Origin of the sequence: Bacillus sp. FSL E2-8900, assembly GCF_037966225.1 — a bacterium.
Classification (GTDB): Bacteria; Bacillota; Bacilli; order Bacillales; family Bacillaceae_G; genus Bacillus_A; species Bacillus_A cereus.
The window spans coordinates 4,124,005-4,239,347 of sequence record NZ_CP150193.1 but is presented as its reverse complement, the minus strand read 5'-3'; the positions used below and the strand labels follow the sequence as shown (position 1 = coordinate 4,239,347).

Below are 115,343 nucleotides of genomic sequence, written 5' to 3'. Positions count from 1 at the left end.
AACTCATATGTTAGTGGCGTTTGATGCAGGCAAAACAACGTTCCGTCATAAAACGTATAGTGAGTATAAAGGAGGACGTCAAAAGACTCCACCTGAATTATCAGAGCAGTTCCCGTTTATTCGTGAGATGCTGGATGCGTTCAATGTACCGCGTTATGAATTAGAAAATTATGAAGCGGATGACATCATGGGAACGTTAGCGAAAGAAGCGAGTGAGCAAGGGGCAAGTGTAAAAGTTATTTCAGGAGATAAAGATTTACTTCAACTTGTTTCTGATAACACGCTTGTATGTATTCCGCGAAAAGGGATTACAGAAGTGGATGAATATACGAAAGAAGCTTTATTTGAAAAATACAGCTTATCACCAAAGCAAATTATCGATATGAAAGGTTTAATGGGAGACCAGTCAGATAATATACCGGGTGTACCAGGAGTTGGTGAAAAAACGGCAATTAAATTGTTAACACAGTTTGGAACGGTTGAAGCGGTGTATGAAAATATAGATCAAGTAAGTGGGAAGAAATTAAAAGAAAAACTGGAAGAAAATAAAGAACAAGCTCTTATGAGTAAGGATCTTGCAACTATTATTACAGATGCGCCGATTACAGTTCATGTGGATGATATGGTGTATAAAGGATATGAAGCAAGTGATGTCATTCCAATGTTCGAGAGTTTAGGATTTACATCTCTTTTAAATAAATTAGGCGTTACGCCAGAAGAAACAGCTCCAGCTGAATTAGATGATATTACATTTGATATTGTGGAAGAAGTTACAGAAGAAATGCTTCAGCAAGATAGTGCGCTTATCGTTGAAGTACAAGAAGATAACTATCATAAAGCAGACATTCAAGGTTTCGGTATTCAAAATGAAAATGGATGTTACTTTATTCAGACAGACATTGCTCTTAAGTCAGATGCTTTTAAAGAGTGGCTTGCAGATGGAGAAATGAGAAAGCATACATTTGATGCGAAGCGTGCAATCGTTGCACTGAAATGGAATGGGATAGATATGCAAGGGATTGACTTTGATCTATTAATCGCTGCTTATTTACTTGACCCGGCTGATACAGATAAAGATTTCCGTACTGTAGCGAAAATGAAAGAAACGCATGCTGTGAAATCAGATGAAGAAGTTTACGGAAAAGGTGCGAAGCGTGCGGTTCCAGAGTTAGAGGTAGTCGCGGAGCATGTGGCTCGTAAAGTGCATGTATTATATGATGTAAAGCAAACATTCGTTGAAGAGTTAAAGAAGAATGAGCAATATGAACTGTTTACAGAATTAGAATTGCCGCTTGCACGTGTATTAGCTGATATGGAAGTAAAGGGTGTAAAAGTTGATACAGAGCGTCTTCGTAATATGGGAGAAGAACTTGCGGGTAGATTAAAGGAAATGGAACAGGAAATTTATAAGCTTGCGGGAACAGAATTTAATATTAATTCACCGAAGCAGCTTGGTGTTATTCTGTTTGAGAACTTAAACTTACCGGTTATTAAAAAGACGAAAACAGGTTATTCTACGTCAGCTGATGTACTAGATAAGCTTATGAATCACCATGAAATCATTCCAAATATTTTACATTATCGTCAATTAGGGAAGCTAAATTCAACTTACATTGAAGGTTTACTGAAAGTTGTACATGAAGATTCATCTAAAATTCATACTCGCTTTAATCAAGTGTTAACGCAAACAGGTCGATTAAGTTCAACGGATCCGAACTTGCAAAATATCCCGATTCGATTAGAAGAAGGAAGAAAGATTCGTCAGGCATTTGTTCCATCAGAAGAAGGATGGATTATGTATGCGGCTGATTATTCACAAATCGAACTGCGTGTATTAGCTCATATTGCAAATGATAAAGGGCTAGTTGAAGCGTTCCAACATGACATGGATATTCATACGAAAACAGCTATGGATGTATTTGGCGTTGAAAAAGATGAAGTAACTTCAAATATGAGACGACAAGCGAAAGCTGTTAACTTCGGAATTGTGTATGGTATTAGTGATTATGGTCTTTCACAAAACTTAGGAATTACAAGAAAAGCAGCAGCGGAATTTATTGAAAAGTATTTAGAAAGTTTCCCTGGTGTACAAGAATACATGGAGGACATCGTAAAAGATGCGAAACAAAAAGGATATGTAGCTACATTATTAAATCGTCGCCGTTATATTCCAGAAATTACGAGTCGTAATTTTAACTTGCGTAGCTTCGCTGAGCGTACAGCGATGAATACACCAATTCAAGGTACTGCAGCAGATATTATTAAAAAAGCGATGATTATTATGGCAGATCGTTTAGAAGAAGAAGGATTACAAGCGCGTCTTCTTCTGCAAGTACACGATGAATTAATATTTGAAGCACCAAAAGAAGAAATCGAAAAATTAGAGCAGCTTGTACCTGAAGTAATGGAACATGCGATTGAACTTGCAGTTCCGCTGAAAGTTGATTATTCTTACGGTCCAACTTGGTACGACGCAAAATAAGGAAGTGATGAAATGCCTGAATTACCAGAGGTTGAAAACGTCAGACGGACACTTGAAAATCTTGTAACAGGAAAAACGATTGAAGATGTTATTGTTACTTATCCAAAAATAGTGAAACGACCGGATGATGCAGAAATCTTTAAAGAAATGCTAAAAGGCGAGAAGATTGAAAATATAAAGCGAAGAGGAAAGTTTTTGCTTTTATATGTAACGAATTATGTCATTGTTTCACATTTGCGTATGGAAGGTAAGTTTTTACTGCATCAAGAGGATGAGCCGATTGATAAACATACGCACGTCCGTTTCTTATTTACAGATGGAACGGAATTACATTATAAAGATGTGAGAAAGTTTGGTACGATGCATCTCTTTAAGAAAGGTGAAGAAATGAACCAAATGCCTCTTGCTGACTTAGGTCCGGAGCCATTTGATGCTGAAATGACACCGCAGTATTTACAAGAAAGATTACAAAAGACAAATCGTAAAATAAAAGTTGTGCTACTGGACCAGCGTCTTTTAGTAGGGCTTGGAAATATATATGTAGATGAAGTTTTATTCCGTTCTCAAATTCATCCAGAACGAGAAGCTTCGTCTTTAACAGTAGAAGAAATTGAGCGAATTTATGAGGCTACCGTTACAACGCTAGGCGAAGCAGTAAAGCGTGGCGGAAGTACAATTCGGACGTATATCAACTCACAAGGGCAAATTGGTTCGTTCCAAGAACTCCTAAATGTATATGGGAAAAAGGGAGAGCCGTGCGTAACTTGTGGCACGATATTAGAAAAAACAGTTGTTGGCGGGCGAGGAACGCATTACTGCCCAATTTGTCAGCCTAGAATATAGAAAAGAGATAACATCGGATAGGCATTTGTCATATACATACAGCAGAGCTATGTATAAGGGAGGAGCTTACCGATGTACCTTTATTTATCTCTTATTTTATTAGCTTTTACATTAAGCTTAGATAGCTGTAGTGTAGGGCTAACATATGGTTTAAGAAGCGTAAGAATTCCACTAAGATCAATTATAATTATCGGAATGTGTTCAGCGGCTGTTATGCTTGTTTCAATGGGAATTGGACATATGATCGCGAAAGTATTTTCACCTGTTATCGCAACGCGTATCGGTGGGCTTGTTCTTATTGGAATAGGGATTTGGGTATTATATCAATTTTTTCGAAGTGAGAAAAAAGAAGAACCGAAGCAAGAGGAGAAGGTCTGGAAATTAGAGATTGCCTCGCTAGGCCTAGTGATTCAAATTTTACGGAAACCGACTGTTGCAGATTTTGATAAATCAGGCACCATTTCTGCAGGAGAAGCATTACTTCTTGGTATAGCTCTTTCTGTAGATTCATTTGGTGCCGGAATTGGTGCATCTTTATTAGGGTATGCACCCGCTATGATGGCGATATTAGTTGCAGTTATGAGTTCTTTGTTTTTATTTATTGGAATGAAACTTGGAACGGTTTTATCAAATATGAAGTGGTTACAAAAATTTACATTCCTGCCTGGAGTATTACTCATCATTATTGGAATTTGGAAAATGTAAGTATGGGCGTGGAACGTTAGTTTCGCGCCTTTTATTATGAGGAGGATTATTATGACAGTAGTAATTGGATTAACGGGAGGCATTGCAAGCGGAAAAAGTACGGTATCAGAAATGTTTCGTGAACTGAGCATACCAGTTATTGATGCAGATATTATCGCAAGAGAAGTTGTAGAGCGAGGAAAACCAGCATATAACAAAATAGTAGAAGTATTTGGAACGGAAGTGTTACAAGAAGATGGAGAATTAGATCGTCCAAAACTAGGAAGTGTCGTTTTCTATAATGAAGAAAAACGATTGCAGTTAAATAAAATTGTTCATCCTGCAGTGCGTGAGGAAATGAATAGGCAAAAGGAAATGTACATAAAAGAAGGTATGCAAGCGGTTGTGTTAGATATTCCTCTCTTATTTGAAAGCAAATTAACAAGTCTCGTTGACCGCATTTTAGTTGTAGCGGTTAAGCCGCATACGCAATTAGAACGTTTAATGAAACGAAATAACTTTTCAGAAGAAGAAGCAACAGCTCGTATTCAATCTCAAATGCCGTTAGAAGAAAAAGTGGAAAATGCAGATGAAGTGATAAATAATGATGGCACAATTATGGGAACGAAAACACAATTGCAGGTAATTTTAAAGAAGTGGAACATTATTGACTAAAAAATTGTGAAATTAATGAAAATGCTTAGTGACATATCCCCTTTTTGTGTTATACTATTATTGGGATTGGAGATAAATAGTATAACGCATTCAAGGGGGATAACATATTATGACTCGTGTGGCAATTAATGGATTTGGACGTATTGGGAGAATGGTATTTCGTCAAGCAATAAAAGAAAGCGCATTCGAAATTGTAGCAATCAATGCAAGCTATCCATCTGAAACGTTAGCACACTTAATTAAATATGATACAGTTCATGGCAAGTTTGACGGAACAGTAGAAGCATTTGAAGATCACTTATTAGTTGATGGAAAAATGATTCGCCTTTTAAACAACCGCGATCCAAAGGAATTGCCTTGGACAGATTTAGGTGTTGAAGTTGTAATTGAAGCAACTGGTAAATTTAATTCAAAAGAAAAAGCAATTCTTCACGTTGAAGCTGGAGCGAAAAAAGTTATTTTAACAGCGCCTGGTAAAAATGAAGATGTAACAATTGTAGTTGGTGTGAACGAAGACCAATTAGATATTACAAAACATACTGTTATTTCAAATGCATCTTGTACAACAAATTGTTTAGCGCCTGTTGTGAAGGTGTTAGATGAGCAGTTTGGAATTGAAAACGGTTTAATGACGACAGTTCACGCTTATACAAATGACCAAAAAAATATTGATAACCCACATAAAGATTTAAGAAGAGCACGTGCTTGCGGACAATCAATCATTCCGACAACGACAGGTGCTGCGAAAGCGCTAGCAAAAGTTCTTCCACATTTAAACGGAAAACTTCATGGTATGGCACTTCGTGTACCAACACCAAACGTGTCTCTTGTTGATTTAGTAGTAGATGTAAAACGCGATGTGACAGTTGAAGCTATTAACGATGCATTCAAAACTGTTGCAAACGGTGCGTTAAAAGGTATTGTAGAATTCAGCGAAGAGCCTTTAGTATCTATCGACTTTAATACAAATACACACTCAGCTATTATCGATGGTTTATCTACAATGGTAATGGGTGATCGTAAAGTGAAAGTACTTGCTTGGTATGATAACGAGTGGGGCTACTCTCGTCGTGTTGTAGATCTTGTAACGTTAGTTGTTCAAGAGTTAGCGAAACAAGAAAATGTGCAACACATTTAAGTGAATAAGGGAGGAGAGGGCAAGGCAATATTTGCCCTCTTTTTTTAATTTTTTCTGAAAAGGAAAAAAATTATATAAGTATATTTTAAAAAGTGGACATACCACGAAACGTTGTGATTACTGCATTTGTGAATCGTTTATTTTTTTTAGGGAAAAGTAAAGAGGAAAATATGACAGAAAATCGAAAAAACTGTTGTTGCAAAATGAAAATAAACAAAGTATACTAACACTCGTAAACTTAAGAGCTGAGGTACGTAGTCACTACTTAAAGGGTTAGGACCTCTCTGGACTAACTTTCCCCCGTGGTAGTGGAGCAAGCCAAATTGCAAATTAGTTTTCAATTCGAACAGTTAGAATAAATTTACAAGGGGGAACTGTAGAATGGATACTATGGATACGATGGGTCGTCACGTGATCGCTGAACTTTGGGATTGCGATTTCGACAAGCTTAATGACATGCCGTATATTGAACAATTATTTGTGGATGCAGCACTAAGAGCTGGTGCTGAAGTGCGTGAGGTTGCTTTCCATAAATTTGCACCACAAGGTGTAAGTGGAGTAGTAATTATCTCAGAATCACATTTAACAATTCATAGCTTTCCGGAGCACGGTTACGCAAGTATTGATGTTTATACTTGTGGGGATCGTATTGATCCAAATGTTGCTGCAGAATATATTGCAGAGGGTTTAAACGCGAAAACGCGTGAGAGCATCGAGCTTCCTCGAGGCACTGGTAGCTTCGAAATTAAGCAGAGAGAAACAAAAGCTCTTTAAAAAAGAACATAATTGATTTAAAATGTAAAGAGGTGTATAATGCACCTCTTTTTTAGTTTATAAAAAAGGGAAAATATAACGTACTCGTTAGTTGAATAAATTGGACTCTTGCAAATGAGGTAGTGCCCTATATACCATCTTATTTTTAAGGATGAGATGATAAAGTGATGCGCTGGAACTTAAAGTGGTAAGAGAGTTAGAATGAGTTATATAATATTGTATATATATTTTAGGTGAAGTGAGTAGAGAAAAATAAAGAGTATAGTGTAAAGGAGTGAATGAATTGCGTTGTCCATCCTGTTCTCATAATGGTACAAGAGTGTTAGATTCGCGTCCGGTAGACGAGGGGCGCTCTATTCGAAGAAGGAGAGAGTGTGAAAGCTGCTTAAGTCGCTTTACGACCTTTGAAAGGGTAGAAGAGTCACCTCTTATCGTTGTAAAAAAAGAAGGCACACGAGAAGAGTTTAATAAAGAAAAGATTTTACGCGGTTTAATTAAAGCGTGTGAAAAAAGACCAGTATCTTTAAGACAATTAGAAGAAGTAACACAAAGCGTGGAACGTGAACTGCGTAATTTAGGTATATCAGAAGTGAAAAGTGATATGATTGGTGAAATTGTTATGGAAGAACTTCGCGATATTGATGATGTTGCTTACGTACGTTTTGCTTCTGTATATCGTCAATTTAAAGATTTAAATGTATTTATTGAAGAATTAAAAGATATACTGCAAAAAGAAAGAGAGTAGATTATTCTCTTTACATACCGTAAGTAATAGGATAAGAGAGCTAGAAGCGCAAGCTAATAGCTCTTTTTCACTAAGAATTTATATAATGAAGATAGAACGAATGAAGTAGAGGATAGATTGGATGAGAGAAAGGAAAAGCAAGAATGGAAAAACAGTCATGGATGGAGCTATTGCCGATTGATCGTTATAAAGTAAGTGCAAAAGGACTACTGCACAATTACGACCGAAAAGTGTTAACGATGTTGTATCAGCCGTTAATAGGTAGTAGAGCTTTTAGCTTATACATGACACTATGGGGAGAGCTTGAGCAAGATCGTGTATTTGGAAAAGAGAATACGCATCATTCCCTTATGGTGACTATGCAAATGCAACTTCCTGAAGTATATGAGGAACGAGTAAAGTTAGAGGCAATTGGGCTTTTGAAGGTATATATTAAGAAAGAAAAAGATATTCGAATGTTCATATATGAGTTGCAACCACCTTTATCTCCGAAGCAGTTTTTTGATGATATTGTTTTAAGTATCTTTTTATACAATCGATTGAGCAGGACAAAATATAATCAAGTAAAGCAATATTTCTTAGAAGAAGAATTTGATTTTGCTTCTTATGAAAATGTTACGCGTTCTTTCAATGATGTGTTTGGTTCGTTTAATCCAGGACAGCTTGAGCATGCGCAAGAAGACCTTCGTATTCCAAAAACGACAACTATGCCAAGTAACGAGAAGGGAGACGCTCCGAAAGTTTGGAATGATTTCTTTGATTTCTCTTTATTTATAGATGGATTGTCCGCTCTTGTTCCTAAAAAGGCGATTACAGATCAAGTGAGAGACTGCGTTATAACACTTGCTTACGTGTATGGTGTAGATGTGTTATCGATGCAAAATATCGTTCTTGGTGCAGTGACAGAGATGCAAACAATTGATATGGAGAGGCTTAGAAAAGGAGCGCGCGATTGGTATCAATTTGAAAATGGTCAAGCATTACCGGTATTAAGTGAAAGAGTACAGCCTCATGCTGCACGTACGATGAAAGAGAAAGAGCCTTCATCGCAAGAGGAGATGCTAATAAAGCAACTAGAGGAAATCTCACCAAAACAACTATTGAAAGAGATTTCTGGTGGTGCAGAGGCAACGAAAGCGGACTTGCAGATCGTTGAAGATGTCATGATTAATCAAAAATTGACACCAGGAGTTGTGAATGTACTTATTTATTACGTTATGCTACGCTCAGATATGAAACTTGCGAAAACGTATGTCGAGAAGATTGCTGGGCATTGGGCACGTAAAAAGGTCGGTACAGTAGCGGACGCGATGGCGTTAGCGAAAGAAGAGAACCGTCAGTATCAAGAGTGGGCTGAGACGAAGAAAAAAGGCCGTACGGCGAAGAAAACGGTGCGGAAAGAAATGGTGCCAGATTGGCTTAAGGAAGAAGAGCCGAAAGAACAAGAGAAAGAAACAGAGAAGAAAGATGTAAGTGTAGAAAAAGATGCAAGTACGCTAGAAGATGAAAGAAAACGACTAGAAGAAGTGTTAAAAAAATATAAGCGTGATTAATAGAAGAGAATGAACGCTCTTTGAGGTGAGAAAATGGAGCATATTCAAAATTCATTTGCAAAATTAATGGAAAATGAAAACTTTAAAAATAGATATGAAGTATTAAAGGCAGAAGTAATGGCGCATCCGCGTGTGAAAGAATTTATAGACGAACATAAGGGTGAAGTAACGACTTCTATGATTGAGCGCAGTCTTGTTAAGTTATATGAATATATTGGACAAAGTGTAGGTTGCGTGGATTGTCCGGATTTAGGCTCATGTAAAAATATGCTACAAGGGTACGAGCCAAAGCTTGTTATTCAAGGGAAGATGATTGATATTCAATACGATCGCTGCGTTAGAAAAGTAGCGTATGACGAGAGAAAGAAATATGAAAAACTTGTTCAAAGTGTATATATGCCAACGGATATTTTACAGGCAACTATGGAAAACTTAGATCCTTCTGATTTAAATGCACGTATCGATGCGATTGGTGCAGCGAATGAATTTTTAAGTACATATGAACCAGGTAAAAAAGCACAAGGTTTATATTTGTACGGTAAATTTGGTGTAGGAAAAACGTATTTGTTAGGAGCAATAGCGAACGAGCTTGCTCGAAAGAAAATAAGTTCGATGCTCGTATACTTCCCGGAATTTTTACGTGAAATTAAAAGTTCAATTCAAGATAATTCGATTGGTGAGAAGATTGATGCGGTTAAACGCGTACAAGTTTTAATGTTAGATGATATTGGGGCAGAAGCGATGTCAAGCTTTGTCCGTGACGATGTACTCGGTGCAATCTTACAATTCCGTATGTTAGAAAACTTACCGACGTTCTTTACGTCTAATTTTGATTTTAAACAACTGGAACACCATTTAACGTATACGCAGCGTGGCGAGGCTGAAGAAATGAAGGCAGCACGTATTATGGAACGAATTAAATATTTAGCGAAACCAATTCCGATTGGTGGGAAAAACCGTCGTCATAAGTAAAAGAGCAAGCTGAGAAGCTTGCTCTTTTGTATTATAGTGATATTTTCTTTTCAAATATGAGGTCGAAATATTCAGGTTGTCCAGAACTGCCAATCGTAGGGGCAACAATCTGTACGAACCTCCAGCCATTTCTAGCATGTTCTTGAATAATTTCTTGGTAGTCTTCAGCTGGTTTTGAGCGAGTGAACCCCCAATGTGGTTCGACTTTTACGAATTTATATTCAAACATTCGGATAACCCCTGTTATTGATAAGTAAAGTATACAATAAAAATTCATAGTAGCTTGTATCATTTTTTTCTCCCTCCCTTAATATATATAAAATTAGCAAGCCATATTGAGTGGATTTTCTAACGATAGGAAATGTAATTCTACTAAGAGTGAACTTCACGTGGAACGGACTCTTATAGGATTTGTAACGTATAGATACAGTCCTTTAGAGCGGGGATAAAAGGGGGGACAAAAGTGATTGAAATTTGCTTCGAAGAAAAAAATGATGCTATGCACGTATATAGACAATTGCTGAAAAGAGCGGAAGTGTTATATAAGGAAACGAGTGTGTATTTACAGGAACAAAAAGTGGTGATTCACATACCAGTACGTGAATCGAATTATATTGAAAAGATCTTATTGCCAGTAATGGTGTATTTCATTGTGAATGTGAAACAAAATGAGTGGATTTATACGATTTTAAAAGAAAAGTTTTTTTATGAAGAACAAGAAGAGTGTCATCAAATATTGCACATGGCACATGAGATTTTAAAGGGAAAAAGAAAAGGTGTAGCTCAGGATTTAACGCGTAACGCATTTGAGTCATATATTAAGTCTTCTTTAAATAATTGGCTTTGTGATCCGCTCTCATTCTCGTTTTCATCATATATCCGTTTTCGTCTTCGTACATATAGGGAAATGGTGGCTAAACTTGCGGAAGTGGCAATTGATGAATATAAGATGGAGCAAGAATACCAAATGTTCATTGAGACGCTTCGGCAACAAGTAAGTAGCCGTAAATCACGTTTGTCTTGCGTGCATCTTATTTTTGATGAAAGCTTTATCTTTTATGATGATAAAGGTAGACGTTTAAAACAGGAGAAGTTGGTCCAATATATAGATGAGGAATTATTAAAGCAAAATGATGTATATATTGATACGAAAGTAATTGCGCCGCTTCTTTCTATTTCGCCCAAAAAGATTTATTTATATACGAAAGAACAAGACCATAATATGATAATTACTTTGCGAAATGTGTTCCAAGAACGGGTCCAATTACATGGATTACATGATTTTGAGCGCAATGTGAAAAATTTAAAAAATAAAGGTAACGCCCTTGATTTTCTAAGTTTTTGAGCATATAATTACCTACATAAATGAAATATATTGAAATGTCATGATGAGGACATGAGTAGTTTTCTACGATTTTCAGAGAGGGAAGCCTTAGGGTGTGAGCTTCCTAGTACGGGATTATTACTTACCACCTCTAAACTTTAGCAGTGAACGGTTTTCTAGTAATTGCTAACGGACAACACCGTTATGTTGAACTTGAGCAATTAACAATTATGTTAATTGGAACAAGGGTGGAACCACGAATTCAACACTCGTCCCTTTTTACGGGATGAGTGTTTTTTATTTTGAGAAAAAGAGGAGTGACCAGTGATGGCAGATGTAGTTAAAATTACTTTCCCTGATGGAGCTGTGAAGGAGTTTCCAAAAGGCGTAACAACTGAAGAAATCGCAGCTTCTATTAGCCCAGGCTTAAAGAAAAAAGCTGTAGCTGGAAAATTAAACGATGAGATGATCGATCTTGTTACACCAATCGAAGAAGATGGTGCAGTTTCTATCATTACATTAGATTCTGAAGATGGCCTATATATTTTACGCCATTCAACAGCCCACCTTTTAGCACAAGCGTTAAAACGTTTATATAAAGATGTTAAGGTTGAGCTCGGCATTGGTCCAGTAATTGAAAATGGCTTCTACTACGATATTGATATGGAAGAAGCAATTACAGTTGAAGACTTCAAGAAAATCGAAAAAGAAATGCAAAAAATTGTGAACGAGAACTTAGAAATCGTTCGTCATGAAGTACCACGTGCAGAAGCAATTCGTCGCTTTGAAGAAATCGGCGATGAGTTAAAATTAGATTTAATTAACGATCTTCCAGAAGATGCAGTTATTTCAATCTATGAGCAAGGCGAATTCTTCGACCTTTGCCGTGGTGTTCACCTTCCATCTACAGGGAAAATTAAAGTATTTAAATTATTAAGCGTTGCGGGTGCTTACTGGCGCGGCGATAGCAATAATAAAATGCTACAACGTATTTACGGTACTGCATTTGTTAAGAAAGCGGAATTAGATGAGCACTTACGTATGCTTGAAGAAGCGAAAGAGCGCGATCACCGTAAATTAGGTAAAGAATTAAAACTATTTACTAATAGCCAAAAAGTAGGACAAGGTTTACCACTTTGGTTACCAAAGGGTGCAACAATTCGTCGTATTATCGAGCGTTATATCGTTGATAAAGAAGCAAGCTTAGGCTATGATCACGTATATACTCCAGTACTAGGAAGCAGAGAGCTTTATGAAACTTCTGGTCACTGGAACCACTACCGTGATGGCATGTTCCCATCAATGGAAATGGATAACGAAGAATTAGTTCTTCGTCCAATGAACTGTCCTCATCATATGATGGTTTATAAAAATGATATTCACAGCTACCGTGAATTACCAATCCGTATTGCGGAACTTGGAACAATGCACCGTTATGAAATGTCAGGTGCGTTATCTGGATTACAACGTGTACGCGGAATGACTTTAAACGATGCGCATATTTTCGTTCGTCCAGATCAAATTAAAGAAGAGTTAAAACGTGTTGTAAACTTAACTCTAGAAGTGTACAAAGATTTCGGTTTAGAGAACTACTCATTCCGTCTATCTTACCGCGACCCAGCAGATACTAAAAAGTATTATGCGGATGATGAGATGTGGGAAAAAGCACAAGGTATGTTAAAAGAAGCTATGGATGAAATGGGTCTTGATTACTATGAAGCTGAAGGTGAAGCGGCATTCTACGGTCCAAAACTTGACGTTCAAGTTCGTACTGCTCTTGGAAAAGACGAAACACTTTCAACTGTACAATTAGACTTCTTGCTTCCAGAACGCTTTGAATTATCATACGTTGGTGAAGACGGTAAACAACATCGTCCAGTTGTAATTCACCGTGGTGTTGTATCAACTATGGAACGTTTTGTAGCCTTCTTAATTGAAGAATACAAAGGTGCATTCCCAACATGGTTAGCTCCAGTTCAAGTACAAGTAATTCCAGTTTCTCCGCAAGTACATTTAGACTATGCGAAGAAAGTACAAGACGAATTGCGTCGTGCTGGTATCCGTGTTGAATTAGACACTCGTGAAGAGAAAATCGGTTACAAAATCCGTGAAGCACAAATGCAAAAAATTCCGTACATGCTTGTAGTAGGTGACAATGAAGTAACTGAAAACGGCGTAAACGTACGTAAATATGGTGAACAAAAATCAGAAACAATCGCATTAGATGCTTTTGTTGACATGATTAAAGTAGAAGGAAAACGATAAGAAAAAGCCGCGGTATACCGCGGCTTTTTTATGTAATATACTTGAGAAAAATTAGAAAAAATAACCATGTAACACTTATCATAAAAAAGTATTGCAAGTATGTTAGTTGTTTGTTACAATATTTCTTGTTGTTAGTAAAACACATCGCGTCTTCTTGACAGACGTCATGTCCTATGATAAACTCATCAAGGATAATAGAATATTGTTTTGTGGAACAAGTAGAAGCACCCGCTTCTCACCTGATGGACGCATTCGCAGTTAACAGGTAAATGTATTTCTTACTTAAGATTTTACAAGTGTGGGTGTCGTATGCCCGCACTTTTTTTGTTCGGGTTCTATGACTACAAAATATGTTCTGAGAAAACCTTGGAGGTGGCTTACTATTAGCAAGGATATGATGATTAACGAGCAAATTCGTGCACGTGAAGTACGTTTAGTTGGCGCAAATGGCGATCAACTTGGAATCAAGTCTCGTAATGACGCTTTAGACTTAGCTGCAAATCTTAATCTTGATTTAGTATTAGTTGCTCCAAATGCGAAACCGCCAGTATGCCGCATTATGGACTACGGTAAATTCCGCTTTGAGCAACAGAAGAAAGAAAAAGAGCAGCGCAAAAATCAAAAAGTAATTAGCATGAAAGAAGTTCGTTTAAGTCCAACAATTGATGAACACGACTTTAACACAAAACTTCGTAATGCTATCAAGTTTTTAGAGAAAGGCGACAAGGTTAAAGCGTCAATTCGCTTTAAAGGACGTGCCATTACTCATAAAGAAATCGGTCAACGTGTTTTAGATCGCTTCTCAGAAGCTTGTGCTGAAGTTAGTACAGTTGAATCTAAGCCTAAAATGGAAGGACGCAGTATGTTCTTAGTTTTAGCACCGAAAAACGATAAGTAATAGATAGAGGAGGAAATACCTATGCCTAAACAAAAAACTCATCGCGGCGCTGCAAAGCGTTTCAAAAAGACTGGATCAGGTAAACTGAAACGTTCTCACGCTTACACAAGCCATTTATTCGCTAACAAATCTACAAAAGCTAAACGTAAACTACGTAAAGCTGGTGTAGTAAGCGCTGGTGACTTCAAACGCATTCGTCAAATGCTTGACAACTTAAAATAAGTTCGGCTGATATATAGAACAATTAGGAGGTAATATTATGCCAAGAGTAAAAGGTGGTACAGTTACTCGTCAACGTCGTAAAAAAGTAATTAAATTAGCAAAAGGTTACTACGGTTCAAAAAATACATTATTCAAGGTTGCTAACCAACAGGTTATGAAATCTCTAATGTATGCATTCCGTGACCGCCGTCAAAAGAAACGTGACTTCCGTAAATTATGGATTACACGTATCAACGCAGCAGCTCGTATGAATGGTCTTTCTTACAGCCGCTTAATGCACGGTCTTAAAAATGCTGGCATCGAAGTTAACCGCAAGATGCTTGCTGACTTAGCTGTTCATGACGAAAAAGCTTTCGCTGAATTAGCAACAGTTGCAAAAAACAACATTAACTAATTAATTAGTTGAAACCTTAGAAGAATTTTCTTCTAAGGTTTTTTTATTTGTATTCAAATAGAAGTTAGAAGTGAAAGAAATTATAAAGATTAACGGCTATGTTGTTATCAATATGACAAAATCAATATAAAAGTTATAGCAGTATAGAAGAATATACATATGAAGTCAGGAGAATACTCCTGGCTTTTTTCAATTCTGCCCGTTTGGAAAGAAGAGTATCTTTCCTAGGTGAAACGACACTGCTATAATGGAAAGATGATATGGAACTTTCATCAGATGAACAATTTAAGAGCGATGACTGAAACGTATTTGTAAATTAAGGACAAGCTATTTTATAAAGAGTTAGATAGCTGACTTATTCATAAGAACTGAAACATAATAATGAACTTTGAGATGAAACAACATTGTTGCGTAAAATGCGATGTTGGAGGAGGACAATAGAATGGACTTACTACAACTATTTAAATTACAAAAAGAATTAGATGACCGTATTGCAAAAGAACATGACTTACAACCGAAAAAATTATTAAAAGAAAAAATGTTAGCTCTTCTTGTAGAAATTGGAGAACTTGCAAATGAAACACGTTGTTTTAAATATTGGAGCAACAAACCAGCATCAGAACGTGAAGTAATATTAGAAGAATACGTAGATGGTTTGCATTTTATTTTATCAATCGGAATTGATTTAGGTATTGATAAAAACTTCCTATTCTATAAATGTGCACAGACGAATAAAACACAAGTGGAAATTTTCTTAGACACATATGCGAAAGTAATTCGTTTTACAGATCAACCATCTATTACAAATTATATTGAATTATTTACGAGCTATCTTCGACTTGGACAAGCACTTGAATTTGAACAAGAAGAGATTGAAAAAGCATATTTAGATAAAAATGAAGTAAATCATCAGCGTCAAACACAAGGATACTAATTTAATTTTTGAATATTTCAATTTAATTATTGTATAATGAATTGACTGAAGAAAAAGGAGGGTGTTGGCAATGACAAAATTAGACGCGACATTGACAATGCTAAAAGAATTAACAGATGCACGTGGTATTGCTGGTAACGAGCGTGAACCACGTGAAGTAATGAAGAAATATATCGAGCCGTTTGCGGACGAACTTTCTACTGATAATTTAGGGAGTTTAGTTGCGAAAAAAGTAGGGGAAGAAAACGGCCCGAAAATTATGGTTGCAGGTCATTTAGATGAAGTTGGATTTATGATTACACAAATCGATGACAAAGGTTTCCTTCGCTTCCAAACGGTTGGTGGCTGGTGGTCACAAGTTATGCTTGCGCAACGCGTGACGATTGTAACGCGTAAAGGAGATGTAACAGGTGTAATTGGTTCAAAACCACCGCACATTTTACCTCCAGAAGCTCGTAAAAAGCCAGTTGAAATTAAAGACATGTTCATCGATATCGGTGCTTCTAGCCAAGAAGAAGCGATGGAGTGGGGCGTACGACCAGGAGATCAAGTTGTACCTTACTTTGAATTCCAAGTGATGAAGAATGAAAAAATGTTACTTGCAAAAGCATGGGATAACCGAATCGGTTGTGCAATTGCAATTGACGTATTAAAACAATTAAAAGATGAAAAGCATCCAAACGTTGTATATGGCGTTGGAACTGTACAAGAAGAAGTTGGTCTTCGTGGCGCAAAAACATCTGCGAATTATATTAAACCAGATATCGCGTTCGCAGTAGATGTTGGTATCGCTGGAGATACACCGGGTGTAACGTCAAAAGAAGCACAAAGTAAAATGGGCGATGGACCACAAATCATTTTATATGATGCTTCTGTTATTGGACATACAGGTTTACGTGATTTCGTAGTTGATGTTGCTGATGAATTACAAATCCCGTATCAATATGATTCAGTAGCAGGCGGAGGAACGGATGCGGGTGCGATTCACATTGCTGTAAATGGTATTCCTTCTATGGCAATTACAATTGCAACGCGCTATATCCATTCTCATGCGGCAATGTTACATCGTGATGATTATGAAAATGCAGTGAAGTTAATTGTAGAAGTTATTAAACGTCTTGATAAAGAGGCTGTACATAACATTACATTTAATTAATAGAAAAAGCGAAGGAGCTTCTCCTTCGCTTTTTTATGTTTTAAAAAGGCCGTTCTAATCCCGCTGCAGTATGAGCACCTAAAATAATTAAACGAGTTAATTGCATCGCCATAAAATGTGGGGTATATATCATTCCTTTTTTTAACCATGACATAATCATTCCGATGTGAGCCCCTGTCACATAACTAATCAAAATATCACGAGGAACCATAAGATCTTCATCATCTGGTTGTGAAATAGACAAGCTTAATGTTAAATGCACTTGTATTGTTTTCATCATTTTATAAGAGTAGTTTCCGGCAGCTTTATCCCCAAGCATAACGTTATAAAAGTTTACATTTTCTGCGATATGTTCGAATAAAGCCAAAAATGTAGGATGAGGTGAATCAAATGTAAGTTGAAAATCTTCTTTATTTCTATTTTTCGGTTTAATTACTTCTGCTAGCTTCTCTAACATTTCTTCAATGCTTTTGTCTAATAGGTCATATTTATCATGGTAATGGCTATAAAATGTAGCGCGATTTACAGGAGCGCGTTCTGCGATATGTTGAACAGTTACATTTTCAAAGCCTTTTTCGCCTACTAAAGCGACAAAAGCATCCTGAATGAGTTGTCTCGTTCGCTTTACACGTGGATCATTTGTATTTTTAATAGACATTTTCCTTCTCCTCGTTTAATTTTCTATACTTAAACAACATATTGGTATTATATTGTTGTTTAAGCAACATTTCATACGTAAATTGTCGGTTGTAGATTCAAAATAATTATTTATAATTATAAACGATAGTCCTTCAGAAATCAGCACCGCTCGCAGGTAGATAAGTTTCGATTTACGCTGCAGATGGTGTGATTTTTTTGTTAAAAGGTTAATATAATTAACAATTAAACAATCTAAACAATAAGGACATAAATAGTTTAGAAAAAAATTATATGCGATATAAGGAGAGGAATGCAATGAATCAGTTTCGAAGAATGGTAATTATCAACATTATCACATTAATTGTACTAGTTGGCGGCGGTATTGGCGGTTATTACTATTACAATCAAACGGAAAATTACTTAAAAACAGATAATGCAAAGATTGATGGAAAGGTAATTCCGGTTGCTTCACCAGTAGCAGGTAAACTAACTGACTGGAAAGCTGAAGTAGGAAAAAATTATAATGAGAACGATAAATTAGGTACTGTTACTGTAGCGGCAGCTAATGGAGAACAAACAGTAGATGTAACAATTCCACAAAATGCAACAGTTGTACAATCAAACGCGACAACAAATGCTTTCGTTGGAGCAGGTAGCCCGATTGCTTATGCATTTGATATGAACAATTTATGGGTAACAGCAAACATTGAAGAAACAGATGTTGATGATGTTCAAAAAGGTCAAGATGTAGATGTGTATGTAGATGCATACCCAGATACAACGTTAACAGGAAAAGTAGAACAAGTTGGCTTAACAACAGCGAATACATTCTCTATGTTGCCATCAAGCAACGCAACAGCGAACTATACGAAAGTAACACAAGTAGTACCAGTTAAAATTTCTTTAGATCATAGCAAATCAGTAAATATTGTTCCTGGCATGAATGTGACAGTTCGTATTCATAAGTAAGGGGGAGATGAGATGTCCTCAATTGTAATTGCAGGATATGCACTATTTTGTATAATCGTCTTCTTCCTTGTAAATCGTCTTTTACGAAAGAAAAAAACGAAAATGGGAGAAGAACAAGTCCCAGCCGTAAGTAAAATAGAAGTAAGTAAAGTTGAAACAGAAGAGAAAGAAATTGAACGAAAGCAAGAATCGGAAATTTCTAATGTAGTTGAGTTAGAAACAGGAAAGCAAGAAGAAGTAAAACAAGAAAAAGAAGTGCCGAAAAAACAAATGTCTATGCCTGTAGAGAATGTGAACGTAAAAGCAGTTGTAGCTGTATTAATTCTAGGCATGTTCGTTTCTATTTTAAACCAAACAATCATTAATGTTGCATTACCTCCGTTAATGAATGAATTTAATGTATCAACTTCAACAGCACAATGGTTAATTACAGGCTTCATGCTTGTAAATGGTATTTTAGTACCGATTAGTGCCTTTTTAGTTTCACGATTTACGTATCGTAAATTATTCGTAGCAGCAATGTTATTCTTCACGGTAGGATCTATCATTTGTGCTACTTCAGGAAACTTTACAATGATGATGACAGGTCGCGTAATTCAAGCTGTTGGTGCGGGTATTTTAATGCCGGTTGGTATGAATATCTTCATGACGTTATTCCCGCCTCATAAACGCGGAGCGGCGATGGGATTACTAGGTGTAGCAATGATTTTAGCACCAGCTATCGGACCAACTGTAACAGGTTGGGTGATTGAAAACTATAGCTGGAACTTAATGTTCTATGCGATGTTTATTATCGGTTTAATTATTACGTTCCTATCTTTAAAATTCTTTACACTAGCTCAGCCAGTGTCTAAAACGAAATTAGATATATTCGGTGTGGTTAGTTCAAGTATTGGACTAGGAAGCTTATTGTACGGATTTAGTGAAGCTGGAAATAATAGTTGGACTAGTGCAGAAGTTGTTATTTCACTTATTATCGGTGTAATTGGTTTAGCGTTATTTATTTGGAGAGAGTTAACAACGGACAATAAAATGCTTGATTTACAAGTATTTAAATATCCAGTATTTACTTTTACTTTAGTAATTAACGCAATCGTTACGATGGCATTATTCGGAGGTATGTTATTGCTTCCAGTATATCTGCAAAACATTCGTGGCTTTACGCCAATTGAATCTGGTTTACTACTTCTTCCAGGATCATTAATTATGGGGATCATGGGACCAGTAGCGGGTAAATTGTTCGATAAATATGGTATTCGTCCATTAGCGATAATTGGATTGGCAATTACGACGTATGCGACATATGAATTTACAAAATTATCGATGGATACACCGTATAGCGTTATTATGACGGATTATATTATACGTTCAATTGGTATGTCATTCATTATGATGCCAATTATGACAGCTGGTATGAACGCGCTGCCGATGAAATTAATTTCTCACGGTACAGCAACGCAAAATACGTCAAGACAAGTAGCGGGTTCAATCGGAACAGCGATTTTAATTACACTTATGACGCAACAAACGACTGCTCACGTAGCAGATTACGGCAACATGTTAACAACATCAAACCCAATTTTAGTTGATAAAGTACACGGTATGGGGCAAAGCTTAGCGGCCTTAGCTGGATCAGCTCAAGCAGGAGACGGGATGAGCACACAACTATTATATGGACAAATTTCAAAGCTATCTGCAATTAACGGTATTAACGATGCCTTCTTAATCGCAACGATACTAGCAGGTATCGCTTGGGTGTTATCGTTCTTCTTACAATCAGGCAATAAACCAAATAGAAAAGCAGGGAATTAATTTCCCTGCTTTTTTGTTTTCTTATACAAGGATTCAATTAGATATAGAATGAATCACCTGCAGACATGAGAACCCAGAAAATACCTCCCAGTAGTCCCCTATGTTGTGTATACTTTTACATTGTGCTTGTAATCCACTTATCCTCGCTAATAAGACAATTAAAGAAATTAAAATTAGTATAAAGAAGTTGTTATAAAAAGAGTAAAGAGAGGTATCATCATGATACCTCTCTTTATCCTAAGAATGCTAACATATTATTCATAATATGAAATAACATAGCTGGAATAATGGATTTTGTTTTCAGGCGTAATATTTAAATATTACATATAAAGGTGTATTTTCCATAAAATAATAAAAGAGGTATCACCCTGTAGTGATGCCTCTTTCTCATTGATAACTATGTTCTGTCTTGTTATTCAATTTTGCTTGCTCTATTTGCAATTCACGCTCTACCAATCGATCTAATTGCTGAATTGCTTTAAGTGCTTTTTCATAAGAAATTGTTCGATAATGATGCGCTCCGCCCGGTTCTTCATCTGCTTCGTCTGCCCATTTAATAATATTTTGAAGAGATGTTCTTTCAATTTCTTGTTCCACTAAGAAAGAATCTGTATGAAGAAGAATTGCAATAGAAATTTCTTTTGCTAGTTTTGGATGTTCTCCCAATCTAATAAGTAATTTATGTGCTCTTTCAGCGCCTTTAATTGCATGGATATCATTCTTTTTATATAAGTCATAATCCCATTCGCCGCCTGTGTACCACGTATGATGTCCGATATCATGAAGGAAGCCAGCTTTTGTGGCAGCATCGACTGAGGCGTGATGCTTTTTGGCTAGGTGAAACGCATGGTAAGCGACAGCGATCGCGTGGACCATTCCAGAACGGTTTACGTATTTTTGTGTAATGTGGTGTTTAAAAATTTGTTCAAGCGTAATACGGTGCATAAAACATTCACTCCTTTTATCTTATGGTGTATATGAAGAAAAATCGATCGGTTTAAATGTATTTTGAACATTGTACTCCATCATAGTTCGTTAGTAAAGTAGAAATGTTTAGGAGAAGAAAAAAATTTCTGCAAAAAAATCACCTTAGCTTATGCAAAGGTGATTTTCAAATTGCTTATTTTTTTAATCCTTGCTCTAGTGTTTCTAACATTTCGTGCTTTTCATTTTCATCAGCGTTTTTCCAAATGACTTCAAATAAAACGCCAAGACCTGGAAGCATTTTTTCTTCACCGCTTTGAATTGCATCGACGATTGTTTCTTGTAATTGATCTTGTGAATTTCCAGATACATTCGCTAATACGGCACCGCGTAAATTAAAACTCATTGCTTTCACCTCTTCTTCAGAATTGAAACTGACGTTAGTTTTTGTTCTTTTTTATGTAAATATGTATGAAAAATAGGCTATAATGATAAGACAAGAAGAGAGGGAAATACATATTATGAAAAACATTGATTCAGTACAAAATCCGCGTGTAAAGCAGTGGAAAAAGCTGCAAACGAAAAAAGAACGCGATAAAAAAGGTTTATTTTTTGTAGAAGGATTCCACTTAGTCGAGGAAGCTTTGAAGACAGGGATTGTAACAGAACTTATCGTTTCAGATCAGACAGACCTTCCGAAAGATTGGACAGTTAATGATGTGGAAATGTATATCGTACCTGAGGCGATTGTAAAAATACTTCGTGAAACAGAAACGACGCAAGGTGTATTTGCTGTTTGTGAGAAGCGTGAGAAAGAAGTAGCTCTTACTGATGGGAAATTCCTTTTATTAGATGGCCTGCAAGACCCAGGTAATTTAGGAACAATTATTCGTACAGCTGATGCAGCTGGTATTCACGCCGTTGTGCTTGGAGAAGGTTGTGTTGATGTTTACAATAGTAAAGTACTCCGCTCTACACAAGGCTCTATTTTCCACTTACCAATTGTAAAAGGGAACTTAGAAGAATGGGTAGACAAGTTAAAAGAAAATGACGTTCCTGTATATGGAACAGCTCTTGAAAATGGAGTTCCGTATGGTGAAGTAACGCCGGCTGGCAGTTTTGCATTAATTGTAGGAAATGAAGGAAATGGCGTACGCCAAGAAATTCTTGCAAAAACGGATCAAAACTTGTATATTCCGATTTACGGCGGGGCAGAATCATTAAATGTTGCGGTTGCAGCAGGGATTTTAACGTATTATTTGCAAAGCCCGGTTGCGAACAAATAAAAAACTTCTTATAATAAGTTGAAGTACATTATATTAAAAGTTAAATAACGAAAAACGTTGATAGAGAAGAGTAACTTACAAAATCGCCATATAGGGAGAGAGTGCCGTAGACTGAAAGCATTCTTATGGTAGACGGAAGTGAATTCACCTCTGGAGTTGACGCCAGGACCATGTATATGTAAAGGCGTTCCGGTCAGAATTGATCGTTATAACTAATGAGTGGGCAGACTTGTTCTGTCAATTTAGGGTGGTACCGCGAATTTACCTCGTCCCTTTTTGGGAGCGAGGTTTTTTTATTTTTAAAATTAGGAGGGTTCCAAAATGGAAGCACGTTTAAAAGAGCTAAAGCAAAAAGCGTTAGAGCTTATTGAAGAAGCGAAAGAGCTAAAGGGCTTAAACGACGTACGCGTAGCGTATTTAGGAAAAAAAGGCCCAATTACAGAAGTATTACGCGGCATGGGAAAATTATCAGCAGAAGAGCGTCCACGTATGGGAGCATTAGTAAATGAAGTACGTGAAGCGATTCAAACGCGTCTAGAAGACAAAATTAGTAACTTAGAAAAAGCAGTAATCGAAGCGAAACTAGCTACTGAAACAATTGATGTTACATTGCCAGGTCGTCCTGTTGAAACAGGTTGCCACCATCCATTAACAGCTGTTGTTGAACAAATTGAAGATGTATTCATCGGTATGGGTTATGAAGTAGCTGAAGGAACAGAAGTAGAAAAAGACTACTACAACTTCGAAGCACTAAACTTACCGAAAGATCACCCAGCGCGTGATATGCAAGATACATTCTACATTACAGAAGAAACGTTACTACGTACACATACATCTTCTGTGCAAGCACGTACGATGGAAAATAATAAAGAAAAAGGCCCAATCAAAATTATTTGTCCTGGTAAAGTGTATCGCCGTGATGACGACGATGCGACGCATTCACATCAGTTCATGCAAATTGAAGGTCTTGTAATTGATAAAAACATTCGTATGAGTGACTTAAAAGGTACACTGCAAGTATTCGTGAAAAAGATGTTCGGTGAAGATCGTGAAATCCGTCTTCGTCCAAGTTTCTTCCCATTCACAGAGCCATCTGTAGAGATGGATATTTCTTGTATGATGTGTCATGGCAAAGGTTGCGGCACTTGTAAAGGAACTGGCTGGATTGAAATTCTAGGCGCAGGTATGGTTCACCCGAACGTACTTGAAATGGCTGGTTATGATTCAAAAGAATATCAAGGTTTCGCATTCGGTATGGGCGCAGAGCGTATCGCAATGTTGAAATACGGAGTAGATGACATTCGTCATTTCTATACAAATGATGTACGTTTCTTACAACAATTCAAACGAGCGTAAGGGAAGGAGAGGATAAGTATGTTCGTATCATATCGTTGGTTACAAGAGTATGTAGATATTAAAGATGTAACAGCACAAGAACTAGCAGACAAAATCACGAAAAGTGGTATTGAAGTAGAAGGCGTTGAAGTATTAAATAAAGGTGTAAAAGGTGTTGTAGTTGGTCACGTATTAGAATGTGAAAAACACCCAGAAGCTGATAAATTAAGCAAATGCTTAATCGATATCGGTGAAGAAGAGCCAGTTCAAATTATTTGTGGAGCTGCTAACATTGCAAAAGGTTTAAAAGTACCAGTTGCAAAAGTTGGAGCTGTACTTCCTGGTAACTTCAAAATCAAAAAAGCAAAACTACGCGGTGAAGCTTCTCACGGTATGGTTTGTGCTCTTCAAGAGCTTGGTATTGATGGAAAGTTAGTTTCAAAAGAATACGCAGATGGTATCTTTATCTTCCCAAGTGACGCTGAAGTTGGTGCAGATGCACTTGAAATTTTAAACTTACACGATGAAGTACTTGAGCTTGGCTTAACACCAAACCGTGCAGATTGCTTAAACATGTTAGGTGTTGCATATGAAGTAGCTGCTATTTATGGCCGCGAAGTAAAACTTCCAGCTATCGACTTACAAGAAACAACAGAAAAAACTTCTGATTATATTTCTGTAAGTGTAGAAGCGAAAGAAGAAAACCCATTATACATTGCAAAAATGGTTAAAAACGTAAAGATTGGTCCATCACCAATGTGGATGCAAACTCGTCTTATGGCAGCTGGCATTCGTCCAATTAGCAACGTAGTTGATATTACAAACTACATTTTAATGGAATACGGTCAACCGTTACATGCATTCGATTACGATAAATTAGGTTCAAAAGAAATCGTTGTTCGTCTTGCAAAAGAAGGCGAAAAAATTGAAACGTTAGATGATCAAGAGCGTACATTACAAAGCCACCACCTTGTAATTACAAACGGCACGAAAGCTTTAGCTGTTGCTGGTGTAATGGGCGGGGCGGATTCTGAAGTTACAAATGAGACAGTAAACGTTCTAATTGAGTCTGCATACTTTGCAGGTCAAACAGTACGTCGTACATCAAAAGAATTAGGTCTTCGTAGTGAATCAAGTGCACGTTTTGAAAAAGGAATCGACCCAACACGTACATTTGAAGCAATTCAACACGCAGCTGCTTTAATGGCGAAATATGCTGGCGGTGAAGCACTTGAAGGTGTAGTAGAAGCTGACAACTTACAAGTACAAGAGCGTACAGTATCTGTTACTGCTGAAAAAGTAAACCGTGTATTAGGTACAAATATTTCTGCGAGTGAAATGGGTACAATGTTCACAAACTTGAAATTCCCATTCACAGAAGTAGAAGGAACATTCCATGTAAATGTACCAGCACGTCGTCCTGATATTACAATTTCAGAAGACTTAGTAGAAGAAGTGGGCCGTCTATACGGTTATGACCACATTCCAGTTACATTACCTTCTGGAACGATGACTCGTGGTAAATTAACATCAGCACAAACGAAACGTCGTAAAGTACGCCGCTTCTTAGAGGGTGCTGGTTTATATGAAGCAATCACGTATTCATTAACAAGCGCTGACAAAGCGAAACAATATATGGTTGAGCCAAACGAAAAGGCGCCTGTAGGTCTTGCACTTCCAATGAGTGAAGAACGTAGCCAACTTCGTTTAAGCTTAGTACCGCAATTACTAGAAGCAGTTTCATACAATGTCGCTCGTAAAAACGACAGCGTTGCTTTATACGAAGTAGGTTCTATCTTCTTACCGACAGAAGAAGGAGAACTTCCGAAAGAAGAACAACATCTTGCAGGTGTTATGACAGGTCTTGCTCTTCACCATGCATGGCAAGGTGAGAAAAAAGTAGTAGACTTCTTCGTTATGAAAGGTGTACTAGAAGGACTATTCGACGTACTTGGTGTTTCAAACCAAATCACATATGCACCAGCAAAACGTGAAGGTATGCACCCAGGTCGTACGGCTGACATCGTATTAGATGGCGAAGTAATTGGTTTCATCGGTCAATTGCACCCAGAAGCAGAAAAACAATTAGATGTGAAAAATACATTCGTATTTGAACTATCTCTTGTAAAAGTATTCGGTGCAGACGCAGAAGAAACTTACTACTCAGCAATTCCACGTTTCCCATCTATGACACGTGATATGGCTGTTGTCGTAACGAAAGAAACAAAAGCTGGCGAAATGAAGCAAGTCATTGCTGAAGCTGGCGGAGAACTTCTGAAAGACGTAACACTATTCGACTTATACGAAGGTGAAAAAATGGAAGAAGGCAAGAAATCACTTGCATTCTCTATGACTTACTTCGATGCAGAACGTACATTAACAGACGAAGAAGTAACAGAAGCACATAACCGTGTACTAACAACGGTAGAAGAGAAATTCGGTGCGGAGTTACGTAAGTAATTAGAAAATTGCCGGATATATTCCGGCAATTTTTTTATTGGGTTAGTTGTCGGACACTGTCGGTAAGTCGATATATTACAAAAATCGCTCATATATTTTCCGACACCTTGCATCTTTCTCTCGAATGTAGTACATTAATTTTAGTTTAACAAAATGAAAGACGATGATAAGGAAAAGTAGTATATACTATAATCCAAAGCGAGTCAGGGACGGTGAGAGCCTGATGAGGCGGTATATGTGAAGAACACCTTGGAGTTGCTAACCGAAATTGAATCTTGTATTCAAGAGTAGACTTAGACGGGAATCCGGCCTGTTACAAACCGGGAAGTATGTATTACATACGAGTTAAAGTTGGTCTTTATGACAAATTGGGTGGTACCGCGAAGTTTAACCTTTCGTCCCTTTATGGATGAAAGGTTTTTTTGTATTTAAATATATGAGCAAAGGAGAATTTCACTATGGAAAACACATTAGTAAAAAGTCTGTATAGAGATACAGAAAAGTATGCAGATCAAACAGTACAAGTATCAGGGTGGATTCGTAACTTACGTGATTCAAAAGCATTTGGTTTCATCGAATTAAACGACGGTAGCTTCTTCAAAAGCGTTCAAATCGTTTTCGATACAGAATTAGAGAACTTCAAAGAAATTGCAAAACTTCCACTTAGCTCTTCAGTTAAAGTAGAAGGTAAAGTAATTGCAACGCCTGGAGCGAAGCAACCATTTGAAATTAAAGCAGAAAAAATTGATATCGAGGGCTTATCAGATTCTGATTACCCACTTCAAAAGAAGCGTCATACGTTTGAATACTTACGTACAATCGCTCACTTACGTCCAAGAACAAATGCATTCTCTGCAACGTTCCGCGTACGTTCTATCGCAGCATTTGCGATTCACCAATTCTTCCAAGAGCGTGGATTCGTACATGTTCATACACCTATCATCACTGGTAGTGATACAGAAGGTGCTGGCGAAATGTTCCGCGTAACAACGCAAGATTTAAATAACCTACCAAAAGGTGAAGACGGAAAAGTTGATGAGTCAAAAGACTTCTTCGGTAAAGAAACAAACTTAACAGTAAGTGGACAGCTGAACGCTGAAGCTTATGCATTAGCATTCCGTGATGTATACACATTCGGACCTACATTCCGTGCAGAAAACTCAAACACAACTCGCCACGCTGCTGAGTTCTGGATGGTTGAGCCTGAGATTGCATTCGCGGAACTAGGGGATGTAATGAACCTTACAGAAGATATGCTGAAATATGCAATGAAATACGTATTAGAGCATGCACCAGAAGAAATGGAATTCTTCAACAGCTTCGTTGATAAAACAGTTCTTGAGCGCATGAACAACGTAATTAACTCAGACTTCGGTCGCATCACTTATACAGAAGCAATTAAAGTACTTCAAGAATCAGGTGCTGACTTCAAATACCCAGTAGAATGGGGAATTGACTTACAAACAGAGCACGAAAGATACTTATCAGAAGAAATCTTCAAACGCCCTGTATTCGTAACTGACTATCCGAAAGACATTAAAGCATTCTATATGCGTTTGAATGAAGACGGTAAAACAGTAGCTGCTACTGACCTTCTAGTTCCTGGCATCGGCGAATTAATCGGCGGAAGTCAACGTGAAGAAAGAATGGACGTTTTAGTAGACAGAATTAAAGAATTAGGTATGAACGAAGAGGACTACTGGTGGTACTTAGAACTTAGAAAATACGGCGGTACAAAACACGCTGGATTCGGTCTAGGTTTCGAGCGCTTCCTAATGTACATCACTGGCATGGCTAACATCCGTGACGTAATTCCATTCCCAAGAACTCCAGGTTCTTCTGAGTTCTAAAATATGAAAAAAGCGAGAGGATTTCCTCTCGCTTTTTATTTTGTATAGTTTATTCTCCTGTAGCAAAAAGTAACGCGAAGGGGTGAATATAAATGAGTAAAAAAGTGAAAAAAGATCATTCGAGATCGGGCCTAGGTTCTCCAGAAGTAGAAGGACAAGGAACGACAACACATGAAACAGGTTCTCATAAAGTATCTTCATCTAATAAGAAGCAGAAACAAAGCTAACATAAAAAGGAGAGTCTTGGCGACTCTCCTTTTTATGTGTTACATCTTTTTATCATGAATCTCTTTTGTAATGTTATCTACATCCTTGTCTAATCGATCGAAATAGAAAAACCACATTGAGACTCCCACGACTAAAGTCGCAAGCCCTAATCCTTACGGATTGACGGGTGGGATTCTTGAATGACTAAACGTTCGCAGTCCATTTCTGTTTTGAACAGACTTCAAGATGAGGGCATCTCATTGCCCCTCCTAAGACAGTGCGTATAGCATCTTAGGCTGATTGACTGTTACCATCAATCACAGTTGCGTAGCGAATATTCATCGCCCCAACAATATCACGATGTTTCTCAAATCCACATCGGCACTTGTATTTTCTGTCTGGTGCTTTGTTCTTTTCAGAACATTTCGGACATGTTTGACTTGTATAAGCAGGGTTCACATATTCTACCTTAATACCAACTAAATTCGCTTTGTATTCAATGAATTGTGCTAAACGATAGAATGACCAAGTGTGTAGATTTTTCTCGTTTTTACGGCTTGTTCTTGCCGTCTGTCTAATATTCGTTAGTTGTTCTAAACGAATAACAGAAATGTTATTATCGGTTGCAAAGTCAATGATTTCACGACTTACTTTGTGGTCTTGGTCTTGCATCCATCTTTGTTCTTTATCATCAAGTTGTCGAATGGCATTTAATTTCTTATTTTCACCTAACTTCTTACGAACACTACGAAACTTACGTTTCATATATTTGTTTTGTCTACCATTGCCGAAGAAACGAACTTTCTCATCGTCTGTGATGGCTACCGCAGGGACTTTAAGACCTAAATCTACCCCTAAAATCTTCGTTCCTGTTTTTTCATTTGTAGGAATTGTGACAGATATTTGAGCAATCCACTTATTAGATTTCTTCGTGATACGAAGTGTACCTAACTTGTGTGTTAACAAATTAAAATTGCGATTATATTTATCAGTTAATAAAGCACGAACCTTTAAGCGAGTTGATTTTCCATTTACCATGAGTGGAACTGAAATGTGCGTGAAGTCAAACGAATAGTTTTGATTGTTCCATACACAAACAGGTCTCTTTAGAATCGGAATAACTTTGTATTTACTTTTTTTCACCTTTGTAGAAAACACACTTTTAGCGTCTTTAATTGCTTGGTTCTTCACTGCGCTTGGAAGATTCGCTTCAACATCTTTTGTACTTTTCTTAGTGCCCTTCTTCGCTTCAGCCATTTCAGATACAAGTGTATTAATGACTTTAATATACTCATAGCTACTTTGTTCCAATAACTGAATTTGTTCTTTTGTTGGAAGCAATTTAACTTTGACTGTGATTGTTTGTGACACAATTTTCACCCCCTCGTCTTTTGATTTTCAACATACTGTTTAATTGTCTCAGTCGATACATTTCCAGCAGTAGAAACAAAATAGGAACGTGTCCATAGACTTGGCAAGTGTTGAAGATGAGGAAACTCTCCTCTCAAACGCTTCGATGTCACTCCTTTAATTTTCGCCATTGTGTCAGCAGGACTAAGTGTTGGTAGTGTATTTAAGAACAAGTGAACGTGGTCTTTGTCGCATTCCATTGCGACAATAGCAACATCCATTTCTCCGCATATTTCTTGAACCAACTCTTTGAAACGTTCTTCTACTTTTGTGTTAAGAAAAATCTTTCTTCTGTATCGCGGGCAAAACACAAAATGGTAGTTAATTAATGACACAGTTGTTTTGGTTCTTCTATAATCATTTATCATATTCACATTGTATCAGTTTTACTTTTAAACTACACCACAAAAGATACCAATATTTTGAATACTTAAAATACCACAAACTTAGCGATTTTTAGTGGTACTCCGTATCCAACCTCACTTTCATCCCATGCCTAAAGGCGATGGACTTTCCCGTTCGGAAAGGGCTGTAATAGATGGCCATCACGCCAAGATTATCAGATATATTTTCAAATGTAGATTTAGTAGTGAAAAAAGCTCCCCAAATGGTAGAAATAGTGAGGTAAGATAGAGGACCTACGATGTGTACGAATGCATAAAGTACCTTTTTAACTTTTACAGCGTTCATATGAAAGACCGCCTTTTTCTAATCATACATTCAAGTTCCTCACAGAAGTGTTGTAGTTTTGCTGGATTATGTATTAACGAGCGAGCATCGTGTTTCCCGATAAACCTGCGGATCCGAAAGTTTAATAAGAAAGATCGGCCATAGCGCTCTATTAAATCGTTGAACGCTCGTTGTTCACTTAGCAGCTGAATGTTTTCTCTAATTTCAAACTGCCTTTCGTGTGGATTACCTAGTAAAATATTTAGAATCATTTGTAGAAGTAGCAATGTAGATCTCCTCCTATGTTAGAATAATCTGTATATTATAATTATAACAAAACTATAAGGACAATAGTAGGATGAAACAAAAACAGGAGTTTGTAGGCTCCTGTTTTTGTCGATACTATTTTAATAAGCGAAATGCCTTCTCTGTATTAGCAAAATGCAGTTTTACAAACTCAGGTAATCTTTCTTTACCTACTTTTTGAATTAATTTAGCAGCGGCGATATCAACTTGTTTACCAGCACCTTTTGGAAGTGGCATACCAGCTTTTTTACTTAGTTCATCAAATTGTTTTACGAATGAGTAACGAGCTAAAATAGAAGCAGCGGCTACTGCTAAATGGACGCTTTCACCTTTCGTAGCGAAATAAACATTTTCACGCTGTACCTGTTTTTGTTTTGCTAAATATTTATAGTATGTATCAGGTTGTGTGAATTGATCGATTAAGACGCCTTCAGGTTTTGTAGGTGCCATTTTAGCTAATAAGTTTGTAATAGCTTTATTGTGTAGTAAAGCTTTTAACTTACCTTGGTTGTTTCCTTTATCAAATAGCTCGTTATACTTTTCATTATGAAGGACAAGGGAGCTGTAAGGAACAACGTGTAGAAGTTGTTTCGCAATGGCAGTAATTTGATCGTCATTTAAGTTTTTAGAGTCTTTTACACCAAGTTCTTTTAGTAGTGGAATTTGCTTTGCATCCACATATACAGCAACGACTGTCATCGGTCCAAAGAAATCTCCCGTACCAACTTCATCAGACCCTACAATAGACATTGTACCGATGGAAGCAGGAGGCGCATAACGATGGGAATCGACAGATTTTTTTACAGCTGTTTTCGGTGTTTGAGAGACAGTTTGCCAACGAGAAGCTTCTGCTTCAGCGCGGCCTCCTTGGAACATTACTTTTCCAGATTTATACGCTGTAATCGTGCAAGATGGTACCTTTGCCATGAAGATCCCGCCTTGCGGAGTTTTTGGGCTAAGCGAATGTTTATATTGTTGTTTCATGTCTTCAATTACTGTAGAATTTGTTTGAATTACGATAGAATTTGACATAATGGTCGCCCCTTTTTTTATATTGTTATTTTTATCATATCGGATTGTTCTTTCTGTTTCCATATTATGAAGGTTCATGGTATGATAAACTTTAGGATTCTGTACGTGATTGGAGGCCGGTGAGTTGTCACAACAAAAGGGAAAGAAAAGTCGAATTAATGTAGAAATCTATGGTCAGCAATATTCAGTTGTTGGCGATGAAAGTACAAGTCATATCCGCATGGTAGCAGCGATTGTGGATGATAAAATGCGCGAACTCAATGCCAAGAATCCTTCGCTTGACACGAGTAGACTAGCGGTATTGACGGCGGTAAACGTCATACACGATTACATAAAATTAAAAGAAGAACATGAGAAATTGAAAGAAAGTATGACAAAAAAAGGAATGGAATAACATGATTGATATTATTATCATTTTACTGCTTGTTATGGGATTTTTCCTCGGCTTACGCAGAGGGTTTATTCTGCAACTTGTAAAGTTAACAAGCTTTATTATCGCATACCTTGTTGCATACTGGTACTGTAAAGATTTAGCGCCAGCACTTGCGAAATTTATTCCGTATCCATTTGATAAAAACGTATCTGTTCCAGAATGGATTGATGCAAATAATATTGAGACAGTATTTTATCAAGCGCTTGCGTTTATCATATTGTTTATTATCACTAAAATTGCACTTTCATTACTTGGTAATTTGTTAAATATGTTTGCAGAAATACCGGTTTTAAAGCAAGTAAATGCGTTTGCGGGGGCAATCCTCGGATTTTTAGAAGTATATATTATTTTGTTTGTCTTAATTATCATTGGGAACATTCTTCCGATTGAACAATTACAAACACCATTACAACAATCATCAATTAGCAAAATAATTGTAGACGATACACCGATTCTCTCTGAAAAGGTGAAGGAACTATGGCAGACAGGTAGCAGAGTATAACTTCTCTTTTTTCGGAAAGAGAAGTTTTTTTCTATGAAAGAAAGGCGGGACAATGATGAAAGTAAATAAAAAACAAGTGATCAAATTATTAGAGACAATCGGGCTTTTTATGGAATTAAAGGGCGCGAATCCATTTAAAATATCTGCATTTCGTAAAGCGGCAGCAGCGTTAGAAAGTGATGATCGTAGTCTTTCTGAAATTGAAGATTTCACAAAGATTCCAGGCATCGGAAAAGGAACAGCAGCCGTTATTCAAGAATATATAGAATCGGGAACATCTGAAGTATTACAAGAACTTGAAAAAGAAGTACCAAGTAGCTTATTGCCGTTATTAAAACTACCAGGACTTGGTGGTAAGAAGGTAGCTAAGTTATATAAAGAACTTGGTGTTGTTGATATGGAATCGCTAAAAGCTGTTTGTGAGGAAAATAAAGTACAAGCTTTAGCAGGTTTCGGTAAGAAGACAGAAGAGAAAATATTAGAAGCAATCGATCAAGTAGGCTCTCGTCCAGAGCGTTTACCAATTGCGATGGTATTGCCTATTGCCGGGGAAATAGAGGAGAAATTGTCGAATATTGCTGAAGTAATTCGTTTCTCTCGCGCTGGTAGTTTGCGCCGTGTTCGTGAAACAGTGAAAGATTTAGATTTTATCATTGCAACGACAGAACCAGCAGCGGTACGTGAGCATTTACTACAATTTGATAATATGATTGAAGTAATAGCAAGTGGAGATACGAAAGTTTCTGTCCGTCTTCAATATGAATATGATATTTCAATTGATTTCCGTTTAGTAAAACCAGAAGAGTTTATTACAACTCTTCACCATTTCACAGGATCAAAAGACCATAATGTAAAAATGCGTCAAATCGCAAAAGATAAAGGCGAGAAAATTAGTGAGTACGGTGTAGAGAACTTGGAAACAGGTGAAGTGAAAACATTTGAGACTGAAGAAGACTTCTTTGCTCATTTCGGTTTGCCATTTATTCCGCCAGAAGTGCGTGAAGATGGAAAAGAAATTGAATTAATTAAAGAGTATCCGAACTTAATTCAGTTTTCCGATATACAAGGTGATTTACATATGCATACAACTTGGAGTGACGGTGCTTTTTCTATTGAAGAAATGGTACAAGCGTGCCGTGCTCGTGGATATAAGTTTATGGCGATTACTGATCACTCGCAATATTTGAAAGTGGCGAACGGTTTAACGAAAGAGCGTCTTCGTGAGCAAGCGAAAGAAATTGAACGTATGAATGAAAAGTATCCAGACATTACAATTTTACGCGGAATTGAAATGGACATTTTACCAGATGCCTCGCTTGATTTTGATGATGAAGTATTAGCAGAATTAGATTATGTCATTGGAGCGATTCACTCTAGCTTCTCACAAGACCGTGAAACGATTATGAAGCGTCTACGTACTGCACTTGAGAATAAACATGTCACAATGATTGCCCATCCTACAGGACGTCTTCTCGGGCGTCGTGAGGGTTATGATGTAGATACAGATTTATTAATTGAACTAGCAAAAGAGACAAATACAGTTTTAGAATTAAATGCGAATCCGAACCGTCTAGATTTAAGCGCGAAATTATTAAAACAAGCACAAGATGCTGGTGTGAAAGTAGCGATTAATACGGATGCTCATACGCTTGAAATGTTAGAAGATATGGAAACAGGTGTAGCAGCAGCACGTAAAGGTTGGATTCAAAAAGATAACGTGATTAACACGTGGGATATTGAACGTTTATTAGACTATATTAAACGTAATAAGTAATACAAGGGGGACCTGCAACATGTTAGAAAGAACGTTGCGTGTATTAGAATACAATAAAGTAAAAGAACAATTACTTGAACATACAGCATCTTCACTTGGTCGTGACAAAGTGAAGCATTTAGTGCCGAGCACTGATTTTGAAGAAATTGTAGAAATGCAAGATACAACGGATGAAGCAGCGAAAGTTATTCGTTTAAAAGGTAGTGCACCATTAGGTGGTATTACGGATATTCGCTCAAATGTGAAGCGTGCAAAAATTGGGAGTATGTTAAGTCCAAATGAATTACTTGATATTGCGAATACGATGTATGGTAGTCGTAATATGAAACGTTTCATTGAAGATATGGCTGATAACGGTGTCGAGCTTCCGATTTTAGAAACTCACGTCGCTCAAATTGTATCTTTATATGATTTAGAAAAGAAAATTACAAATTGCATCGGTGACGGCGGTGAAGTAGTCGATAGCGCAAGTGATAAACTGCGTGGTATTCGTACTCAAATTCGTACTGCGGAAAGCCGTATTCGTGAAAAGCTAGAAAATATGACGCGTTCTTCAAACGCGCAAAAGATGCTGTCTGACTCGATTGTAACGATTCGTAACGAACGTTACGTAATCCCAGTAAAACAAGAATACCGCGGCGTATATGGTGGTATTGTTCACGATCAATCGGCTTCTGGACAAACGTTATTTATTGAGCCACAAGTCATTGTAGAATTAAATAATGCACTGCAAGAAGCACGTGTGAAAGAAAAACAAGAAATCGAACGCATCTTATTAATGTTAACAGAAGAAGTGGCAGTAGAAGCGGATATCGTTTTATCAAACGTAGAAGTAGTTGCAAATCTTGATTTTATCTTTGCGAAAGCTTTTTATGCGAAGCGAATTAAAGCAACGAAACCAATCGTAAATAACGAGCGTTATATGGATTTAAGACAAGCTCGACATCCGCTAATCGATCCAGAAATAATCGTGCCAAATAACATTATGTTAGGGAAAGATTTCACGACAATTGTTATTACAGGACCGAATACAGGTGGTAAAACAGTTACGCTGAAAACAGTTGGTATTTGTGTGTTAATGGCGCAATCTGGCCTTCACATTCCAGTAATGGATGAGTCAGAGATTTGTGTATTCAAAAATATCTTTGCTGATATCGGTGATGAGCAATCGATTGAACAAAGTTTAAGTACGTTCTCCTCACATATGGTGAACATCGTTGATATTTTAGAAAAAGCTGATTTTGAAAGTTTAGTTTTATTCGATGAATTAGGTGCTGGAACAGACCCGCAAGAAGGGGCTGCACTTGCCATTTCAATTTTAGATGAAGTATGTAATCGCGGTGCTCGCGTTGTTGCAACGACGCATTATCCAGAATTAAAAGCATACGGATATAACCGTGAACAAGTTATTAATGCGAGTGTTGAGTTTGATGTGAACACGTTAAGCCCAACGTATAAATTATTAATCGGTGTACCAGGACGTAGTAATGCCTTTGAAATTTCGAAACGTCTTGGATTATCTGATCGCGTCATTGACCAAGCACGTAACCACATTAGTACAGATACGAATAAAATTGAAAATATGATTGCGAAGTTAGAAGAAAGCCAGAAGAACGCAGAGCGTGACTGGAACGAAGCAGAAGCGCTTCGCAAACAATCTGAGAAACTTCATCGTGAGTTGCAACGTCAAATTATTGAATTTAACGAAGATCGCGACGAACGATTATTAAAAGCGCAAAAAGAAGGGGAAGAAAAAGTCGAAGCTGCAAAGAAAGAAGCAGAAGGCATTATTCAAGAACTTCGTCAATTGCGTAAAGCACAGCTTGCAAATGTGAAAGACCACGAGCTAATTGAAGCGAAGAGTCGTCTAGAAGGCGCAGCGCCAGAGCTTGTTAAGAAACAAAAAGTAAATGTGAAAAACACTGCACCGAAACAACAGTTACGTGCAGGTGATGAAGTGAAAGTATTAACGTTCGGTCAAAAAGGTCAACTACTTGAAAAAGTAAGCGATACAGAGTGGAGCGTACAAATCGGTATTCTGAAGATGAAAGTGAAAGAATCTAATATGGAATACATTAACACACCGAAGCAAACAGAGAAAAAAGCAGTTGCAACGGTAAAAGGTAGAGACTATCATGTTTCATTAGAACTTGACCTTCGTGGTGAACGATTTGAAAATGCAATGGCGCGCGTTGAGAAATACTTAGACGATGCCCAGCTTGCAAGCTATCCTCGCGTATCAATCATTCACGGTAAAGGGACAGGAGCACTTCGCCAAGGTGTACAAGATTACTTGAAGAAGCATCGCGGTGTAAAAACCTTCCGTTACGGTGACATGGGCGAGGGAGGCCTAGGTGTAACAGTTGTCGAATTAAAATAGAAAACAACGAAACAAAGGGGAAACCATTATATGTTTATGGACAAACTTGCAAAAGTATTGTTAGCTTGTTGTGGAATATTTTTGGTGATTGGGGTTATTTATTTAGTTGTTTTTGCGAAGTGAAAAAGCGTCAATCGTGGCAGAATGATATGGCCATAGATTGACGCTTTTAATATATGTGAAAAGGAACAAAACATGAAAATCAACCAATACATAAGCGAAGCAAAATCCTGCTCAAGACGTGAAACAGACCGCCTTATTAAAGCTGGACGCGTGGCTATTAACGGCGAAATATGTACGCACGGTGCACTCGTGAGCGATGGTGATGTAGTAACGATTGATGGACAGGTTATTGCAAAAGAAGAGAAAGAAAAGGTGTATATCGCCTTTCATAAGCCAGTTGGCATTACTTGTACAGCAGCTGATCATATTGAAGATAATATTATTGACTATATCAATTATCCAGAGAGAATCTTTCCAGTTGGACGATTAGATAAAGCATCAGAAGGACTTATTTTATTAACGAATGACGGCGGGATTGCGAATCAAATTTTACACGGAGATCATGAGCACGAGAAAGAATATGTTGTCACAGTCGATAAACCTTTTACAGATTGGTTTATTGATGAGATGTCCAGCGGTGTAAAGATTAAAGATGGGATGACGAAGCCATGTAAAGTGACGAGGGTTGATCAGTCTACATTTCGCATCGTTTTAACGCAAGGAATGAACAGACAGATTCGTAGAATGAGCCGCGCTTTCGGGTTTACTGTAACAAAGCTAAAGCGAGAACGCATTATGAATATAAAGCTAAATGATCTTCAAGTAGGAAAGTGGCGAGACATTACAGGTGAAGAATTAGAATTATTAATAGGACAGTTATAGGGAGGAAAAATTTTCTCCCTATATTTTTTTGTCAGAAAAAATAAAACTATTGATTTTTTAAAAAATAGCCCATATAATAAAAAACAACAAGTTTCGACAAGATATTTTATAAAAGTAATGATGAGGACATGAGTTGTTTTTTACGATTCTCAGAGAGGGAGGCCTTAGGCTGTGAGCTTCCTAATACGGAAAGACAAACTTACCACCTCTAAACTTCAAGAGTGAACTGCATGATGCATTGTAATTCTTGGCGGATAAAACCGTTATCAATTTACACGAGCTATAAAATGAGCTTATTTCGTTATAAATTCATTTTATTAGAATAAGGGTGGAACCACGATTTCAACACTCGTCCCTTTGTTAGGGACGGGTGTTTTTTGCGTTCTTTTACGGGGAAGTATGCTTGAAAGAGGATATGTGACGGATTTTAATTCAGAATATTTTGTTAATTTATAATTATTATGTAGGAGGTTAGTAGAAATGAAATCATCTTTAAAGTTTTCTGAGATGTTTGCAATAAGTTTAATGTTATTTGCACTATTTTTCGGTGCAGGTAATATGATTTTTCCACCAGCGTTAGGGCAAGGTGCTGGAACGGACGTATGGATCGCGCTGTTTGGTTTTATCGTAACAGGCGTTGGACTACCTTTATTAGGAGTAATTGTTATAGCTTTAAAGGGAGATATTAATGAACTAGCAGGACGTGTACATCCTATATTCGCACTTGTTTTTATCACTGCAATTTATTTATGTTTAGGCGTATTCGTAAGTGTGCCGCGTACAGGAACAGTAGCTTATGAGATGAGTGTTGCACCGTTTTTACCAAGTGAGATAGCTGATCAGTCATATCCACTTGTTATCTTTACATTTATTTTCTTTGCAGTCACTTTCTATTTAGCTTTAAATCCTTCGAAATTAGTGGGTCGTATTGGTAAGGTGCTAACTCCAATATTATTAGCTGTTATTGCAATTATCGTAGGTAAAGCACTTATTACACCAATTGGAGAATTTGGTGCACCGACAGAAGCGTATAGTGCTCCTCTCTTTAAAGGATTTATTGATGGATATTTAACTTTAGATGGACTTGCAGCACTGGTATTCGGAAATGTTGTAATTCATGCGTTAAAAGAAAAAGGAATTACAAATAAAAACAGTATTGCAAAAGTAACAATCTTTGCAGGATTTATTGCAGCGCTTGGTCTACTACTTGTGTATTTAGCACTTGCTTATCTTGGAGCTTCTAGTGTGTCACTTGGAATGGGCGCAAACGGAGGAATTATTTTAACAAATGTCGTGAATCATTTATTTGGTAGCTACGGAACTTTATTACTAGGGATCGCAATTACAGCAGCATGTTTAACAACTTCTGTAGGTATTGTTGCAGCTTGTGGTGATTACTTCTCTTCTTTATTACCAAAGCTTTCTTATCAAAAAGTCGTTTTCATTTTCTGTGTATTAGCATTTATGGTAGCAAACCTTGGGTTAACTCAGTTAAATGCATTAGCATTACCAATCTTAATCGCAATTTATCCAATTGGAATCGTACTTATCGTATTATCACTTGTTGAAAACTACGTTCGTCTTCCATTAGCGATGTATGTGGGTGGGATTGTAGGAGCATTTGCAATAAGTTTCTTTGATGGGTTACACAATGCAAATCTTCAAATTGCAGCGCTAGCACCTATTTTAGATAAGATTCCATTATATAGTGTAGGAATTGGTTGGTTAGTTCCAGGCATATTCGGTATAGGATTTGGTTATATAGTTTCTAAGTTTCAAAAGCAGGAAATTGCTGTAGAAAAATAGAGAAAAGAGGCTTTCTATAATAGAAAGTCTCTTTTTTTGTAAAAAAAGCCGCATATAGAGAAATTTAGATATTAAAAATTTTATACGTAATATAGTTGACAAAAAATTTATGAGTAGGCTAAGATTGACTTAGTTGTGGAAATATTGGAAGGGAAGTGAGGGAAACGGGGTTTCTATAACTATAGTGTTGTTATGGGAAGAGGTGAAAGAAGAGGAGAAGAGAAAGTTTATTTTTTTTGACTTACATTGAGAATGATAATCAATAAATACGTTTTATAATTTTTTCTCAGTTTCTATGCCTTCGTATAAGGAATAGGGTGAGATATTATTTTTAATATTCAATGAGAATGATAATCAATAATGCTTATGTTACATAAAAGAATGCTAATTAAATAATAGGTAGAAGAGATTATTTTTTTCTTATGAATTGAGAATAATTATCATTTTCGGAAAAAGTGAAATGAAAGATAACCAAGGAGGAAACAAGAAAAATGAAAAAGGTTTCTGTATTACCCGCTTTTATTATAACGTTCGTATGTATGCTAGCTTTTCTTGTAATGCCATACGGCAATGCTTCAGCAAAACTAGCTGATGGTACTTACGATATTAATTACGTAATTCAAAAAGCGGAAAATGATTCAGCTTCAATGGCAAATGACTATTTTGAAAAGCCAGCAAAATTAATAGTGAAAAACGGTGAGATGAGAGTACAAGTTCCGATGAATCATAGTGCTTGGATTACAGAATTTAAAGCACCAGAGAACGGAAATTTTGTTGATGCGAAAGTTGTTAGTAAAGATGAATCGGCAGATAAAAGAACAGTAGAGTTTAAAGTAGATGATTTATCCAAACCGGCAGCTGTAAAAATTCATGTTGTTGTACCAAATGCAAACTATGACCACCACTACACAATTCGTTTTGCATTTGATGCAAATGTAAAAGCTGTAGGTGGCGATAATGGCGTAGCTGCTACAACAAAAAATAATGATCAAGCGAAAACAGATACACAAGTAAAAGAAGAGGGAGCAAAAGTAGAGAGTAAGGAAACAGCTAAAGAAGTGAACAAAGAAACAAAAAATGAAAATGGAAAAGCTGAAAAAACAGATAACCCAAAAACAGGCGATGAAGCACGTATTGGATTGTTTGCAGCGTTAATTCTTATTTCAGGTGCTTTCTTAATTCGTAAAGTGAACTTGAGTAAATAAATCTTTTGAAGGGTGATGAATATATGTTTAAACAATTTAAAATGATTATTGCCGTATTTGCTGTTTTATTTACATTTATCGCAACACTAGGTTTACAAGATGCAAAGGCTGCTACAAAACTAGCTGATGGAAAATATAATATTGCTTTTACTGTATGGAAAGGCGATAAAGATGAATCGTCTAGAATGAATAGTTATTTTGAAAGCCCAGCAACATTAACAGTTAAAAATGGAAAACAATATGTTTCATTTAAAGTGAAAGATAGTGCTTCTATTAAAAGTTTCCAAGTAGAAAAAGATGGTCAATTTGTAGAAACAACCGTGTTAAGTGAAAACAAAAAAGATAATACTAGAGTTGTAGAATTTGAAGTTGCTGACTTGTCAAAAAAACTAAATGGCAAGGTGAAAATTAATATTCCAATTATTAATTATAATGCTTCGTATGATATTCGCTTTGTATTTGATGGGAACAGTATTAAATAATTTTCAAAAGGGAGAGGCGTTCCATTGAACAGGTATACAAAAATTATTGTTGCTATGTTTTTAATGATATTTACATTCGTATCAACATTACAACCACTTGTAGTTCAAGCAGCTACCAAGTTGGCTGACGGTGAATATTCAATTGGCTTCAAAGTTTTAAAAGATACATCAGATGAAGAATCGATGATGAATCAATATTCAGTAAGTCCGGGAACTTTAAAAGTGAAGGATGGGAAAAAGAAAGTATCCTTTACATTAACAAATAGTTCATGGATTACGAAATTTGAAACAGAAAAAGCAGGTAAGCTAGTTGCGACAAATGTAATTAGTGAAGATAAAGAAAAAGATACAAGAGTAGTAGAATTTGATGTAGAAGATGTAGAGAAGGTATTAAATGCAAAAGTAAAAGTAGATATTGATTTTTTAAATTATCATCATGAGTACGACGTTCGTATTGCATTTGATCAAAATAGCATTACACCAATTCATGTAGAAAAACCAAATGAAAAAGAGGACCCAGCTAATAAGCCAGATCCAAATGAAACTACCGATCCAGGTCAGAAGCCCGACCAAAAGCCTGACCCAGATCAACAACCAAATTCTAACACAATTACAGATGGTGCGTACAGCATTCCATTTAAAGTGTTAAAAGATCAAACAGATGAAGAATCTAAGATGAATAGTTACATGGTAAATCCAGGAGTATTAAAAGTAGAAAACGGTAAGAAAAAAGCAATTGTAACACTAAAAAGTAGCTCATTAATTAAAAATTTCCAAACGGAAAAAGATGGCGCATTTGTTGATGCAAAAGTAGTGAGTGAGGATAAGGAAAAAGATACAAGAGTAGTAGAGTTTGAAGTAAACGATTTATCTAAAAAACTAAATACAAAAGTATTTATCGAAATGGCATCAAGAAATTATAAGCAAATGCATGATGTACAACTTTTATTTGAACAAGATAAACTTGAACAAATTAAAAATGAAGAGAAACAACCAGAAGCAGAAAAACCAGAAGTAGAAAAACCGGAAGCAGAAAAACCAGAAGTAGAAAAACCAGATGAAAATAAAAAACCAGATGCTGAAACAATTAAAGATGGTGAATACAGCATCAATTTTAAGGCATTAAAAGATCAAACAGACGAAATTTCAATGATGAACACATATACAAAAAGTCCAGGTGTGCTAAAAGTAAAAGATGGTAAGAAGTATGTATCATTTACGTTAACGAACAGTTCTTGGATTACAAAATTTGAATTTGAGAAAAATAGTTCGTTTGTTGATGCAAATGTAATAAGTGAAGATAAAAAAACTGATACACGCGTAGTGGAAGTAGAAGTACCAGATTTATCGAAAAAGTTAAATGCAAAAGTAAAAGTAGATATCGATTCAATGAATTATCACCATTTTTACGATATTCAATTTGCATTTGATAAAGGTAGCATTAAGCCGTTAGATAACCAAGGTGAAAACACCAACCAAGGTGGAAACACCAACCAAGGTGGAAACACCAACCAAGGTGGAAACACCAACCAAGGTGGAAACACCAACCAAGGTGAAAACAACAACCAAGGTGAAAACACCAACCAAGGTGGAAACAACAACCAAGGTGAAAACAACAACCAAGATAATAACACAACAATTGATCCAAAAGCTCTTAAAGATGGTGAATACAGCATTGGCTTTAAAGTGTTAAAAGATCAAACAGATGAAATCTCAATGATGAACATATACACAAAAAGCCCAGGTGTATTAAAAGTAAAAGATGGTAAGAAATACGTATCGTTTACATTAACAAATAGTACATGGATTACGAAATTTGAATTTGAGAAAAATGGTTCTTTCGTTAATGCAAAAGTGTTAAGTGAAAATAAAGAACAAAATACAAGAGTAGTAGAAGTAGAAGTAAACGATTTGTCTAAAAAATTAAATGCAAAAGTAAAAGTAGATATTGATTCAATGAATTATCACCATGTCTATGATGTTCAATTTGTATTTGATCAAGACAGTATTAAAGCTTTAGGGACCCAAGGCGGAAACAACAACCAAGGCGGAAACAACAACCAAGGCGGAAACAACAACCAAGGCGGAAACAACAACCAAGGTGGAAACGACAACCAAGGTGGAAACAATAACCAAGGTGAAAATAATAAACCGAGAGTAATAGTTGATCCGAAAAATTTAGTAGATGGCCAATATGATATTACATTTAAAGTATTAAAAGATAAAACAGATGAGATTTCAAAGATGCATGACTATGTTGTAAATCCAGCGAAATTAATCGTAAAAGATGGTAAAAAATATATTGAGATGGTGCTGAAAAATAGTGCGTGGATTACGAAATTCCAAACGGAAAACAAGGAACTATTCGCTGATGCGAAAGTAGTAAGCGAAGATAAAAATGCAAATACGCGAGTAGTACAGTTTGAAGTAGAAGATCTATTTAAAAAATTAAACGCAAAAGTAAAGGTAGACATCGATGAGATGAACTACCATCATTTCTACGATGTACAAATTCAATTTGATACAAATAATATCGGCGCGTTAGGAACTCTTAAAGAGGAACCGAAAAATCCAGTGACTACACCGAAAGTAGATAATGTAAAAACAGTAGGTACTCCTGATTTTAACCGAAATGCAGATGGTCAGAAGAAAAAAGAAGATACAAAAAATGATTCGAAAAAAGAGAAAAATTCAAAAACTGCAGATACAGCACAACTTGGTTTATACATGGTGTTACTGCTAGGTTCACTTGCTTTACTAGTTCGTAAATATAGAGCAGGTAGATTGTAATTTTTGGAGTCTTGATGCATATTCGCGTGTATCAAGACTTGTTTCATATTGTATGGAAAGGAGTGGTGATTGAGAGTGAAGAAAATTGCAAGTGTACTAATGGCTATTATTTTGTTAATGAGTATAGCCGGGTGCTCATCACCAAAAAAAGAATCAGCAAAGCAGGTAAAGAGTGAAAGTAAAGAGCGCGTTGTTGCAACAACAGTGGCTGTTACTGAAATTATGGATGCGTTAGAAGTAGATTTAGTTGGCGTTCCAACAAGCTCTAAAACTTTACCGAAGCGATATAAAGGTTTACCTGAAGTTGGGAATCCAATGAGTCCAGATATGGAAAAGGTAAAGTCATTAAAGCCTTCAGAAGTGTTATCTGTGACAACACTTGAATATGAATTAAAGCCGGTTTTTGATGGTGTGGGTATGAAAGCAAACTTTTTAGATTTAACGAGTTTGAAAAATATGCAAAGTTCTATTAGCGATTTAGGTAAGAAATATGGGCGTGAAAAACAGGCCGAAGCAGTAGTAACTAAATTAGATAAAAAGGTTGCTAGCATTCAAAAAGAAGTAAAAGGAAAGAAAGAACCGACAGTGCTTATTTTATTAGGTGTGCCGGGAAGTTATTTAGTAGCAACAGAGCATTCTTATATTGGAGATTTAGTGAAACAACTAGGTGGTAAAAATATTGTGCAAGGTGAACAAGTAGAATATTTAGCTTCTAATACAGAGTATTTAAAGAAAGCTGATCCAGATATTATTTTACGAGCAGCTCATGGTATGCCTGATGAAGTTGTAAAAATGTTTGATAAAGAATTTAAAACAAATGATATTTGGAAACACTTTGCTGCGGTTAAAAATAACCGTGTTTACGATTTAGAAGAGCGTTTATTTGGAACGACAGGCAATTTAGCAGCAATTGAAGCGTTAGATGAATTGAAAAAAATGATGTATCCGTGATGCATTTTAATATAAAGGAAGAGTAGAATGAATAAAAAAACTTGGAGTTTCCTCATTGTTACTGCATTGCTTATTGTTATGGCATCATTGTCAGCGATGAAAGGGAGTTTAGAAGTAGGTATTGTTGAACTTGTACAAGGGATATTTACAGGTGGAAATGAAGATGTTGAAGTCATTAAAGATTTACGTTTCCCGCGTATTATTATTGCGTTGTTCACTGGAGCGGCTCTCGCTGTTTCAGGTGTGCTTTTTCAAGCTGTTATGAAAAATCCACTCGCCGATGCTGGAGTAATCGGTATATCTTCAGGAGCAAGTTTTATGACACTCGTTATTATTACGTTGTTCCCGCAATTCTTTTTCTGGACACCTGTATTCGCCTTTTTAGGTGGTGCGCTTGCATGTTATCTCGTTTATTCGTTTTCATGGAAATCAGGATTAAGCCCGCTTCGCATTATTTTAATTGGTATTGCCATTAATGCAATGTTTACTGGATTAAATGAATCATTCGTTACGATTTGTGGATATTTTATTAAGAGTATTAAGCAAACGACGACTTCTAACATAACAATGAAGACGTGGGGCGATGTAGAAATAATGGTGACTTATGGAACGATTGGTCTTATTCTTGCTCTGTTCGTAGGAGCTTGGTGTAACTTATTATCGCTACAAGATAAGACTGCGAAAAACTTAGGCTTGCACGTGACGAGAGTTCGTCTTATTATTTCTGCCATTGCAGTACTCTTAGCGGCAGTATCAACAGCGATTGCAGGTGTTATTGCTTTTGTAGGATTACTAGTTCCGCATATTTCAAGACAATTAGTCGGTTCAGACCATAAAGTATTAATTCCATTTTCTGCTCTTGCAGGGGCGTTATTAATTTTGACGGCAGATACGATTGGAAGGTTAATTGTGCCACCTAACGAAATTCCAGCAGCAACAATTATGGCGGTTATTGGTGGTCCATTCTTAATATTTTTGCTTAGAAAGAGTGATAAAGTTCATGGAAATTAAAAATGTAACCTTTTCATACGATAACGTAACAAATCGTTTAAAGTCTGTTAGTAGTGAAATAGAAATTGGGAAAATTACAACAATCATTGGACCGAATGGATGTGGGAAATCAACATTACTTAGTGTCATGTCTAGAAACCACGCTCCTAGCAGTGGAGAAGTAATACTTGATGGGAAAGCGATTAGTGAATATAAACCGAAAGAGTTTGCTAGAAAACTAGCGGTTGTCCATCAACAAAATGAGGCTCCAGCAGATATTACAGTGGAAAAGCTAATAAGCTTCGGGCGTATGCCATATAAAAATATATTCTCTTCGCAAACAGATGAAGATAGAGAAGCGATTGAGCGTGCGCTAGTATGTACGAATTTACAAAGTAAGCGTGATAAGCCAATTTATGCTTTATCTGGTGGAGAGAGGCAGCGAGTTTGGATCGCAATGACATTAGCTCAAAATACACCAATGCTCTTCTTAGATGAGCCGACCACATATTTAGATATTTACTATCAGCTAGAAATATTAGAGTTAGTGAAAGAGTTAAATGAAGTGCATGGACTAACGATTGTAATGGTATTACATGATATTAATCAAGCCATTCGTTATAGCGACCATATTATCGTTATGAAAGATGGAGAAATCATTACGAAAGGTAATCCTAATGATGTAATAACAGAAGAAATGGTTAAAGCAATATATGGTGTAGATGTCATTGTAAAGCAGGATGAAGATACCGGATTGTACATGGTACCTATGGGAATCTAAAGGCTGAGCATAATCCGTTTTGAGGTGATAATTTGAATAGTAAGAAAGGACGGAAAAAGAATTCTTTTTTTCAACGCATACTTACAATTGTGTTTTTAGGAATCTTTTTCTATTCAATGTATGAGTTGGGCGGGATTTTCATGGATTATTATGAAAATCGTAAAGTAATGGCTGAGGCACAACATATTTATAAAAGAAGTCCAATGGAAGAAAAATCAGAAGATGGAGAGGTACGTAAACAGTTTCAGGATCTCCAGAAAATTAATCCAGAGATAGTCGGATGGATTACGATGGATGATACACAAATTAATTATCCAATCGTTCAAGCAAAAGATAATGATTACTATTTATTTCGTAATTATAAAGGTGAAGATATGAGAGCGGGAAGCATTTTTATGGACCATCGTAATGATGTGAAATCTCAAAATCGAAATACGATTTTATATGGCCATCGTATGAAAGACGGTTCTATGTTTGGTAGTTTAAAAAAGATGTTGGATGAAGACTTTTTTATGTCTCATCGTAAATTATATTACGATACATTATTTGAAGGATACGACGTGGAAGTTTTTTCAGTATACACGACAACAACGGACTTTTATTACATTGAAACGGATTTTGAAAATGATGCAGCATATACATCGTTCTTAAAGGAAATTCAAGAAAAATCACTGTACAAAACGGATACGGAATTGACGGCTAATGATGAAATCGTAACACTTTCTACTTGTGACTATGCGCTTGATCCAGAGGCTGGAAGGCTAGTTGTACATGCAAAATTAGTAAAAAGAAATTAAAGAAAAAAGTATAGAATATGAGAAGTGATAGATAACGCTTCTCATATTCTATACTTTAAAAAAGGACTGTTTTTACTGTGCTGCAGCCATTGGCATACGTACAACTTTTACATCATAGTAAGTAATGTTATTATCAAGAATATATTCTGGCATTCCGCCTTGATGTGAGTGAGCATCTTTAAATGCAGCGCTCTTTGTCCAACCTTGGAAATCTTCTTTTGCATTCCAGCGAGTGCTAATTGTTACTTCATCATAATCAACTGTATTTTGCGTTAAAAGAACTTCTAGACCTAAAAAGCCTGGCATCGTTTCAACTTTACCTACTTTATTAAAACGCTCAATTAATTTATGTCCATTTCCCTTTGTAATTTTAGCTGTATTTGTAACGATAATCATGTTTATTCCTCCTATAAATATAGCCTTTATTTTCGAGAACTCATATACATTAAATGATAATGAAAATCATTATCATTGTCAATGCTAAATGTGAAATATAAAAGTTTTTTATATTATATTGGACAGTAAGATTTCCAGTTCAAAATGTAGTAAATATGTGGCAGTTAAGCGAGAGAATGAGCGAGTTGTACTAGCAAAGCAATAATATGGTATAGTGAAACGAGGCTGTTTTTTCAGTCTCGTTTTTTAAATGCTTCCTGTAGAGAAAGCATGCAAATGGAAAGGAAGTTATTATATGCGATCAGAAGTAACTGTAAAAATAAAACCGAAATTTATAAAAGAAATTAAAAGTGGATATCCGCTTATTTTAAAAGATGCGATTCAAAATTTAAATGATGTTCGTGAAGAAGGAACAATCATTAAAGTAGTAGATGAGAAGAATCAATTTATCGGAAAAGGCTATTATGGAAAACAAAATAAAGGATACGGCTGGATTTTAACGAGAAAAGAGAGTGAACAAATTAATCAATCTTTCTTTGAAAGTAAAATCAAATCTGCCTTACATAAACGAAAGCAATTTTACAAATCAAGTGATACGACAGCATTCCGTGTGGTGAATGGTGAAGGTGATGGTCTTGGAGGACTAATTATCGATTATTATGATGGCTACTACGTAGTAAGTTGGTATAGTGAAGGGATTTACACTTTCAGAGATGAGATTATAGCAGCTCTTCAAAAAGTAGCAAACTTTAAAGGCATTTATGAGAAAAAGCGTTTTGATACGAAAGGGAAATATATTGAGGGGGATGATTTCGTAGCAGGAGAGCGCGGCGAGTTCCCACTTATCGTAAAAGAGAACGGTGTAAACTTTGCGGTTTATTTAAATGATGGGGCAATGGTTGGTGTATTTTTAGATCAACGTAACGTTCGAAAACAAATTCGTGATAAATATGCAAAAGGAAGAACAGTGTTAAATATGTTCTCTTATACAGGTGCTTTCTCTGTATTTGCAGCGCTTGGCGGAGCGAGCAAAACGACGAGTGTGGATCTTGCAAATCGTAGTTTAAGTAAAACGATTGAGCAGTTTAGTGTAAATGAAGTTGATTATGAAGCACAAGATATTATTGTAGAAGATGTCTTTCTGTACTTCAAATATGCAGCGAAGAAAAAGATGAAATTTGATATGGTCGTACTTGATCCTCCAAGCTTTGCACGCTCAAAGAAATATACATTTAGTGCAGCGAAAGATTATAAAAATTTATTAAAAGAAACAATTGCTATTACAGAAAATAACGGGATTATCGTTGCTTCTACAAATTGTAGTGCGTTCGATATGAAAAAGTTTAAAGGCTTTATCGATACGGCATTTAAAGAAATGAATGGCAAATATAAAATATTAGAAGAACATTCTTTACCAGAAGATTTCCGTACCATTGATCAATTTAAAGAAGGAGACTATTTAAAAGTAGTTTTCATCGAGAAAATTAAAGGGTAATAAAGAAAAGGAGCTCGAGTTTACTTGAGCTCCTTTTCTTATTGAACGATATTTTGTACTCTACCGACTTGCCCGTCTTGCAATCGTACTTTAATGCCATGCGGATGGGAAGGGGAGTTTGTTAAAATATCTTTTACAATTCCACGTGTTAATTTGCCGGTGCGTTGATCTTGTTTTAATACAATATCAACTTCAAGACCGGGTGCGATATTAGAACGTTTTTGTCCGTTCATTTACACACCTGTACGTCTACGTTGGTTGTTTGTCTTTTTCGTTTGTTGATTTTGTAGTTTTTTTGTTTCTTGGCTTTGATTTTTTGCATTTTGACCATTTCCATTTCCTTGCTTTTTCTTAGCAAGTTGTTCACGCATTAAATCAGCTAAGCTTACTTTTTTGTTTTCTGACATGATAAGTCTCCTTTATATAAAGTTAATTATGAACTATCGTAGTAAATTTCATCATATCATTGTTATGGAAGGAAGGGAAGTTGGTTTGAAAATTCATATTATTCTTCACAGTGTTCATTCGTTACGATACAATTAGCATGTTAATGTTTGTAAAAAGGGGATAGACATATGTCACATCATATTTTATTAGTGGAAGATGATATTTCAATTCAAGAGATGGTGGAAAAGTATTTAATAAAAGAGGGCTTTCAAGTTACAATCGCGTCTGATGGAGAGGAAGGCGTGAACACATATTTAAAAGGTTCATTTGATTTGATTATCCTCGACATTATGATGCCGAAGCTAGATGGATTAGAGGTTGTACGTATTATTCGTGAAAAAAGTGCAGTTCCGATTTTAATGATGTCGGCAAAAGATACAGATGTTGATAAAGCTGTTGGATTAGGACTTGGAGCAGATGATTACATTTGTAAGCCGTTTTCTATGATTGAATTGGCTGCACGTGTAAAAGCAGGTATTCGGAGGTCTACGAAATACTCGGCTACAGAAACAATAGAAAAAATGATTCAAATTGGTGATTTAACAATTGATCCAATTAATTTTACAGTTGAAAAAAACGGGAAGCCTCTCAAACTCACTTTAAAAGAATTTGAGATTTTAAAGCTATTCGTAAAGAACCAAAATCGTGTATTTACAAAAGCGCAAATATATACGTTAGTTTGGAATGAAGAGTATTACGGTGACGATAACGTTATTAATGTTCATATGAGAAGATTGCGTGAGAAAATCGAAAGTGATCCATCTAATCCAGAATATATTAAAACGTTATGGGGCATCGGCTATAAGTTGGAAGTGATGTAATATGGTCAATTTGTTAATAGGTATTATTTTTATATTGTTATGTGTTATTTATATGCAATATAGAATGAGAAAAAATAGTAGTAAAAATTTACGATACACATATGAAAAGTTAGAAAGTATTGTAAATGACAAAACAGGCGAGACGTTACTCGTTATGACAGATGATCTAGAATTGCAAAAATTATTAGTGGCAATTAATCAATTATTAGATGCAAAACAGAAAACGAATGCAGATCATGCAAAAGTAGAAATTTCGATGAGAAAAATGCTTTCAAATATTTCGCATGACTTGAAAACACCACTAACAGTTATTCTTGGATATACAGAAATGTTAAATAAGGATAAAACGATAAGTAAAGAAGAACAGCAAATATTACTTGAAAAAGTGCATACGAAAACACTAGAAGTGATGGAGTTAATTCATAAGTTTTTTGACTTGGCAAAATTAGAATCTGGTGACAAAGCAATTGAAATGACAAAAGTAAATATGAATGAAGTTTGCCGCGAGAAGATTTTATCTTTTTATGATTTAGTGACGACGAAAGGTTTTCAGGTTCATATTGATATACCAGAAAGAAATATATACGCACTTGGAAATGTAGAAGTATTAGGTAGGGTATTGAATAATTTAATATCAAATGCGATTACATATGGAGACGATGGAAAGGCACTTGGTATGACGTTAAGAGATGATGAAACGAGTGTGTATATAGACGTATGGGATAAAGGAAAAGGGATTGATGAATCTCATATTGATAAAGTATTTGAGCGTATGTACACACTTGAAGATTCAAGAAATAGATTGTACCAAGGAAGCGGTCTAGGATTAACGATTACGAAACGGCTTGTGGAAGTGATGGACGGAAAAATTCATCTCTCTAGTAAACCGTATGAAAAAACAATTTTTACAATTGTATTAACAAAGATGCAATTTTAGCTTGTAGAGCAGTAGATTCTACAAGCTTTTTTTCAGCGTAAGGAATTTGTAAGAAACGGGTAAGAAAAAAGAGATTTCCGTTGTCTATTATAGAAATATAGAGTATTGCGAAAGGGGAAAGTAACATGACATATATATTAAAAACAAACCAGTTAACGAAAGTGTTTAAAGGGAAAGAAGTTATTTCCGGTGTTAACATGCATGTGAAAAAAGGAGAAATTTACGGTTTTTTAGGACCAAACGGTGCTGGTAAAACAACGATTATGAAAATGATTACAAATTTAATAAAACCGACGAGTGGTGATATTGAAATCTTCGGTGAGAAATTAACAGATACATCTTATGAAGTATTAAAAAGAATGGGGACAATTATTGAATACCCAATCTTTTATGATAAATTAACGGCGAAAGAAAACTTAGACCTGCATTGTGAATATATGGGCTACTACGATAAAAATGCAATTGACCATGCTTTACATTTAGTGAAACTACAAGGGATAGATAATAAAAAAGTAAAAGATTTTTCATTAGGAATGAAACAACGACTCGGTATTGCAAGGGCAATCGTGACAAAGCCAGAATTGCTCATTTTAGATGAACCAATTAACGGTTTAGATCCAATTGGTATTAAAGAGTTACGAGAGTTATTTAAAATGCTCTGCAAAGAATATGGCATTACATTATTAGTGTCTAGTCATATTTTAGGTGAGATGGAACTAATGGCGGATACAATTGGTGTGATTCAAAATGGAAAACTAATAAAAGAAGTTTCAATGAAGAGTATTAACGGAAAACAAACAGAGTATATTGAAATTACTGTTCCTGATGTGAAACGTGCAGCTTATATTTTAGAGGATAAAATTGGTATAAAAAATTACAAAATAATGAGCGGAAACATGATTCGGGTTTATGAAGTGGCGGTGACACAGCAAGCCATTTCAAAAGCACTTATTATGAACGATGTGGAAATTGAAAGTATTAATAAAAAACATAGTTCCTTAGAAGAATATTTCTTAAATATAATGGATGGAGAAGGTATTCATGCTTAATGGACTGTGGCTGAATCTGGTAAGTGGATTTATCGTAATGCTAATAAGTGGAATTTTATATTATAGAAAACCAGAGCGGAAATAGTTGTTGATTCTACTAGTGATAGGAATGTTAAGCTTCGTTACTGCTGGAATTAGAATGTTAGCAGCGTAGAGACAGGTATAAAGAATGGAGGCGTAATTTATATGTTTAAATTAATGAAGCTCGAATGGAAGAAACATAAATTATCTAGTTACTTTAAAGGGGTAGCAATTTGTATTATAGCAATTTTCGCTGCAGTAAGCCTTATGGCATTGGGAATGAAAGCCGAGGAAGACATGCTCTTCTCTGACTTCACACAGAATATGGCTTTAGTAAATATTTTTATTAGGATAACATTCATTATTTTTAGTTCGGTCATTTTATCACGTTTAGTAATTGATGAGTATAAGAATAAAACGATACAACTATCATTTATGTATCCGCTTCAAAGGAAAATGCTAATGAGTGCGAAATTAACAATTGTTTTTTGTTTTTGTTTTGTGAGTACCATTATCGCGACTTTCATTATTAGTTTGCTCGTATATTTTTTGAGTCCAATGATGGGACTGATTGAAACACCTGCTACGATAGGTGAAATAATAGCTATCGTTCCAGCTACTATTATAAGTGCATTTATGATATCTGGTATAAGTTTAATTCCTTTGTTTTTTGGAATGAGAAAGAAATCGACACCGACAACGATTACTTCGGCAGTAATAATTGGTATGCTGATTAGTGGTAACTTTGGTCCTGGAAACGGTCAAGTAAGTATGTTTGATTTTATAGCTATCCCAATCGTGCTCTGTTTATTAGGAATTTTCATTAGTTATCTATCGTTTCGTAAAATTGACAAGATAGATGTGGCGTGAAGTAAGCCTAAAACAACAACGAACTGGGGTATAAATGGTGAAAAAAATAATAGTAATTGCAATATTATTCATTACAATTGCTAGTGCGGTTTTTGGTTTCAAGGTATTTCAGGGGAAAGATTTTAAGAAAGAAAAGTCTTTTGATATAAATAATATAAAAGCAATAGAAGTAGACAATGAAAATTGGAATCTTGAGTTTAAAAGTACAGACGCTAATAAAATAGTAATTTCTGCTCAAGGTGAACAAGCAGATAAAGAGATAGATCCTGTCAAAATAGAAAATGACGAAAATAAAATTGTGATTAAGCAAAAACAAAAGGTGAACAGATTTTTTTATGGTTTTACGTTTAGAAAGAAAAATAGTATATGTGTAGCTATTCCGAAGAAAGAGATAGATAAAATTGTATTAAATAATAAATCGGGTGATGTGAAAATAAACGATATAGTAGTAAAAAGCATCGTGACAAAAGGCAAATCTGGAGATGGAATGATTACAGGACTATCGGCAGAGAAGGGTGAATTTACATCCGAAAGCGGAGATTTAATGTTAAAAGATAGTTCATTACAAGAAGTAAATATAACTTCCACTACTGGTGATAATTACGTGAAAAATGTAAAAAACGAAAATATGAACATCACTTCAACATCTGGGGAAGTATTACTGAAAGATATGACAAAAGGAAAATCATTATTTGTAGAAACAAAATCAGGGGATATTGGCGTACGGTATAAAGGTGTCCCGGCATCATTGAAGCTTATGGCTAAAAGTAATTTGACTGACGTAATAGTGGATTTAAAAGGACTTAAGAAAGATAAAAATACAGAAAAGATAAAAGAAGGAACTATTGGTGATGCAAAAAACGAAGTGAAGATTTTAAGTAAAACAGGGGTAATTTATATTGATTAAAGTTTAAATGAAAGGAGGACTATCATGCTACGTCTTATGAATCTAGAATTGAAGAAGTTTAAGTTTGGATGGTATGTGAGGGGAGCAGTTATTGCAAATATCATTATACTGGCATTATTAATCTTTGTTAGTTTCATTGCACAAATAGAAGGAGATCCAGAAATAAGAGATCCGCAGATGATTTTGCTAATGGCTAGTACAATAGTAAGAGCAACATTTATTATTTTTGGTAGTGTATTAATAGCAAGGTTAATAATTGGCGAATATAAAAATAAAACAATACTACTCATGTTTTCTTATCCCATTAACCGAAAGAAAATGATGGCTAGTAAGTTGGCTATTACAGCGATAGTAACATTTATAACAGTTATTGTATCTAACATTTTAGTAGTAGGAATTTTCTTTGGGATAGATAGTTGTTTTTCAATTCTTCCTAATTCATTCACAGTAGATCAATTGGTGCAAGAAGGAATAAAACTAGTTCCTTTAGCCATTGCAACTGCGGGGATGAGTTTAATCCCATTATATTTCGGAATGCGTAAACGTTCAGTGCCAACTACAATTGTTTCATCTCTTATCGTTGTCTCAATTGCAATGAATACCAACCCAGAGTTTCCTACAGCAACTTTACTTCCCCTTCAACTAGCACTCGCAGCAATTGGAGTTGTGATTGCATATTACGGCATTAAAAATATAGAGAAGGAAGATATAACTGTATGATAAGAATATGTGAAAAAGAGTTGGCGTTACACCAACTCTTTTTTGTATATGTACGCTTCGTTACTACTCTGTAAATTTAGAGTGTGTGCTTAAGTACTTTTGCACTTCTGGAGAAATGTTAAAGTTATTAGGACTTTTATATTCGATAGTAAACTCGCCGTCGGTACTTGTTTCAAAGGAGATTGCATAGCTATTCATTTTAGCATCGTAAGAAGTATTTTTGACTTCTGCATCTAGATTAAAATATTTTGTAATATACTCTTTTGAGTCCGTAATTGCTGCTTGTTTTCCCCAAGGGGTACCATAATAGGTGAAATAAAGAGATACACTAATAACTCCAATAATAGAAGTTAGTAAAATAGTTCCCATAGCTATTTTTTTATTTTTTGTATTCAATTTGGTTACTCCTCTTCGTAATATGTATTCATTTTAACCTATCTTTTCCATAAAACAACCATTAAGAAAAAATAGTTTCACATGAAACAAGTTACAGAAAAAGACAAGATATGTAAACATCTTGTCTTTTTTGTCGTTACATTTTAGGAGCTTCCATTCCAGCCGCAGCCCATTCTTCTTTTGCGGGGCCATATACGCCAGGAACTGTTAAGCCAGCTTGTCGCATTAAAACCGTCATTTGTCCGCGGTGGTGATTTTGATGATTAATGAGTGTCATTAAAAATATAGAATTCGGCATAGGGCGACCAAAGAAGTCATTAATAGTAGCTAAGTCTTTATCAGTCCATTTACTTTGAAGTGTTTCAACAAAAGCCGCGTTTACTTTACGGTATTCATCTGCAATTGTTTTTGCAGAAGTTGGAACAGGATAATCTTTCGATTCTCCTTCAAACTTTAGCCCTGTGCCAGATAGTATAACAGGAATTGCCGTCACGATGTGCCAAGCAACTCTACCTAACGTCCAATGTTCAGGTGCAATTTCCTGTGATAAAGATGCATCGGTTAATGAATCAAGCATTTTCTGAGTAGACTCTGCTTCGTATGTCCATGATTGCAAGAAGCCTTCAATTGTTTGGTACATTATTGTTATCCCCCTCTACTTATGTTCATAGATTAAGTTCGAGAAGAAATGACAAGTTCCCTTTATGTTTTAATGATGGTATTTAAAATTTTATATATAAATTTTATGATACTATTGAGTGTATATAGAATTATATTAATTTAGGGGGATATTATGAAAAGATTGATTTTAGGAATCATAATTTTATTTTTAATGGTAGGATGTAGCAATGAAACCTATAAAAAAGCAATGGATCAAGGGAAATTGGCGTTAGCGAGTAAAGAATATGACACGGCAGTAGCATCATTTGAGCTAGCATTAGAAGAGAAAAAGGATGATAAAGAAGCAAAGGTATTAAAAGACCAAACTACTAAGATGATAAGTTCGATAAAAGAGAAATCGAGTGGAAATATAGAACAAGCAATAGGTTTGTTTCAAGAAGTAGAAAAGATGAAAGATGGTTCCGCAATCCTTCAAAGTCAAGCGAAAGAACAAAAAGATTCGCTCATAGAGCATAAAGAGTTAAAAGGTCAATATATAGGTCAATTGGAAAAGGCAGAGAAGTTAAAGAATGATAAAAAGTATGAAGAGGCTAAAGGGATAGTAAATAAAATTGTTAACGATACTGGCCAAAATCAACAATTTATTTCGGAAAATCAACGGGCCGAAGAGCTGAATAAGCAAATAGATGGCTTACTAACTCAACAAGCAGAAGTTAAGAAAAAAGAGGCTGATATTGGAAAGTTAAAGGGGTCTTGGATGTCATCAGAAAGTACAGACAGGCCAGTTGGGTTGGAAATAGAATCTATTAATAGTGAGAAAACAGGCGGAGAATTTATGGAACATAATATTTTTGGGAAAGGGACTACTATAGGAGACTTTCGAATATTAAGTGTGGACCAAGGGATTATTTCCATAGAGCTTGTATTTTTAATGGGAGAAAGAAAACAGAAGGTTGATTTGAAACTTGAGGAGAACACATTAACTGTACATCATGAGTTTATGGGAGGGACTAAATCTGTGAAATTAGTGAGATCAGAGTAATTTATCCCGCTATTCACCTGCAGTAAAATTCCCACCTCAAGATTCGGCTGGAGCAAAGAAGTTGGGTGGGAGATCCACTGCTCATAAAAGCCCAATTGGTTTGGGTTAATAATCAGTGGGGATGAAGAACCCCCCCACTAATTAAAGTTTCACTTTATTTAGTATATAAAAAGGAGGCTTCTAAAACGAAGCCGTCTTTTAATTAACCTTCTTCCCACTCTTCCTCATCAACCATAAGAAATAAGGCGCTCCAAGTACAGCGACGACAAGGCCAGAAGGGATTTCTTTCGGATATGCGATTGTACGTCCAAGTAAGTCAGCAACAGAAAGAAGGATTGCTCCAAATAGTGCTGAACAAACGAATAGTCTTTGATGGTTCATACCAACAACAATTCTTGCTAAGTGAGGTGCGACAAGGCCTAAAAAGGCAATTGTACCGACAGCAGCGATATTTACTGATGCAAGTAGTGTCGCTAGCACAATTAGAGCAAGACGTGTTTTATTTACTGGTTGCCCAAGTCCAGTTGCTAGATCGTCTCCCAGTACGAGAACGTCAAGTTGTTTTATTAAGAAAAAGATAATGAATACAAGAATTAGAGATGGATATAGAATGATATTTTCTAAGTGATTCCACCCTCTTGCATACGTACTGCCAGATAACCATGTTAAAGCAGCGGCAACATTCAAATTGGCTCTAACGATAAAGATTTGAATAATTGCTGAGCCAAGTGCAGAAATACCAATCCCTATTAAAGCAAGAGCTGTGGGGCTAAACCCTGATTTCCATGAGAAGAAGAGGACAATTCCTACTGCAAGTAGTCCACCAATAAATGCACCAATTGGTAGGAAGAAACCAGGAAGTGCAGGAAAGACATACATAACAGTTAAAGCACCGACACCAGCTCCCGATGAAATACCAATAATAGAAGGATCGGCAAGTGGATTTCGTAATATACCTTGGAAAACAAGCCCACTTATTGCAAGGCATGCACCAGCAATAGCGGCAACGAGCATTCTTGGTAATCGAAGATTCATCATCATGTTTTTGTCAAATTGTGTTAATTGACCTGATATAACATTTGTAATGCTTTCGATATAAGCGTTACTACCGATTGTAACACCAAGAGCAATCGTCACAATACAAAGTGTGATAGATATAATGATTACCTTTTTATAAGAGTAATAGCGGGAACTAGCTCCAGCTGCATTCGCACCGTTATCATTCATATATTGTTTCGACTTCATCATTCGATAAACTAAGTAAATAAGCCAAGGAGATCCAATCATTGCTGTGACTGCCCCAACAGGAAGTTCTGCACCGGTTGGATCTATTAATCTACCGACAACATCTGCTCCAAGCAATAATACTGCCCCCCATAAGAAAGAAGAGAGAAGAAGAGTAAAGTGTTGACGGTATCCGATAAGGCGCATTAAATGAGGTGCAACTAAGCCGACAAATCCAATTGGTCCAACAACAGTAACAATTACTGCTGTTAAAAAGATTGCAGCAATGAAGGCGATAAGACGTGTTACTGCTGTTTTTTCACCAAGAGAAACAGCAACATCATCACCAAGTAAGAGAATGTTGAGTTTACGAGATATAAATAGTAAAACTAGGAAAGAAATAATGATAAATGGAAAAGCAAATTGAACGCCATCCCAGTTATTTTGAATAAGAGATCCAGCTCCCCATAAAAATAAACCAGCTGTTTCATTTTCATAGAAAAGCTGCATCGTTCCGGTAAAGGCAGAGAGCATTAATGTAACGACCATACCAGCTAATGCCATTCTGAGTGGGGTTCCCTTTTTTCCACCAGAAATACGGTATACAAATAAAGCAGTAATAGCACCGCCGATAAATGTGAACAGAAGAGAATTAATTTGTAAACCTTTCGGTAAGAAAATTGTAGCCACTACTAGAAAGAAATATGCGCCAGAGTGAATACCCATTGTACTGGATTCAGCAAGTGGATTTTTCGTTAACGTTTGTAAAATAACCCCTGATGCAGCAAGAGCGCCTCCAGCTAAAATGGCAATTACGGCTCTAGGTAATCGAAGCATGATTAAAGTTTGATGTTCTAGCGATTGGTTCGGTGAGATAAGAGCATCAATAATCATACTATAGGAAATGTTTGCTTGACCTTGTCCGATATGAATAAAGAAAAGGAGGAGCAAGAGAGCTGCTCCTCCTCCGAATACAAGACTTGCTCGAAGTGTACGTTGTAAGCTATTCATTGTGTAATCACTTCTTCGCTGTCATTACATCTGCTACTTGTGTTGCTAAAGATGTTGCAGACTCAGGACCACCGAAAATCCAAGTGTCGCCTTTTAATTTATACATTTTGTTTTCTTTTTTGAACTTTAATTCTTCCCAAGCAGGGTTGCCTTTTAGTTGCGTGTCAAAAATGTTATCTTCATCCGCTACAATGTAAATGAAGTTTGAATCTTGTACACTTTGTAATGATTCTACAGTTGTTTGTTTAAAACCATCTGGCTCAGATTTTCCTGCTTCAAAAGTATTTGTTAAACCTAATTTTTTTGTAACTTGTAAAGCTAAAGAATTGTCAGTTAAGATACGGAATGTTGGTACGTTTTTAGCAGTAAATGCTTGTGCCATTGCGATGTTTTTATCTTTTAAGTCTGCTTTCTCAATTTTTGCTTTTGCATCAGCGAATGCTTTATCCATATCAGCTAATACTTTTTTACCTTCTTCTTCTTTTCCAACTGCTTTTGCAATTTGTTTAAATGTTTCTGTCATTTCAGCAAAGTGATCGTTATTGCTTGTTGATGGATCAAACATAACTGTTGGTGCAATTTGCTCTAATTCATTTTTAATTGCTTTACCACGGAATGAAGCTGTGATAATTAAGTCTGGTTTTAAACGGCTAATTTCTTCTAAGTTTGGTTGTTGACGTGTCCCTACATCTACAACATCTTTACTTGGTTTTGTTTTTGTATTTACCCATTTATTATAATTCTTAATGTCTGCCATCCCTACTGGCTGAACACCAAGTGTTAATAAGTCTTCTGAATATACCCACTCAAGTACAACTACTTTTTTCGCTGGTTTATCTAACTTCGTTTCCCCTTCAGCGTGTTTAATTGTTATAGCTTGATTTTTATTGTCCGCTTTTGTTTCTTTTTTCTCCTCTTTTTGCTGTCCGCATCCAACAGCGAATAGAAGAACTACTATGAAAATACTGAGAATTTTCTTCATCTTTTGCCCCCAAATTAAGTGTTTTTTATAACTAGCACCATAAGTGAAAATGGTTATCAATTACAACACCCAAATCATACTATGAGGGTATTTTAAGTGTCAATATATTTTTAAAATTTTGACGAAAAATAACAAATTATATGAATTTTTATATATTATAGTCGTTATTTATCCCGCTATTTATCCCGCTATTTGTCCGGCTGTAAGATTCACATCTCAAAATTTGGATGGAGCAAAGAAGTTAGGTGGGAGTCGGGCTGATTAAAGTTTCACTTTATGGAGAGTAAGTCTCTTTACTAAAAATATTGGCGAATGTGAAAAGTTTAAATGGGAACTTGGCTGTGTACGAAAGTGTAATGTGTATGGTTAATAATCTGTGGAGAGGGGGCGAAAGTACAAGCAAAAGGAGTGAGAATCGCATGTAATAATTACTAGAATGTATGGAGGAAATCTGTGTTTTATCCCCGACTAGGCAAAGTATTTCTTTGTTATTTAGATAGGTGTTTTTTAATTCGGTGATTGCGCTAAAAAGATCGAATGTAAAGGAAGTGATCAACATGTCTTCATGGAGCAATAACATAAATGGATATTGTGGGTGTAATAATCAAAATGGTGTACATGTTGATTCATGCTGTTTTAGTTGCGATGGGACAGTTCCTAAGGTTGGTCCGACAGGTTCAACAGGTCCAACGGGAGCGACAGGTCCAACGGGAGCGACAGGTCCAACGGGAGCGACAGGTCCAACGGGAGCGACAGGTTCAACAGGCCCAACAGGAGCGACAGGCGACACAGGTCCAACGGGAGCAACGGGTCCAACAGGAGCGACAGGAATAACAGGAGCAACGGGTTCAGCAGGTCCAACGGGAGCGACGGGAATAACAGGAGCAACGGGTTCAACAGGTCCAACGGGAGCGACAGGAATAACAGGAGCAACGGGCTCAACAGGTCCAACGGGAGCGACAGGAATAACAGGAGCAACAGGCTCAACAGGTCCAACGGGAGCGACGGGAATAACAGGAGCAATAGGCTCAACCGGGGCTACAGGTACAAGTATCACGGCGACATATGCATTTGCAAATAATACCTCAGGAACAGCGATATCAGTACTTCTAGGTGGAACGAATGTCCCGCTTCCGAATAATCAAAATATTGGTCCAGGTATTACGGTTTCCGGGGGAAATACAGTATTTACGGTTGCAAATGCTGGAAATTACTATATTTCATATTCGATTAATATAACGGCTTCATTATTAGTTAGTTCACGGATTACAATCAATGGAGCACCACTTGCCGGAACAATCAATTCTCCTGCTGTAGCGACCACATCATTTAGCGCAACAATCATTACAACTCTTGCAGCAGGAGATGCTATTAGCTTGCAATTATTTGGTTTGTTAGCTGTCGCAACATTATCAACAACTACTCCAGGAGCAGTGTTAACGATAATAAGATTGAGCTAAGCCATAACTCTCTTACTCTTTTAAGATTAAGAGAGTTTCTACATATAATAAGAAGTTAATGAAGTAAAGCATAGTTATATAAAAGTCAGAATATTATGATTGTAACGTTATGGTGACTATAATATAATGAAAATAACCATCATGAATGAACATTCATTTATTTTTTATGTATTTGAAGGGGGAATGAAGGTGGAAAAACCATGGTTGAAAAGTTATCCAGAGGAAATTCCTAGTACGATTTCTTATGATATTCAGCCGCTTCATAGATATGTAGAACAGATGGCATCTCGCTACCCAGAAAAGAAAGCGCTTCACTTTTTAGGGAAGGATATTACGTTTTCGGACTTCCATGATAAGGTGAAGAGGTTTGCAAATTATCTTCAAAAGCTCGGTGTGGAAAAGGGTGATCGAGTTGCTATTATGTTGCCGAATTGTCCGCAAGCTGTAATTGGTTATTACGGCACATTACTTGCGGGAGGTATCGTAGTACAAACAAACCCACTGTATACAGAAAGAGAATTAGAATATCAGCTTCATGACTCGGGAGCAAAAGTAATTCTTTGTCTCGATTTAGTGTTTCCAAGAGTAACGAATGTTCAATCTGCTACAAAAATTGAGCATATTATCGTAACTCGTATTGCGGACTTTTTACCATTCCCTAAAAATCTATTGTATCCATTTGTGCAGAAAAAACAGTCAAATTTAGTTGTGAAAGTATCAGAGAGTGAAACGATTCATCTTTGGAATTCAGTAGAAAAAGAAGTGAATACGGATGTTGAGGTGCCTTGTGATTCTGAAAATGATCTAGCTCTTTTACAGTACACAGGAGGAACAACCGGATTTCCGAAAGGCGTTATGTTAACGCATAAAAACCTCGTCTCTAACACGTTAATGGGAGTTCAATGGTTATATAATTGCAAAGAAGGAGAAGAAGTCATTCTTGGGGTTCTTCCATTTTTCCACGTGTACGGTATGACGGCTGTTATGAATTTGAGTGTTATGCAAGGATACAAAATGGTCCTTATTCCAAAGTTTGATATGAAAATGGTTTTTGAAGCGATTAAGAAGCATAAAGTGACACTATTTCCAGGGGCACCAACTATTTATATCGCTCTTTTAAATAGCCCACTTTTAAAAGAATACGATATTTCTTCTATTCGTGCTTGTATTAGTGGGTCAGCACCACTACCAGTAGAAGTACAGGAAAAGTTCGAAACAGTTACAGGTGGTAAACTAGTAGAGGGATATGGTTTAACAGAATCCTCTCCGGTTACACATAGTAATTTTTTATGGGAAAAGCGGGTGCCAGGTAGCATTGGAGTTCCGTGGCCAGATACAGAAGCAATCATTATGTCACTTGAAACTGGTGAGGCATTACCGCCAGGAGAAATAGGGGAAATTGTAGTGAAAGGTCCTCAAATTATGAAAGGATACTGGAATAAGCCAGAGGAAACAGCGGCTGTATTGCAAGATGGCTGGCTCCATACAGGGGATGTTGGCTACATGGATGAAGATGGATTCTTCTATGTAAAAGATCGCAAGAAAGATATGATTGTCGCGAGTGGATTTAATGTGTATCCTCGTGAAGTTGAAGAAGTATTATATGAGCATGAAAAAGTGCAAGAAGTAGTGACAATTGGAGTTCCAGATCCGTACCGAGGAGAGACAGTTAAAGCATTTGTTGTGTTAAAAGAAGGTACGGAGTGCTCTGAGGAAGAATTAAATCAGTTTGCACGTAAATATTTAGCGGCTTATAAAGTGCCGAAAGTATATGAGTTTAGAGATGAATTGCCAAAAACGACAGTAGGGAAAATTTTACGCCGTGTTCTAATAGATGAAGAGAAGAGAAAGAATGAGGATGAGCAAACGGGCTAAGGCCCTTTCTTTTTGAAAAAATAGGATTGACACTTTTCTAAATAGTCAGTATTATAAGAATATGAATGACTATTCATTCAGTCATCTTCTTGAAGGGGACAGTAAAGTGAAGAAAAATAGACCGAAATACAATCAAATTATTGATGCGGCAGTCATTGTGATTGCGGAGAATGGGTACCACCAAGCGCAAGTTTCTAAAATCGCAAAGCAAGCTGGGGTAGCTGATGGCACGATTTATTTATATTTTAAAAATAAAGAAGATATATTAATATCCTTATTCCAAGAGAAGATGGGAGAATTTGTCGAAACAATTCGTCAAAAAACAGCAGGAATTGAAAGCGCTGTATCGAAGTTATTCATGTTGGTAGAAACGCACTTCTTGCTGTTGTCGCAAAATGATCCTCTTGCTATCGTTACGCAATTAGAGCTGAGGCAGTCCAATCAAGACTTGCGCCTTAAAATAAATGAAGTATTAAAAGGCTACTTACAAGTTATGGATGAGATTTTAGAGACTGGTATAAAACAAGGTGAATTTCAAGCAGATTTAAATGTTCGCGTGGCAAGACAAATGATCTTTGGAACAGTAGATGAAGTAGTGACCAATTGGGTAATGAGCGATCATAAGTATGATCTGGTCGCACTTTCAAAAACGGTACACGGGCTACTTATTGCAGCTTGTGGTTATCGTCAATAATGGGAGGGATCATGTTGAAATTCCTATCTGTAAGAGTTGAAGATCATATCGCGGTGGCGACATTAAATCACGCACCAGCGAATGCGATGTCTTCACAAGTTATGCATGACGTTACTGAATTAATTGATCAAGTGGAAAAGGATGATAACATTCGTGTTGTTGTTATTCACGGTGAAGGACGTTTCTTCTCAGCGGGAGCAGATATTAAAGAATTTACATCTGTTACTGAAGCGAAGCAAGCAACAGAATTAGCACAGCTTGGACAAGTTACGTTTGAGCGTGTTGAAAAATGTTCAAAACCAGTTATTGCGGCAATTCATGGAGCGGCACTGGGCGGCGGCCTTGAGTTTGCTATGTCTTGCCACATGCGCTTTGCAACTGAAAGTGCAAAACTTGGTTTACCTGAATTAACACTTGGATTAATTCCTGGCTTTGCAGGTACACAGCGCTTACCACGTTATGTTGGGAAAGCGAAAGCTTGTGAAATGATGTTAACAAGTACACCAATTACTGGTGCAGAAGCATTAAAGTGGGGACTTGTTAACGGATTGTTCTCTGAAGAATCTCTTTTAGATGATACGCTTAAAGTTGCAAAACAAATTGCTGGAAAAAGTCCAGCAACAACTCGTGCTGTACTAGAGTTATTGCAAACGACAAAATCGTCTCATTACTATGAAGGTGTACAACGTGAATCACAGATTTTTGGTGAAGTATTTACGAGTGAAGATGGAAGAGAAGGTGTAGCTGCATTTTTAGAAAAGCGTAAACCTTCATTTAGTGGCAGGTAGTTCAATTATTTTTTTAATATAAATTAACAGAAAATTAAAATTGATAGAATCTTTCTGAAAAACAAGGGGGTAAATGGAATGAACATCTACGTACTCATGAAACGAACATTTGATACAGAAGAAAAAATCGTAATTAAAAACGGTGCAATTTACGATGGCGAAGCGGAATTCATCATCAACCCTTACGATGAATATGCAATTGAAGAAGCAATTCAAGTAAGAGACGCACAAGGTGGAGAAGTTACAGTTGTAACAGTTGGTGGCGAAGATAGTGAGAAAGAACTTCGTACTGCATTAGCAATGGGCTGTGATAAAGCTGTATTAATTAATATTGAAGATGATGTAGAAAATGGTGACCAGTTCACGACAGCAAAAGTGCTTGCTGAATATTTAAAAGATAAAGATGCAGATTTAATTTTAGGCGGAAACGTTGCAATTGATGGTGCATCTGGACAAGTAGGACCACGCGTAGCTGAAGCGTTAAATATTCCGTATGTAACGACAATTACAAAACTTGAAATTGACGGTACAAATGTGAAGATTGAGCGTGATGTTGAAGGTGATACAGAAGTGATTGCAACTTCATTACCAGTTTTAGTAACAGCACAGCAAGGTTTAAATGAACCGCGTTATCCATCGCTTCCAGGTATTATGAAAGCGAAGAAAAAGCCGCTAGAAGAATTAGAATTAGATGATTTAGATTTAGAAGAAGATGATGTGGAAGCAAAGACAAAAACAATTGAAATCTATTTGCCTCCTAAGAAAGATGCAGGAAAAGTGTTACAAGGCGAGCTGCAAGATCAAGTAAAAGAACTTGTATCGTTGCTCCATACAGAAGCGAAAGTAATCTAATAAAATACGAAATTATATATGCAGGAGGGAAAATCTATGGCTCGTAAAGTATTAGTAATGGGTGAAGTTCGTGATGGATCGCTACGTAACGTTTCTTTTGAAGCGGTAGCAGCAGCAAAAACAATTGCAGAAGGCGGTGAAGTAGTAGGTCTTCTAATTGGAGACAGCGTTGCCTCTTTTGCAAATGAATTGATTCATTACGGTGCAGATCGCGTTGTGACAGTTGAAAATGATAAATTAAAATCATATACATCTGATGGTTATGCACAAGCGTTTTTAGCTGTACATGCTGAAGAAAATCCAGAAGGTATCGTTTTTGGACATACAGCACTTGGTAAAGATTTATCACCAAAATTAGCAGCGAAGCTTGAAGCTGGTTTAGTTTCTGACGTAACTGCTTTAGAGGTTGAAGGTGGAAATGTTATCTTCACTCGTCCAATTTACTCTGGTAAAGCATTCGAGAAGAAGATTGTAACAGACGGCATCTTATTTGCGACAGTGCGTCCAAATAACATTGCAACTCTGGAAAAAGATGAGTCTCGCAGCGGTGACGTATCTTCTATTACAGTTGATGTGAAAGATTTACGTACAATCATTCAAGATGTTGTCCGTAAAACAGCAGAAGGTGTGGATCTTTCTGAAGCAAAAGTTATTATCGCTGGCGGACGTGGTGTGAAGAGTGAAGAAGGCTTTAAGCCATTAAAAGAGTTAGCAGACGTACTAGGCGGCGCTGTTGGGGCATCTCGTGGTGCTTGTGACGCTGAATACTGTGATTACTCATTACAAATTGGTCAAACTGGTAAAGTTGTTACGCCAGACTTATACATTGCATGTGGTATTTCTGGTGCGATTCAGCATTTAGCAGGTATGTCAAACTCAAAAATAATCGTTGCGATCAATAAAGATCCAGAAGCAAGTATCTTTAAAGTAGCTGACTATGGTATTGTCGGTGACTTATTCGAAGTTGTACCTCTTTTAACAGAAGAGTTTAAAAAGTTAAAAGTACATTCATGATTTAAGTACCCTTGAGTTCCAAGTGAAGTACCCCTATATATAGAAAAAGGTGAGAGATCCCCTGTCTCTCATCTTTTTAGTATTTAATCCGTATTTTTATATAGTATAAAGGAACATTTTTTTGTTACAATACATAACGATACATATTATTCGCCACGTATATAAGTTAATGATATACTCTTGGTAGAATATACTTGAAGGAGGAAATAAAATGGCAATTGTAAACGCAAATGACCAAAGCTTCGCAGCAGAAACTAGCGAAGGTGTTGTATTATTAGATTTCTGGGCACCTTGGTGTGGACCTTGTAAAATGATCGCTCCTGTATTAGAGGAAATTGATGCAGAACTAGGCGAAAAAGTAAAAGTAGTAAAAGTAGACGTTGATGAAAACCAAGAAACTGCTCGTCAATTCGAAGTAATGAGCATTCCAGCTCTTTTCGTATTAAAAGACGGTAAAGTAGTTGATCAAGCGTTAGGTTACAAACCGAAAGAAGCGTTAGTAGAATTAGTTTCTAAACACTTCTAAAATAAAAAAAGCTACCATTTGGTAGCTTTTTTTATTTTCTTTTTTACAGTCTTTCCGTTACAATAAAAGAACGTATGTTGGGTGTTTGGGCATAGTATGTTTTCAAGGGAAAATAAAAATGCTAAGTATGTAGAAATGGAGGGAGACGAGTGCACGAACATTTGAAAGAGAAGTTGGCTATTTTACCAGATCAACCTGGTTGTTATTTGATGAAAGATAAGCAAGGAACGGTTATATATGTCGGAAAGGCAAAAGTGCTTAAAAATCGTGTGCGCTCGTACTTTACTGGTTCACATGATGGGAAAACACTGCGGCTTGTAGGAGAAATTGTTGATTTTGAATATATTGTAACCTCTTCGAATTTAGAAGCACTTATTTTAGAGTTAAATCTAATTAAAAAATATGATCCGAAATATAATATTCAATTAAAAGATGATAAAACATATCCTTTTATTAAAATTACGGCGGAGAAGCAACCGCGCTTACTCATTACTCGAAACGTAAAAAAGGATAAAGGGAAATATTTTGGTCCTTATCCAAATGCACAATCTGCTCATGAAACGAAAAAACTGCTAGATCGTATGTATCCACTTCGGAAATGCACGAATATGCCAGATAAAGTTTGTTTGTATTATCATATGGGTCAATGTTTAGCGCCTTGTGTGAAAGAAGTGACGGAAGAACAAAATAAAGAAATTGTAGATGAAATTATTAAGTTTTTAAACGGTGGACATAAAGAAGTTCGTTCAGAACTAGAAATAAAAATGTATGAGGCCTCAGAGAAACTAGAGTTTGAACGTGCAAAAGAGTTGCGTGATCAAATTGCTCATATTGATGCGATTATGGAAAAACAAAAGATGATTATGAGTGACTTAGTGGATCGTGATGTGTTTGGGTATGCAGTGGATAAAGGATGGATGTGTGTTCAAGTTTTCTTCGTTCGAAAAGGAAAGCTAATTGAACGTGATGTTTCTATGTTTCCAATTTACGATGAACCAGAAGAGGGTTTTTTAACGTTTATCGGCCAATTTTATGAAAACAGTAGTCATTTTAAGCCGAAGGAAATTGTCGTTCCAGGAAGTATAGACTCGGAATTAGTAGAGCGCTTTTTAGAAGTGGAAGCGACGCAGCCGAAACGTGGTAAGAAAAAAGACCTTGTAGAATTGGCAAATAAAAATGCGAAGATTGCTCTTGAAGAGAAGTTTTACTTAATTGAACGTGATGAAGAACGAACGATTAAAGCGGTAGATCATTTAGGGAAGCAGCTTGGGATTGAAACGCCGTATCGTATTGAAGCGTTTGATAACTCAAATATTCAAGGAACAAATCCCGTTTCTGCAATGATTGCTTTTATCGATGGGAAACCGGCGAAGAAAGAGTATCGAAAATATAAAATTAAAACGGTTCAAGGGCCAGATGATTATGAGTCTATGAGAGAAGTTGTGAGGCGCCGTTATACAAGGGCACTTAAAGAAAATTCACCTTTACCTGATTTGATTATTATTGATGGAGGAAAAGGCCATCTAGCGGCTGCAAGTGATATTTTAGAGAATGAGCTCGGATTATATATTCCGATGGCAGGTCTTGTAAAAGATGATAAACATAAAACCTCCCATTTAATTATTGGGGATCCACCGGAACCTGTGATGCTTGAGAGAAATAGCCAAGAATTTTATTTATTGCAGCGTATTCAAGATGAGGTGCATCGATTTGCGATTACATTCCATCGTCAATTACATGGGAAATCTGTCATTCAATCAGCATTGGATGATATTCCAGGAATCGGTGATAAACGGAAAAAGGTATTGTTAAAACATTTTGGTTCATTAAAGAAGATGAAAGAAGCTTCTATAGAGGAATTTGTCGAAGCGGGTATGCCGAAAAATGTCGCGGAGACGATTTATACGTATTTAACAGATAAGAAGACGTTGTAGTTTACAACGTCTTCTGTTTTTTGGTATAATTTCTGAAGATTTAAAATAAACTCATCTGAATGAAAATACAAAAAAGTCAACTAAACTGATATGTCTAGTTGACTGTAGGTAATGCTTACACTTCAATGAGATCTTTTATATCCCATTTTACAAGAAATGTAATAGAGTCAGAACGTTTTTTCTTTTCTTCGTATGACTCTGCAACGACGTTCCGTTGCTTTTGGATTTGTTCAGCGATGAATCCGGCTTCTAGTTGATAAGAAGAATGTCGTTTTTGTTTTTGACGTTCTGCGATGAGTGTGCCTTTAAGTTGGAACTGCATTTCACGACGCTTATGTTCAACAATGCTTAAAGTGCCCCAGCCAGCCTTTTCAAAGAACTGAATGATTTCTTCAATTGTTTCTAGCGGATATTTTCTTGCAAGGTTTCTACCAGACCAGTATAAAATACCATCTAAATCGTTGCCGATTAAATCAGGTAGTAATTCTTCACGTAGCAATTCATAAGCGAAGGCGTTCAATGAAACATCTTCTAAAGATGTTGTATCGATTGTATTTTTACTCACAATATTCCCCTCTTTCTATAGGGATTATTATATAACATTTCACATTTATAAAAACAGATTTTTCTTTAGGAAAATCTGAATATATAAGAAGAAAAAAAGAATTGGCAAATTATATGCAAATTATGTATACGTTTTCTTGACGCTTCGACAAAAATAGGAGTAAAATGAACTTGGTATCAAATTATGCTGAAATATTTCGAATAATTTTTTCAGTTTTTCTTATGCCAATAGTGAAAAAACATTATTGTCATAAACTAATCTGAAAACAGCAGTCAAACATTCAAGGGGGGTAATGGGGACATGAAAGGCCGCGAGTATACGTTTCGTAAGTGGCACTCATTAATGGGGGTCATCCCGGTTGGTGTCTTTTTGACGCAACATTTAATTGTAAACAACTTTGCAACACGAGGAGCAGAGGCTTTTAACAAAGCTGCAGGCTTTATGGAGCTCCTTCCATTCCGGTATGCGCTAGAAATTTTCATCATCTTTTTACCGATACTGTACCATGCTATATATGGCTTATATATTGCATTTACAGCTAAGAACAATGCGGTTTCTTACGGTTATTTCCGTAACTGGATGTTCGTCTTCCAAAGAATTTCAGGTATCGTTACGCTGATCTTCATTTCTTGGCACGTCTGGGAAACTCGTATTCAAGCAATGTTAGGTAAAGAGGTAAACTATGATATGATGGCAGATATTTTAAACAATCCAGCTATGTTTACATTCTACTTAGTTGGTGTTGTTTCAACAATTTTCCACTTTGCAAATGGACTATGGACATTCTGCATCAGCTGGGGAATTACAGTATCTCCACGTTCACAAAGAATCTCTACTTATGTAACATTAGCTATTTTCTTAGGTTTATCTTATGTAGGTGTGAGTGCATTATTAGCGTTCATCGATCCACAGCTAGCAAACCAGTAAGGAGTGGGAGAGCATGAAAGGGAAACTTATAGTAGTCGGCGGTGGCTTGGCTGGCTTAATGGCAACGATTAAAGCGGCAGAAGCAGGAGTAAATGTTGAACTGTTTTCTTTAGTACCAGTAAAACGTTCACATTCTGTATGTGCTCAGGGCGGAATTAACGGTGCCGTAAATACGAAAGGTGAAGGGGATTCTCCATGGATCCACTTTGATGATACAATTTATGGTGGGGACTTCTTAGCGAACCAACCACCAGTTAAAGCAATGTGTGAAGCAGCACCTGGTATCATTCATTTAATGGACCGTATGGGTGTTATGTTCAACCGTACGGAAGAAGGACTTCTTGATTTCCGTCGATTTGGTGGAACGCAACATCACCGTACAGCATTTGCTGGTGCAACAACTGGACAGCAATTACTTTACGCATTAGATGAGCAAGTACGTCGTCACGAAGTAGCAGGACTTGTAACGAAATATGAAGGTTGGGATTTCTTACGAGCTGTTGTTGATGATGAAGGTGTGTGCCGAGGAATCGTTGCACAAGACTTACAAACTATGGAGATTAGAAGTTTCGGAGCAGATGCCGTGATTATGGCAACAGGGGGCCCTGGTATCATTTTCGGAAAATCAACAAACTCCATTATCAATACAGGTACAGCAGCTTCTGCTGTATATCAACAAGGCGCATATTATGCAAACGGTGAGTTCATTCAAATTCACCCAACGGCAATTCCTGGAGACGATAAATTACGTCTTATGAGTGAATCTGCACGTGGTGAAGGTGGACGTGTTTGGACATATAAAGATGGTAAACCATGGTACTTCTTAGAAGAAAAATATCCGGCTTACGGAAACCTTGTACCTCGTGACATCGCAACGCGTGAAATCTTTGATGTTTGCGTAGAGCAAAAACTAGGTATTAACGGTGAAAACATGGTGTACTTAGATCTTTCTCATAAAGATCCAAAAGAACTAGATATTAAACTAGGTGGAATTATTGAAATCTATGAGAAATTTACAGGGGATGATCCTCGTAAACTACCGATGAAAATCTTCCCAGCTGTTCACTATTCAATGGGCGGACTATGGGTTGATTATAAACAGATGACAAATATTCCAGGTTTATTTGCAGCAGGTGAGTGTGATTATTCTATGCACGGTGGTAACCGTCTTGGTGCGAACTCACTATTATCAGCAATTTATGGTGGTATGGTAGCAGGACCAAACGCAATTGAGTATATGAAAGGTCTTTCTAAATCATCTGATGCTGTTTCATCTACTGTATATGAGCAAAATGAATTAATCGAAACAGAGAAATTTAACAATATTTTAACGATGGATGGTAACGAAAATGCGTATGTTCTTCATAAAGAGCTTGGAGAATGGATGACAGATAACGTTACAGTAGTTCGTGAAAATAAAAAATTATTAGAAACAGATGCGAAAATTGAAGAATTAATGGCTCGTTACAAACGTATTAACATTAACGATACAGCAAGATGGAGTAACCAAGGTGCTTCATTTACACGCCAACTTGCAAATATGTTTGAGTTAGCACGTGTTATTACAATTGGCGCATATAACCGTAATGAGAGCCGTGGGGCGCATTACAAACCTGAATTCCCAAATCGTGATGATGCAAACTTCTTAAAAACTACGATGGCAAAATTTGAGGGAGAAGGAAATGCACCAGCATTCCATTACGAGGACGTTGATATTTCGTTAATTAAACCGCGTAAACGTGATTATTCTTCAAAACACGATGTAGCTGCTAAGGGTGAAGAGAAGGGGGATAAACAACATGTCTGAGAAAACAATCCGCCTCATCATTACGAGACAAGACGGGCCAGATGCGCAAGCGTTTGACCAAGAGTTTGAAATTCCATATCGTCCGAATATGAATATTATCTCAGCACTTATGGAAATCCGTCGTAATCCTGTTGATTCAAAAGGGAACCAAACAACTCCGATTGCATGGGATATGAACTGCTTAGAGGAAGTATGTGGTGCATGTTCGATGGTGATTAACGGAAAACCACGTCAATCATGTACGGCACTTATTGATCAATTAGAGCAACCAATTCGCTTAAAACCGATGAAGACATTCCCGGTTGTACGTGACTTACAAGTTGATCGTAGTCGCATGTTTAATGCTCTAAAACGCGTTAAAGCGTGGATTCCAATTGATGGTACGTATGACCTAGGTCCAGGACCAAGAATGCCTGAGAAAAAGCGTCAATGGGCTTATGAGCTTTCAAAATGTATGACATGTGGTGTTTGCTTAGAATCATGTCCAAACGTAAACAGTAAGTCTGACTTTATTGGACCAGCACCGTTATCACAAGCTCGCTTATTCAACTCACATCCAACGGGTGAAATGCATAAAGCAGATCGCTTACGTGCAATTATGGGAGATGGAGGACTAGCAAACTGTGGTAACTCTCAAAACTGTGTGCAATCATGTCCGAAGGGTATTCCTTTAACAACTTCAATTGCGGCATTAAACCGTGATACAACAATTCAATCGTTCAAAGATTTCTTTGGTAGCGATAATAACTATTAATAAATATTGCCTCTTCATATCGAAGAGGCAATATTTATAACTGCATTTTTCTGTTTATTCTGTTTATTTCAAGGTGAAAAGGAGAGATAACAATGAAGAGGATTTCTTATATTGAAGACTTTGAGCAATGGGAAAGTGGTTTTTCGTTTTACAACCCTGTAAAGGTTCGTTTTGGTGAAGTAGATATGTTTGGACATGTAAATAATGTCGTTGCTTTTACTTATTTTGAAGAAGCTCGTATTGCGTTGTTTAAAGAACTTGGATTTATGCAAGAGTGGACACATGCATCATCAGAAACGATGATCGTTGTTGCGGATTTACAATGTAATTTTATTAAGCAAATATATTTTGATGAACAGCTGAAGGTGTATGTAAAGGCAGGATCGGTCGGGAATTCTTCTTTAGATTTACATTATATGGTGAAGAATGCAGCAGGAGAGGTTTGTTTAGTAGGTCGTGGAATGATGGTTCAAGCTTCGAAAAAAACAGGAAGAGGCGAACCATGGCCTGAAGAATGGAAGAAGAAATTACTACAATAATAGAGTGAAAGAAAAATAAGAGAGCAATTTGCTCTCTTATTTTTTGTCTTCCATCGCTTCTTCTAATGTTAAGTGATGTTTATATAGGTATGTAGCGTATGGATTACCAACGTAGCGTAAGTGCCATGGTTCATAGGCATATTCTGTTGTATCTGTTTTATCTTCTAAGTAACGAATGACAAAACCGAATTCATGAGCATGTTCCGCGACCCATTTTCCTTCTGCTGTCTCTCCGAAGATAGGCTCTAATTGAAATTTAGCTGATTTTGAACTAATATCCATTGCTAAACCCGTTTGGTGTTCACTTGTACCAGGAATTGCGCTTACCGAATTAGCTTCGGCTTTTCCTTGACGTCTAACGTATGTATCATGCAACGATTTTTGGCGTTTGTATGAACGATAACCAGATACAGCTGTAAGATCAAGCCCTTCTTTTTTCGCAGCTTTGAACATGTTTTCAAGTGCCTCGGCAGCATCTTTGCGCAGCAATGTTTTTTCTTTATCTTTTGGACTAATAAATGGTACATTTGGTCTCGTTAAGTCTTCAGGAATGTATCCATCTGGTAGTTTTCGATGTTTATTAATTAAGACAAGATTAGATTTTGGATTTGTTACAACTGAAAAGTCATTGTCTATTTTCTTTGCATTATGATCAGCTTTTGGAAAAGCAGGAATCTCTTCTTTTTTATGGTTATTATGCTTTTGACTTTCGACAGCTTTTGCTTCATTATGTAGTGGTGTTTTAGAACCAAAGTAAGCGAAAGATGTGATCCCGATTACAATAGTAGTGGCAGAAATAATTATTATCTTTTTCATGATGCCTTGTAATCACAGTCCCTTCTTCATAAAATGTGTATTGTTTTTTTATTATAAATCTAGTTTGTTGGAAAAGGAATATAAGAGTCATAACGTAATAGAAATGCAAAGAAAATGTCAGAAAATGTGTGAATTTGTAGTATTTTTTTATATAATTCATTTCTTATCTTTCATGATTTGCATTTTTTATGTAATATATATACATAAGAAGATGTAGCGATTATCGAGAATAAAGAACTTCTTGTATAGACTAGGAGTGAATGGGAATGGATTTTGCAACAATTATTGGACTTATTTTAGGATTTGTAGCAGTGGTAGTAGGGATGGTCGTCAAGGGCGCTGACATAACAGCCTTATTAAATCCTGCCGCAGCATTAATTATTTTTATCGGTACATTTGCTGCAGTATGTATTGCATTTCCGATGAATCAACTAAAAAGGGTTCCAAAACTATTTAAAGTTCTTTTTGGTTCAAATAAAAAGGATTTAAGTTATGAACAGTTGCTAGAATTATTTGTTCATTGGACATCTGAAAGTAGAAAATACGGTATTTTGTCTTTAGAGCAACAATTAGACAAAATTCAAGATGAATTTCTTTTGCGCGGTATGAAATTTGTGATTGATGGCGTATCCGCAGAAGATTTAGAGCAGATTTTGGAATCTGAATTAGAGGCAATTGAAGAAAGACATGCAAAGGGAGCTGCTATTTTTTCACAAGCTGGTACGTATGCACCGACATTAGGAGTTTTAGGTGCTGTTATCGGTCTTGTAGCTGCGCTTGGTAACTTAACTGATATTGAAAAGTTAGGTCATGCTATTTCTGGTGCGTTTATTGCAACGATTTTTGGTATTTTTTCAGGTTACGTATTATGGCATCCATTTGCAAATAAGTTAAAGCAAAAATCTTCAGCTGAAATTGAGAAAAAACGTTTAATCATTGATTGTTTATTAATGTTACAAGAAGGTACATATCCGTTTATTATGAAGAACCGCATTTTAGGTGCACTTTCTGCAACTGAGCGTAAAAAGCTAGAAAAAGGAGCAGAAAAAAATGCGGAGTAAGAAAAATAGAAGAGGCAAAAAGAAAAAACATGATGAGCATATCGATGAAACGTGGTTAATCCCATACTCTGATATGTTAACGTTGTTATTTGCATTGTTTATCGTTTTATTCGCAATGAGTAGTATAGATGCTGCGAAGTTTAAACAGATGGCAGTTGCTTTTCGAAGTGAATTAGCTGGGGGAACAGGTAACAAAGAATTTTTAAGTGATCAAAAGCCAAATGATGAAAAAGAATTATCAGCAAGTAGCCTTGAGGCAGAACAAGCAAAAAAACAAGAAGAAGCTAGAGCTAAAGAAAAAAAAGAGATGGATGAATTGAAAGCATTACAAAAAAAGATTGATCAATATATTAATGAAAAACAATTATCTTCTTCTTTTCAAACTAAATTAACTGAAAAGGGATTAATGGTGACAATATTAGAAAATATACTGTTTGATTCGGGGAAAGCAGATGTGAAATTAGAATCTTTAGGGATTGCAAAAGAGATGTCTAGCTTACTTGTTTCAGCGTCACCTCGTGAAATTACAGTATCGGGTCATACGGATAATGTCCCTATTGCCAATGCGCAGTTTGCGTCGAATTGGGAATTAAGTACGCAGCGGGCAGTTAATTTTATGCAAGTATTACTGCAAAATAAAGAATTACAACCAGAAAAATTTAGTGCGATTGGATACGGAGAATACCGTTCAATTGCTCCAAACGATACACAAGAAGGAAAGGCAAAGAATAGACGTGTGGAAGTATTTATCTTGCCTTTAACAGAGAAAGTAAAATAAAAGAGGATGGCGAATGCCATCCTCTTTTATTTTACATCAAATGATTTTAAGTTGTCGCGACGGATTTTATCTTTTTCTGCATCTGATTTTTTGAAATCATAATCATATAAAGCGCCTTCCCAATCGCCATACATTGGATTCGGGAAAATAATGAATTTCTCACCAAATTGTGCTTTTGAATCTGCTACTGTTTGGTTACGATCTTTTACAGATTTTCCATCAAAACCTGTGAAATCAGATAAGTTATCACCGAAGAATAAGACAATATCATGGGTTTGAGAAACGAGTTCACGGCGTTTTTCTTTTCCTTTTTCTTTCGGATCTTGTAGTAATATATGTTCTTTCGTTGCTTGAGGAGCACCTACACGCTCAAGATTTTTAATTGTTGCATCTAGTTGATTCGTTTTACGATTTGAGATGTAGTAAATATCTACACCTTTAGACTCTGTATATTTTAAGAAATCAATTGCGCCTGGAAGGGCTTCAGCTTCAGCTTTGTTAATCCAATCATCCCATTTGTAAGGATAGCCTTTGCCTGTTTTTACGCTCATTGCCTGATGAGGACTGTTATCTAAAACAGTTTCGTCTAAATCAAGCACGATAGCAGGTTTTTTCTCTGTCCCTTTTGCAAGAATTGCATCAAGCTTTAATTGACCAATGTTGTACCCTTGGTAGTAAAGTGCTTTCGTTTCACCGGCTGTTTGATACCATAAATCAGCCATTAATTGTTGTTCTGTTAATTTTACTTTCTCTTCTTTCGCCACTGTTTTCTCTGGTGTTCCTGAACATGCTACAAGTGATGTAGATAGAACCGCTACAGATAATAAAGTGGTAATGCCCCTCTTCATCTTCATATGTATCCTCCTTGATGTTAGAAAATCATTTTATATTATATATTAAAATATAATATTTTTATATGAACATTTGCATATTGTCTTTTGTATATATAGTAGTATGTCCTATATTAGAAAGATGAGCAAAATAATAATAGTTGTTTTGACAAGTTTTATTGTCGTAATGACAATTATAATTGACAAAAAGAACTTTGTTATTTACAATTTTAACTAAATAGAACAAATGATGGATTCATGACGATGTTTACATATAAGAGGATGAAGCGTGGTGCTATATTTTGTCTTGAATAAACATAGTCTTTGAAAGAGAGTACGAATGATACTAAAGGGGAGGCTTTATACTTGAGTTTACAAATTCAAAACTTAACGAAACAATTTGGGGAATCAAAAGCAGTTAACGGTTTGCAAATTTCGTTACCAAAAGGTGAAGTACTAGGGTTACTTGGACGAAATGGTGCAGGGAAAACAACAACAATCAAAATGCTTCTCGGATTATTAACGCCTAATGAAGGTTCGATTACATGGGATGGAAAAGCATTTGGAAATAGTGGTGTAACAATTGGGTATTTACCAGAAGAAAGAGGTTTATATACAAAAAGTAGAGTAATAGATCAGCTGCGATATTTTGGTAGATTAGAAGGAATGTCGAAGAAAGAAGTGGATCACGCTATTGATCACTGGTTAGAGCGTTTAGCGATACCAGAATATAAATTTAAAACGGCTGGAGAGCTTTCAAAAGGGAATCAGCAAAAAATACAATTAATTGCTGCTCTTCTTCATAATCCGGAACTTCTCATTTTAGATGAACCATTCAGCGGCCTTGATCCAGTTAATGCTGGGATGCTAGCTAGTATTATTGAAGAACAAGTGCAGAGCGGAAAGACGATTATTTTATCAAGTCATCGTATGGAACAAGTAGAGGCTTTTTGCCAACATGTATGTATTTTGAAAAAAGGTGAAGCAGTCGTAAAAGGACAGCTAAGTGATATTAAGAAAGAATACGGTTTCCGTAATTTAACGATTGAAGATACAGTAGAGAATGAAAAGGGATTAGAAGCTATACATGTATCGTATGAAAAACAACAAGGCCTTCTTTATGTGAAAGTACAAGACGATGCGGAAGCTCTCAAGATTTTGCAACAGTTGCAAGAGCAAGGTGTTAGCTTACGACAATTCAAAATGTTAGAGCCGACGTTAAACGAAATCTTTGTAGAGAGGGCGAAATAACGATGCGTAAATTTTCTCACGTATTTTCATTTTATTTTAGGGAAGCGTTTTTATCTAAGAAATCATTAATTACGAGTGCGATTTTATTTTTAGTTGTGTTTGGGATTTTTGCATTTAATCATTTTACTTCAGGCGATGATAAAAATAAGGATAAAGATAAAATTGCAGTTGTAGTAGAGAGTTCCACATATAAAGTACAAAAAGATGAGCTAAATAAGCTATTGCCATCAGCAAAAATAACAATTGGTTCAAAGGATGATTTTGATAAACTGCATAAGCAAGTAGAAGAAGGCGATTTAGATGGTCTATTCCATGTGACGGAAAAGGGTGGGGCTCCATCGATTACATATATGTATAATGGATTTCCAAGCCAAGCAACTTCTGCAATTATGGCAGGATATTTAAAGCAACAATATACGATGGTGACGATTGCCAAAAATAATGTTTCACCAGAAATTGCACAGCAATTACAAACAGAAATTCAAGTAAAGCAAGAAGCGATAAAAGATCGTACATCTTCTTTCGGAATTGCCTATTTCTTTACATTTGCTTTATATATGTTTATTGTAGCGTTCGGAAATACAATCGCAATGAATATTGCATCTGAAAAGGCGTCACGTGTAATGGAAGTAATGCTTCCGAAAGTGAAGCCTCTTACGATGATGTATGCGAAAATTTTAGCGGTTGTTTCAACGGCGTTATTGCAACTTGTCATATTGGCGTGTGGTTATCTTATTCCATATTTGTTAGGCTGGGTCGATTTAGAAAGTGCCTCACTATTTGGTATTCCAATTGACTTTACGAAATTAGATGCAAAGGTTATCAGCATGTTTCTTGTTTATTTCATTACGGGATATTTACTTTATGCGATGATGTATGCTGCTGCTGGAGCTGTCGTGTCTAAGACGGAGGATTTACAAGCTGTATCTTTCCCGGTAATGATTTTAATTATGGCTGCATTCTTTATTAGTATTAAATCATTAAGTGATCCGAATAGTACTATCGTTGTTGTAAGTTCTTACGTTCCATTTTTTACACCGATGGTTACCTTCTCACGTATTGTAGCTGGTGAAGCAGGTATGCTAGAAATTACGATAACATTAGCAGTCTTATTGGCGACAATTGCGGTATTAAATGCTGTTACAAGCCGCATTTACGTAAACGGCGTAATGAATTACTCAGATAAAGTGAAATTTAAAGATTTAGCGAAATTTATAAAGCGTCAATAATGAGAGAAAAGCATGATTTCCTATTGAAATCATGCTTTTTCTTTATGTATAAATTAAAAATAGTATATAATAATAAGAGTCGTCTTTTAATAGAATGAATAAAAAGGAGGGTGTGCAGATGGGGATTAGTAGTCGTTTTACAGTAGGTGTTCATATGCTGACATTACTTGCGATAGATCGAAACTCTCGCTGTACCTCTGAATGGATTGCCGGTAGTGTGAATACAAATCCAGTTGTGATTCGTCGCATTACAGGAATGTTGAAGAGAGCAGGGCTTGTTGATGTACAAGCTGGTAAAGGTGGTACGACACTTGCTCGAGATTTAGAAGAAATTACATTACTTGATGTATATAAAGCAGTGGAAGTTGTAGAAGAAGGACAACTATTTTCCTTCCATGAAAATCCCAACATTGAATGTCCAGTAGGAGCTAATATTCAATCAGTATTAGAAATTATTTTAATGCAAGCGCAAGAAGCGATGGAAAACGTACTTGCAAATGTAACGGTAGATCAATTAGTTACAAATTTAAAGTCTAAAATGAAAGAATAAAAAAAGCGAGCTTCCTCATAATGAGGGCTCGCATTTTTTTATTCAGAAATATTGAAAATTCTATTTTTCAGTATTTAAAATGAATTTACCTACGATAGCTGCGAAGATACCACCAAGAATTGGTGCTACGATGAATACCCATAGTTGAGAAAGTGCTTCTCCACCAACAAATAAAGCTGGTGCGATACTACGAGCTGGGTTAACAGATGTTCCAGTTAACGGAATTCCTAATAAGTGAATTAAAACTAATGTGAAACCAATTACTAGTCCAGCTAAAGAAGAACTTCCTTTTTTACCTGTTACAGCAACGATAACTAAAATAAATACGAAAGTTAAAATGAACTCAACTAAAAATGCTCCAGATAAACCAAGAGTTCCGAAACCATTTTGTCCTAAATTATCTAAAGGTGTTTTAGCAGATTTTAAAATTGTTACTAACGTTGCAGTTCCTAATAAACCACCTAAAATTTGAGCTAATACATAATAACAAAGTTCCATAGCGTTCATTCGTTTGTTGATGAACATAGCTACTGATACTGCTGGGTTAATGTGACATCCAGAAATTGTTCCGATGCTATATGCCATAGCTACAATAGATAGACCGAAAGCCATAGCGATTCCTAATGTTCCAATTCCTTCAATTCCGCCGCCAGTGACAGCTACTCCAGTTCCGAATAATACAAGTACAAATGTACCAATAAATTCAGCGATTGCTTTTTTTAACATAATTTACCTCCTATTAATGCGCATGAAACGTATTATAACATAAGTTTTAGTATAAACAGCCAATGAAATACTATTCTGATAAGGCGAAATAGGGGGACAATAAAAAAGAGTATGGTTCATCTCTATAGAACCATACCCTTTTTTTATGCCGATTTTTTCTGTTTAACGACTGGAACAGAACGGTTTAAAATACTATTTGCAACCATTCCTAACATGATAATAATCATTCCGATGAGAGAAAGTCCTTCAGGGAGTGAACCATTTAAGAAAATGATTTCTCCAAGTACGGTAAAGACCATCGTTCCAGCTTGTGTTGCTTCAACAGCTCCAAGTAGAGCGAGGTTATCTTTTGCTAAGTCAGTAGCAAAGAAAAATGTCATCGTTGCAATAACGCCGGAACATAACGCTAACAAAAATCCTTGAAGCATTTGGTTGGATGTTGGAATGCCAGTAGTAGAAAATCCGTATATACCAAGCAAGATTGTTATAGGAAGACTTCCAATTGCCATTCCTAATACACGTTGGAACGTATCAAGGCGTCCACCAACAAGCTCCATCATTTTTCGGTTACCGAACGGATATAAGAAAGCGGCTAATACGACAGGTAAAAAACCTGAAATGAACTGAGTCATTGTAATATGGCCTGCGGCAGTTGCTTGCATACAAATTACACCAAGTAAAATAAATAATGCAACATATAAGCTACGAAGTGGAATTTTTCCGCGTACAAGTTTCGTACCTGATTTTGTTTCTATTTTCACGAAAAATAGTGGTGATAGTAGTAAACCAGCTAAAATCGTAACTTGCCAAGTTCCAGCAACGAGCCAAGCTGGAGAAAAGACAGCTGCGAAACTTAATAAAGAATAAAAACCAATACCGGCAACAGAACCCCATCCGATCCATGCCAATGGATGTTTTTTTAACTCTTCCCATAATTCCCTAAAGTTTTTGCGAAATAAAACGATAAGGAATAAAATAGGAAGAGCAAATAAAAAACGGAAGGAAGCTGTCCAAGCCCAGCTCGTTCCAGATACATTCATTGCTCTATTAATAATAAAGGTTGCAGAAAAAAAGCCGATGATAAAAGACCTAATAAAATTGCGCGCATGAAGTATAGCACTCCTTTCGAAAATAAATAATTATGTATAGTATGATATACTTTTAATTATTAAAAGTAAACTATTTTATACTTTGAGGTGGTTTTATATATGAAAGAAAATGAAGATATGCAAACGAAAGAAGTCATTCAACAAGTTGGACAGTTATTGAGACAAATTCGAAATGAACAGAAATTAAGTTTAGAAGAATTAGCCCATAAAACAGGAGTTAGTAAATTAACATTAGGAAAGATCGAAAGAGGAGAAACAAATCCGACACTAGCTGTCATTTGGAAAATAACGAAAGGGTTATCAATTCCTTTATCCAGATTAATGGTTGTTGGAGAACCTGTAGCTGTTGCACGCTGTGGAGAAGGATTTGCAGTAGATGAAGGACAAGCGTGGCATTTAGAAACGATGTTCCGTTATACGAAAGAAACAGGGATGGAAATGCACCGTGCTTGTTTACGATCAAATAGTATATATGAGCCAGAAGCTCATCATGAAGGTGCGATTGAGCTTGTAACGGTAATGAAAGGGAAAGTGTCTATTCAAGTGGAGAATGATGTATACGAATTAAATGAGTTTGATTCCATTCAATTTGAAGCGAATAAGAAGCATATTTATAAAAATGAAGAAGAAGAAGTGGCGGTATTACATTTAACGATGAAATATTCTTCATGAAAAAATCACCTATAGGATTCTATAGGTGATTTGCTCTTCTTAAGTATGTGAAATAATGCCGTTAGTACGAACGTGGCATAAGTAATAAACAAATGAAATAAACTAAAAATCCTGTCCCAAAACATAAAACAGCAATAACCCAAATGATACGAATAAGAGTAGAGCTAATATCAAAATATTCTCCTAAACCACCACATATACCAAATAGCATTTTATCAGTTTCGGATTTACATAACTTTTTTGACATATTCCAATCAACTCCTTTTTATATCAAACTGCATACTTTTATTCTATATGGAAATTTATGAGAAGACTATGGGGTTGTATTACATTTTTTTGTGAGAAGTGATCGTATTAATTGTCTTAATTTTCAGTGGATATTAAACTTGTAGTTATGAGGTGATTTTTAATAAAGGGTGGGGAAATAGAGATGACAGTATATTGGTTGACTAACGTAATGCTTGAATCAGGATATACATATGAAGAAGAGAGAATTTCACAAACAGAAACAGAATTATGCAGTTTACTTATTGAAGATGGTCGAATTAAAAAAATTATAAAAGGGATTGTTCAAGAGGAAGATATAGTAACTTTTGATGCTAAGAACTTATTAATGTTGCCAGCTTTCAAAGAGATGCACATTCACATTGATAAAACATATTATAGTGGCCCATGGAAAGCTTGTATGCCAGCAGAAAGTATTTTTACACGTTTTAATGAAGAAGAAAAAATTTTACCAAAGCAATTAGCGACTGCCCAAAATAGAGCGGAAAATATGCTAGAGTTACTACTGCAAAATGGTGCAACGAATATTAGAACGCATTGTAATGTTGATCCAATTATTGGGCTTGGTAATTTGGAGGCGACGTTAGCGGCATTAGAAACATATAAAAATCGAGTATCTAGTAGAATTGTTGCGTTTCCGCAACATGGATTATTGCGCAGTAATTCTGTGCAACTCGTGAAAGATGCGATGCGTATGGGTGCTCATCTAGTCGGAGGAGTAGATCCAGCTACAGTGGATAATGACATTGAAAAGTCATTACATACAATTATGGATATCGCAGTCGAATTTAATGCGGATGTTGATATTCATTTGCACGATGCGAATAATCTTGGAACGTTTACGATGAAGAGATTGGCAAGTTTAACAGAAGAAGCAGGATGGCAAGGCCGTGTAACGATTGGTCATGCACTTGGACTTGGTGGTGTTACTGATAAAGAGGCTGAAGAAGTGGCAGAAAGACTCGCAAATGTAAATATTGATATTACTTCAACAGTGCCAATTGGTAAACAAGTAATCCCAATTCCGTTATTAGATAAAAAAGGTGTTAAGGTTTCATTAGGCAATGATAGCATTACAGATCATTGGTCACCGTTTGGAACAGGTGATATGCTTCAAAAGGCGAATCGATTAGCAGAGCGTTTTGGGTGGAGTGACGAAAGGTCTTTAGGAAAAGCACTCCGCTTTATTACAGGAGGAAAAGAAACGTTAAATAAGGAAGGGAAACGAGTATGGCCGAATGTAGGGGATGAAGCGAGCTTTGTTTTGACGAATGCGACATGCGCTGCTGAAGCAGTAGCACGTCAAACAGAAAAACGTTTAGTCGTGTATAAAGGAAATATTGTTGTTGGAAGTTTAAATGAGGTGGAATTAAATAATCTTGTGTAGAAGAATCGTTTAAATATTTTGAGGAGGGTTCTAATGGTGAGTATAGAACTCTTCTTTTTTATTCTTACAATATATTTTTATAGGAAAGCTAGAAGGGATGAAAAAATTGGACAATCAACATAACCAAAATCATATTATGGGAACTTTACAATGGTTTATATTTTTATTAGCAAATTCAATCGCACTACCAATTGTCGTTGGCGGATTATTTCATCTTACGACGGAAGAAATATTTTATTTAATGCAGCGTACGTTTTTTGTAGTTGGTATATCTTCTTTTTTACAAGGATGGCTTGGGCATAGACTGCCAATTGCGGATGGGCCGGCTGGATCTTGGGTTGGTGTATTTACCGTACTTGCTTATGCAACGGCCGGACAAGATCAATTACATAGTACACTGCAAATTTTAGAATTAGGAATGATAATCTCCGGTGTTATTCTAATAGGATTAGGAGTAACTGGTTTTATAGGACGTATTTTATTTTTATTTACGCCGCTTGTGACAGGGACGTTTTTACTTTTATTATGTTTACAATTAAGTGGTGTATTTTTAAAAGGAATGTTAGGAATTACAGCTACTATTTCTCAAATCGACGGATTTACAGCAATGATCGCGTTTAGTATATTTCTGTTCGTTATTATACTATCTAATTTTGGAAAAGGCTTTGTCAAAAGTTATGCAGTTTTAATAGGATTAATTAGTGGGTGGGTTATTTTTCTCATTGCAGGAAAAGTGACAATCCCATCTCAAGTAACTCATTTTGTGCAACTTCCACATATATTTGCTTGGGGACTTCCAAAATGGAATACAGGTATGGCTGTATCAAGTTTTGTTATGGTATGTATTTTAGTTTCGAATACGGTGGCAGCTATTATAGCAATTAATCAAGCAACTATTCATAAAGCGACTATTGAACAAAAACAGTTGAAAGATGGAACATGGGTTGGAGGGATTTCGCATATCATCTCTTCTGTATTTTCAACTGTAGGTGTCGTTCCGTTACCAGCAACGGCAGGATTTATACGTTTAACAAAACAAAAGTATATACGATCGTTCTTAATGGCATGTGCGTTACTAGTCGTAATGTCTCTTTTTCCAAGTATTATTCGTTACTTAGCATCTTTACCATCAGCTGTCGCATCGGCTGTTTTAATGGCTTCGTTCGTACAGTTAATTGGAATTGGATTTAATAATATAAAACAAGTGCCGATGAGTGAAAGGAATGTGACGATTTTAGGCGTTGCAGTATTATTTGGCAGCGGCGTTATGTTTTTACCGTCTGGAGCACTCCAATCCTTGCCGTCTGTTATGCAATATATATTCGGTAATGGTTTATTCGTAGGTACGGTTGTAAGTATATTGCTAGAACAAATATGGCGCGTTGGAAAGTAAGTGGATAAAAAGAGTGTACGCACTGTATAAAAGTCTAAAATAACATAGGAAATAAAGCCCATTTTCATTCACCACCTGCACATTTCGTTCATACAATATCTTGACTAAATAAACACCCAACTTACACATACACAGCTCTGGCTTAAGCAAGGAGGGTTATACCAGTTGAAGGAAAAAGCGTATCAATCTAAACCTTTACTCACAAAGAGAGAGAGAGAAGTATTTGAATTGCTGGTTCAAGATAAAACAACGAAGGAAATTGCAGGTGAACTTTTTATAAGTGAAAAGACAGTTCGCAACCACATCTCAAACGCAATGCAAAAGCTAGGGGTTAAAGGACGTTCACAAGCAGTTGTGGAGCTTCTTCGTATGGGAGAGCTCGAATTATAAGAAAGCAGCCGACTTTTATATAAAAGTCGGCTATTTTTTTGTTTGCTTCACTTGCTATATGAATGATAAAAACGTTTCATACATAAATAGGTAATAAGGAGGGGATATGTTGAAAAGGATACTGTTAGTTTCAACAAGTGCTCATGATATGAATGGACACCCGACTGGTTTGTGGCTTGAAGAGCTCGCAGCTCCTTATCATGTATTAAAAAAGGCTAAGTTTGATGTTGATATTGTGTCAATAAAAGGCGGGAGAGTACCTATAGATAGAGTGTCTATTCCGAATGGTATACCTCGCGAATTCAAGCATGTAGCTTCTTTATTGCAAAATACGAGGCCGATTTCAAATGTTCATTTTTCGGATTATGATGCGGTTTTATTTGGTGGTGGGCACGGGGCGATTGTAGATTTTCCAGGTAATCCATATGTAGCAAATTTGATTGAGAATATGTATAACAATAACCGGATTGTAGCGGCTGTTTGTCACGGAGTAAGCTCTTTAGTCGGTGTGAAAAATAAGGATGGCTCGTTTTTTGTTGCGGGTAAGCGTATAACAGGTTATACAAACGATGAAGAAAGAGCTGTACATTTAGAAAAGCGCGTTCCGTTTTTGCTAGAAAGTAAGTTGAAAGAAGAAGGAGCTTTGTTTTATGTAGCCCCCAATTTTACGCCGCATGTAGTAGTAGATGGTCATTTAATTACAGGACAAAATCCACAGTCTAGCGTGGAAATAGGTAAGGCTATAAAAAGGGCTGTAAATAAATTATAGAAAAAGTACCCGCTACTAACAAAGGTAGTGGGTATTTTTATCCCTCTATTTTCCAGGTAGTAGGACCGCGATTGGTGAGGGCTAATAATCAGTGGGGGATGAACAAAACTCCCACTGATTAAAGTTTCACTTTATTCTAAAATTCCCGCCTCAAAATTGGTTTGTAACCGTCCAGTTGGTAATAATTGATTATAGTTTTTTATGTATAGTATATGAAAATGTAATAAACTAAAAAGGCATAATGAGTATAATAACTTCATTTATAATCATTCGTGAATTTGCTATACTATTTTGTATGGACAAAAGGGGAGGCTCTTTTAAATGAGAAAAGTCGCATGTGCAAATACTTATATTAATAAAATAAAGCCCATTATTAGAAAGACAAGTTTTAGCCAATTGAAAATAGATGAAATTGCGAAATATATGGATATTAGTAAAGCTACTTTATATAAACGTTTTTCTTCGAAAGATGAAATTATTGAGGTGGTAGTAGAGGATTTCATGAACTATCTACTCGAAGGTGATGCGGATAATCAAGATGAAAGTATGTCATTTACAGAACGTTTCCAAAAGACGTTTATCCATTCTTTAAAATGTGTGACATATATTTCGGATGTTTTTTTGCAAGATTTGAAAGAAGCATATCCGCATTTGTCGGATCAATTAGTCGCTGCCCAACAAAATCGTAATCATAATTTGCAAATGTTTTTTGAAGCGGGTATGGAACAAGGTTATTTTAATAAAATGAATGCACAATTATTTATGGTACAAGATGATGTGATGTTAAGACGTATTATAGATCATTCTTTTTGTATTCAGTACGATATTACGTTAAAGAAAGCGATACTTGATTTTTATCAATTAAAGAAGTATCAACTTTTTAAACCAGAGTATATAGAAGCAATTGATGATTCTGAAATTGAAAAAGAAGTTATTGCTATTTTGCAAATGATTTCGTAAAAAAGCAGATCTCCCTTAATAGAGGAGAATCTGCTTTTTTAGTACATATTATTTTTGCAACTGTTTTAATACTAATTCGGCTACTGGATCACCTGAAGCTGGGTTTTGACCAGTGATAACACGATTATCTTCTAGAGCATAAGCTTCCCACGGTTGCGCGGCTTTTTCGTAAAGTCCTCCATTTTTAATGAGTTCATCTTCTGTTAAAAATGGAACGAATTGATCTAATTCAGCTAATTTTTCTTCTTCATTTGAAAAGCCTGTTACCTTCTTACCGCTAATTAAACGATCCCCATTGCTTAATGTAATATGAAATAAACCAGCAGCTCCATGACAAACGGAAGAAACAATTCCGCCGTTTTCATAAATATTGCGGCTAATATTTTGAAGTTCTTTATTTTCTGGGAAGTCCCAAATAACCCCGTGGCCACCTGCGTAATAAATAACAGCGTAGTCTTCTGGATTCACTTCACTTGGTTTCATTGTAGAACCGAGGCGATTCATAAACTCTTTCTTTTGATACCATTCCCAATCGATGCTCTCCGCCATTGCTAAACTATGTGGATCAATTGGTGTATAACCGCCTTGTGGACTGACGTAATCAACTTCGTAACCCGCTTCTTCTACTTTTTTTACGAAATGTACAGCTTCACCAAGCCAAAGTCCGGTAGCCCTATTTAAATTTGGATATTTTTCTACGCTTGTTAATACAACTAACATTTTTCTCTTCATCATAATCCTCCTATAATGTCTCTTCTATATAAAAGTTCTGTATGCGTTTCATTTTATTAAGTTAAAAAATGTAAATTTGAATAATCATGCCAGTCCTCCTTATATCGGCTTCGAAATTAGTGTATAATAACTTTTGGACAAAATAAACTAAAAAGGCTTAATTAGTTTACTTTGTATATTTTTTCGTTGACAAACTGTAATGCTGAAACTATGATAGTTCCATGAATATCGAACAACATACGTGTTTCGTTTCGAATTCAATTTACCCCGCATTAACGGGCAGTAAGACCCCATCTCAAAATTCAGCGGAAGCAAAGAAGTTAGGTGGGGGTTGGGCTGCCCGTAAAAGCCCGATTGGTGAGGGCTAATAATCAGTGGGGGATGAACACAAACCTCACTGATTAAAGTTTCACTTTATCGCGCGATAAATTAGCAACTTTTACACATTTAATGAAGTTGTTTAGTGGTGTTACAACATTTAAATAACTTCATTTTTTTATCTATAGTTTGACAGTTTTAAAATTGCAATCAGGAGAGTGTTACACATGGGGAAAGATATAAGAAACCATTCGAAATGGTTTGTTTTTACATTATGTTTTATTGTTTTGTTAGGACCGATGAACGCTGTGTTATTTAATGTAGCGCTAGAGGATATTGCCAATGATTTATCAATTAGTCAATCGAAAGTAAGCTGGGTTGTAGTAGGGTATTCCTTAGTTGTCGGTATTGGTTCGATAATATATGGAAAGCTGGCTGATCGTTACAGTGTAAAAAGACTATTAATTATTTCTATTATCATATTTGTAGCTGGTTCTATTGTTGGATTTGTGAATCAATCTTATGAAATTATCATTTTCGCAAGGTTAGTGCAGGCGAGCGGCGGAGCAGCGTTTATTGCGCTTAGTATGATTGCGGTGGCGAAATTAGTTGCTCCAGCTAAAAAACCAGGTGCGTTAGCAATGATTAGTTCTTCTATTGCATTAGCGGTTGGTATTGGACCTTTAGTAGGTGGGGCAATTACAAATACGTTAGGGTGGCCGTATTTATTTTTATTTATGGTTATTTCAATGATTGGTATTTTCTTACTCGTAAAATTTATGCCAGAAGAGGCGCGACATACAGATGAAGTGTTTCGCTTTGATTTCATTGGAGCAGTTTTATTATTTGTATTGATTACGACCATTTTATTAGGAGTTAATATTAATAGTTGGCTTTTTGTGTTATCTGTTGTTTTTCTATTTTTATTTAAGGCTCATATGAAGAGAACGGAGTCGCCGTTTATTGATATTGAGTTATTTACAAATAAACCATTACTTCGTTTAATAGCGGTCGGATTTATCATTAATGTGGCGTTATGTGCTAGTTTATTATTATTACCATTACTGTTAGGAAGAGGACATGGATTGTCTCCATTCGTTATTGGAATTGTATTGTTTATTGCATCTCTCTTTGGTATTGTATCTAGTTTTATTACCGGAAAGATTATTCCTTCGTTTGGGAATGTGAAGATGATGTATGTAGCTTCTGTAGTTATGATCATTGGCTTTTTAATTTTAGGGATTATTCCGGACGGGAACTTACTCTTTATTTTATTTGCGGTTATTTTAACATTTATGAGTTATTCGGCAATTCAAGTATCATTAAACACATTTATCCCGAAAACATTAAATCCAGCTAAAGTTGGAGTCGGTCTTGGTTTATATAATTTAATTAACTTTTTCGGTATGGCATTTGGACCAGCTGTAGCGAGCAAAATTATGGAATCTACAAATAGTTATCGATTGAATTTTATTTTGATCGTCATTTTAATTGTTGCTCATTTCTTCTTATTAATGGGAATGTCTTCTTTTCAAAAAAAGATGGAGCAATGAATATGCACTTTATATAGAAGAAACCGACTTTCTTATAGAAGGTCGGTTATTTTTCTATCTTGCAAATTACGAAAAAAAGGAGCAAAATAAAAAAGGTCCTAGTCTATACATGGGAAAATGAAAATTTTCATACAGAAGCATTTGAAGTGAGCGAACTTAAAGTGTGTAAAATATAATGATAAACATAAAAGATGATGAATGAGAAAACGGGTGATGAAGTTGAATAGAGCAATCGGTGTTATCGATTCAGGAGTTGGCGGTTTAACAGTAGCGAAGGAATTAATTCGTCAGTTGCCGAAAGAGCGTATCATATATTTAGGAGATACAGCACGTTGTCCTTATGGTCCACGTTCTCGAGAAGAAGTACGTCAATTTACGTGGGAAATGACAGAGCATTTACTAGATTTAAATATTAAAATGTTAGTTATTGCGTGTAATACAGCAACTGCAGTTGTATTAGAAGAGATGCAAAAACAATTACCAATTCCAGTAGTAGGAGTTATTCACCCAGGATCACGTACAGCTTTAAAAGTGACAAACACGTATCACGTTGGGATTATTGGAACGATTGGAACGGTGAAAAGTGGTGCATACGAAGAGGCGTTAAAGTCTATTAATAACCGTGTTATGGTAGAAAGTTTAGCTTGTCCACCTTTCGTTGAACTTGTAGAGAGTGGGAATTTCGAAAGTGAAATGGCGTATGAAGTTGTAAGAGAAACGTTGCAACCACTGAAAAGTACCGATATTGATACACTTATATTAGGGTGTACACATTATCCGATTTTAGGACCTGTTATTAAAAAAGTAATGGGAGATAAAGTGCAACTAATTAGTTCTGGTGATGAAACAGCACGTGAAGTAAGTACAATCTTATATCATAGTAAAATGTTGAATGAAGGAGAAGAACAAAGCGATCATCTCTTCTTAACAACAGGAAAAATAGGCTTGTTTAAAGAAATTGCATCAAAATGGTTCGGTCAACCGATTGAAAATGTGAAGCATATTCATTTAGAAAAAGAATAATAGTAGAATTTATATAAGTGAGCTCCTGAGAAATCAGGAGTTTTTGTTTTATCTTGCTATTTGCTGGGGAGTAAGACCCCTGTTGATTAAAGTTTCAATTTATAAGAGGCGCAGCTTGTTCTAAAACGTGAAACAGCTCGTATACATAATAGTACAAACTTAGATTTTAGGGGGGAATGGCATGCCTAAATCCACTTTTAAATGGGTTGTTGGTGCTACTGTGAGTGCTGTTTTACTAACAGGGTGTGGCTTTATAAATCAAGAGAAAGCAACTGAACAAATTGATCCGCCAAAACAAGTTACGTATACAGAGGGTGGGAAGAAAGAAGTAGCTAAAAAAGATAAGCAAGGGCAAATGGTAAATAGAGAACTATACCTTGTTGATAAAAATGGTTATGTTGTACCACAAACGTTAGCTATACCTACTCCGAAAGCAAATGAGACTGTGAAGCAAACGTTAGAATACCTTGTGAAAGATGGACCGGTAACGAATTTATTACCGAATGGGTTTCGTGCAGTCATTCCGGCGAATACAACGATGACCTTAGATTTGAAAAAGGACGGAACGGCAGTTATTGATTTCTCTAAAGAAATGAAAAACTATGCGAAAGAAGAAGAGCGTCAAATCGTTGAATCTATAGCTTGGACGTTGACGCAATTTACAGAGATAAAACAAGTGCAGTTCCAAATAAATGGTGAGAAATTGGCAAAGATGCCGGTTGGTGGTACACCGCTTGGTGAAGGAGTGAGCCGTGCAAATGGTATTAACTTCGATGATGAACAAGTAGCAGATGTAACAAATACAAAACCAGTTACACTGTATTTTATGGCGCAAAATAATAATAAACAGCAATACTACGTACCAGTCACACGCCGCGTTGCGGAAGGTAAAGAAAATGACTATGCAACAATTATAGATGAACTTGTAAAAGGTCCGATCCATCAATCGCTCCTGAATGATTTTAATCCAGGCGTTAAGCTTATTACGAATCCGAAATTACAAGACGGAAATCTTACATTAAACTTTAATGAAAATATATTTGTAAACCCAGATAAAAATATGATCTCAAATTACGTATTGAAGTCGTTAGTTTTATCTTTAACAGAAAAGAAAGGTGTGAAAAATATTTCTATTGAAGTGAATGGAAAAGCAAATCTTATAGATGAAAAGGGCGGAAAGTTAATAAAACCTGTAGATCGTCCAGAAAACGTGAATACAGGTAGTTTTTAATCGTCAATAATTTGATATACTTAAGTAAGAAAGAGGGATTGCTTTTTGGGTTCCTCTTCTTTTATTGTATACATATCATACATTTAAATTTGGCTATACTAACAAGTAGTTATGAGGAGGTTATTTTTATGCGAGTAGATGGTAGAGAGAAAACAGAATTACGCCATATACATATTCATACGAATTATTTAAAACATCCAGAAGGATCAGTGTTAATTGAGGTTGGGGATACAAAGGTAATTTGCTCAGCGACAATTGAAGAGCGTGTCCCGCCATTTATGCGTGGAGAAGGAAAGGGCTGGGTAACAGCTGAATATGCGATGATTCCACGTGCGACAGAACAACGTACAATTAGGGAGTCAAGCAAAGGGAAAGTAACAGGACGTACAATGGAAATCCAGCGCTTAATAGGACGAGCATTACGTGCGGTAGTTGATTTAGAAGCGCTTGGCGAGAGAACAGTTTGGATTGACTGTGATGTCATCCAAGCAGATGGTGGAACGAGAACAGCTTCTATTACAGGTGCATATGTAGCGATGGTATTAGCTTTCGAGAAATTATTACAAGCAGAAAAAGTATCTAAAATTCCAGTAAAAGATTATTTAGCAGCAACATCAGTAGGAATTGTTGAAGAGCAAGGTGTTGTTTTAGATTTAAACTATGCAGAAGATTCTAAAGCAGACGTTGATATGAATGTAATTATGACTGGAAAAGGTCAGTTCGTTGAAGTGCAAGGAACTGGAGAAGAAGCGACGTTTAGTAGAGCGCAGTTAAATGAATTACTTGATGCAGCAGAACAAGGCATTTTCCAACTGATTGATATGCAAAAAGAAGCGTTAGGTGACATCGTATCTCATATAGAGTAGAGGTGGAAAGTATGAAACAAGTTGTTGTAGCGACAAAAAATATGGGGAAAGTACGTGAATTTGCTGAGTTATTTGAGCGATTTGATTTAGAAGTGAAATCATTACACGATTTTCCTCATATTGAAGAAGTCGAAGAAACTGGTGAAACATTTGAAGAAAATGCGATCTTAAAAGCGGATAGTTTGAGTAGACAGTTGAATGCAATTGTAATTGCGGATGATTCAGGTCTTATTGTAGATGCGTTAAACGGGAAACCAGGCGTGTATTCAGCTCGTTTTGCTGGAGAGCCAAAAGATGATCAAGCGAATATTGATAAAGTTTTACAAGAATTAAATGAAATACCGTTTGATAAGCGTAAAGCTCGCTTCTACTGTGCATTAGCAGTAGCTTTCCCTGAAGGTGATAAAAAGCCTGTCATTGTAAACGGGACATGTGAAGGATTTATTTTAGAACAACGCCGCGGAGAAAATGGCTTTGGATACGATCCGATCTTTTATGTGGAAGAGTACAAAAAAGCAATGGCGGAATTAAGTTCAGATGAAAAAAATGCTATTAGTCACCGCGGACGTGCTCTTCGTAAGTTAGAAGAAAAAATCCCGGAATGGTTTTTAGGAGAATAAGGGAGAGAGAATGATGAAAGCTTTAATCGTAAGCGATAGTCATAGCTCTGTGAAGGAATTACAGCAGTTGAAAGAGAAGTATGAAGGGAAAGTAGATATCATGATTCATTGCGGTGATTCAGAGCTAACATCTGCTCATGAAGAACTGCAAGGTTTCCATGTTGTAAAAGGAAACTGTGATTATGCTAACTTTCAAGATGAAATTGTAACTGATGTAGATGGAATTCGCTTCTTAGTTGTGCATGGACATCGCCATAATGTGAAAATGACATTACAAACGCTAGCGTACCATGCTGAAGAAGTGGGAGCACAAGTTGCATGCTTCGGACATTCTCACGTATTAGGTGCGGAATTAATCGAGGGCGTTTTATTTATTAATCCAGGCAGTATTTTATTACCACGTCAGCGTGTAGAAAAGACATTTGCTTTATTAGAAATGGATGAAAATCAAATGGAAGTTCGTTTTGAAACGTTAGACGGACAACTAGTTGAACAGGCAGTTTTTAAAAGAGGATAAGAAAATTTATCCTCTTTTAAAAAAGGTGTTGACTTTATGTGTGGTTATACATATAATAAATATTGTCGATAGGGCAACGGCGCTAACGAAGAAAAGAAAATAACATATGCGGGTGTAGTTTAGTGGTAAAACAAGAGCCTTCCAAGCTCTGGTCGAGAGTTCGATTCTCTTCACCCGCTCCATGTCCCAGTAGCTCAGCCGGATAGAGCATACGCCTTCTAAGCGTACGGTCGGGAGTTCGAATCTCTCCTGGGACGCTAAAAAAACCTTGTTATCTTTTGATAACAAGGTTTTTTGTTTGGGTTATAAGTGTAGTTCATGCTTAATATTTGCGACCTTTCCTTTGATATTAAGCAGTTGCATATGTACTTCTTTTTCTTAAATAAAAAGAGGACCATTTATGCGCCCTATTCCTCTTATTTAATTTAAAGAATCAATAGGTTTATGATGGAACTCAAATCCATATCCAGATTCTCTTAATTGTTTACTTACAATATTATAAAACTCTTTACCATTCTAGTACGATTGAGCAGCAGTTATCGGAACTTATCCCTGTGAGTGTGTTACAATTAATAGAAGCGGAAAACGAGAATCTCCAATTGACTGGACCTGTGATTGGTTAGATGGTTTAAGAAGGTCGTATAAAAAAGGGAGATGGCGCAAAGATGGCGAGATCAAATGAGAACGATTTAACGGAGAAATTGGCAGAAGGTCACCGAAAATATGGTGATGGCAATTTTACAGTACAGAACATCGGTGATGAAACTAACCCGAATTGGACTATCGTAAAAAATGTGAGGAAGGGATCGGCAGGCATTCGCGAAGGAGAAGATATATTAAGACTGCGATCAAAATATATAAAATAGTACGGAAATGGGCGGAGCGGGAGCTCGAATCTCTCCTGGTACGCTACAAAAACCTTGTTATCTTTTGATAACAAGGTTTTCTGTTTAGTTATTAATAAACTTCTCAAATACAAAACCATAATCTTTCACATTATATTGTTTCTTCGTATCAACAAGCCAGTTAAAGGCAATCTCGTTCATTTCTTTAAATTGCTCTGCTAAATTTACTTGTGCGTTTGAAATGCGGCTAAAGGCATTAGATGCCATATCTAAACTTTTATGTGCATATTGTAATGTAATATCGTTGTCGTATGAAATTTCTTCGATGTTAAGTAAAGCCTTATATAAATCTTTTAATTCTTCAATATGTTTTTTATGAACATCAATTGAGTAATGTTCATCGCCCATTTGAAACTTAATTTCTACATCTAAATCAATCGTTCCTGCAGTTTCAAGTGCTACGTTTTTAATTTGATATTTACTATAACTAAAGCGGCGTAGTGTACGTTTTTTACTTGTTGCGCTTGTACCGTCTAAGTGAATTAACCCTTTGTTTGTGAAGCAATATTCATCTGATTTCGATTTAATTAGAAAGTAAATTTTCTCCCCATCTTCATGCATTACATAATCATCGGCATCGACCTTATCATAGTCTTTAGGTGTAATAACAGAACCTACATCGCTTAGTCCTAATACATCTGCGGCCATTTTTTTAAACATATATAATCCCCCTTGTAAATTAAATTCTTAATTGTACAAAAATATATTAACATGATTTTCATCCTTTGTTTTCTTGTAATACGAAAATATCTGAAGGTAAGTTAAGAAAAGTAATGAATAATTATTTTGATCCTAAATTATTTAGTAAATCTATTAGTTTAAGATTGGATTCTCCGAAAAATAACCAAGAGAAAAAAGTTAATTTTGCAAGTGATTATAGAGAAATTCCGTGAAAGCACCTCAAGCTATGTGAGGTGTTTTTCTATCCTCTTTTGAAATCTTACAATTCTGTAAGGTAACTGTAAGGTAGTTCGATGGTAACAAATTGCTAATCTTTTATAATGAAGATAACAACGATAAAACGAGGAGGCAGAAATGATGAAAGGATTAGTTGTAACGGGCTTAACGGTTGCTTTTGGATTTGTAGCGTATGAGAAATTAACGTATGTAGTTGATGTTGTGAAACATTTGATTGCTTAGAGAAAACAGCCATGAGAGGGAAAGGGAATGAGTGAATGAATGGAATGGTTATTTGGAATTATAGGTACTTGTAGTGTAGTGTTATTGTTCTTTGTCCCAAGTGGTATACTTAGTTCGACAACAAGTTTGTTCTTCTTAAGTTTGTTTGCTTGTACGATGCTTATTATTATGTTTTTAATGAAGCGAAGTAAACCAATCTTCTATTTTAGCATGATTGTTATGGCAATTATTGTTCTCCAAATTATTACCCTTGTAATATACCCCACAATTATAAAAGCTTTCCATTAATGATGAATCCTCTGCGTTTGTTGCTGGGGATTTTTATTTGTACAATTTTAATTTTTAGTAGAGATTTATTCGTATTGGAATGTAAAAATTAAATATTTTCATATTTCAAACAAATAATTTGGGGATGTTGTGTTCTCATTACGCATTTGATATATTTACTTTGAACATAATTAAAATCAAGAAAAAGAGGCGGACGTATGGATAAAAAAGAAAATACGGTCGTATTGTTTCCGCAGCTATCAGAGCGCTATATTGATGAAGGTTTTTTAGCGTTGAAAGAGCGGAAGTTCGAAGATGCATTGCGCTGCTTTGAAATATTACGTCAGTATAATGCGGAAACGGAACAAACGGAATTAGCTTCAGTTATTTGTTTACTCGAATTAAAACGTATGGAAGAAGCGAAAGACAAATGTGAACAGTTGCTTAAAACAGGAGTTGTCTTATTTGGTGATATTCTTGAAACGTACGTGACTATTTTAGTTCAAACAAATGATTATGAAGGTGTTATTGAAACTGTTGAAAAGGTTTTACAAACGAAAGATATAATGCCTGATCAAAAGGAAAAATTAGCGCAGCTTGCTTTATTTGCAGAAGGTATGCTAAATGAGGGAGACGCATCGCTAGTGGATTCAAATTTTGAGTTGAATGAGTTTACTAATGAAATTTTTGGAGAAAACTTTGGACAGAAGCTAAGAGCGATTCAGCGACTTTCATTAAAAGACTTAGATCTTGCATTACCTGTTTTAAAGAAATTTTTAATAGATGAAGAGCAACACCCCTATTTGAAAACTTCTATTTTGTATAAAATGATAGAAAGTCAGGTAGAAGAGGAAATAGAGGTAGAAAAGTTTGGGAATACGATTAAGGTAATTCCAGCATTTACAGGTCATAATGAGGAGCAATCCAATAACATTATACATAAATTATCAAGTCGATTAGAGCAAAATTATCCCGATATATTTGAAGCGATGGTTACATATTGGAAAGAATTGCAAATTAGCATTTTCCCATTCGCTCTATTAATGGATAAAGAAGAGATTTGGTCAGCTGTTTTAGAGAGAATTGGAAGAAAGCGTTTCGGATTGGCTATTGATGAAGAAGAGCTTATGGCAGCATACAATATCGAATTGGAAGAGTTTCATATTGCCTATCAATGGTTATTACGTGTTGAAAGAGAAGGATATTTGCCCGTATAATTATGAAAAAGAATCGTTCAGTTCTTGAAACGAGCATATTCTATGTTATAATGTAAGGGTTGCAAAAGGCAGAAAACTGCCTGTTTGTAAGAGAAGAGAAGTGTAATTCTCTTACTTAATATGTTTCATATTATTCTCGAACAAAATATACCGTAGTTGTCTTCTGGGCAATTAGTAGATTGGAACATTATATCTGAAAGCTTTTGCTAGAGGATTATTTGTGTATTTGTTATTTCAAAAAAGAGATAATGAAGATCTTAATCTATAGAGGTATGTGCATACATTATTATAGTTGGAGGGAAAGAATAAATGTCTACAAAATGGGAAAAATTAGAAGGTAACGTTGGCGTTTTAACAATCGAAGTTGATGCTAAAGAAGTAAACAACTCTATCGACGCTGCGTTCAAAAAAGTAGTAAAAACAATTAACGTACCAGGTTTCCGTAAAGGAAAAATGCCTCGTCCATTATTCGAACAACGCTTTGGTATTGAATCTTTATACCAAGATGCTTTAGATATCATTTTACCAAAAGCATACGGTGAAGCGATTGAAGAAGCTGGTATCTTCCCAGTTGATCATCCTGAAATCGACATCGAGAAGTTCGAAAAAAATGCTAACCTTATCTTCACTGCAAAAGTTACAGTGAAACCTGAAGTTAAATTAGGTGAGTACAAAGGTTTAGCAGTAGAAAAAGTTGAAACAACTGTAACTGACGAAGATGTAGAGAACGAATTAAAATCTTTACAAGAACGTCAAGCTGAACTAGTTGTTAAAGAAGAAGGAACTGTTGAAAACGGTGATACAGCTGTAATCGACTTCGAAGGTTTCGTTGATGGCGAAGCATTTGAAGGCGGAAAAGGCGAAAACTACTCTCTAGCAATCGGTTCTGGTACATTCATCCCAGGTTTCGAAGAGCAAGTAATCGGTCTTAAATCTGGTGAGTCTAAAGACGTTGAAGTATCATTCCCAGAAGAGTACCATGCTGCTGAATTAGCTGGCAAACCAGCAACATTCAAAGTAACAATTCACGAAATCAAAACAAAAGAACTTCCTGAGTTAAACGACGAGTTCGCTAAAGAAGCAGACGAAGCGGTTGCAACTCTTGATGAATTAAAAGCAAAACTTCGCACAAACTTAGAAGAAGGCAAAAAGCACGAAGCTGAGCACAAAGTACGTGACGAAGTAGTAGAATTAGCTGCTGCTAACGCTGAAATCGAAATTCCAGAAGCTATGATCAACACTGAGTTAGATCGTATGGTTCGTGAATTCGAGCAACGTTTAAGCCAACAAGGTATGAACCTTGAGCTTTACTACCAATTCACAGGTACTGATGCTGACAAATTAAAAGAGCAAATGAAAGAAGATGCACAAAAACGTGTAAGAATCAATCTTGTTCTTGAAGCTATCATTGAAGCTGAAAACATCGAAGTTACTGAAGAAGAAGTAACTGCAGAAGTTGAAAAAATGGCTGAAATGTACGGTATGCCAGTAGACGCTATCAAGCAAGCTCTTGGAAGCGTAGACGCTTTAGCTGAAGATCTTAAAGTGCGTAAAGCTGTAGACTTCTTAGTAGAAAACGCTGCATAATAAAATAACAAGGCACGATTAAAATCGTGCCTTGTTTTATAAATATAGAAATATATTTATAAAACTTTTCGATGGAGAAGGAAAAGTTCCTTTACAAGTCGAATATACATATTTCAAAAGTTTTAAAAATTTTTTATTTGTACATAACTAGTCATATTATTTGTATTTCTCGCCACGTAGTGACATAATATGTATTTACATACGATACATTTATCGTGTACATACGAAGGCAAGAGGTTAGCACTTTGTAAGGGGTGTGAAAATATGTTTAAATTTAATGATGAAAAAGGGCAATTAAAATGTTCTTTCTGTGGTAAAACACAAACGCAAGTTCGAAAGTTAGTGGCAGGTCCAGGTGTTTACATTTGTGACGAGTGTATCGAACTTTGTACTGAAATTGTACAAGAGGAGCTTGCGAAGGACGAAGAAGTAGAATTCAAAGATGTACCGAAACCGGTAGAAATTCGTGAAATCTTAGATGAGTATGTCATCGGGCAAGATAGCGCGAAAAAAGCACTAGCGGTAGCGGTATATAACCATTACAAACGCATTAATTCTAACAGCAAAATTGATGATGTAGAATTAGCGAAGAGTAATATCGCACTTATCGGGCCAACAGGTAGTGGTAAAACATTACTGGCACAAACTTTAGCGCGTATTTTAAATGTTCCATTTGCAATCGCGGACGCAACATCTTTAACAGAAGCTGGATATGTTGGGGAAGATGTAGAAAATATCTTACTAAAATTAATTCAAGCAGCTGATTATGATGTAGAGAAAGCGGAAAAAGGAATTATTTATATTGATGAGATTGATAAAGTGGCACGTAAGTCCGAAAATCCATCAATTACACGTGATGTATCTGGTGAAGGTGTGCAGCAGGCACTTCTGAAAATTTTAGAAGGTACTGTAGCAAGCGTTCCACCTCAAGGTGGTCGTAAGCATCCGCACCAAGAGTTTATTCAAATTGATACAACGAACATCTTATTCATTTGTGGTGGAGCGTTTGATGGCATTGAGCCGATTATTAAACGTCGCCTTGGTGAAAAAGTAATTGGATTTGGTTCTGAGAAGAAAAACGCTGATGTAAATGAGAAGCATGTTTTATCTCACGTATTACCAGAGGATCTTTTAAGATTTGGTTTAATTCCAGAGTTTATCGGTCGTCTTCCAGTTATTGCGAACCTAGAGCCACTTGATGAAGATGCTCTTGTTGATATTTTAACGAAACCGAAAAATGCACTTGTTAAGCAATTCCAAAAATTATTGGAGCTTGACGATGTTGAGTTAGAGTTTGAAGAAGGTGCACTAATCGAAATTGCGAAAAAAGCAATTGAACGTAAAACGGGTGCTCGTGGACTTCGTTCTATTATTGAAGGCTTAATGCTTGATGTAATGTTCGAACTTCCATCTCGTAAAGATATCGAGAAGTGTATTCTTACAAAAGAAACAGTAGCTGATAATGAGCCGCCAAAATTGGTGTTACAAGACGGTACTGTACTTGATACAAAAACATCTGCATAATGAGAAAGGGAAACAGCAATTTTTATAATTGCTGTTTTTCTTTATGTTTAGCTACGTTCCTCCGCGGAAATACTAAGAGATAAAATATTGCGGGAGGAAATAAATAATGAGCTGGACAAATATATTTTTAGTTGTTCAACTTGTTTTTGGTGTAATTGTCGGATTGTATTTCTGGCATTTACTTCGAAATCAACGAACACAAAAAGTTTCAATTGATCGAGAATCGAAAAAAGAATTAGAACAGCTTCGTAAAATGCGTGAGATTTCTTTAACAGAACCGCTAGCAGAAAAGGTGCGTCCTACAACCTTTTTAGATATTGTAGGGCAAGAGGACGGAATTAAGTCGTTAAAAGCGGCTCTTTGTGGTCCGAATCCGCAACATGTAATCATATATGGCCCGCCAGGTGTTGGGAAAACAGCGGCAGCACGTCTTGTATTAGAAGAAGCGAAACGAAATCCTAAATCTCCATTTCGTACGAATGCAACATTTATTGAACTTGATGCGACAACAGCTCGGTTTGATGAACGTGGTATCGCAGACCCTTTAATAGGTTCGGTGCATGATCCGATTTATCAAGGTGCTGGGGCGATGGGGCAAGCAGGTATTCCGCAACCGAAAAAAGGTGCTGTAACAGATGCACATGGTGGTATTTTGTTTATTGATGAGATTGGCGAGCTCCATCCGATTCAAATGAATAAAATGTTAAAGGTGTTAGAAGATCGAAAAGTATTTTTAGAAAGTGCGTACTATAGTGAAGAAAATACGATGATCCCAACATATATACATGATATTTTCCAAAAAGGCTTACCGGCAGATTTTCGCTTAGTTGGAGCAACGACACGTTCGCCAGAGGAAATTCCTCCTGCTATTCGGTCACGTTGCTTAGAAGTATTTTTCCGTGAATTAGATACGGAAGAAATTCAAAAAGTAGCGAAAAATGCCGCGGAAAAAGTGGAAATGCAAATAGGTGAAAATGGTATTGAAATGATCGGGATGTATGCAAGGAATGGACGAGAAGCGATTAATCTCGTGCAAATCTCTGCTGGTATGGCGATAAATGAAGAACGTTCTTTCATTAAGGATGAAGATATAGAGTGGGTTGTTCACTCAAGTCAGCTTACACCGAAATATGAAAAGCACATTTATCCGATTCCAAGGATTGGTCTTGTAAATGGTCTTGCTGTATACGGACCAAATACAGGTGCGTTATTAGAAATTGAAGTAACAGCAATCAAGGCGAAAGATAAAGGATCGGTAAATGTTACCGGAATTGTGGAAGAAGAAAGTATTGGTAGTCAAACGAAATCGATTCGTCGTAAAAGTATGGCGAAAGGCTCTGTTGATAATGTATTAACAGTACTTCGTTCTTTAGATGTGTTGCCAGAAGGATATGATATACATATTAATTTTCCAGGTGGTATCCCAATTGATGGACCTTCTGCAGGAATCGCTATGGCAACAGGTGTATATTCTGCGGTGCACCGCACGTATGTAAATAATGAAGTAGCGATGACAGGGGAAATAAGTATACACGGAGAAGTAAAACCTATTGGTGGCGTGTACGCAAAAATAAAAGCTGCGAAAAAAGCGGGAGCTAAGAAAGTCATTATTCCTGCTGAAAATATGCAACCATTTTTGTATACGATCAAGGGAATTGAAATTATTCCTGTCCGTAAGTTAAAAGAAGTATTTGAGTTAACGTTTATGCAAGAAAATATGCATAGAGAGCTAGATGTACATACTCACGTAGACGAAACAGATGCACAATCTATGTAAAAATAAACAATAATAAAATTTGCCAGACTTCGTTTAAGTTTGTATGCTTAATCGGAGTCTTTTTTCTTTTCGTGAGGTAGAAAAACAAGCTATTTACAATTGCGCGGAATCTCAGCAATTGCATCTAGGTGTATTGTAATATAAAATAGTTGAACAGGAGTTTAATTTATTATGGAGGTGCTATGTCTAGTATGAATACGAACGAAAGAATCGTGCCCCTCCTACCATTAAGAGGCGTTCTCGTATATCCAACGATGGTTTTGCATCTTGATGTAGGACGTGATAAATCGATACAAGCACTAGAGCAGGCGGCAATGGATGAAAATATCATCTTTTTAGCAATGCAAAAAGAAATGAATATCGATGATCCGAAAGAAGATGACATATATAGTGTAGGTACGGTGGCGAAAGTGAAGCAAATGTTAAAATTGCCGAACGGTACGCTTCGTGTCCTTGTGGAAGGTTTACATAGAGCAGAAGTAATAGAGTTTATCGAAGAAGAAAATGTAGTACAAGTGTCTATTAAAACGGTAACTGAAGAAGTAGAAGATGATTTAGAAGAGAAAGCTTTTATGCGTACGTTACTGGAGCATTTCGAACAATATATTAAAGTCTCGAAAAAAGTTTCAAATGAAACATTTGCAACGGTAGCTGATGTGGAAGAACCAGGGAGATTAGCTGATTTAATTGCTTCTCACTTGCCGATTAAAACGAAGCAGAAACAAGAGATTCTAGAGATTGTATCTGTAAAAGAACGATTACAAACACTTATTTCAATTATTCAAGATGAACAAGAGTTACTTAGCCTAGAAAAGAAAATTGGGCAAAAAGTGAAACGTTCCATGGAGCGCACGCAAAAAGAATATTTCTTACGTGAGCAAATGAAGGCGATTCAAACTGAACTTGGCGACAAAGAAGGCAAGGGCGGAGAAGTAGAAGAACTTCGTGAGAAAATTGAACAGTCAGGAATGCCGGAAGAAACAATGAAGGCTGCGCTGAAAGAATTAGATCGTTATGAAAAGTTACCAGCAAGTTCTGCGGAGAGTGGTGTTATTCGCAATTATATTGATTGGTTATTAGCGCTTCCGTGGACAGAGGCAACAGAAGATATAATTGATCTTGCTCATTCGGAAGAGATTTTAAATAACGATCATTACGGTCTTGAAAAAGTGAAAGAGCGTGTACTTGAATATTTAGCTGTACAGAAGTTAACGAATTCATTAAAAGGACCTATCCTTTGTTTAGTAGGCCCTCCTGGGGTCGGCAAAACTTCGTTAGCGCGTTCAATTGCAACATCATTGAATCGTAACTTCGTCCGTGTATCTCTTGGTGGTGTGCGTGATGAATCTGAAATTCGTGGTCACCGCCGTACATATGTTGGAGCAATGCCAGGACGCATTATTCAAGGTATGAAAAAGGCGAAAACAGTTAATCCAGTCTTCTTATTAGATGAGATTGATAAAATGTCTAACGATTTCCGTGGAGATCCATTAGCGGCATTACTTGAAGTATTAGATCCAGAACAAAACCATAACTTCAGTGATCATTACATTGAAGAGCCATATGATCTATCAAAAGTTATGTTTGTAGCAACTGCTAATACACTTTCAAGTATTCCAGGTCCATTACTTGACCGTATGGAAATCATTTCGATTGCTGGCTATACAGAACTTGAAAAAGTACACATTGCTCGTGAGCATTTATTGCCGAAACAATTAAAAGAACATGGCTTACGAAAAGGTAATTTACAAGTGCGTGATGAAGCGCTGCTTGAGATTATTCGTTATTATACACGTGAGGCTGGTGTTCGTACGCTAGAGCGCCAAATTGCAAAAGTTTGCCGTAAAGTAGCGAAGATTATCGTTACAGCAGAACGTAAACGTATCGTTGTGACAGAGAAAAAGATTGTTGATTTACTTGGTAAACACATATTCCGTTATGGGCAAGCTGAAAAAACAGACCAAGTTGGTATGGCAACAGGTCTAGCTTACACAGCAGCAGGCGGCGATACACTTGCCATTGAAGTTTCTGTAGCGCCAGGAAAAGGGAAACTAATTTTAACAGGGAAACTTGGGGATGTTATGAAAGAATCAGCACAAGCTGCGTTTAGTTATATACGTTCTCGTGCAGAAGAGCTTCAGATCGATCCGAATTTCCATGAGAAAAATGATATTCATATTCACGTTCCAGAAGGAGCGGTTCCAAAAGACGGACCGTCAGCAGGTATTACGATGGCAACGGCACTTATTTCTGCGCTAACAGGTATTCCTGTAAGTAAAGAAGTGGGTATGACAGGTGAAATTACACTTCGTGGTCGTGTATTACCAATTGGTGGTTTAAAAGAAAAAACATTAAGTGCTCACCGCGCAGGCTTAACAAAAATTATTTTGCCAGCAGAAAACGAGAAAGATTTAGATGATATTCCAGAGAGCGTAAAAGAAAACCTTACGTTTGTGCTTGCATCTCATTTAGATGAAGTATTGGAGCACGCATTAGTAGGAGTGAAACAATGAAAGTAACAAAAGCAGATATTGTAATTAGTGCTGTTAAACCAGAACAATATCCAGACAGTGATTTACCAGAAATTGCATTAGCAGGTCGTTCAAATGTGGGGAAGTCTTCCTTTATTAATAAAATTTTAAATCGTAAAAAGTTAGTACGTATTTCTTCTAAACCAGGAAAAACGCAAACGCTGAACTTTTTCTTAATCAATGAGATGATGCACTTTGTTGACGTTCCAGGTTATGGATATGCGAAAGTATCTAAATCGGAGCGCGCTGCATGGGGGAAAATGATTGAAACGTACTTTACAACGCGTGAACAATTAGACGCAGCTGTATTAGTAGTTGATTTACGTCACCAACCAACAAGTGATGACGTGATGATGTATGATTTCTTAAAGCATTATGAAATCCCAACAATTATTATTGCGACGAAAGCCGATAAAATTCCGAAAGGGAAATGGCAAAAGCATTTAAAAGTTGTAAAAGAAACGCTTGCTGTTGAAATTGGCGATGAAATTGTTCTATTCTCTTCTGAAACAGGACTTGGAAAAGAAGAAGCGTGGAAAGCAATTCATAAATTTACAAAAACAAAAAACGCGTGACGAATGTCGCGCGTTTTTGTTTTGCTAAATTTTTTAGCGTACGTTTAATGTAACTTCAATATTTCCTCGTGTTGCTTTTGAGTAAGGACATACACCGTGAGCCGCTTCCACAAGTTCTTGTGCTTCGCTATGTGAAACGCCAGCCACATGTACATCAAGTACAGCAGATAGGCCGAAACCACCATCTGTATCTTTTCCGATAGAAACGTGAGCAGTTACTTCTGTACTTTCTACTTTCACACGTTTTGTACGAATGACAAGTTGTAATGCACTATCGAAACAAGCTGCATAACCAGCTGCAAATAGTTGTTCTGGATTTGTTGCTTCTCCGCCTGCACCACCTAGTGCTTTCGGCATTTTTACATCAAGATTTAATATGCCATCATCTGAAACTACTTTCCCATTTCTTCCACCTGTTGCTGTTACTGAAGCAGTATATAATTTATCCATATTTATTCCCCTTTTCCATCATTAATTGTTTTCATTGTGTCAATCAGTTTATTTAGTTGAATTAATAAAGAGCGATATTCTTGCTCTGTAATTCCTAAGTTTGTAGCCATCGTTGTCGGTAATGAACAAGCCTTTTCCTTTAAATCTTTGCCCTGTTCTGTTAATTCAATACAAACTTTTCGCTCGTCTTCTTTGGAACGAACACGTTTTACAAGTTTTAATGATTCCATACGTTTTAACATAGGTGTTAACGTACCAGAATCTAAAAATAGACGTTCTCCAATTTCTTTTACTGTTAGTCCATCTTGCTCCCATAGTACGAGTAAAGTAATGTACTGGGGATACGTAATACCCATTTCTTCTAAATAAGGTCGATAAAAACGAGTAACCTCTCTAGAGCAGGCGTAAATAGAAAAACAAAGTTGGTTATCTAGATGCAAAGAGTCTTCTGTCATAAATAACTCCCTTCTAATTAAGTTGTTCACAACTTAATTTTGTAAAACCAATATAACGAAAAAGAAATACAATGTCAAATACATTGTATTGAGAAAGTCTTTGTTACATTTTGGAACAATCATACATATTTTCCTTCATGATGAAAGAAGATAGGGAAGATGATGTTATAATTTATATGGAATAGTTTCCATCACTTGATTATGAGGGCTTTTTTTGGTAACGTACAAATAGAGTTATTAATTTATAATCATTATAAAGTAGAAATTTTTTTATTAGTGTTACTGAATCTCCTGTATTACATACGGAGAATAATTAAAAAATAATCGGTTGTTCACACGATTGTCAGATTCATAAGAGGAAAGTTGTATTATGATAGTAGATAAAGTGATAAAACGGGTGAAGGGGGACATGCTGCGTGCATATTCTTGTTGTTAGTGTAAATTATCGAACAGCCCCTGTAGAATTTCGTGAGAAACTCACATTTCAGGCAGCAGAACTAGAGCGAGCGATGACTACATTACAAAATCAAAAGAGCGTGTTAGAGAATGTCATTGTATCAACTTGTAATCGCACTGAGATTTATGCTGTTGTCGATCAATTACACACGGGACGGTATTATATTAAGAAGTTTTTAGCTGATTGGTTTCAGCTTGAAATAGAAGAAGTCGCGCCATATTTAACTATTTTTGAACAAGATGGCGCAATAGATCATTTATTCCGCGTAACGTGCGGTTTAGATTCAATGGTAGTCGGAGAAACGCAGATTTTAGGTCAAATAAAAGATAGCTTTTTAGAAGCGCAACAAGTTAAAGCAACAGGCACAATTTTTAATGAATTGTTTAAGCAAGTCATTACATTAGCAAAACGTGCCCACTCAGAAACAACAATCGGGGAAAGTGCAATGTCTGTTAGTTATGCTGCTGTTGAGCTTGGAAAGAAAATATTTGGCGAGTTAACAGATTGTCATGTGCTTATTCTTGGTGCTGGTAAAATGGGCGAACTTGCACTACAAAACTTATATGGAAGTGGTGCTCGTAAAGTAACAGTTATGAATAGGACGCTTTCGAAAGCAGAAGTAATGGCTGAGAAATATATGGGACATGCAAAATCGTTAAGCGAATTACAATGTGCATTATTAGAAGCAGATATTTTAATTAGTTCAACTGGTGCATCTGAGTATGTCATTACGAAAGAGATGATGACAAAGGTGGAGAAAATGCGCTCTGGTCGTCCATTATTTATGGTTGACATTGCAGTGCCGCGTGATATTGATCCAGCGATTGATGAGCTAGAAGGTTCTTTCTTGTATGATATTGATGATTTACAAGGAGTAGTGGAGGCAAACCGTGCTGAGCGTTTGAAAGAGGCAGAGAAAATTCAATTTATGATTGAAGAGGAAATTGTTCTATTTAAAACGTGGTTAAGTACACTTGGTGTTGTTCCATTAATATCAGCTCTTCGTGATAAGGCACTTGCAATCCAAAGTGAAACGATGGTAAGCCTAGAGCGAAAAATACCAAACCTTAGTGATCGTGAGAAAAAAGTTATTAGTAAGCATACGAAAAGTATTATTAATCAATTATTAAAAGACCCAATTTTAGTAGCGAAAGAAATAGCTGCTGAAGAGGGAGCGAGCGAAAAATTAGCGTTATTTGCAAAGATTTTTGATTTAGAAACGGAAGAAGTAGAGAGTCGTGCGGAAGAAGTAGAACATAAAAGAGTGTGGACACCATCCGTTCCATCTTTATAATTTGGAAGGATGATCGGATGAGTTTTTTAAATAACAGTATTATTTATCATATTGCAATTATTTTATATGCTTGTAGCATTAGTTTATATTTTATAGATTATTTCCAAAGTAACCGAAAGGCGAACCGATTTGCTTTTTGGTTACTTGCGATTGTATGGGTCCTGCAGTCTATTTTTATGTTGCTTAGAGCTACAGATTCAGAAACGAATCCTATTTTAACTTTATTATCAGGGATTTATTTTTATGTTTGGTTATTGATTACGATGTCGTTAGTTATTAATCGATTTATGAGAATTGACTTTTTAGTCTTTTTTACAAATGTTGTAGCATTTGGCGTAAGCGCTTTTTCTATTTTTACACCGCTCGGAAAGATGTCGCCAGTACTTGCGGAACAATTAGTTTCAGAACTTGTATACGTGCATGTCGGTATGGCAATTATTTCTTACGCAACGTTTACTGTATCGTTCATTTTTTCTATTATGTATTTACTGCAATATCGCCTATTAAAAAAGAAAAAATGGAATGCGAGATTAAGAAGGTTAGGGAATTTACCGAAGCTAGAATCTATGTCTTACGGATTAAATTTATTTTCTGTTCCATTTTTCTTACTAGCAATTTTATTAGGATGTATATGGGGATATACAAAATTGGATAATTTCCATTGGTATGATACGAAAGTAATCGGATCTTTTGTCGTTCTATTTGTGTATTGCACAGGTTTATATTTACGAGCGGCAGATGTGTTGCAAGGTAAGAAAATTGTACAGTGGAATATCGGATCGTTTCTCGTAATGCTAGTAAACATTTTTCTATTAAGCAGTTTGTCCAATTTCCACTTTTGGTATTTATAATGAGGAGAGAGAATTATGCGCAAAATTATTGTAGGATCACGAAAGAGTAAACTAGCATTAACGCAAACAAACTGGTTTATTGATCAGTTAAAAGCCCTAGGTCTACCATATGAATTTGAAGTGAAAGAAATTGTCACAAAAGGTGATGTTATTTTAGATGTTACTCTTTCAAAAGTAGGCGGAAAAGGCTTGTTCGTTAAAGAAATTGAGCATGCGTTACTTACGAAAGAAATCGATATGGCTGTACATAGTATGAAAGATATGCCAGCCGTACTTCCAGAAGGTTTAATGATTGGCTGTACACCAAAGCGTGTTGACCCTCGTGATGCTTTTATCTCAAAAAATGGAGCATCGTTTAAAGAGTTAGCGGAAGGTGCTATTTTAGGTACGAGTAGTTTAAGACGTAGTGCACAGCTACTCGCTGCGAGACCAGATTTACAAGTGAAGTGGATTCGCGGGAATATCGATACACGTTTACGTAAATTAAAAGAAGAAGATTACGATGCGATTATTTTAGCGACAGCTGGATTACAAAGAATGGGCTGGGATAATGATGTTATTACAGAACATTTAGATGATACGTTATGTGTACCTGCTGTAGGACAAGGTGCATTAGCGATTGAGTGTCGTGAGGATGATAAGGATTTATTGCAGCTGTTAGCGCATATTAATGATACGATAACAGAAAGAACAGTGGCAGCGGAGCGAGTATTTCTTCATAAACTTGAAGGTGGATGCCAAGTTCCAATTGCTGGATATGCAACCCTTACAGAAAACGATGCAATCGAATTAACAGCTCTTGTCGGCTCTATGGATGGCTCTGTTTTATTAAAAGAGACAGTATTGGGTACTAATCCTGAGGAAGTAGGGTTAGAGGCCGCGGACCGTTTAATTAAACAAGGCGCCAAAGAACTCATTCTTGCTGCAAATAAGGAGCAACAATAAATATGAACGCTCTCGCTGGAAAAACGGTATTGATTACACGTGCCCAGCATCAAGCGAAACAAATGAGTGTAGCAGTGAAAGAAAAGAGCGGAATTCCATTGGAAATTCCGCTTTTGCGTATGGAAGGTATGTCTCATAGGCAAATTCAACATATTGAAGAGCAGCTACATTCATACGACTGGGTTATTTTTACGAGCAGAAATGGTGTAGCTTTTTTTCTAGATAGTTTAAAAAAGAAACTACCGCTAACCATTAGAATCGCTGCGGTAGGTGTGAAAACAAAATTAGAGTTAGAAAAAAGGGGCTATCAAGTTCATTTTGTTCCGACTTCATTTGTTGCAGAAGCATTTGCAGAAGAGTTTCTAAAAGAATTAAGTGGAAACGAACGTATTTTATTTCCGAAAGGGAATTTAGCAAGAGAGGTAATTCCGGTTGCACTTCGGGAAATTGGTGTTTCTCTAGATGAGCTAATCGTATACGGTACGAAAGTGAATATAGAAAAAAAGCAAGAACTTATAGCAGCATTGAAGTTAGGGAAAGTAGACATTATTACATTTACGAGCCCTTCAACTGTTACTAGTTTTGTTCGTTTACTTGAGGGTACAAACTGGAGAGAATGGACAAAAAAATGTACAATTGCTTGTATAGGACCTATTACGGAAAAAGAGGCAAGTCTTTATTTTCCGTCTGTTATTGTGCCGAAAGAGTACACTGTAGAAGCATTACTACAATATGTTTGTGAATCTATAAAATGAAAGAATGGGGATAGAAATCTATGAACTCTTTACAATTTAATCGTCATCGTCGTTTAAGACAAAGCGGGGGCATGCGTGCACTTGTGCGTGAAACGTTTTTACATACGGAAGATTTTATTTACCCTATTTTTGTATTAGAAGGTGAAAATGTTCGTAATGAAGTTCCTTCTATGCCGGGCGTATATCAAATGTCTTTAGATTTATTGCAAGCTGAAATGCAAGAAGTTGTTGATTTAGGTATTCGTTCTGTTATTGTATTTGGTTTACCTGCTGAAAAGGATGAAGTTGGATCATCAGCATATTGTGATCATGGAATTGTACAACGTGCTATTCAGCAAATTAAAGGTGATTTCCCTGAGCTAGTAGTAGTTGCAGACACGTGTTTATGTCAATTTACAAGCCATGGTCATTGCGGTGTAATTGAAGATGGGATTATTTTAAATGACGAGTCTCTTGCAGTTCTTGCGAAAACAGCTGTAAGTCAAGCGAAAGCAGGAGCGGATATTATTGCGCCATCAAACATGATGGACGGCTTCGTAACAGCAATTCGTCATGCGTTAGACGAAAATGGTTTTGGACACGTGCCAGTTATGTCGTACGCTGTGAAATATTCATCAGCATTTTATGGACCATTCCGTGATGCTGCGCACGGTGCACCGCAATTTGGTGACCGTAAAACATATCAAATGGATCCGGCAAACCGTATGGAAGCATTCCGTGAAGCAGAATCAGATGTAATGGAAGGTGCAGATTTCTTAATCGTAAAACCAGCTCTTTCTTACTTAGATATCGTTCGTGATGTGAAAAATAACTTTAATTTACCAGTTGTCGCTTATAATGTAAGTGGTGAATATTCGATGATTAAAGCGGCAGCGCAAAATGGTTGGATTAATGAAAAAGAAGTTGTTCTTGAAAAATTAATTAGTATGAAACGTGCAGGGGCAGATTTAATTATTACGTATCATGCAAAAGATGCAGCAAGATGGTTACAAGAAGGAGGCGCTAAATAATGAAAAAGTTTGATAAGTCAATTGCAGCGTTTGAAGAGGCGCAAGACTTAATGCCTGGTGGCGTAAATAGCCCGGTTCGTGCCTTTAAGTCTGTTGGGATGAATCCGTTGTTTATGGAGCGTGGAAAAGGCTCTAAAGTATATGATATCGATGGGAATGAATACATCGACTACGTATTATCATGGGGTCCTTTAATTCATGGTCATGCAAATGATCGTGTTGTAGAAGCGTTAAAATCTGTTGCTGAAAGAGGTACAAGCTTCGGTGCACCAACAGAAATTGAAAATAAATTAGCAAAACTTGTTATTGAGCGCGTGCCATCAATTGAGATTGTGCGTATGGTTAACTCTGGAACGGAAGCAACAATGAGTGCACTACGTTTAGCTCGTGGTTATACAGGTCGTAATAAAATCTTGAAATTTATTGGTTGTTACCACGGTCATGGTGATTCGTTATTAATTAAAGCTGGTTCTGGTGTGGCGACTTTAGGTTTACCAGATAGTCCTGGTGTACCAGAAGGTGTAGCGAAAAATACGATTACAGTAGCTTATAACGATTTAGAAAGCGTAAAATACGCGTTTGAACAATTCGGTGATGATATTGCTTGTGTAATTGTAGAACCAGTAGCAGGAAATATGGGGGTTGTTCCTCCGCAGCCTGGATTTTTAGAAGGTCTTCGTGAAGTAACAGAAGAAAACGGTGCATTGCTTATTTTTGATGAAGTAATGACAGGGTTCCGAGTAGCTTATAATTGTGGCCAAGGTTATTATGGCGTAACGCCTGATTTAACATGCCTAGGTAAAGTAATCGGTGGTGGTTTACCGGTAGGAGCATACGGTGGTAAAGCGGAAATTATGCGCCAAGTTGCGCCAAGCGGACCGATTTACCAAGCTGGTACTTTATCAGGTAACCCACTTGCAATGGCGGCAGGTTATGAAACGTTAGTACAGTTAACGCCAGAATCATATGTAGAATTTGAGCGTAAAGCTGAAATGTTAGAAGCTGGATTACGTAAAGCAGCTGAAAAACATGGCATTCCGCATCATATTAACCGTGCAGGCTCTATGATTGGTATTTTCTTTACAGATGAACCCGTTATTAATTACGATGCAGCAAAATCTTCAAACTTAGAATTCTTTGCGGCTTACTATCGTGAAATGGTAGAACAAGGTGTATTCTTACCACCATCTCAATTCGAAGGTTTATTCTTATCGACAGCACATAGTGATGCAGATATTGAAGCGACGATTGCAGCAGCTGAAATTGCAATGTCAAAATTAAAAGCGTAGTGTATTAGAGAAAATCGCTCTCCATAAGGGGAGCGATTTTTTTTATTCATAAAGTAAGCTTCCCACACATAAATCTGTAATGACATATAGTTTGGGAGGGGGAAAAGAAGTGGCTACAGATCATTCATTACGATTTTCATTAAAAGAATCTGTGTGGTTCCAAAAAGGACAGGAAGTCGAAGAACTTTTGTCAATTTCGTTAGATCCAGACGTTGAGATAGAAGAGCTTGATCATGAAGTAATCGTGAGAGGACAATTAGATTTAACGGGAGAGTATGTTGCACGAAAAGATGATTCCGCGTATTCATTAAGAGAACTATCGCCAGCAAAGTCAATTGATTATGTAGAAACAAGAGAAGATGGGGTTAATGAACTTGTTCATTCCTTTCCACTTGAAATATCAATTCCGAGAAATCGAGTGAAAGTAATTGAAGAGCTATATGTATCAATCGAGGAATTTGATTATGAATTAAAGGAAAATGGTTGCTTACAATTATTAGCGGATATATCTATTACCGGTTTGTGTGATGAAGAGAGAAGCGAGGATGAAGTTGAAGAGGAAGAAACGGTGTATGCTGAGTTAGAAGAAGATTCAGCGCAAGAGGATGAAAATAGACCGGCGCCGCATGTAGAAGAACCAGCATATAAGGAATCAGATGAGTGGGAAGATTACGCGTTTGAACCGTTCCAATTAGAGGAAAGAAAAGAGCAGGAATTAGAAGAAGAGAAAATAGAAGAACATGAATTTGTGGAACGTGAAGAGGAGCAAGAAACAACGCCGCAATTTGAACTGTTCGGACGAAAAGATTTCAAGAAAGAAAAAGCGAAAAAGCAGGAAGA

The 115,343-nt window shown here is 36.3% G+C and carries 112 protein-coding genes, 2 tRNA genes, 3 pseudogenes and 5 other annotated features (2 of these 122 only partly in view); of the genes and pseudogenes, 90 read left to right on the top strand and 27 right to left on the bottom strand.

Annotated features, from left to right (window positions below; translation table 11 throughout):
* The 9 genes from polA to dnaI form a co-directional block, all read left to right on the top strand.
* Positions 1–2,482, top strand: the 3' portion of a protein-coding gene (gene polA, locus NST90_RS21685) for a DNA polymerase I (RefSeq protein WP_000412806.1). 152 nt of this gene lie to the left of the window's left edge; 2,482 of the gene's 2,634 nt are visible here — the last part of the coding sequence; the start codon falls outside the window, past its left edge; the stop codon is at positions 2,480–2,482.
* A gap of 12 nt (positions 2,483–2,494) precedes the next feature.
* Positions 2,495–3,325: a DNA-formamidopyrimidine glycosylase gene (gene mutM, locus NST90_RS21680; RefSeq protein ID WP_001114478.1), complete on the top strand. Its 831-nt coding sequence runs from the start codon at positions 2,495–2,497 to the stop codon at positions 3,323–3,325.
* Positions 3,326–3,397: 72 nt separating this feature from the next.
* Positions 3,398–4,030: a sporulation membrane protein YtaF gene (ytaF, locus tag NST90_RS21675; RefSeq protein WP_000281744.1), complete on the top strand. Its 633-nt coding sequence runs from the start codon at positions 3,398–3,400 to the stop codon at positions 4,028–4,030.
* 51 nt (positions 4,031–4,081) lie between these two features.
* Positions 4,082–4,684 carry a dephospho-CoA kinase gene (coaE, locus tag NST90_RS21670; RefSeq protein WP_016123436.1) on the top strand — a complete coding sequence of 201 codons (603 nt, stop codon included), beginning with the start codon at positions 4,082–4,084 and terminating at the stop codon, positions 4,682–4,684.
* Positions 4,685–4,793: 109 nt separating this feature from the next.
* Positions 4,794–5,822 (top strand): glyceraldehyde-3-phosphate dehydrogenase, encoded by a 1,029-nt coding sequence (locus NST90_RS21665; protein WP_000198975.1) that lies wholly within the window; start codon positions 4,794–4,796, stop codon positions 5,820–5,822.
* A gap of 390 nt (positions 5,823–6,212) precedes the next feature.
* The gene (gene speD / locus NST90_RS21660; RefSeq protein ID WP_002003660.1) at positions 6,213–6,596 is read left to right on the top strand and encodes an adenosylmethionine decarboxylase; all 384 of its coding nucleotides are present in this window, start codon (positions 6,213–6,215) and stop codon (positions 6,594–6,596) included.
* Positions 6,597–6,879: 283 nt separating this feature from the next.
* The gene (gene nrdR / locus NST90_RS21655; RefSeq protein WP_001203687.1) at positions 6,880–7,341 is read left to right on the top strand and encodes a transcriptional regulator NrdR; all 462 of its coding nucleotides are present in this window, start codon (positions 6,880–6,882) and stop codon (positions 7,339–7,341) included.
* A 143-nt stretch (positions 7,342–7,484) separates the two neighbouring features.
* A complete protein-coding gene (locus tag NST90_RS21650; RefSeq protein ID WP_000415048.1) occupies positions 7,485–8,894 on the top strand; it encodes a DnaD domain protein in 1,410 nt (469 codons plus the stop codon).
* 33 nt (positions 8,895–8,927) lie between these two features.
* The gene (dnaI, locus tag NST90_RS21645; RefSeq protein WP_000400106.1) at positions 8,928–9,866 is read left to right on the top strand and encodes a primosomal protein DnaI; all 939 of its coding nucleotides are present in this window, start codon (positions 8,928–8,930) and stop codon (positions 9,864–9,866) included.
* Positions 9,867–9,897: 31 nt separating this feature from the next.
* Here dnaI and NST90_RS21640 read toward each other — a convergent pair whose 3' ends face one another.
* A complete protein-coding gene (locus NST90_RS21640) occupies positions 9,898–10,095 on the bottom strand; it encodes a DUF4177 domain-containing protein (protein ID WP_002024924.1) in 198 nt (65 codons plus the stop codon).
* A gap of 234 nt (positions 10,096–10,329) precedes the next feature.
* Here NST90_RS21640 and ytxC point away from each other — a divergent pair, with 234 nt between their 5' ends.
* The 7 genes from ytxC (at position 10,330) to NST90_RS21605 (ending at position 17,059) form a co-directional block, all read left to right on the top strand.
* Complete coding sequence (gene ytxC / locus NST90_RS21635) at positions 10,330–11,211, top strand: putative sporulation protein YtxC (RefSeq protein WP_000569625.1); 882 nt, start codon at positions 10,330–10,332, stop codon at positions 11,209–11,211.
* Between the two features lie 31 nt (positions 11,212–11,242).
* Positions 11,243–11,470, top strand: a binding site (T-box leader).
* 47 nt (positions 11,471–11,517) lie between these two features.
* Positions 11,518–13,455 carry a threonine--tRNA ligase gene (gene thrS, locus NST90_RS21630; protein ID WP_000786083.1) on the top strand — a complete coding sequence of 646 codons (1,938 nt, stop codon included), beginning with the start codon at positions 11,518–11,520 and terminating at the stop codon, positions 13,453–13,455.
* A 210-nt stretch (positions 13,456–13,665) separates the two neighbouring features.
* Positions 13,666–13,786, top strand: a sequence feature (ribosomal protein L20 leader region).
* 63 nt (positions 13,787–13,849) lie between these two features.
* On the top strand, positions 13,850–14,353 hold the full coding sequence (gene infC, locus NST90_RS21625; protein ID WP_000973215.1) for a translation initiation factor IF-3: 504 nt from the start codon (positions 13,850–13,852) through the stop codon (positions 14,351–14,353).
* A gap of 21 nt (positions 14,354–14,374) precedes the next feature.
* The gene (gene rpmI / locus NST90_RS21620; RefSeq protein WP_001125945.1) at positions 14,375–14,575 is read left to right on the top strand and encodes a 50S ribosomal protein L35; all 201 of its coding nucleotides are present in this window, start codon (positions 14,375–14,377) and stop codon (positions 14,573–14,575) included.
* Between the two features lie 37 nt (positions 14,576–14,612).
* Positions 14,613–14,969 carry a 50S ribosomal protein L20 gene (rplT, locus tag NST90_RS21615; RefSeq protein ID WP_001138362.1) on the top strand — a complete coding sequence of 119 codons (357 nt, stop codon included), beginning with the start codon at positions 14,613–14,615 and terminating at the stop codon, positions 14,967–14,969.
* Between the two features lie 442 nt (positions 14,970–15,411).
* Positions 15,412–15,903 (top strand): dUTP diphosphatase, encoded by a 492-nt coding sequence (locus tag NST90_RS21610; RefSeq protein WP_000365050.1) that lies wholly within the window; start codon positions 15,412–15,414, stop codon positions 15,901–15,903.
* A gap of 70 nt (positions 15,904–15,973) precedes the next feature.
* Positions 15,974–17,059, top strand: coding sequence for a M42 family metallopeptidase (locus NST90_RS21605; protein ID WP_000163555.1), 1,086 nt, complete (start codon positions 15,974–15,976; stop codon positions 17,057–17,059).
* A gap of 40 nt (positions 17,060–17,099) precedes the next feature.
* Here the strand turns inward: NST90_RS21605 and NST90_RS21600 are convergent, their stop codons facing one another.
* On the bottom strand, positions 17,100–17,717 hold the full coding sequence (locus tag NST90_RS21600) for a TetR/AcrR family transcriptional regulator C-terminal domain-containing protein (protein ID WP_000023660.1): 618 nt from the start codon (positions 17,715–17,717) through the stop codon (positions 17,100–17,102).
* Positions 17,718–18,013: 296 nt separating this feature from the next.
* On the opposite strand from NST90_RS21600, the gene NST90_RS21595 reads away from it, so the two are divergent.
* Positions 18,014–18,667, top strand: a complete 654-nt coding sequence (locus tag NST90_RS21595) for an HlyD family efflux transporter periplasmic adaptor subunit (RefSeq protein WP_001071419.1) — start codon at positions 18,014–18,016, stop codon at positions 18,665–18,667.
* A gap of 12 nt (positions 18,668–18,679) precedes the next feature.
* Positions 18,680–20,479: a DHA2 family efflux MFS transporter permease subunit gene (locus NST90_RS21590; protein WP_000095298.1), complete on the top strand. Its 1,800-nt coding sequence runs from the start codon at positions 18,680–18,682 to the stop codon at positions 20,477–20,479.
* Between the two features lie 37 nt (positions 20,480–20,516).
* On the opposite strand, the pseudogene NST90_RS21585 reads toward NST90_RS21590, so the two are convergent.
* From NST90_RS21585 to sspI, 4 genes and pseudogenes are all read right to left on the bottom strand, one after another.
* A pseudogene (locus tag NST90_RS21585) lies at positions 20,517–20,653 on the bottom strand (DNA-binding protein); the annotation flags it as partial.
* Between the two features lie 58 nt (positions 20,654–20,711).
* Positions 20,712–20,798, bottom strand: a pseudogene (locus NST90_RS21580) (CPBP family intramembrane glutamate endopeptidase); the annotation flags it as partial.
* Positions 20,799–20,866: 68 nt separating this feature from the next.
* Positions 20,867–21,424 (bottom strand): HD domain-containing protein, encoded by a 558-nt coding sequence (locus tag NST90_RS21575; protein ID WP_000554786.1) that lies wholly within the window; start codon positions 21,422–21,424, stop codon positions 20,867–20,869.
* Positions 21,425–21,599: 175 nt separating this feature from the next.
* Positions 21,600–21,809, bottom strand: a complete 210-nt coding sequence (gene sspI / locus NST90_RS21570; protein ID WP_000009509.1) for a small acid-soluble spore protein SspI — start codon at positions 21,807–21,809, stop codon at positions 21,600–21,602.
* 82 nt (positions 21,810–21,891) lie between these two features.
* On the opposite strand from sspI, the gene NST90_RS21565 reads away from it, so the two are divergent.
* The 5 genes from NST90_RS21565 (at position 21,892) to NST90_RS21545 (ending at position 28,561) form a co-directional block, all read left to right on the top strand.
* The gene (locus tag NST90_RS21565) at positions 21,892–22,689 is read left to right on the top strand and encodes an RNA methyltransferase (RefSeq protein ID WP_012593342.1); all 798 of its coding nucleotides are present in this window, start codon (positions 21,892–21,894) and stop codon (positions 22,687–22,689) included.
* Between the two features lie 48 nt (positions 22,690–22,737).
* Positions 22,738–22,966: a binding site (T-box leader), on the top strand.
* Between the two features lie 44 nt (positions 22,967–23,010).
* Positions 23,011–24,045 carry a phenylalanine--tRNA ligase subunit alpha gene (gene pheS, locus NST90_RS21560; protein WP_000388222.1) on the top strand — a complete coding sequence of 345 codons (1,035 nt, stop codon included), beginning with the start codon at positions 23,011–23,013 and terminating at the stop codon, positions 24,043–24,045.
* Between the two features lie 18 nt (positions 24,046–24,063).
* The gene (gene pheT, locus NST90_RS21555) at positions 24,064–26,484 is read left to right on the top strand and encodes a phenylalanine--tRNA ligase subunit beta (protein WP_046393019.1); all 2,421 of its coding nucleotides are present in this window, start codon (positions 24,064–24,066) and stop codon (positions 26,482–26,484) included.
* Positions 26,485–26,638: 154 nt separating this feature from the next.
* Positions 26,639–26,890 (top strand) — a binding site (T-box leader).
* 52 nt (positions 26,891–26,942) lie between these two features.
* Positions 26,943–28,334 (top strand): asparagine--tRNA ligase, encoded by a 1,392-nt coding sequence (asnS, locus tag NST90_RS21550; RefSeq protein WP_000432177.1) that lies wholly within the window; start codon positions 26,943–26,945, stop codon positions 28,332–28,334.
* A 92-nt stretch (positions 28,335–28,426) separates the two neighbouring features.
* Positions 28,427–28,561 (top strand): YuzL family protein, encoded by a 135-nt coding sequence (locus NST90_RS21545; protein ID WP_000039589.1) that lies wholly within the window; start codon positions 28,427–28,429, stop codon positions 28,559–28,561.
* Between the two features lie 271 nt (positions 28,562–28,832).
* Here the strand turns inward: NST90_RS21545 and NST90_RS21540 are convergent, their stop codons facing one another.
* The 4 genes from NST90_RS21540 to rnhC all read right to left on the bottom strand — a co-directional run bounded on the left by NST90_RS21540 (position 28,833) and on the right by rnhC (position 31,958).
* Positions 28,833–29,912 carry an RNA-guided endonuclease TnpB family protein gene (locus NST90_RS21540; RefSeq protein ID WP_000084138.1) on the bottom strand — a complete coding sequence of 360 codons (1,080 nt, stop codon included), beginning with the start codon at positions 29,910–29,912 and terminating at the stop codon, positions 28,833–28,835.
* Positions 29,913–29,917: 5 nt separating this feature from the next.
* Positions 29,918–30,319 (bottom strand): IS200/IS605 family transposase, encoded by a 402-nt coding sequence (tnpA, locus tag NST90_RS21535; RefSeq protein WP_000606465.1) that lies wholly within the window; start codon positions 30,317–30,319, stop codon positions 29,918–29,920.
* A 318-nt stretch (positions 30,320–30,637) separates the two neighbouring features.
* On the bottom strand, positions 30,638–30,907 hold the full coding sequence (locus NST90_RS21530; RefSeq protein ID WP_025709907.1) for a hypothetical protein: 270 nt from the start codon (positions 30,905–30,907) through the stop codon (positions 30,638–30,640).
* A gap of 115 nt (positions 30,908–31,022) precedes the next feature.
* Positions 31,023–31,958: a ribonuclease HIII gene (gene rnhC / locus NST90_RS21525; protein WP_025709906.1), complete on the bottom strand. Its 936-nt coding sequence runs from the start codon at positions 31,956–31,958 to the stop codon at positions 31,023–31,025.
* A 124-nt stretch (positions 31,959–32,082) separates the two neighbouring features.
* On the opposite strand from rnhC, the gene zapA reads away from it, so the two are divergent.
* From zapA to srtB, 13 genes are all read left to right on the top strand, one after another.
* A complete protein-coding gene (gene zapA, locus NST90_RS21520) occupies positions 32,083–32,352 on the top strand; it encodes a cell division protein ZapA (RefSeq protein WP_000082701.1) in 270 nt (89 codons plus the stop codon).
* A 1-nt stretch (position 32,353) separates the two neighbouring features.
* The gene (locus NST90_RS21515; RefSeq protein WP_000565408.1) at positions 32,354–32,893 is read left to right on the top strand and encodes a CvpA family protein; all 540 of its coding nucleotides are present in this window, start codon (positions 32,354–32,356) and stop codon (positions 32,891–32,893) included.
* A gap of 55 nt (positions 32,894–32,948) precedes the next feature.
* Complete coding sequence (polX, locus tag NST90_RS21510; RefSeq protein ID WP_000867532.1) at positions 32,949–34,667, top strand: DNA polymerase/3'-5' exonuclease PolX; 1,719 nt, start codon at positions 32,949–32,951, stop codon at positions 34,665–34,667.
* 19 nt (positions 34,668–34,686) lie between these two features.
* Positions 34,687–37,047, top strand: a complete 2,361-nt coding sequence (locus tag NST90_RS21505; protein ID WP_000893713.1) for an endonuclease MutS2 — start codon at positions 34,687–34,689, stop codon at positions 37,045–37,047.
* Between the two features lie 195 nt (positions 37,048–37,242).
* Positions 37,243–37,932, top strand: coding sequence for a 23S rRNA pseudouridine(2604) synthase RluF (locus NST90_RS21500; protein ID WP_046393017.1), 690 nt, complete (start codon positions 37,243–37,245; stop codon positions 37,930–37,932).
* Positions 37,933–38,040: 108 nt separating this feature from the next.
* Positions 38,041–38,292: a binding site (T-box leader), on the top strand.
* A gap of 120 nt (positions 38,293–38,412) precedes the next feature.
* Positions 38,413–39,738: a branched-chain amino acid transport system II carrier protein gene (gene brnQ / locus NST90_RS21495; RefSeq protein ID WP_242266036.1), complete on the top strand. Its 1,326-nt coding sequence runs from the start codon at positions 38,413–38,415 to the stop codon at positions 39,736–39,738.
* Between the two features lie 491 nt (positions 39,739–40,229).
* Complete coding sequence (gene isdC, locus NST90_RS21490; RefSeq protein WP_000757948.1) at positions 40,230–40,943, top strand: heme uptake protein IsdC; 714 nt, start codon at positions 40,230–40,232, stop codon at positions 40,941–40,943.
* A gap of 23 nt (positions 40,944–40,966) precedes the next feature.
* A complete protein-coding gene (locus NST90_RS21485) occupies positions 40,967–41,425 on the top strand; it encodes an NEAT domain-containing protein (protein ID WP_000476164.1) in 459 nt (152 codons plus the stop codon).
* 24 nt (positions 41,426–41,449) lie between these two features.
* Entirely contained in the window at positions 41,450–44,215 is a 2,766-nt protein-coding gene (locus NST90_RS21480; protein ID WP_339200616.1) for an NEAT domain-containing protein, read from the top strand.
* A gap of 69 nt (positions 44,216–44,284) precedes the next feature.
* The gene (gene isdE / locus NST90_RS21475; RefSeq protein WP_002098036.1) at positions 44,285–45,166 is read left to right on the top strand and encodes a heme ABC transporter substrate-binding protein IsdE; all 882 of its coding nucleotides are present in this window, start codon (positions 44,285–44,287) and stop codon (positions 45,164–45,166) included.
* 27 nt (positions 45,167–45,193) lie between these two features.
* Positions 45,194–46,177 carry an iron ABC transporter permease gene (locus NST90_RS21470; RefSeq protein WP_086411783.1) on the top strand — a complete coding sequence of 328 codons (984 nt, stop codon included), beginning with the start codon at positions 45,194–45,196 and terminating at the stop codon, positions 46,175–46,177.
* Complete coding sequence (locus NST90_RS21465; RefSeq protein ID WP_044306745.1) at positions 46,167–46,937, top strand: ABC transporter ATP-binding protein; 771 nt, start codon at positions 46,167–46,169, stop codon at positions 46,935–46,937. Before NST90_RS21470 ends, NST90_RS21465 begins: the two co-directional genes overlap by 11 nt.
* Before the next feature lie 32 nt (positions 46,938–46,969).
* Positions 46,970–47,734, top strand: coding sequence for a class B sortase (srtB, locus tag NST90_RS21460; RefSeq protein WP_001086122.1), 765 nt, complete (start codon positions 46,970–46,972; stop codon positions 47,732–47,734).
* Between the two features lie 72 nt (positions 47,735–47,806).
* Here the strand turns inward: srtB and isdG are convergent, their stop codons facing one another.
* Complete coding sequence (gene isdG, locus NST90_RS21455; RefSeq protein WP_000587820.1) at positions 47,807–48,130, bottom strand: heme oxygenase; 324 nt, start codon at positions 48,128–48,130, stop codon at positions 47,807–47,809.
* 295 nt (positions 48,131–48,425) lie between these two features.
* On the opposite strand from isdG, the gene NST90_RS21450 reads away from it, so the two are divergent.
* Positions 48,426–49,625 carry a class I SAM-dependent rRNA methyltransferase gene (locus tag NST90_RS21450; protein ID WP_001255971.1) on the top strand — a complete coding sequence of 400 codons (1,200 nt, stop codon included), beginning with the start codon at positions 48,426–48,428 and terminating at the stop codon, positions 49,623–49,625.
* Between the two features lie 38 nt (positions 49,626–49,663).
* On the opposite strand, the gene NST90_RS21445 is transcribed toward NST90_RS21450, so the two are convergent.
* Both NST90_RS21445 and NST90_RS21440 read right to left on the bottom strand, forming a co-directional pair.
* Entirely contained in the window at positions 49,664–49,858 is a 195-nt protein-coding gene (locus NST90_RS21445; RefSeq protein WP_001014310.1) for a YwbE family protein, read from the bottom strand.
* The gene (locus tag NST90_RS21440; RefSeq protein WP_001293578.1) at positions 49,859–50,032 is read right to left on the bottom strand and encodes a hypothetical protein; all 174 of its coding nucleotides are present in this window, start codon (positions 50,030–50,032) and stop codon (positions 49,859–49,861) included.
* A gap of 168 nt (positions 50,033–50,200) precedes the next feature.
* Between NST90_RS21440 and NST90_RS21435 the strand changes: the two genes are divergently transcribed.
* The 6 genes from NST90_RS21435 to NST90_RS21410 all read left to right on the top strand — a co-directional run bounded on the left by NST90_RS21435 (position 50,201) and on the right by NST90_RS21410 (position 55,397).
* Positions 50,201–50,893 (top strand): response regulator transcription factor, encoded by a 693-nt coding sequence (locus NST90_RS21435; protein WP_000018029.1) that lies wholly within the window; start codon positions 50,201–50,203, stop codon positions 50,891–50,893.
* A 1-nt stretch (position 50,894) separates the two neighbouring features.
* Positions 50,895–51,830 carry a HAMP domain-containing histidine kinase gene (locus NST90_RS21430; RefSeq protein WP_000247679.1) on the top strand — a complete coding sequence of 312 codons (936 nt, stop codon included), beginning with the start codon at positions 50,895–50,897 and terminating at the stop codon, positions 51,828–51,830.
* A 125-nt stretch (positions 51,831–51,955) separates the two neighbouring features.
* Complete coding sequence (locus NST90_RS21425; RefSeq protein WP_242266033.1) at positions 51,956–52,879, top strand: ABC transporter ATP-binding protein; 924 nt, start codon at positions 51,956–51,958, stop codon at positions 52,877–52,879.
* Between the two features lie 186 nt (positions 52,880–53,065).
* The gene (locus NST90_RS21420; protein ID WP_000475534.1) at positions 53,066–53,770 is read left to right on the top strand and encodes an ABC transporter permease; all 705 of its coding nucleotides are present in this window, start codon (positions 53,066–53,068) and stop codon (positions 53,768–53,770) included.
* Positions 53,771–53,804: 34 nt separating this feature from the next.
* The gene (locus NST90_RS21415; RefSeq protein ID WP_242266031.1) at positions 53,805–54,677 is read left to right on the top strand and encodes a DUF4097 family beta strand repeat-containing protein; all 873 of its coding nucleotides are present in this window, start codon (positions 53,805–53,807) and stop codon (positions 54,675–54,677) included.
* A gap of 24 nt (positions 54,678–54,701) precedes the next feature.
* A complete protein-coding gene (locus NST90_RS21410) occupies positions 54,702–55,397 on the top strand; it encodes an ABC transporter permease (RefSeq protein WP_000945223.1) in 696 nt (231 codons plus the stop codon).
* A gap of 63 nt (positions 55,398–55,460) precedes the next feature.
* Here NST90_RS21410 and NST90_RS21405 read toward each other — a convergent pair whose 3' ends face one another.
* Positions 55,461–55,793, bottom strand: a complete 333-nt coding sequence (locus NST90_RS21405; protein WP_025709897.1) for a hypothetical protein — start codon at positions 55,791–55,793, stop codon at positions 55,461–55,463.
* Positions 55,794–55,929: 136 nt separating this feature from the next.
* Positions 55,930–56,433 carry a DinB family protein gene (locus NST90_RS21400; RefSeq protein WP_000284973.1) on the bottom strand — a complete coding sequence of 168 codons (504 nt, stop codon included), beginning with the start codon at positions 56,431–56,433 and terminating at the stop codon, positions 55,930–55,932.
* Between the two features lie 153 nt (positions 56,434–56,586).
* Between NST90_RS21400 and NST90_RS21395 the strand changes: the two genes are divergently transcribed.
* Positions 56,587–57,456, top strand: coding sequence for a hypothetical protein (locus NST90_RS21395; RefSeq protein WP_046393015.1), 870 nt, complete (start codon positions 56,587–56,589; stop codon positions 57,454–57,456).
* 198 nt (positions 57,457–57,654) lie between these two features.
* Here NST90_RS21395 and fhuB read toward each other — a convergent pair whose 3' ends face one another.
* Together fhuB and NST90_RS21385 are read right to left on the bottom strand one after the other, a co-directional pair.
* Positions 57,655–59,691 (bottom strand): Fe(3+)-hydroxamate ABC transporter permease FhuB, encoded by a 2,037-nt coding sequence (gene fhuB / locus NST90_RS21390; protein WP_044306747.1) that lies wholly within the window; start codon positions 59,689–59,691, stop codon positions 57,655–57,657.
* 7 nt (positions 59,692–59,698) lie between these two features.
* Positions 59,699–60,673, bottom strand: coding sequence for an iron-siderophore ABC transporter substrate-binding protein (locus tag NST90_RS21385; protein WP_025709894.1), 975 nt, complete (start codon positions 60,671–60,673; stop codon positions 59,699–59,701).
* Positions 60,674–61,230: 557 nt separating this feature from the next.
* Between NST90_RS21385 and NST90_RS21380 the strand changes: the two genes are divergently transcribed.
* From NST90_RS21380 to uvrC, 8 genes are all read left to right on the top strand, one after another.
* Complete coding sequence (locus NST90_RS21380) at positions 61,231–62,133, top strand: collagen-like protein (RefSeq protein WP_339200603.1); 903 nt, start codon at positions 61,231–61,233, stop codon at positions 62,131–62,133.
* Between the two features lie 189 nt (positions 62,134–62,322).
* The gene (locus NST90_RS21375) at positions 62,323–64,008 is read left to right on the top strand and encodes a long-chain-fatty-acid--CoA ligase (RefSeq protein ID WP_025710201.1); all 1,686 of its coding nucleotides are present in this window, start codon (positions 62,323–62,325) and stop codon (positions 64,006–64,008) included.
* A gap of 61 nt (positions 64,009–64,069) precedes the next feature.
* Positions 64,070–64,702 carry a TetR/AcrR family transcriptional regulator gene (locus NST90_RS21370; protein ID WP_002001012.1) on the top strand — a complete coding sequence of 211 codons (633 nt, stop codon included), beginning with the start codon at positions 64,070–64,072 and terminating at the stop codon, positions 64,700–64,702.
* Between the two features lie 11 nt (positions 64,703–64,713).
* Positions 64,714–65,490, top strand: a complete 777-nt coding sequence (locus tag NST90_RS21365; RefSeq protein ID WP_000911292.1) for an enoyl-CoA hydratase — start codon at positions 64,714–64,716, stop codon at positions 65,488–65,490.
* 78 nt (positions 65,491–65,568) lie between these two features.
* Positions 65,569–66,342, top strand: coding sequence for an electron transfer flavoprotein subunit beta (etfB, locus tag NST90_RS21360; protein WP_001029028.1), 774 nt, complete (start codon positions 65,569–65,571; stop codon positions 66,340–66,342).
* A 36-nt stretch (positions 66,343–66,378) separates the two neighbouring features.
* On the top strand, positions 66,379–67,356 hold the full coding sequence (gene etfA / locus NST90_RS21355; protein WP_000101945.1) for an electron transfer flavoprotein subunit alpha: 978 nt from the start codon (positions 66,379–66,381) through the stop codon (positions 67,354–67,356).
* A gap of 211 nt (positions 67,357–67,567) precedes the next feature.
* The gene (trxA, locus tag NST90_RS21350) at positions 67,568–67,882 is read left to right on the top strand and encodes a thioredoxin (RefSeq protein ID WP_001018943.1); all 315 of its coding nucleotides are present in this window, start codon (positions 67,568–67,570) and stop codon (positions 67,880–67,882) included.
* 149 nt (positions 67,883–68,031) lie between these two features.
* The gene (uvrC, locus tag NST90_RS21345) at positions 68,032–69,816 is read left to right on the top strand and encodes an excinuclease ABC subunit C (RefSeq protein WP_000544296.1); all 1,785 of its coding nucleotides are present in this window, start codon (positions 68,032–68,034) and stop codon (positions 69,814–69,816) included.
* 115 nt (positions 69,817–69,931) lie between these two features.
* Here uvrC and NST90_RS21340 read toward each other — a convergent pair whose 3' ends face one another.
* A complete protein-coding gene (locus NST90_RS21340) occupies positions 69,932–70,381 on the bottom strand; it encodes a YslB family protein (RefSeq protein ID WP_000042221.1) in 450 nt (149 codons plus the stop codon).
* A 300-nt stretch (positions 70,382–70,681) separates the two neighbouring features.
* On the opposite strand from NST90_RS21340, the gene sdhC reads away from it, so the two are divergent.
* The 4 genes from sdhC to NST90_RS21320 all read left to right on the top strand — a co-directional run bounded on the left by sdhC (position 70,682) and on the right by NST90_RS21320 (position 74,408).
* On the top strand, positions 70,682–71,308 hold the full coding sequence (sdhC, locus tag NST90_RS21335) for a succinate dehydrogenase cytochrome B558 (RefSeq protein WP_000678355.1): 627 nt from the start codon (positions 70,682–70,684) through the stop codon (positions 71,306–71,308).
* 13 nt (positions 71,309–71,321) lie between these two features.
* Positions 71,322–73,115: a succinate dehydrogenase flavoprotein subunit gene (gene sdhA / locus NST90_RS21330; RefSeq protein WP_000676750.1), complete on the top strand. Its 1,794-nt coding sequence runs from the start codon at positions 71,322–71,324 to the stop codon at positions 73,113–73,115.
* The gene (gene sdhB, locus NST90_RS21325) at positions 73,108–73,869 is read left to right on the top strand and encodes a succinate dehydrogenase iron-sulfur subunit (RefSeq protein WP_001291827.1); all 762 of its coding nucleotides are present in this window, start codon (positions 73,108–73,110) and stop codon (positions 73,867–73,869) included. Before sdhA ends, sdhB begins: the two co-directional genes overlap by 8 nt.
* A gap of 92 nt (positions 73,870–73,961) precedes the next feature.
* Positions 73,962–74,408 (top strand): thioesterase family protein, encoded by a 447-nt coding sequence (locus NST90_RS21320; RefSeq protein WP_000822734.1) that lies wholly within the window; start codon positions 73,962–73,964, stop codon positions 74,406–74,408.
* Between the two features lie 36 nt (positions 74,409–74,444).
* Here NST90_RS21320 and NST90_RS21315 read toward each other — a convergent pair whose 3' ends face one another.
* On the bottom strand, positions 74,445–75,224 hold the full coding sequence (locus tag NST90_RS21315) for a M15 family metallopeptidase (RefSeq protein WP_000720201.1): 780 nt from the start codon (positions 75,222–75,224) through the stop codon (positions 74,445–74,447).
* A 266-nt stretch (positions 75,225–75,490) separates the two neighbouring features.
* On the opposite strand from NST90_RS21315, the gene motA reads away from it, so the two are divergent.
* Together motA and motB are read left to right on the top strand one after the other, a co-directional pair.
* The gene (gene motA, locus NST90_RS21310; RefSeq protein WP_000344853.1) at positions 75,491–76,285 is read left to right on the top strand and encodes a flagellar motor stator protein MotA; all 795 of its coding nucleotides are present in this window, start codon (positions 75,491–75,493) and stop codon (positions 76,283–76,285) included.
* On the top strand, positions 76,275–77,063 hold the full coding sequence (gene motB, locus NST90_RS21305; protein WP_001256734.1) for a flagellar motor protein MotB: 789 nt from the start codon (positions 76,275–76,277) through the stop codon (positions 77,061–77,063). Before motA ends, motB begins: the two co-directional genes overlap by 11 nt.
* 26 nt (positions 77,064–77,089) lie before the next feature.
* On the opposite strand, the gene NST90_RS21300 is transcribed toward motB, so the two are convergent.
* Positions 77,090–77,917 carry a 5'-nucleotidase, lipoprotein e(P4) family gene (locus NST90_RS21300; RefSeq protein ID WP_000782767.1) on the bottom strand — a complete coding sequence of 276 codons (828 nt, stop codon included), beginning with the start codon at positions 77,915–77,917 and terminating at the stop codon, positions 77,090–77,092.
* A 342-nt stretch (positions 77,918–78,259) separates the two neighbouring features.
* On the opposite strand from NST90_RS21300, the gene NST90_RS21295 reads away from it, so the two are divergent.
* The 3 genes from NST90_RS21295 (at position 78,260) to NST90_RS21285 (ending at position 80,923) form a co-directional block, all read left to right on the top strand.
* Positions 78,260–79,144, top strand: a complete 885-nt coding sequence (locus NST90_RS21295; protein ID WP_000058117.1) for an ATP-binding cassette domain-containing protein — start codon at positions 78,260–78,262, stop codon at positions 79,142–79,144.
* Positions 79,145–79,146: 2 nt separating this feature from the next.
* Positions 79,147–80,373 (top strand): ABC transporter permease, encoded by a 1,227-nt coding sequence (locus NST90_RS21290; RefSeq protein WP_001224980.1) that lies wholly within the window; start codon positions 79,147–79,149, stop codon positions 80,371–80,373.
* 118 nt (positions 80,374–80,491) lie between these two features.
* Positions 80,492–80,923, top strand: a complete 432-nt coding sequence (locus tag NST90_RS21285) for an Rrf2 family transcriptional regulator (protein WP_000512998.1) — start codon at positions 80,492–80,494, stop codon at positions 80,921–80,923.
* A 60-nt stretch (positions 80,924–80,983) separates the two neighbouring features.
* Here the strand turns inward: NST90_RS21285 and NST90_RS21280 are convergent, their stop codons facing one another.
* Positions 80,984–81,649, bottom strand: a complete 666-nt coding sequence (locus tag NST90_RS21280; protein WP_000913213.1) for an aquaporin — start codon at positions 81,647–81,649, stop codon at positions 80,984–80,986.
* A gap of 143 nt (positions 81,650–81,792) precedes the next feature.
* Positions 81,793–82,757, bottom strand: a pseudogene (locus tag NST90_RS21275) (multidrug resistance efflux transporter family protein).
* A gap of 100 nt (positions 82,758–82,857) precedes the next feature.
* On the opposite strand from NST90_RS21275, the gene NST90_RS21270 reads away from it, so the two are divergent.
* Positions 82,858–83,430 (top strand): XRE family transcriptional regulator, encoded by a 573-nt coding sequence (locus NST90_RS21270; RefSeq protein WP_000661924.1) that lies wholly within the window; start codon positions 82,858–82,860, stop codon positions 83,428–83,430.
* A 61-nt stretch (positions 83,431–83,491) separates the two neighbouring features.
* On the opposite strand, the gene NST90_RS21265 is transcribed toward NST90_RS21270, so the two are convergent.
* Positions 83,492–83,677, bottom strand: a complete 186-nt coding sequence (locus tag NST90_RS21265; RefSeq protein ID WP_000038411.1) for a PspC domain-containing protein — start codon at positions 83,675–83,677, stop codon at positions 83,492–83,494.
* 183 nt (positions 83,678–83,860) lie between these two features.
* Between NST90_RS21265 and NST90_RS21260 the strand changes: the two genes are divergently transcribed.
* The 5 genes from NST90_RS21260 (at position 83,861) to NST90_RS21240 (ending at position 88,614) form a co-directional block, all read left to right on the top strand.
* Complete coding sequence (locus NST90_RS21260) at positions 83,861–85,102, top strand: amidohydrolase family protein (protein ID WP_046393013.1); 1,242 nt, start codon at positions 83,861–83,863, stop codon at positions 85,100–85,102.
* Positions 85,103–85,199: 97 nt separating this feature from the next.
* On the top strand, positions 85,200–86,495 hold the full coding sequence (locus NST90_RS21255; protein ID WP_046393012.1) for a purine/pyrimidine permease: 1,296 nt from the start codon (positions 85,200–85,202) through the stop codon (positions 86,493–86,495).
* 165 nt (positions 86,496–86,660) lie between these two features.
* A complete protein-coding gene (gene gerE, locus NST90_RS21250; protein WP_000659484.1) occupies positions 86,661–86,885 on the top strand; it encodes a spore germination transcription factor GerE in 225 nt (74 codons plus the stop codon).
* Positions 86,886–86,991: 106 nt separating this feature from the next.
* Complete coding sequence (locus tag NST90_RS21245; RefSeq protein ID WP_000919610.1) at positions 86,992–87,654, top strand: type 1 glutamine amidotransferase domain-containing protein; 663 nt, start codon at positions 86,992–86,994, stop codon at positions 87,652–87,654.
* Positions 87,655–87,975: 321 nt separating this feature from the next.
* Positions 87,976–88,614, top strand: a complete 639-nt coding sequence (locus tag NST90_RS21240; RefSeq protein WP_001233008.1) for a TetR/AcrR family transcriptional regulator — start codon at positions 87,976–87,978, stop codon at positions 88,612–88,614.
* Positions 88,615–88,662: 48 nt separating this feature from the next.
* Here NST90_RS21240 and NST90_RS21235 read toward each other — a convergent pair whose 3' ends face one another.
* The gene (locus NST90_RS21235; protein WP_046393011.1) at positions 88,663–89,346 is read right to left on the bottom strand and encodes a type 1 glutamine amidotransferase domain-containing protein; all 684 of its coding nucleotides are present in this window, start codon (positions 89,344–89,346) and stop codon (positions 88,663–88,665) included.
* A 545-nt stretch (positions 89,347–89,891) separates the two neighbouring features.
* Between NST90_RS21235 and NST90_RS21230 the strand changes: the two genes are divergently transcribed.
* The 9 genes from NST90_RS21230 (at position 89,892) to NST90_RS21190 (ending at position 96,340) form a co-directional block, all read left to right on the top strand.
* On the top strand, positions 89,892–91,217 hold the full coding sequence (locus NST90_RS21230; RefSeq protein WP_000513858.1) for an MFS transporter: 1,326 nt from the start codon (positions 89,892–89,894) through the stop codon (positions 91,215–91,217).
* Between the two features lie 213 nt (positions 91,218–91,430).
* Positions 91,431–92,240: a glutamate racemase gene (gene racE / locus NST90_RS21225; protein ID WP_000774005.1), complete on the top strand. Its 810-nt coding sequence runs from the start codon at positions 91,431–91,433 to the stop codon at positions 92,238–92,240.
* Between the two features lie 181 nt (positions 92,241–92,421).
* Positions 92,422–93,471 (top strand): spore germination protein GerM, encoded by a 1,050-nt coding sequence (gerM, locus tag NST90_RS21220; RefSeq protein WP_001126748.1) that lies wholly within the window; start codon positions 92,422–92,424, stop codon positions 93,469–93,471.
* 128 nt (positions 93,472–93,599) lie between these two features.
* The gene (gene rph / locus NST90_RS21215; RefSeq protein WP_001261765.1) at positions 93,600–94,337 is read left to right on the top strand and encodes a ribonuclease PH; all 738 of its coding nucleotides are present in this window, start codon (positions 93,600–93,602) and stop codon (positions 94,335–94,337) included.
* 11 nt (positions 94,338–94,348) lie between these two features.
* Positions 94,349–94,957 carry an XTP/dITP diphosphatase gene (locus NST90_RS21210; protein WP_000815939.1) on the top strand — a complete coding sequence of 203 codons (609 nt, stop codon included), beginning with the start codon at positions 94,349–94,351 and terminating at the stop codon, positions 94,955–94,957.
* 13 nt (positions 94,958–94,970) lie between these two features.
* Positions 94,971–95,474 (top strand): metallophosphoesterase, encoded by a 504-nt coding sequence (locus NST90_RS21205; RefSeq protein WP_000645511.1) that lies wholly within the window; start codon positions 94,971–94,973, stop codon positions 95,472–95,474.
* 108 nt (positions 95,475–95,582) lie between these two features.
* Positions 95,583–95,656 (top strand) — tRNA-Gly (locus NST90_RS21200).
* A gap of 1 nt (position 95,657) precedes the next feature.
* Positions 95,658–95,731 (top strand) — tRNA-Arg (locus tag NST90_RS21195).
* Between the two features lie 408 nt (positions 95,732–96,139).
* A complete protein-coding gene (locus NST90_RS21190; protein ID WP_000124459.1) occupies positions 96,140–96,340 on the top strand; it encodes a hypothetical protein in 201 nt (66 codons plus the stop codon).
* An 84-nt stretch (positions 96,341–96,424) separates the two neighbouring features.
* On the opposite strand, the gene NST90_RS21185 is transcribed toward NST90_RS21190, so the two are convergent.
* Entirely contained in the window at positions 96,425–97,039 is a 615-nt protein-coding gene (locus NST90_RS21185) for a PH domain-containing protein (RefSeq protein ID WP_000473871.1), read from the bottom strand.
* Between the two features lie 519 nt (positions 97,040–97,558).
* On the opposite strand from NST90_RS21185, the gene NST90_RS21180 reads away from it, so the two are divergent.
* From NST90_RS21180 to ysxC, 7 genes are all read left to right on the top strand, one after another.
* Complete coding sequence (locus NST90_RS21180; protein WP_001983650.1) at positions 97,559–97,807, top strand: hypothetical protein; 249 nt, start codon at positions 97,559–97,561, stop codon at positions 97,805–97,807.
* A gap of 197 nt (positions 97,808–98,004) precedes the next feature.
* Positions 98,005–99,003 carry a hypothetical protein gene (locus NST90_RS21175; protein ID WP_000358279.1) on the top strand — a complete coding sequence of 333 codons (999 nt, stop codon included), beginning with the start codon at positions 98,005–98,007 and terminating at the stop codon, positions 99,001–99,003.
* A 309-nt stretch (positions 99,004–99,312) separates the two neighbouring features.
* Entirely contained in the window at positions 99,313–100,590 is a 1,278-nt protein-coding gene (tig, locus tag NST90_RS21170) for a trigger factor (protein WP_000105215.1), read from the top strand.
* A 264-nt stretch (positions 100,591–100,854) separates the two neighbouring features.
* Positions 100,855–102,114 carry an ATP-dependent protease ATP-binding subunit ClpX gene (clpX, locus tag NST90_RS21165; protein WP_000472289.1) on the top strand — a complete coding sequence of 420 codons (1,260 nt, stop codon included), beginning with the start codon at positions 100,855–100,857 and terminating at the stop codon, positions 102,112–102,114.
* A 106-nt stretch (positions 102,115–102,220) separates the two neighbouring features.
* Positions 102,221–103,891 carry an ATP-dependent protease LonB gene (gene lonB, locus NST90_RS21160; protein WP_000119170.1) on the top strand — a complete coding sequence of 557 codons (1,671 nt, stop codon included), beginning with the start codon at positions 102,221–102,223 and terminating at the stop codon, positions 103,889–103,891.
* A gap of 182 nt (positions 103,892–104,073) precedes the next feature.
* A complete protein-coding gene (lon, locus tag NST90_RS21155; protein WP_283748093.1) occupies positions 104,074–106,404 on the top strand; it encodes an endopeptidase La in 2,331 nt (776 codons plus the stop codon).
* The gene (gene ysxC, locus NST90_RS21150; protein ID WP_000869116.1) at positions 106,401–106,997 is read left to right on the top strand and encodes a ribosome biogenesis GTP-binding protein YsxC; all 597 of its coding nucleotides are present in this window, start codon (positions 106,401–106,403) and stop codon (positions 106,995–106,997) included. Before lon ends, ysxC begins: the two co-directional genes overlap by 4 nt.
* Before the next feature lie 33 nt (positions 106,998–107,030).
* Here ysxC and NST90_RS21145 read toward each other — a convergent pair whose 3' ends face one another.
* Complete coding sequence (locus NST90_RS21145) at positions 107,031–107,447, bottom strand: organic hydroperoxide resistance protein (RefSeq protein ID WP_000359781.1); 417 nt, start codon at positions 107,445–107,447, stop codon at positions 107,031–107,033.
* Positions 107,448–107,449: 2 nt separating this feature from the next.
* Positions 107,450–107,902 (bottom strand): MarR family transcriptional regulator, encoded by a 453-nt coding sequence (locus tag NST90_RS21140; RefSeq protein WP_000133916.1) that lies wholly within the window; start codon positions 107,900–107,902, stop codon positions 107,450–107,452.
* A gap of 416 nt (positions 107,903–108,318) precedes the next feature.
* Here NST90_RS21140 and hemA point away from each other — a divergent pair, with 416 nt between their 5' ends.
* The 7 genes from hemA to spoVID form a co-directional block, all read left to right on the top strand.
* Positions 108,319–109,653, top strand: coding sequence for a glutamyl-tRNA reductase (gene hemA / locus NST90_RS21135; RefSeq protein WP_000547868.1), 1,335 nt, complete (start codon positions 108,319–108,321; stop codon positions 109,651–109,653).
* Between the two features lie 17 nt (positions 109,654–109,670).
* Complete coding sequence (ccsA, locus tag NST90_RS21130) at positions 109,671–110,504, top strand: cytochrome c biogenesis protein CcsA (RefSeq protein ID WP_000008991.1); 834 nt, start codon at positions 109,671–109,673, stop codon at positions 110,502–110,504.
* Between the two features lie 15 nt (positions 110,505–110,519).
* Positions 110,520–111,449 (top strand): hydroxymethylbilane synthase, encoded by a 930-nt coding sequence (hemC, locus tag NST90_RS21125; RefSeq protein ID WP_046393010.1) that lies wholly within the window; start codon positions 110,520–110,522, stop codon positions 111,447–111,449.
* A gap of 2 nt (positions 111,450–111,451) precedes the next feature.
* A complete protein-coding gene (gene hemD, locus NST90_RS21120) occupies positions 111,452–112,204 on the top strand; it encodes a uroporphyrinogen-III synthase (protein ID WP_000992353.1) in 753 nt (250 codons plus the stop codon).
* 20 nt (positions 112,205–112,224) lie between these two features.
* The gene (gene hemB, locus NST90_RS21115; RefSeq protein ID WP_001087065.1) at positions 112,225–113,214 is read left to right on the top strand and encodes a porphobilinogen synthase; all 990 of its coding nucleotides are present in this window, start codon (positions 112,225–112,227) and stop codon (positions 113,212–113,214) included.
* Positions 113,214–114,503: a glutamate-1-semialdehyde 2,1-aminomutase gene (hemL, locus tag NST90_RS21110; RefSeq protein WP_000712937.1), complete on the top strand. Its 1,290-nt coding sequence runs from the start codon at positions 113,214–113,216 to the stop codon at positions 114,501–114,503. Before hemB ends, hemL begins: the two co-directional genes overlap by 1 nt.
* 79 nt (positions 114,504–114,582) lie before the next feature.
* Positions 114,583–115,343, top strand: partial view of a stage VI sporulation protein D gene (gene spoVID / locus NST90_RS21105; protein ID WP_002024850.1) — the 5' portion only. The gene runs 250 nt beyond the window's last position; only the first 761 of its 1,011 coding nucleotides appear in the window; its start codon is at positions 114,583–114,585; the stop codon falls past the right edge of the window.

What these genes read in the sequence shown, in the direction of transcription:
- mutM (WP_001114478.1), top strand. Translation starts at nt 2,495, where the DNA reads ATGCCTGAATTACCAGAGGTTGAAAACGTCAGACGGACACTTGAAAAT.
- ytaF (WP_000281744.1), top strand. Translation starts at nt 3,398, where the DNA reads ATGTACCTTTATTTATCTCTTATTTTATTAGCTTTTACATTAAGCTTA.
- coaE (WP_016123436.1), top strand. Translation starts at nt 4,082, where the DNA reads ATGACAGTAGTAATTGGATTAACGGGAGGCATTGCAAGCGGAAAAAGT.
- NST90_RS21665 (WP_000198975.1), top strand. Translation starts at nt 4,794, where the DNA reads ATGACTCGTGTGGCAATTAATGGATTTGGACGTATTGGGAGAATGGTA.
- speD (WP_002003660.1), top strand. Translation starts at nt 6,213, where the DNA reads ATGGATACGATGGGTCGTCACGTGATCGCTGAACTTTGGGATTGCGAT.
- NST90_RS21650 (WP_000415048.1), top strand. Translation starts at nt 7,485, where the DNA reads ATGGAAAAACAGTCATGGATGGAGCTATTGCCGATTGATCGTTATAAA.
- dnaI (WP_000400106.1), top strand. Translation starts at nt 8,928, where the DNA reads ATGGAGCATATTCAAAATTCATTTGCAAAATTAATGGAAAATGAAAAC.
- NST90_RS21640 (WP_002024924.1), bottom strand. Translation starts at nt 10,095, where the DNA reads ATGTTTGAATATAAATTCGTAAAAGTCGAACCACATTGGGGGTTCACT.
- thrS (WP_000786083.1), top strand. Translation starts at nt 11,518, where the DNA reads ATGGCAGATGTAGTTAAAATTACTTTCCCTGATGGAGCTGTGAAGGAG.
- infC (WP_000973215.1), top strand. Translation starts at nt 13,850, where the DNA reads ATGATGATTAACGAGCAAATTCGTGCACGTGAAGTACGTTTAGTTGGC.
- rpmI (WP_001125945.1), top strand. Translation starts at nt 14,375, where the DNA reads ATGCCTAAACAAAAAACTCATCGCGGCGCTGCAAAGCGTTTCAAAAAG.
- rplT (WP_001138362.1), top strand. Translation starts at nt 14,613, where the DNA reads ATGCCAAGAGTAAAAGGTGGTACAGTTACTCGTCAACGTCGTAAAAAA.
- NST90_RS21610 (WP_000365050.1), top strand. Translation starts at nt 15,412, where the DNA reads ATGGACTTACTACAACTATTTAAATTACAAAAAGAATTAGATGACCGT.
- NST90_RS21605 (WP_000163555.1), top strand. Translation starts at nt 15,974, where the DNA reads ATGACAAAATTAGACGCGACATTGACAATGCTAAAAGAATTAACAGAT.
- NST90_RS21600 (WP_000023660.1), bottom strand. Translation starts at nt 17,717, where the DNA reads ATGTCTATTAAAAATACAAATGATCCACGTGTAAAGCGAACGAGACAA.
- NST90_RS21595 (WP_001071419.1), top strand. Translation starts at nt 18,014, where the DNA reads ATGAATCAGTTTCGAAGAATGGTAATTATCAACATTATCACATTAATT.
- NST90_RS21590 (WP_000095298.1), top strand. Translation starts at nt 18,680, where the DNA reads ATGTCCTCAATTGTAATTGCAGGATATGCACTATTTTGTATAATCGTC.
- NST90_RS21575 (WP_000554786.1), bottom strand. Translation starts at nt 21,424, where the DNA reads ATGCACCGTATTACGCTTGAACAAATTTTTAAACACCACATTACACAA.
- sspI (WP_000009509.1), bottom strand. Translation starts at nt 21,809, where the DNA reads ATGAGTTTTAATTTACGCGGTGCCGTATTAGCGAATGTATCTGGAAAT.
- NST90_RS21565 (WP_012593342.1), top strand. Translation starts at nt 21,892, where the DNA reads ATGATAAGACAAGAAGAGAGGGAAATACATATTATGAAAAACATTGAT.
- pheS (WP_000388222.1), top strand. Translation starts at nt 23,011, where the DNA reads ATGGAAGCACGTTTAAAAGAGCTAAAGCAAAAAGCGTTAGAGCTTATT.
- pheT (WP_046393019.1), top strand. Translation starts at nt 24,064, where the DNA reads ATGTTCGTATCATATCGTTGGTTACAAGAGTATGTAGATATTAAAGAT.
- asnS (WP_000432177.1), top strand. Translation starts at nt 26,943, where the DNA reads ATGGAAAACACATTAGTAAAAAGTCTGTATAGAGATACAGAAAAGTAT.
- NST90_RS21545 (WP_000039589.1), top strand. Translation starts at nt 28,427, where the DNA reads ATGAGTAAAAAAGTGAAAAAAGATCATTCGAGATCGGGCCTAGGTTCT.
- tnpA (WP_000606465.1), bottom strand. Translation starts at nt 30,319, where the DNA reads ATGATAAATGATTATAGAAGAACCAAAACAACTGTGTCATTAATTAAC.
- rnhC (WP_025709906.1), bottom strand. Translation starts at nt 31,958, where the DNA reads ATGTCAAATTCTATCGTAATTCAAACAAATTCTACAGTAATTGAAGAC.
- NST90_RS21515 (WP_000565408.1), top strand. Translation starts at nt 32,354, where the DNA reads ATGATTGATATTATTATCATTTTACTGCTTGTTATGGGATTTTTCCTC.
- polX (WP_000867532.1), top strand. Translation starts at nt 32,949, where the DNA reads ATGAAAGTAAATAAAAAACAAGTGATCAAATTATTAGAGACAATCGGG.
- NST90_RS21505 (WP_000893713.1), top strand. Translation starts at nt 34,687, where the DNA reads ATGTTAGAAAGAACGTTGCGTGTATTAGAATACAATAAAGTAAAAGAA.
- NST90_RS21500 (WP_046393017.1), top strand. Translation starts at nt 37,243, where the DNA reads ATGAAAATCAACCAATACATAAGCGAAGCAAAATCCTGCTCAAGACGT.
- brnQ (WP_242266036.1), top strand. Translation starts at nt 38,413, where the DNA reads ATGAAATCATCTTTAAAGTTTTCTGAGATGTTTGCAATAAGTTTAATG.
- isdC (WP_000757948.1), top strand. Translation starts at nt 40,230, where the DNA reads ATGAAAAAGGTTTCTGTATTACCCGCTTTTATTATAACGTTCGTATGT.
- NST90_RS21485 (WP_000476164.1), top strand. Translation starts at nt 40,967, where the DNA reads ATGTTTAAACAATTTAAAATGATTATTGCCGTATTTGCTGTTTTATTT.
- NST90_RS21470 (WP_086411783.1), top strand. Translation starts at nt 45,194, where the DNA reads ATGAATAAAAAAACTTGGAGTTTCCTCATTGTTACTGCATTGCTTATT.
- NST90_RS21465 (WP_044306745.1), top strand. Translation starts at nt 46,167, where the DNA reads ATGGAAATTAAAAATGTAACCTTTTCATACGATAACGTAACAAATCGT.
- isdG (WP_000587820.1), bottom strand. Translation starts at nt 48,130, where the DNA reads ATGATTATCGTTACAAATACAGCTAAAATTACAAAGGGAAATGGACAT.
- NST90_RS21450 (WP_001255971.1), top strand. Translation starts at nt 48,426, where the DNA reads ATGCGATCAGAAGTAACTGTAAAAATAAAACCGAAATTTATAAAAGAA.
- NST90_RS21445 (WP_001014310.1), bottom strand. Translation starts at nt 49,858, where the DNA reads ATGAACGGACAAAAACGTTCTAATATCGCACCCGGTCTTGAAGTTGAT.
- NST90_RS21440 (WP_001293578.1), bottom strand. Translation starts at nt 50,032, where the DNA reads ATGTCAGAAAACAAAAAAGTAAGCTTAGCTGATTTAATGCGTGAACAA.
- NST90_RS21435 (WP_000018029.1), top strand. Translation starts at nt 50,201, where the DNA reads ATGTCACATCATATTTTATTAGTGGAAGATGATATTTCAATTCAAGAG.
- NST90_RS21430 (WP_000247679.1), top strand. Translation starts at nt 50,895, where the DNA reads ATGGTCAATTTGTTAATAGGTATTATTTTTATATTGTTATGTGTTATT.
- NST90_RS21425 (WP_242266033.1), top strand. Translation starts at nt 51,956, where the DNA reads ATGACATATATATTAAAAACAAACCAGTTAACGAAAGTGTTTAAAGGG.
- NST90_RS21420 (WP_000475534.1), top strand. Translation starts at nt 53,066, where the DNA reads ATGTTTAAATTAATGAAGCTCGAATGGAAGAAACATAAATTATCTAGT.
- NST90_RS21415 (WP_242266031.1), top strand. Translation starts at nt 53,805, where the DNA reads ATGGTGAAAAAAATAATAGTAATTGCAATATTATTCATTACAATTGCT.
- NST90_RS21410 (WP_000945223.1), top strand. Translation starts at nt 54,702, where the DNA reads ATGCTACGTCTTATGAATCTAGAATTGAAGAAGTTTAAGTTTGGATGG.
- NST90_RS21400 (WP_000284973.1), bottom strand. Translation starts at nt 56,433, where the DNA reads ATGTACCAAACAATTGAAGGCTTCTTGCAATCATGGACATACGAAGCA.
- NST90_RS21395 (WP_046393015.1), top strand. Translation starts at nt 56,587, where the DNA reads ATGAAAAGATTGATTTTAGGAATCATAATTTTATTTTTAATGGTAGGA.
- fhuB (WP_044306747.1), bottom strand. Translation starts at nt 59,691, where the DNA reads ATGAATAGCTTACAACGTACACTTCGAGCAAGTCTTGTATTCGGAGGA.
- NST90_RS21385 (WP_025709894.1), bottom strand. Translation starts at nt 60,673, where the DNA reads ATGAAGAAAATTCTCAGTATTTTCATAGTAGTTCTTCTATTCGCTGTT.
- NST90_RS21380 (WP_339200603.1), top strand. Translation starts at nt 61,231, where the DNA reads ATGTCTTCATGGAGCAATAACATAAATGGATATTGTGGGTGTAATAAT.
- NST90_RS21370 (WP_002001012.1), top strand. Translation starts at nt 64,070, where the DNA reads ATGAATGACTATTCATTCAGTCATCTTCTTGAAGGGGACAGTAAAGTG.
- NST90_RS21365 (WP_000911292.1), top strand. Translation starts at nt 64,714, where the DNA reads ATGTTGAAATTCCTATCTGTAAGAGTTGAAGATCATATCGCGGTGGCG.
- etfB (WP_001029028.1), top strand. Translation starts at nt 65,569, where the DNA reads ATGAACATCTACGTACTCATGAAACGAACATTTGATACAGAAGAAAAA.
- etfA (WP_000101945.1), top strand. Translation starts at nt 66,379, where the DNA reads ATGGCTCGTAAAGTATTAGTAATGGGTGAAGTTCGTGATGGATCGCTA.
- trxA (WP_001018943.1), top strand. Translation starts at nt 67,568, where the DNA reads ATGGCAATTGTAAACGCAAATGACCAAAGCTTCGCAGCAGAAACTAGC.
- sdhC (WP_000678355.1), top strand. Translation starts at nt 70,682, where the DNA reads ATGAAAGGCCGCGAGTATACGTTTCGTAAGTGGCACTCATTAATGGGG.
- sdhA (WP_000676750.1), top strand. Translation starts at nt 71,322, where the DNA reads ATGAAAGGGAAACTTATAGTAGTCGGCGGTGGCTTGGCTGGCTTAATG.
- sdhB (WP_001291827.1), top strand. Translation starts at nt 73,108, where the DNA reads ATGTCTGAGAAAACAATCCGCCTCATCATTACGAGACAAGACGGGCCA.
- NST90_RS21320 (WP_000822734.1), top strand. Translation starts at nt 73,962, where the DNA reads ATGAAGAGGATTTCTTATATTGAAGACTTTGAGCAATGGGAAAGTGGT.
- NST90_RS21315 (WP_000720201.1), bottom strand. Translation starts at nt 75,224, where the DNA reads ATGAAAAAGATAATAATTATTTCTGCCACTACTATTGTAATCGGGATC.
- motA (WP_000344853.1), top strand. Translation starts at nt 75,491, where the DNA reads ATGGATTTTGCAACAATTATTGGACTTATTTTAGGATTTGTAGCAGTG.
- motB (WP_001256734.1), top strand. Translation starts at nt 76,275, where the DNA reads ATGCGGAGTAAGAAAAATAGAAGAGGCAAAAAGAAAAAACATGATGAG.
- NST90_RS21300 (WP_000782767.1), bottom strand. Translation starts at nt 77,917, where the DNA reads ATGAAGATGAAGAGGGGCATTACCACTTTATTATCTGTAGCGGTTCTA.
- NST90_RS21290 (WP_001224980.1), top strand. Translation starts at nt 79,147, where the DNA reads ATGCGTAAATTTTCTCACGTATTTTCATTTTATTTTAGGGAAGCGTTT.
- NST90_RS21285 (WP_000512998.1), top strand. Translation starts at nt 80,492, where the DNA reads ATGGGGATTAGTAGTCGTTTTACAGTAGGTGTTCATATGCTGACATTA.
- NST90_RS21280 (WP_000913213.1), bottom strand. Translation starts at nt 81,649, where the DNA reads ATGTTAAAAAAAGCAATCGCTGAATTTATTGGTACATTTGTACTTGTA.
- NST90_RS21270 (WP_000661924.1), top strand. Translation starts at nt 82,858, where the DNA reads ATGAAAGAAAATGAAGATATGCAAACGAAAGAAGTCATTCAACAAGTT.
- NST90_RS21265 (WP_000038411.1), bottom strand. Translation starts at nt 83,677, where the DNA reads ATGTCAAAAAAGTTATGTAAATCCGAAACTGATAAAATGCTATTTGGT.
- NST90_RS21260 (WP_046393013.1), top strand. Translation starts at nt 83,861, where the DNA reads ATGACAGTATATTGGTTGACTAACGTAATGCTTGAATCAGGATATACA.
- NST90_RS21255 (WP_046393012.1), top strand. Translation starts at nt 85,200, where the DNA reads ATGAAAAAATTGGACAATCAACATAACCAAAATCATATTATGGGAACT.
- NST90_RS21245 (WP_000919610.1), top strand. Translation starts at nt 86,992, where the DNA reads ATGTTGAAAAGGATACTGTTAGTTTCAACAAGTGCTCATGATATGAAT.
- NST90_RS21240 (WP_001233008.1), top strand. Translation starts at nt 87,976, where the DNA reads ATGAGAAAAGTCGCATGTGCAAATACTTATATTAATAAAATAAAGCCC.
- NST90_RS21235 (WP_046393011.1), bottom strand. Translation starts at nt 89,346, where the DNA reads ATGAAGAGAAAAATGTTAGTTGTATTAACAAGCGTAGAAAAATATCCA.
- NST90_RS21230 (WP_000513858.1), top strand. Translation starts at nt 89,892, where the DNA reads ATGGGGAAAGATATAAGAAACCATTCGAAATGGTTTGTTTTTACATTA.
- racE (WP_000774005.1), top strand. Translation starts at nt 91,431, where the DNA reads ATGAAGTTGAATAGAGCAATCGGTGTTATCGATTCAGGAGTTGGCGGT.
- gerM (WP_001126748.1), top strand. Translation starts at nt 92,422, where the DNA reads ATGCCTAAATCCACTTTTAAATGGGTTGTTGGTGCTACTGTGAGTGCT.
- rph (WP_001261765.1), top strand. Translation starts at nt 93,600, where the DNA reads ATGCGAGTAGATGGTAGAGAGAAAACAGAATTACGCCATATACATATT.
- NST90_RS21210 (WP_000815939.1), top strand. Translation starts at nt 94,349, where the DNA reads ATGAAACAAGTTGTTGTAGCGACAAAAAATATGGGGAAAGTACGTGAA.
- NST90_RS21205 (WP_000645511.1), top strand. Translation starts at nt 94,971, where the DNA reads ATGAAAGCTTTAATCGTAAGCGATAGTCATAGCTCTGTGAAGGAATTA.
- NST90_RS21190 (WP_000124459.1), top strand. Translation starts at nt 96,140, where the DNA reads ATGGCGAGATCAAATGAGAACGATTTAACGGAGAAATTGGCAGAAGGT.
- NST90_RS21185 (WP_000473871.1), bottom strand. Translation starts at nt 97,039, where the DNA reads ATGTTTAAAAAAATGGCCGCAGATGTATTAGGACTAAGCGATGTAGGT.
- NST90_RS21180 (WP_001983650.1), top strand. Translation starts at nt 97,559, where the DNA reads ATGGAATGGTTATTTGGAATTATAGGTACTTGTAGTGTAGTGTTATTG.
- NST90_RS21175 (WP_000358279.1), top strand. Translation starts at nt 98,005, where the DNA reads ATGGATAAAAAAGAAAATACGGTCGTATTGTTTCCGCAGCTATCAGAG.
- tig (WP_000105215.1), top strand. Translation starts at nt 99,313, where the DNA reads ATGTCTACAAAATGGGAAAAATTAGAAGGTAACGTTGGCGTTTTAACA.
- clpX (WP_000472289.1), top strand. Translation starts at nt 100,855, where the DNA reads ATGTTTAAATTTAATGATGAAAAAGGGCAATTAAAATGTTCTTTCTGT.
- lonB (WP_000119170.1), top strand. Translation starts at nt 102,221, where the DNA reads ATGAGCTGGACAAATATATTTTTAGTTGTTCAACTTGTTTTTGGTGTA.
- lon (WP_283748093.1), top strand. Translation starts at nt 104,074, where the DNA reads ATGTCTAGTATGAATACGAACGAAAGAATCGTGCCCCTCCTACCATTA.
- ysxC (WP_000869116.1), top strand. Translation starts at nt 106,401, where the DNA reads ATGAAAGTAACAAAAGCAGATATTGTAATTAGTGCTGTTAAACCAGAA.
- NST90_RS21145 (WP_000359781.1), bottom strand. Translation starts at nt 107,447, where the DNA reads ATGGATAAATTATATACTGCTTCAGTAACAGCAACAGGTGGAAGAAAT.
- NST90_RS21140 (WP_000133916.1), bottom strand. Translation starts at nt 107,902, where the DNA reads ATGACAGAAGACTCTTTGCATCTAGATAACCAACTTTGTTTTTCTATT.
- ccsA (WP_000008991.1), top strand. Translation starts at nt 109,671, where the DNA reads ATGAGTTTTTTAAATAACAGTATTATTTATCATATTGCAATTATTTTA.
- hemC (WP_046393010.1), top strand. Translation starts at nt 110,520, where the DNA reads ATGCGCAAAATTATTGTAGGATCACGAAAGAGTAAACTAGCATTAACG.
- hemD (WP_000992353.1), top strand. Translation starts at nt 111,452, where the DNA reads ATGAACGCTCTCGCTGGAAAAACGGTATTGATTACACGTGCCCAGCAT.
- hemB (WP_001087065.1), top strand. Translation starts at nt 112,225, where the DNA reads ATGAACTCTTTACAATTTAATCGTCATCGTCGTTTAAGACAAAGCGGG.
- hemL (WP_000712937.1), top strand. Translation starts at nt 113,214, where the DNA reads ATGAAAAAGTTTGATAAGTCAATTGCAGCGTTTGAAGAGGCGCAAGAC.